Source organism: Acidovorax sp. GBBC 1281 (assembly GCF_028473645.1).
Taxonomy (GTDB): Bacteria; Pseudomonadota; Gammaproteobacteria; order Burkholderiales; family Burkholderiaceae_C; genus Paracidovorax.
This window is the reverse complement of record NZ_CP097269.1, coordinates 380001-492450: the sequence shown is the minus strand read 5'-3', so window position 1 is coordinate 492450 and position 112450 is coordinate 380001. Positions and strand designations below refer to the sequence as shown.

The window sequence follows — 112450 nt, the reverse complement described above, 5'->3', positions numbered from 1 at the left end:
GACGGCGTGCTGCACGCCAAAAGCTCGCGGCGCTCGTTCCACTCCAGCCGCCAAGTCTCGCCGAGCGGGTTGGTATAGCTGGTGAGGTTGTGCCATCGGTCCCATTGCCATTGATCGACGCGGCCGAGGTGATCGGTGGCGCTCGTCCAGCCGTCTTCATCGGTTCCCTCCGTGCCCGCCGAGCCATAGGCAATGTCATAGGCCTCGCCGTCCTCCGTCCAGTGCCGCACCACGCGGCGGTCTCGCAAGATTCGGCCGTCCGCTGCGCGCGCGCCGTCCTGCCGCTCGGGACCGCTGGCTTCGGCAGCGCCCTCCCAGGCATAGTGGCACGTGAAACCGGCTGCGTCCTTTTGCAGGACCATGAGGCGTTCGGCATAGGCGAAATGCCGTGTGGGTGCCCGTGTGCGGTCCAGCACGCTGGCGAGTTGGCCGCTCTCGGCGCCATCGCCACCGTGATCGTAGTGATAGGCCGCCAGCAGGCCCAGTTGCTCGCCCGCAGCGGCCTGCACGAGATGGATGGCGCGCAGGCGGCGCGTCTGGCCGTTCTCGCCGTGGTAATCGAGCCGCAGCACCCGGCCCAGGTGGTCGGCGATGCCGCACAGACGGCGCCTTCTGTCATAGCGCAGGCTGACCCAGTGGCCGAAGCGGTCGCGGATGCGCAGCAGCTTGAGCACATGGGTACCAGCCTGCATCGAAGCGCCGCCGAACTGATGGGTCACATGGTCGAGTCCACCCACCTCGTAGTGCCCGCCCGGTGTGCAGCCCAAAATGAAGCCTTCGGCCGTGTTGAAGAGCGAGGTTCCCGGCTCGACCGGGGGCAAGTCGATGTGCCGGCCCTGGGGATTCACGTAGGTGATGCGCTCAGGCGCTGCGCCCTCCACGGCACGCACGATATGCAGTTCGATCTCGTACGGAACGCTCCAGCCTTCGCCGTGCAAGGTGTCCGAGCGGTGGTCATGGTTGCTGTAGAAGCGCCGCCATTCGATGGGCAGCGGGCCGGGCAGGACGAAATCGGTGTCGATCCCGCCGTCAAGAACCTTGCCGCCAGTAGCGGGATGCACGGGATAGCCGATGAGAGCCCGAAAGCCCCGGCCCAGTGCTTCGCCTGCCATACCGACCACGGCACCCATTGCCAGGCAGCCGATCTTGCCCAGGAAGCTGCCCCGTCCCATGGCCAGCCCGACAGCGATCTCCAGCGCGGTTTCCCACCATTCGCGGTCCTCGGCGATATGGAGATAGGCTGTTTTGTTGCCCCCCATGAAGACGTTGTCCGACCCCGTGGCGATGGCCGCAGAACACATGAGCTTGTCGCCCTTGCGCGCAGCGGGATAGGTTTCGATGAACACCGAATCCGTGCCTTCGGCGATGAAGTTCGGATTGGGTTGACCGTGTTTGCTGCAGGTGGTGAAGTCTGCCACGGCGCGCATGGCGGCCTTCTTGTTGATTAAGACTGTCGCGGCGCCCCGGGTGCCCAGCGTACCCGTGATGTCCAGGTCGCCGATGTTCTCGGTCATCTCCTGGATCTTTTTCTCCTTGTAGTCGCTCCAGCCGGTGGCGCCTCCGATGAAGCCCGCCAGCAGGCCGCAAGCGATGATCGCGCCGCATCCCATCGTGGCCACCGACACCCCTGTGACCAAGGCCACGGCGCCGGCCACGAGCAGCGTCTCCACCATGCCCGATGCAAGCCGCAGCCCCACGCGGGCCAGCCGTGCCCAGACCGATACATGGCCAATCTCGTCTCCGAACCTCGCTGCGCCCAAGCCTCCCATATCGCCCGCCTCTATCTGTAGTTTGCCGATTCCATGGTTGGCTTGCCGAATCCGACGGAAGCCGAACGCTTCGTCGAGCGGCTAACGCCGAAGCACGAAGCTCGCCAGCACCGCATCGACCGCCCTGTGGTGTTCTTCGGTGAATGGCACGGGCAGCGAGAACGTGAAATTCAGCACAGTGCGCGAATCCGGCAGCAGAAATAACGTTTGCACGTGATGCACGGTACGCCCCTGCTGTTTGTAGCTGACGGTAAAGCGCGAGCCATTGATCTTCTGCTCCGGCGCGCCGAGCGTGGCCATCTGCACCTCCCCGCGCGTGAACTTGGCGACCTGCCGCGACAGTTCGGCGAGTTGACGCTGCAGGAATTGCGGCGGCGTCTCGTCAACTTCGAGTTCGTCCCTCGATACGGCAATGGTCATAGCGCCGGTGCCTGGCATCGGCGCTAGCACGTGCATGGTGCGGTCGGTGACGTTATCAGGAGCCTCGATGTGGCCGTCGTTGAAGTGGTATTGCATGAATGTCTGGAAGAAAGGGAAAGACGCCGAAAGTCAGCAGTTCAGATTGATCTTTTTCCCGAACTGGTCCAAGTCGTCTTGAAAGTTAAAAACGCCCTTGACCCCGTTGAGCACGATCGTGCCGTCAGCCTTCAGTGTGATCGATGCGGCCCCGCACATCAGCGTGACGCTCTCCCCCGCCACCTGCGTGATGTTCTTGCCCGCGTTCACGAACACCGTGTCGCTCTGCGCGTTCACCACCACGTTTTCCTTGGCCAGCACATTGGCGTTCAGGCTGGTGGAGGACAGCGATATGTTCTGCTCCGCCACCAGGTTCATGTTGCCGGTTTGGGCCACGGAGGCCACGTCACCGCCCGAGACCATGTTGCTTTGCCCGCCCGAAGTCACGTGCGTGAGCATGCCGGCCTTGGCCAACTGCGTGAGTTGCGCGCCACTGGAGATGGTCACGTGCTGCTGCGCATGCACAGACGTGCTCTGGCCCGAACTGACGACGATGGGCTTGGGACTGATCATGCTTTGCCCTTCCGGGCTCACGATGGACACGATCGGCTTGGTGATGTCCTTGGACAAATCCATCAGGCCACGCGCATCCGGCATGGCCGGGTCGGTGTTGGTGGGCATGGCCGTTTCCGCGCCCCCTCCTCCATCGCCACCCGAGCGGGAACTTGCCATCTTGGCCAGCGAGGCCAAGCCGCCCGCCGCGCCCCCGGTCATGGCCGCAATGCCTGCCCCCATGCTGGCGATCTGCGAGGCCTTGGCATCGGCCAATGCGCCGATGGTGGCGTTCACCGACGACACGGCCTGCCCGGCCTCCTGCATGAGTGAAGAGGTGTTGGCAAGGGTCGCACCCAACTGATCGAACCCGTCCGGGTTGTTGCTCGCCACCTTGGAGGTGAAATCCTGCGGGTACGTGGTGATCAGCAGCCCCTTGTCCGCCCGGATCGACCCCCACAGGTCCGTGCGCAGCTCGAACCCGTACCCGCGCTGCGAGCCGCTGCCCTGGTGCATCAGGTACCCCATGTTCAGGTACGTGTTGCCGTAGGTGTTGGACAGCTCCAGGTGCTCGATGCCCTTCTTGTCCTCAAAGCGCAGCATGCTCGCCCCGCCCCCGCCCTTGCTCCAGTTGGTGAGCGTGCCCGACTGCGTCTTGTTGTCCGGCAGCTTCCACGGCGGCATCTGGATGCCGTTGTAGACCCGCCCGGTGATGATGGGATAGTCCGGATCGCCGTTCAGAAAGTCCACGATGACTTCCTGCCCGATGCGCGGGATGTGGATGCTGCCGTAGTTCAGCCCCGCCCAAGGGTGCGACACCCGCACCCAGCAGCTGGAGTTCTCGTCCATGGCCCCGATGCGGTCCCAGTGGAACTGCACCTTCACCCGGCCGTACTGGTCGGTCCAGATCTCCTCGCCCGGCGGGCCCACCACCACCGCGGTCTGCGGGCCGGTGGTCTTGGGCTTCGGGGTGGTGCGCGCGGGTGTGTAGGGCAGGCTGGTGGGCTGGGCCTGCAGGGTGAACTTCTGGAACGAGCCCTCCTCCTGCGGCGTGCCCTTGGTGCCCGGCGCCACGGCGCTGACCTGGGGGTTTTCCTTGAAGTGGTACTCCAGCCCGGTCAGCAGGTATTGCTGGTTCTGGTCCTCGCGCGGGTGGTTCTCCAGGGTGAAGGTGTAGCCGGGCGCCAGCGCCCGGTGGCGCGACTCGCCCCGCACGGTGCTGTGCCCGGTCAGGCTGGACTGCAGGCGCGAGCGCGCGTAGGCCTCGCCGTCGCCGAACTCGGTGTACCCGCCCGGCCATTCGTAGATCTCGTGGCTGTCGTGCGCATGCCCCGGCGGGGTTTGGCGCATGTTGGACAGGTCGGCCTTGGGCTTCTTGAAGTCGTAGTCGTCGTTGTAGTGCCGCCCGGGCTTGATCTCCTGCGCCAGCTGCCAGGCGTGGATGTTCTCCTTGTCGGCCACGGCGGCCTTCTCGGGCGGGTAGAACGGGATGACGGCGGCGCCCGCGAGCGGGCTGTGCGAGGCGACGATGTCGTCGGCCAGGGTGAGCACGTGCTGGCCGGCGCTGTGCTCGTGGAAGTAGTAGATGCCCTCGTGCTCCATGAGGCGCGAGACGAAGGCGCAGTCGGTCTCGTTGTACTGCACGCAGTAGTCCCAGGTGCGGTAGCTCTGGGTGAGCTTGCGCTGCAGCGGGTAGCCGTATTTGCCGAGCACCTCTTCGATGATGTCGGGCACGGTCTTGTTCTGAAAGATCTTGAAGTCGCTTTGCCGCGTGGCCAGCCACAGCCAGGGGCTCAGGCGGGCCTTGTAGGTGTAGAAGCGGTGGTCCTGGCCCTGCAGCCCGAAGCGGGTGACGATGCCGTCCAGGTAGCGCGTGCCGCCCCCTTCGGTCTCCACCACGATGGTGGCGCTCTTGCCCAGCAGGGCCTTGGGGTCGATGGATTTGCTCTCGCTCAGCAGGTCCACGTCCAAGGAGAACAGCTCGCTCAGCGCTTCTTTGCCCTGCAGCTGGCGAAACTGCAACTGCTCGCCCAGGGGCGTCTGGATGGTGACTCGGCGTGTCATGGGTGCAGCGGCCGCGAAGGGCCGGTGGGTCGGATTGGAATGGGCCGAATGATAGTGCGCGGCTGAGCGCATCCCACCCCCCGGAAATCCCCCCGCCAGCGGGAAAATGCCTCTAGATGTAACCAATTGCGGCTGTTTCGGCCGCAACGCACACGAAATCACACAGACCGCCGCCCCATCTCCAGGCCCATGGGGCACCGCCCGGCGGCCACCGGGCCTCCCCCGCAGTCACCCCCGCACGCCCCCGGCCAGGGCCGCCGCCTGCTGCTGGAACACGCGCCAGAACGCCGCGTCCTGCGTGGTGGTGAAGTTGATGCGCATGAGCGTGCACGGCTGGCGGCTGGCGTGGAACAGCGCGCCCGGCGCGAGCAGGTATCCCTCGTCCAGCATGCGCTGGGCCAGCACGTCGGTGTCCACGCCCGTCTCGACCCAGCCGAACATGCCGGCCGGCTCGGCCGCGAAGGTGCAGCCGGCCTCCAGCGCCAACTGCACGCTGCGCGCACGGGCCTGGGCCAGCCGCTGGCGCATGCGGTCGCTGTGGCGGCGCAGCATGCCCTGCTCGATGCACAGGGCCATGGCTTTTTCCAGCAGCGAGGGCGTGGTCAGCGTGGACAGCAGCTTGGTGTCCAGCAGCGGCTCCACCAGATCGGGCGGCGCGGCCAGGTAGCCGATGCGCCAGTTGGGCGCGAGGATCTTGGCGAAGCCGCTCACATAGATGGTGCGCGCCAGGCCGTCCAGCACCGTGAGGCGCGTGGCGTGTTCCGGCGCGATGTGGCTGTAGGTGTCGTCTTCGACGATGTGAAAGCCGTGCCGCCCGGCCAGCTGCAGCACCTGGTGTGCGCTGCCCGGCGTGAGGCAGTAGCCGGTGGGGTTGTGGAACACGCTCACGCTCACGAAAAGCTTGGGGGCGTGCACCTCGCAGTAGCGCTCCATCACGGCGAGGTCGGGGCCCTGGGCACCGCGCGGCACCGGCAGGATGCGCATGCCCAGCGCGTCGAGCCGCGCGAACTCCACCGACCAGCCGGGTTCTTCCACCATCACGGTGTCGCCCGCCTTCAGCAAAGTGCGGCTCACGATGTCCAGCGCATGCGTGGCGCCCATGGTGGTGATGACCTGGCTGGCCTGCGCGGGCACGCCGAAACCCTGCAGGCGCCGGGCCAGCACCTCGCGCAGGGTGGGCTCGCCCATGGGGTCGCCGTACTGCAGCGAGCTGTCCTGCAGCGCCCGGCCGCTGGCAACCTTGCGCACCGCCGCGCCCATGAAGGTGTTTTCCAGCCAGTCGCGGGGGAACACGCCGGCCCCCGGCTGCGGGTGGCTGGAGGCCTGGTGGAACATGCCGCGGATCAGCGCCGTGGCATTGACGCACGAGCCCGAGGGCAGCGGGGACAGCACGGGGGATGACTTGCGGTCGTTTGCTATTTTTTCTATAGCACCATGCCCTAGTGGAATATGCCCTTCAGGCATTTTTTGTGCGATATCGCGCACATAGAAGCCCCGCTGGCTGCGGGCCTCCACCAGGCCCTGCGCGAGGAGCTGGTCGTAGGCGGCCACCACCGTGTACGCGCTCACGCCCTGCAGCCGAGCGCATTCGCGCACCGAAGGCAGCCGCGCGCCGGCGGGCAGCAGCCGGGCCCGGATGCGCTCGGCGAAGCGCTCGGCCAGTTGCTCGGTCAGGGATCGGCGGGCGGTGCGGGTCAGCATGGCGGGGGGCTCCTTCACTGTGCTGATGCAAACACCAATACAGATCATGAAATTGTCGAAATAACTGTATTGCAACTGTAATGGAATCTGCTCCTACATTGGAAGCCACAACCCCTACAACACCCCATGCCCTTCGTCGAATTCACCGCCCTGCTGGCCCTGGCCACCGCCATGAGCTTCAGCCCCGGCCCCAACACCACGCTGGCCACGGCGATCGCCGCCAACCGCGGCCTGCGCCACGCGATGCGCTTCGTCTGGGCGGTGCCCCTGGGCTGGAGCGCCCTGCTGCTGGTGTGCGCGGGCGGTGTCGGCGCGCTGGTGATGGCGGTGCCGGCGGTGCGCATGGGCATCAAGGTGCTGGGCATCGGCTACCTGCTGTGGCTGGCCTTCAAGCTGAGCCGCAGCGCCCAACTGGGCCAGGCGCAGGCCGGGCGCATGGACGTGGGCTTCTGGCAGGGCGCGGCGATGCAGTTCGTCAACATCAAGGCGTGGCTGCTGGCGCTGACCATCGTGGCCGGCTGGATCGCCGGGCGCGACGATGCCCTGGCGCGGCTGGGCGTGGTGCTGCCGGTGATGGTGGTGTTCGCCTTCTCCAGCAACCTGGTGTATGCCGCCACGGGCGCGCTGCTGCGCCACTGGCTCGCCCAGGGCTCGCGGCTGCTGTGGTTCAACCGCGCCATGGCGCTGGTGCTCGCACTCACCGCCGCCTGGATGGTGAACGCATGACCGTCCACCGCCGCCGCTTGCGCCCCCTTTGTTTCACCGGACCCCGCCCATGACGCACCCCGCCACCTTGCCGAGCGCCCCCGGCGCCCCCACCACCGGCTGGCAGTCGCCCGAAACGCGCGGCCTGCTGTGGGGCCTGCTGGGCGTCGCCATCTTCGCCTTCACGCTGCCCATGACGCGGCTGGCCGTGGGCACGCCCGAGGCGCCGCAGATGTCCGGCGTCTTCATGGCCATGGGCCGGGCGGCGATCGCGGGGGTGCTGTCGACACTGCTGCTGTGGGCGCGCCGCGCGCCCTGGCCGCGGCCCGAGGACTGGCGACCACTGGTTTTTACCGCGCTGGGCGTGGTGTTCGGGTTTCCGCTGCTCACCTCGCTGGCCATGCGCCACGTGGGCGCGGTGCATGCCAGCGTGATCATCGGCATGCTGCCGCTGGCCACGGCCGGCGTGGGCGCGCTGCTGCACCGCCAGCGCCCGTCGCCGCGCTTTTGGCTGTGCGCGCTGCTGGGCACGGCGATGGTGGTGGCGTTCGCGGTGCTGCGCTCGGGCAGCGCAGGCCTGTCGCTGCACCCGGCCGACCTGCTGCTGTTCGCGGCCGTGCTGTGCGCCGCCGTGGGCTACGGCTACGGCGCGCGGCTGTCGCAGCGCATGCCTTCGGGCTCGGTGATCTGCTGGGCGCTGGTCATCTCGCTGCCCGCCACGCTGCCGCTGGGGGCCTGGTCGTGGCCCACGGCGCCCATGCCGGCATCGGCCTGGGGCGCACTGGCCTATGTGTCGGTGTTCTCGATGTGGCTGGGGTTTTTCGCGTGGTACCGGGGCCTGGCGCTCGGCGGCACGGTGCGCGTGAGCCAGGTGCAGCTGGTGCAGCCGTTCCTGGGCATGCTGTTTTCGGTGCCGTTGCTGGGCGAATCGCTCGATGCGGTCAGCCTGGGCTTCGGCATCGCGGTGATGGCCACGGTGGTGGTCGGCCGACGCGCCCCGGTGCGACAAGGCCCCGCCAGGAACCCCCAACCCGCCGCGATGCGCGGTTAAGCTCTTTCCCCGGCGAGCCCACCCGCATGCCCGCCACCCGCCGCACAACGGCTTCCTCAACGACGACCCCGGCGCCCCGGAGAACAAGCGCCCCCTGGAGATGCACTCAATGACGAACTGGACCCTGGCCGCACGCGCCGCGAAGATGAACCCCTCGGTGATCCGCGAGATCCTGAAAGTGACCGAGAAGCCCGGCATCATCAGCCTGGCGGGCGGACTGCCCTCCCCCAAGACCTTCCCCATCGACGACTTCGCCAAGGCCTGCAGCGCCGTGCTGTCGCAGGACGGCCAGTCGGCCCTGCAATACGCCGCGAGCGAGGGCTACCAGCCGCTGCGCCAGGCGGTCGCCGACTTCCTGCCGTGGGACGTGAGCGTCGAGCAGGTGCTGATCACCACCGGATCGCAGCAGGGCCTGGACCTCGTGGCCAAAGTGCTGATCGACGCCGGCAGCCGCATCCTGGTGGAAACGCCCACCTACCTCGGCGCGATCCAGGCCTTCGCGCCCATGGAGCCCGAAGTGGTGAGCGTGGCCAGCGACGACGAAGGCGTGCAGATCGATGATCTGGCCCTGAAGGCCGGCAGCGGTACCGACAAGGCGCGCTTTTTGTACGTGCTGCCCAATTTCCAGAACCCCACCGGCCGCACCATGAGCGAGGCGCGCCGCGCCGCGCTGGTGGCGCGCGCGGCCGAGCTGAACCTTCCGCTGATCGAGGACAACCCCTACGGCGACCTGTGGTTCGACCAGCCCCCGCCCGCGCCCCTGACCGCGCGCAACCCGGAAGGCTGCATCTACCTGGGCTCGTTCTCCAAGGTGCTCGCCCCCGGCCTGCGCCTGGGCTTCATCGTGGCGCCCAAGGCCGTGTTCCCCAAGCTGCTGCAGGCCAAGCAGGCGGCCGACCTGCACAGCCCGGGGTTCAACCAGCGCATGGTGCACGAGGTCATGAAGGACGGCTTCCTGGGCCGCCACGTGCCCACCATCCGCGCGCTGTACAAGCAGCAGCGCGACGCCATGCTGGAGGCGCTCACGCGCGAGATGGCCGGCCTGGACGTGCACTGGAACAAGCCCGACGGCGGCATGTTCCTGTGGGTGCGCCTGCCCGAAGGCATGAGCGCCATCGACCTGCTGCCCGAGGCCGTGGACCGCAACGTGGCCTTCGTGCCGGGCGCGGCCTTCTATGCCGACAACGCCGACCAGCGCACGCTGCGCCTGTCGTTCGTGACGGCCAGCGCCGCGCAGATCAACACCGGCGTGGGCGCGCTGGCCGCGGCCATCCGGGCGCGCGTCGCCCAGAAGGCCTGACGCATGCTGCGGCTCTGGGGACGGCTGTCGTCCATCAACGTGCGCAAGGTCGTGTGGACCGTGCAGGAGCTGGGCCTGGAGCTGCAGCGCACCGACGCGGGCGGGCAGTTCGGCATCGTGTGCGAGCCGCCGTTCCTGCGGCTCAACCCGAACGGCATGGTGCCGCTGATCGAGGACGACGGCTTCACGCTGTGGGAGTCGAACGCCATCGTGCGCTACCTGTGCGCCAAGCACGCCAGCGGCACCCTCTATCCCGAGGACCTGCGCACGCGCTTCGTGGCCGAGCAGTGGATGGACTGGCAGCAGACCACGCTCAACCCCGCGGGGCGCGACGCGTTCCTGCAGTGGGTGCGCACGCCCGAGGCGCAGCGCGACCCGGCCGCCATCGCGCGGTCGGTGGCGGCCACCGAGCCGCTCCTGGACCGGCTGGAGGCGCACCTGGCGCAGCAGCCGTGCCTGGCCGGCGAGCGCTTCACCATGGCCGACATCGTGGTGGGCTGCGAGATCCACCGCTGGTGGGGCCTGCCGCAGGAGCGCGTTGCGCGCACCCACCTCGACGCCTGGTACCAGGGCCTGCTGTCGCGCCCCGGCGCACGCGGCGTGATCGACCAGCCGCTCGCCTGACCCCATCGCCCGCCATGCGCCAGCGCCCCTTCAAGCAGATCGACGTGTTCAGCCACCGCCCTGGCGACGGCAACCCGCTGGCCGTGGTGCTGGACGCGCAGGGCCTGGACGACGCCGACATGCGCCGCTTCGCCGCGTGGACCAACCTGTCGGAAACCAGCTTCCTGCTGCCGCCCACCGAGGCGGGCCGCGCGGCGGGGGCCGACTACCGCGTGCGCATCTTCACGCCGCGCGGGGCCGAGCTGCCGTTCGCCGGGCACCCCACGCTCGGCACCTGCCACGCCTGGCTGGAGGCCGGCCACGTACCGCGCGATGCCGGCCTGGTGGTGCAGGAGTCGGCCGGCGGGCTGGTGCGCATCCAGCGCAGCGGCGACCGGCTGGCGTTCGCGGCGCCGCCGCTGCGCCGCAGCGATGCCAGCCCCGCGCTGGTGCCGCTGATCGCCGGGGCCCTGGGCATCCGGCCGCAGCAGATCGAGGCCGCCCAGCTGCTGGACAACGGCCCGCGCTGGCTGGGCCTGGTGCTCGACAGCGCCGAGACGGTGCACCGCCTGCGGCCCGACCACGCCCGGCTCAAGGACCTGGGCCAGGATGTCGGCGTGATCCACGTCGGCGCCGACGCCCACGATGCCACGCAGCCCGGCGTGGTGGTGCGCGCCTTCGCCGCGCCCATGGGCAACCCCGAAGACCCGGTCACGGGCAGCCTGAACGCGAGCTTCGCGCAGTGGCTCATCGCCGAAGGCCGCGCGCCGCACAGCTACCTCGTGGCCCAGGGCGAGAGCCTGGGCCGGGCCGGCCGCGTGCACATCCGCCAGGACGCGCAGGGCCAAGTTTGGGTCGGCGGCCGCAGCCTCACCTGCATCGAGGGAACCGCCCGCCTATGAGCTGCGCCCCGCCCGCCACCGCACCGCCGCGCCAGATCCCCACCGGCTGACGCGCCGCCCCCTTTTTTTGAATGGTCGATGGGTCCCGGCGCCGGCCGCGCCGCGCTGCCGCATGGGCGCGCGGCCCGAAACGCCGGCCTGCCGACCCGCTTCCACCCCGTTTTCAATCACCCCGGCCCACCGGCCGGCCTTTCCTTCCCCGCAAAGAGGCTCACACCATGCGCCAACGCCCTTTCAAGCAAGTCGATGTGTTCACCCAGCAGCCCTACCTGGGCAACCCGCTGGCCGTGGTGCTCGACGGCTCGGACCTGTCCACCGAGCAGATGCAGCACTTCACCAACTGGACCAACCTGTCCGAGGCCACCTTCCTGCTGCCGCCCACCGAGGCCGGCCGGGCCGCCGGCGCCGACTACCGCGTGCGCATCTTCTGCCCGGGCCGCGAGCTGCCGTTCGCAGGGCACCCCACGCTGGGCAGCTGCCACGCCTGGCTGGAGGCCGGCGGCCAGCCGCGCACCGAGGGCGAGGTGGTGCAGGAATGCGCGCTGGGCCTGATCACGCTGCGCCGCGACGGCGACCGGCTGGCCTTCGCCGCGCCGCCGCTGCTCAAGAGCGGGCCGCTGGCCGAAGAGGACGTGGCCCTGATCGCGCGCGGCCTGCGCATCGAGCGCAGCGACATCGTGGCGCATGCCTGGTGCGACAACGGCCCGAACTGGCGCGGCGTGATGCTCGCCAGCGCCGAACAGGTGCTGGCCCTGCAGCCCGACAGCGCCGTCCTTGGCCAGCTGAACATCGGCGTGGTGGGTCCGCGCGGCAAGGTGGGCGTGGTCGGCGCGCATGCCGACGAGGGCATCGCCTTCGAGGTGCGGGCGTTCTTTCCGGGCAACAACGGCCTGGCCGAAGACCCGGTGACGGGCAGCCTCAACGCCGCCCTGGCGCAGTGGCTCATCGGCGCGCACCTGGCACCGCCCAGCTACGTCGCCAGCCAGGGCACGGCAATGGGCCGCGCCGGGCGCGTGCACGTGCACCAGGACGGCGAGCGCATCTGGGTCGGCGGCGGATCGGTCACCTGCGTGAACGGCGAGGTGCGGCTGTGAACCTGCCCGACGCCTGCATCGACCATCTCGTGGTGATGGCCGACCGCTTGGAGAGCGGCGTGGACTGGTGCCGCCGCACGCTGGGCGTGGTGCCGGCCATGGGGGGCGAGCACCCGCTCATGGGCACGCACAACCGCCTGCTCAACCTCAGCGGCCCGGCGCACCCGCGCACCTACCTGGAAATCATCGCCATGAACCCCGCCGCCCCCGGGCCGGCGGCGGGCACGCGGCGCTGGTTCGACATGGACGACCCCGCGCTGCAGGCGCGTGTGGCGCGCGACGGTCCGCAGCTCATCCACTGGGTGGCCTCGGTGCGCGACGTGGCCGCCGCCCATGCGGCGCTGGCCGCGCGCGGGCTGGACCGGGGCGAGGTCGCCACCGCCAGCCGCCCCACGCCGCTGGGGCTGCTGCAATGGCAGATCACCCTGCGGCCGGACGGCCAGCGCCTGCTGGGCGGCTGCCTGCCCACGCTGATCCAGTGGGGCGAGCGCCATCCCTGCTACAGCCTGCCCGCCGCCAGCGGCGTGCAGCTGCAGTCGCTGCGGCTGGAGCACCCCGAGGCGCCCGCGCTGGCCAGCGCCTGCGCCGCCCTTGGCCTGGGCACGCAGGTGACTGTGTCGCCCGGGGCCGCGCCGCGCCTGCAGGCCGTGCTGGCCACGCCCCGCGGCCCCGTCACCCTCGCATCGAAGGAGCCCGCCTGATGCTCCTCCTCACCTTTCAGGAAATCCTGCTGTTCGCGTTCGCCGCGCTGGTGCTCGTGCTCACGCCCGGGCCCAACAGGGTCTATTGCGTGTCCCGCAGCCTCACGCAGGGGCCGCGCGCAGGCCTGCTCGCGCTTCGCATCCTGTCCGAAAAGAAAGCCACCGCATGAACGCCCCCACCACCGCCATCGACGCCTTCGCTCCCGCACCGGCACCCGCCACGGACAGCGCCAGCCTGCATGCCATGGCCGCACTCCCCACGCTCGCCGACATCGAGGCCGCCGCCCAGGTGGTGTACGCGGACTTCGCCCCCACGCCCCAGTACCGCTGGGCGCTGCTGAGCGAGCGGCTGGGCACTGAATGCTGGCTCAAGCACGAGAACCACACGCCCGTGGGCGCGTTCAAAATCCGCGGCGGGCTCACGTACTTCGACCAGCTCGCCCGGCGCGGCGCGCTGCCGCGCGAGGTGGTCAGCGCCACACGCGGCAACCACGGCCAGAGCATGGGCTGGGCCGCGCGCCGCCACGGCGTGGCCTGCACCATCGTCGTGCCGCGCGGCAACTCGGTAGAGAAGAACGCCGCCATGCGCGCCCTGGGCGTCACCCTGATCGAGCATGGCGACGACTTCCAGGAAGCGCGCGAACACGCCATCCAACTGGCGGCCGACCGCGGCGCGCACATGGTCCCCAGCTTCCATGCCGACCTGCTGCGCGGCGTGGCCACGTACTGGTGGGAATTTCTGCGCGCGGTGCCGCAACTGGCGGTGGCCTATGTGCCCATCGGCCAGGGGTCGGGGGCGTGCTCGGCCATCGCGGCCAAGCGCGCGCTGGGCCACGGCGTGCGCATCGTCGGCGTGGTCAGCGCCCATGCCACCACGTATGCCGACTCCATCGCCGCCGGCCACGTGGTCGAGGCGCCCGTCACCACGCAGCTGGCGGACGGCATGGCCTGCCGCGTGGCCGACCCGGCCGCGCTCGCCATCCTGGCGCCGCACCTGGACCACGTGGTGAAAGTGACCGACGCCGAAGTGGCCGCCGCCATGCGCGCCCTGTTCACCGACACGCACAACGTCGCCGAAGGCGCTGGCGCCGCCGCATTCGCCGCCGCGATGCAGGAACGCGGATCGCTCGCTGGTCTGCCCGTGGGGCTGGCGCTTACGGGCGGCAACGTGGATGCGGCGATGTTCGCTGGCGTGCTGTGACGCGGCCGATCCTTCAGTCACCGGACGGCACGAAAGGAGTGGGTATGAATCAGGGGGATGTCGATAGGAAAGAACCTCCAGCACAATAAAGATGCCGGCGTATCGTTATTAAAAATTTAGCGTTTGGTTTTGAATTGCCCTGCGCCATACGGCTCGAAGCGAATGAAAAATCTGCCGTCACCAAACGCTCAAGACGGTGTCGCAATTTTTCTTTTTCAACGGCAGTGAAGGGGTTTGCAGAAATTGCCGCATGTTCGATTGCCGGCCTGTTGACGGGGCGCCTGCATCTGGTCGCAAAGAAAAGCCTGGAGAAAATCTGCGCGTGCGGCTACAACGTTGCAAAAAAGCTGCATGAATCACTTCCAGTCGTGGTAACTTTCGGGACTTTTTCGAAAGTTAACATTGAGCAAAATAATCCATCGACGCGCGCTATCTTTGGTGCTGGTGGCAATGGCAGCTCCCACGGTGCAGGCGCAGATCACCGTGCAAGGATGGACGGTTGGGAGTTGGGGATCGGATGGCAGAAGTTGCTACCCCTCCATTCAGGAAGCCTGCACCATTGGCGGGAATGGCCAATTAAGTCCGTCACCGACTGCTGGTACGGGATATACCTGCCGGGAAATGGGCACGGAAGGCCCCTACTGGGCGGCCATCAACAAGTGCTACTACCAGCAATTTCCCACCTTGGTCGCTTTGTCGGGACCATCGGAAACGCGCCCCGCCGCCACGGGCGGTTCTTCCGAAATCACCTTGATTGCCAAGGTCACCAACAGCACCGCCGCCAAGTCCGGTGTGGCGCTCGGCTTTTCGGTCGATGTCACCCCCAATTCTGGCGGGCATGAACACCACGACGTGGCCCGGCCCAAAGGCTTGTTGAGCGCAACGCAGGGCGTCACGGATGCCAATGGCGAAGTCAAAATCGTCTTCAAAGCCCCCGAAGTGGCGGGAGTTCATACGATCCAAGTCGCTTGCGCCGTTTGCTCCAACAGCCCGGTTTCCAAAGAGATACAGGTCAGGGTGCCAGACCTGCTGCCCATTTCTCCGAATCCACCCCAGAATGCAGATGGGACTTTCGTTTATGCGCTGACCAGTGTGGATAAAACCCACCAAGGCAATGGGCGGTATCACCACAATCAGTACTATTTGACGGAGCAATCACGCCAAAATTTGCGCGCTATGATTTCCAACTTCGCTACTGAGGGATGGGGCACGGTGGCGTTGAATGATGCCAGCTTATTTTGGGGTGGGCGCTACGACATCACATCCAATTGGCGTGGGCCACACGCTGGACACAGGGACGGGCGCGAGATAGATATTTCTTTTGCGCGTGCCAATAACCCAATTTCCGCATCCAAACAAAACGACTTTTACGATAAATTTTGCAAAACCAAAAAGGTGAATTTTCCATTTTCACTTCTTCATCACTACGTGAATGCCCCACACTTTCATGTCTATTTGGAAAAACAAACAGCTTGCTGGAAATCGGAGCATTAACATCAAAACAAATCGGACAAATAAAATGCAAATCTCCAAAATCATTCGAAATATCCTGCTAATGCTATTTCTTGGCGCAAGCCAAGTCCATGCTCAAGACAATGCGATTTATGACGCACAGAGAAATGTCTGGCGCTTCTACGTCCAAGACCCAGAAACTTCGCAGTGGATCGAAAAAATTTATGAAGCACGCACTGCCATTCGACCTACCATTCAGTCAAGCATTACCGGAAATGGAACGCCATTTTCTTATAGATACACAGTACGCAATCAAAAGGATGCCAAACAGAATATTAGCGTGATCCGTATCTGGGGCATTCCGCTGGTCTATGCGATCCCGAACTTACCTCCGATAACCGCCAATGCCAAAATCGATTCGGAGACGGAAGACAAGCAGCAATGGGCCCAGCTAAACGTCAGAAGAAAATTCGAACAGACCGTGGTCAAAGCGCCAAAGGGCTGGAGTGCCGGACTGCGGGTTGACGAAGAAGCAGGGCAGACCAGCTTTGTCTGGACTTTGGGGTTGAAAGACACGGACTCCTATGGAGTAGAGCCAGGACACTCGCAGAGTGGATTTACGGTATCCAGGGCCGAGTTACCCGGCGTGGCACGCACCTATCTGCAGGGACGCATTGCCGAGCCTTGGGGACTAGATGGACTGCCAGACACTCCGTTCTGGAAAGCGAAGATCGATGAAATCGAAGAACTGGATTACCTGCTCGTACCCGTTCTGGCCCCCATCATTCCTGTTCCTGACCCCTACAACGCAGCCGAACTGGCACGGCGCCTCAAAGCGCATGTACAAACTTGGCCAAAATACGGTCATGCGAGTGCCGACACGCTGGCACGACTCAACCGCCAGTTCGATGTCTTGATTCCCGCGCTAGAAATGAACAACAAGCCAACAGCGCGTGCAGCTGTGGCAGCGATGCGCAAGGAATGCACAGATCTCCATCGCGATCTCGTGGATGCCAAGGCCAGCGAAGACGATGACACGCAAGCCTCGGTCGCGTTGCCACGCACACCTGCACAGCGCAGCGCCACGCCCGCTCCGGCGCTCGATCGCCTAGCGGCTAGGGCACTGATTTTTGATTTGCGCTATTTGATGGATCGGATGGACTCAGGGCGTTGACTGACTGAATGGTCTTTGGAATAGAGCAATGGAGATTATTCAATTCGTTCGGGCAATGTCGTTGGCACCACTGATTTTTTTCGGTTTGGCCCATGCCCAAGACAGCGCCGTCTTCGACGCACAGAAAAACGCATGGAAGCTCTACTACCAAGACCCAGAAACTTCGCAGTGGGTGAATAAGACCTACATTCAACAGAATGCGATCAAACCAGGCATCAAGTCTGCCGTACAAGCTAGTGGATCAGAGTATATATACCGTTATCGACTAAGCAACAGCCGCGAAGCAAAACAGGCAATCGATCTCTTCCGGATTTGGGGGATCCCACTGGTATATGCAATACCAAATTTACCAGCGGTGACGGCAAACGCAAAAATAGAAAATGACAGATGGACACAGCAATACTGGAATCAATTAATTTCCAAAAGAAATTTTGAAACCAAAATAATCAAGGCGCCCACAGGCTGGAGCGGAAACTTGCGCGTTGACGAGAATGTGGGGCAGACCAGTTTCGTCTGGACTCCGGGCTTGAAAGATACTGATCCGGATGGCATTTCTCCAGGAAGAACACAAGACGGCTTTGTCGTGACCCGTGTAGAGCTGCCCGGCATGGCACGTGCCAAGCTGACGGGGGCCACCGCAGAGCCTTGGGGCTTGGATAACCTGCCTGATACACCCTACTGGAGTCAGAAGATCGACGAAATTCAAGATTTGGATTACGTCCTGGTCCCCGTTCTGGCGCCAGTGATTCCAGTGCCGACGCCATATAGTGGGGCGGAACTGGCTCGCAGGCTAAAAACACACGTTCAGTCCTGGGTGAAATACGAGCATATCCATGCCGATGTGCTCACACGACTCAACCGCCAGTTCGACGTTTTGATTCCCGCATTGGAAATGAACAACAAGCCAACAGCGCGTGCAGCTGTGGCGGCGATGCGCAAGGAATGCACCGATCACCATCGCGATTTGGCGGATGCCAAGGTTGGCGAAGACGATGACGCACAAGCCTCGGTCGCGCTACCACGTACACCTGCACAACGCAGCGCCACGCCCACTCCCACATTTGATCGCCTAGCGGCCAGAGCGCTGATGTTCGATCTGCGCTACCTCCTGGATCGGATGGATACGGTCCGTTGATGCCCCGCTGCGGATTCTGCGCAACACCCGCATCGGAACGGCCGCCAGCACAATGAAAACGCCGGCATGTAGCTATCAAAACAATAGCATTCGTCACCCGGGAGACAAAGGCGCGCCCAGGCCCCGCCCAGAATCGCCGGCATGGGAACCCTCTACCTCGTGCGCCACGGCCAGGCCTCGTTTGGCGCGGATGACTACGACCAGCTGAGCCCGCGCGGGCGCGAGCAGGCGGTGCGCCTGGGCGAGTACTGGCGGGCCCGCAACGTGCGCTTCGATGCGGTGATCACCGGCACGCTGCGCCGCCATGTGCAGACGCTGGAGGGCATCGCCGAGGGCCTGCAGATCACGCCGCAGCCACTGGCCCTGCCCGCCCTGAACGAGTACGACAGCGCGGCGCTCATCGCCGCCATCCATCCCCACCCGCTGCCCCGGCCCGACACGCCCGAGCTGTACCGGCACCACTTCCGGCTGCTGTGCGATGCGCTGGCGCAGTGGATGGGCGGCACCATCAGCCCGGCGGGCATGCCCAGCTGGGTGGCGTTTTCCAGCGGCATCCGTGCGACGCTGGAGCACGTGCGCCGCCATCACGTGGGCCACCACGTGCTGCTGGTGTCCAGCGGCGGGCCGATCTCCACCGCCGTGGGCGAGGTGCTGAGCACGCCGCCCGAAGTGACGATCGCCCTCAACATGCGCATCCGCAACAGCGCGGTGACCGAGTTCAGCATCGCCCCCAAGCGGCTCATGATGCAGACGTTCAACACGCTGCCGCACCTGGACACCGAAGAACACGCGAGCTGGGTGACGCACGCCTGACCCGGTGCGGGCAGTGCCCGCGCGCAGCGTGCGCTCGGGGCGCGTTCAGGGCGCGCCCTGAATGAAGTCCACGAAGGCCCGCAGCGGCGCCGGCACCAGCCGGCGGCCGGGGTAGTACAGGAAGGGGCCGGAAAAGCGCAGCCACCAAGGTTCGAGCACCGGCTCCAGCGCGCCGCTGTCCAGGTGGGGCCGCAGCCATTCCTCGAAGAGGTACACCACGCCGGCGCCGGCGATCGCAGCGTCCACCGCGAGGTCGGCCGCCCCGCCGAGCCGCACGATCAGCCGCCCGGTCACATCGACGCGCACCACGGCTTCCTCGCCGCGCTGGAACTCCCACAGCGGCATGGCCCCGCTGGCAAAGCGCCCCCGCAGGCAGTGGTGCGCCAGCAGGTCGCGGGGATGCTCGGGCCGACCATGGCGATCGAGGTAAGCCGGCGCCGCCGCCGCGGCGAAGCGCTGCACGCGGGGCCCGATGGGCACGGCGATCATGTCCTGCTCCAGCCGCTCGTCGTAGCGGATGCCCGCATCGCAGCCGGACGCCAGCAGGTCGACGAAGCCGTCCTCCGAGAGGATCTCCAGGGAAATGTCCGGATAGGCGGCGAGAAAGCGCGGCACGATGGACGGCAGCACGAGGCGCGAGGCGCTGACGGGCACGTTCAGCTTGAGCGTGCCGACGGGCCGGTCGCGAAAGCCGTTCACCACGTCGAGCGCCGACTGCACCTCGGCCAGCGCCGGGCTCAGCCGCTCCAGCAGGCGCTGGCCGGCTTCGGTCGGCACCACGCTGCGCGTCGTGCGGTGCAGCAGCCGCACGCCCATCTGCGCCTCCAGCCGGCGCACCGCCTCGCTCAAGGCCGAGGCGCTCGCGCCGCTCAGGCGCGCGCCCTCGCGAAAGCCCTTGGCCCGCGCCACCGCCACGACAGCATTGAGATCGCCCAGGTCCACGTTCATTGTTCTTTATCCCGCACAGCCTGTGCCGATTATGGCGGCTTATCAAACAGTGGAGGCCTGCCTAGACTGGGCCTGCAGCCAGCGAAACCCACCGGAACCTCCACGAAAGCCCCTCATGCCCCATCCCGCCCCCGCATCCCACACCCTCCTCGGCGACCGCGCCGTCCACCGGCTCGGCTACGGGGCCATGCAACTGGCGGGCCCTGGTGTCTTCGGTCCCCCCAAAGACCGCGCGGCGGCCGTGGCCGTGTTGCGCGCGGCGGTGGAAAGCGGTGTGAACCACATCGACACCAGCGACTTCTACGGCCCGCACATCACCAACCAGATCATTCGCGAGGCGCTCGCGCCGTACCCGGACGATTTGGTCATCGTCACCAAGATCGGCGCCGTGCGCGACGGGCAGGGGGCGTGGCTGCCCGCGCTCTCGCCCGATGCGCTGCGGCAGGCGGTGCACGACAACCTGCGCCACATCGGCCTGGATGTGCTGGAGGTGGTCAACCTGCGCGCCATGTTCAGCACGCACGGCCCGGCCGAAGGATCGATCGAGGCCCCGCTGAGCGCGCTGGCCGAGCTGCAGCGTCAGGGCCTGGTGCGCCACATCGGCCTGAGCAACGTGACACCGGCCCAGGTCGCCGAGGGACGGCGCCTCTGCGCGATCGCCTGTGTGCAGAACCACTACAACCTTGTGCACCGGGACGACGACGCGCTGATCGACGACCTGGCGCGTGACGGCATTCCCTACGTGCCGTTCTTCCCGCTGGGCGGTTTCTCGCCGCTACAATCGGCCGCGCTGTCAGAAGTAGCGCAGCGCCTGGGCGCCACCACCATGCAGGTCGCGCTCGCGTGGCTGCTGCGCCGCTCACCCCACCTTCTGCTGATTCCCGGCACGTCGTCGGTCGCGCACCTGCGCGAGAACCTGGCCGCAGCCACGCTGGTGTTGCCCGACGATGCCATGCTGACCCTGGACCGCATGGCCGATCGCGCTGCGGGCTGAGCGCCCGGGCCGCCGCCGCCCGACCACCTCAGGCGCCCTGCGGCAGCGCGCCATCGGCCAAGAGTGCGTCCAGTTCGGTCCACAGCGCATCGCAAAGCCCCGCGCGAAATGCGGCGGCCTTGAACACGGCGTGCTCGCCCTGGTAGACCGTCCAGAGCGCGCGGTGGCCGTCCGCCACGCACGCCCGCACGTTGCAGAGCCGGTCCGCTACCTTCACCAACAACGCCAGTTCCAAGGGCCCGGTCACTTCGGCGAGCTTGGCGTAGGTCTTTGATTTGCGCTCTTTTCGGGTCGCCCCCGGCGCGTCCGTGAGCAGCGCGACGCACGCCGCCACCCGTTCGCCGAAGCGGGCCTGTACGTCGAGTACGGTGGCCTGGGTGTCCTCCACCACGTCGTGCAGGTAGCCGATCACCTGGGCTTCCTCGCCGTAGGGCGCAAGGACAGCGGCCACGGCGTCGAGGTGGTGCGAATAGGGGTGCGGCCCGTACATCTGTGCGCCATGCAGGGCGACCGCGTAGGCGCGGGCTTCGGATACGGTGGAAGTGGGCATGCGGGCATTCTGACCCAGGCAGGCCGCCCCCCGAGAAACCAGCAGCCAGGTGACGATGGACGTGATCAACGGCGCTTGGCCGCCGCGTCCGGTCCACCGCGCTGCGTTTTGGCGGCAGCCGGGGGCGGCGGGGCAAGCTGGTGCGGCGCAGGGCCCACGCCCGCCGCCGCGATCAGCACATCGCGCAGCGGCTGCCGGCCCTCCCGCGTCGCCAGCCCGATGCCGACCGCCAGCGCCTCGCCCTCGGCCAGCGCCCGGTACACCACACCGGGCCGCCGCAGCGCGGTGAACGACCGGGGCAGCAGCGCCATGCCGCGCCCGCTGGCCACCTCCGCGAGCAGCACGTGGTGGTCCGCCGGCTCCCGCAGCTTCGGTGCGGCGAACCCATGGCGCGAAAACACCTGCTGGCAGTGGTCGTAGAACGCGGGCTGGCGCGCGCGCTCGAACCAAAAGAGCGCCTCGCTCGCCAGGTCGGCGAGGCGAACCGACCTGCGTCGGGCCAGCGGGTGGGACGACGGCATCGCCACGACCATGGCCAGGCGATCCAGTTCCTGCACGTCGAGCCCGGGGGCCTGCGTCGGCAGCGCGACGAAGGCGGCATCCAGTTTGCCAGCGCCCAGTTGCCGCACCAGCTTCGGCGAGGCATCGGACACCACCGACACCGTGGTGCCCGGCTGCGCCGCCTGCACCCGCTGCGCCAGCCCGCGGAACCAGGCCGCGCTGGTCAGGCCCAGGCGCAGCGTGGCCGGCATGCCCTGGGCCGCTACCGCCGCTTGCGCATCGCGCAGCAACTGGCCGACGCGGCGCGCGTAGGGCAGCAGCCGGCGCCCGGCATCGGTGAGCGCCACGCCCTGGGTGGTGCGGTCGAAGAGCCGCGTTCCCAGCCGCTCCTCCAACTCGCGGATGGCCCGGCTCAGCGGCGGCTGGGACAGGTGCAGGGTTTCGGCCGCCTGCCGGAAGCTGAGGGCATCCGCCACCGCCAGAAAGAGCGCGAGAGAGCGGGAATCGAGAAGGTTCGGCATATCAAAAAGGTATCACGAATCGGGTAATTCCCAGGTTGATCAACCCTCCCTAAATTGGCGGCTTCCATCCACTTTTCGAGAACCGCCATGACCCGTTATCTCCCTGATTTTTTCGCCCGCCAGAACTGCGCGCAGCAGCGCCAGGGCGGCACCCGATGAGCGCCGGGCGCTACGAACGGGGCCGCCGCATGCTGGCCGCCGTGGACGGCCCTGCCGGCCTGGCGGTGGTCGAAGCGCTGGCCCAGTCGTTTCCGGACTTCGCGCGCTACCTGCTGGAGTTTCCTTTCGGCGACATCTATGCCCGCGAAGGGCTGGGCCTGCGCGAGCGCGAGCTGGCCACCGTGGCGGCGCTGTGCGCCCTCGGCCATGCGCTGCCGCAGTTGAAGGTGCATGTGCACGCCGCGCTGCACGTGGGCTGCCAGCCCCAGGAAATCGTGGAGGTGGTGATGCAGATGGCGGTATACGCGGGCTTTCCAGCCGCGCTCAACGGGCTGTCCGTCGTGCGCGAGGTGTTCGCGGAATCGGGCATCGCACTGCCGCTGGCGTGATCGCCAGTGCTTCGTCAGTCTCCGCCCCCGGGCCGGTCCACCACGGTATCGAGCGGCAACGCGTGCAGCTCGCCCAGCAACTGCACCAGCGCCGCTGCCGCGGCCTGCACCACCGCCCGGCCTTTTTCTGCCGTGGCGCCCGCGGCGTTGCCCACCGCGCCGGCCGGGTGGTAATCCTGCATGGCCCAGCCCATCTTGGCGCTCTTGCCGTTGCCCAGGAGGGCATAGCGCTCCGCGCGGTCCTGCGAGGTGGAGCGCCAGTGCTGCGCCTGCGCCATGTGCACGGTGCCGGGGGCGAGGTGCAACATCATCGATGTCTCGATCTCGCCGCCGTGGATGCCGAAGCGGTGCTCCTCGGCGCTGAACTGCACGCTCACCGCCTCGGGCAGCGGCAGGCTGAACCAGCTGGCGCTGTACACCAGCAGGCCGCAGTGCTGGCGCAGCTCGCGCGCCACGATGTCCATCACGCTCACCTGGCCGCCGTGGCCGTTGAGCAGCAGCAGCTTCTTCACGCCCGCGCGGGCCACGCATTCGCCCAGTTCGGTCCACAGCGCGATGAGCGTGGCGGGCTTGAGCGTGAGGGTGCCGGCATAGGCCGTGTGCTCGGTGCTCAGGCCCACGTTCTGCGGCGGCAGGAACAGCGCCGGCACCTCGGCCGGCAGTTGCGGCAGCGCGGCATCGATCACGCCCTGCAGCAGGGCGGCATCCACGCTCAGCGGCAGGTGGGGGCCATGCTGCTCGATGGCCGCCACCGGCAACACGGCGACGGTTTGCGCCGCCCGGCCCGAGGCTTGCGCCTGCGCGAAATCGCGGGCGGACCATTCGGCCCAGAAGCGGGAAGGCGGGGCCGGGGGAGCGGTGCGGGGTGAGGTCATGGGCGGTTCAGAAGGTGGCCTGCGGCAATTCGTTGCGGGTGAACACGAGCGAGACCTTGGCCTCCGGCGGGATTGCGGGCAACTCCGCATCCCACGCCTGCCACGCGGCGCGCAACTCGGCCAGGCGCGCGGGCTCGCGATCGCGCAGGTTGGCGCGCTCGCGCGGATCGGCCACCACGTCGAACAGGTATTCCACGCCGTCCACCTGCAGGTACTTGTGGCGGCCGCGCACCAGCGCGCGCTGCTCGCGGTGCTTCATGCGCCAGCACAGGTCGCGCTCCGGATTCCACGCGGGGTCGTCGAACAGCGGCAGCAGGCTGGTGCCGTCCAGCGGGTAGTCGGGATGGGCCGCCACGCCGGCCGCGTCGAGGAAGGTGGCGGTCCAGTCCATGGTGAGGCTGGGCGTGTCGCTCACGCGGCCCGGGGCGATGCGGGCGGGCCAGCGCGCCAGTAGCGGCACGCGGATGCCGCCTTCCAGCAGGTCCATCTTCTGGCCCACGAACGGCCAGTTGTTGGAATAGCGCTCGCCGCCGTTGTCGCTGGTGAAGACGATCAGGGTGTTTTCGGCCAGGCCCTTTTCCTGCAGCGCATCCAGCACCCAGCCGATGCCTTCGTCCATGTGGTGGACCATGCGCTGGTAGGTTTCCAGGCTGCCGCCGTCGATGTGCTTGCCGAAACCGGCGAGCCGTTGCGATTCGGCGCGGTCGTCCCGCGTGAGCCAGGGCCAGTGGGGCGCGCTGTAGTGCAGGCTCAGCAGAAAGGGGCGGTCCGCCGTCTGGTCGCGCACGAAGTCCACCGCCCGGCGGCTGAGCAGGTCGGTGAGGTAGCCGTCTTCGGTGTGCTCGGTTTCGTTGACCCAGAAGTCCGGGCGGCCGCGCGGGTCGCAATGCGCGAAGTAGTCCGAGCCGCCGGCATGGAAGCCGTAGAACGTGTCGTAGCCGGACATGCGCGGGCCGAAGTGCGGCGGGTAGCCCAGGTGCCACTTGCCCACCAGGGCGGTGGCGTAGCCCGCATCGCGCAGCAGCGAAGGCAGCGTGGGGTGGCCGGGTGGCAGGCCCAGCACCTTGTCGCCGTGCACGCTGGCCAGCGGCTCCTCGGCCGCGCCGCGCAGGCGGTACTGCCAGCGCCCCGTGGCCAGTGCGAACCGCGTGGGCGAGCACACGGCCGAATTCGAGTAGCCCCGCGTGCATCGCAGGCCTTCGGCCGCCAGCGCGTCCAGGCGCGGTGAGACATCCACGGGCACGCTGTAGGCGTCGCGGGCGCCGGTGCAGCCCAGGTCGGCATAGCCCAGGTCGTCGGCAAGGATGAAGATCAGATTGGGGCGGGAGGACGTCATGGACCGGTCGCAGTAAGGGGATTGGCGCGAAATTGGGACGGCGCAAACCAGCAAGGGACTCTCGATTGTCGCCGCCTGCCCGACACCTGAACCCTCGTCCGCTCGCCATCCGCGCACCGGCAGGCTGGTTTGTGTCCTACAGATCGATTACATCAGAGGATTAAAAATTACACATTGACACACACCCATCCTGCCGGCCAAATCGGCATTCGACTCTAGCGAAAAGGCTGCATCCATGAACTTCTTCCAACGCATGAAACTGGGTACCTTGCTGGGCTCGGGCTTTGCTCTCGTGATCGCCATCGGCTTCCTGGTGGCCGCCTTCGGACGGGTACAGCTCGATCACATCGGTGGCAACATCAAGCTGCTGTCGCATGAACGCATCGCCAACCTGCTGGTGCTTCAGGAGATGAAGGACGGCATCAACACGGTGGCCCGGGCCGCACGCAACATCGCGCTGCTGGAAGACATTCCGCAGATGGCCGATGAAAAACGCCGCATCGACAAGGCCCAGGCACGCAATGCCGAACTGCTCAGCCAACTGAACCAGCGCATGACCAGCCCCGAGGCGAAAGCCCTGGTTGCCCAGATCGGGCAGGCGCGGCCGGCCTATGTGGAGGCCCTGAACAAGGCCGTCGACCTGGGCCTGGCCAACCAGAACGATCAGGCACGCGAGCAGTTGCTCGGCCCGGTGCGCCCTGTGCAAGCCGCTTATTTCAAGGCGCTGGACGACCTAGTCGACTACCAGAAGGCCGCCACCGTGCGCACGGCCGACGAGTCCGAAAAGGCCGCGGTCGCCGCAGGCACGCTGATGCTCGCGCTGGCCGCCCTCGCGGCCGCCGCCGGCGCCATAGTGGCCTGGGCCATCACCCGGCAGATCAAAGGACAGCTGGGCGGCGAGCCGGCCTATGCCTCCGAAGTCGCGCAGCAAGTGGCCAACGGCAACCTGGCGGTCGGCGTGCAGTTGCGCCAGGGCGACACCCACAGCGTGCTGGCGGCCATGAATGCCATGCGCACCAGCCTGAGCGGCATCGTGAGCCAGGTGCGCGAAAGCAGCGAATCCATCGCGACCGGCGCCGGGCAGATCGCCACCGGCAACGCCGACCTGAGCCAGCGCACCGAAGAGCAGGCCTCCAACCTGCAGCAGACGGCGGCGTCGATGGAAGAGATGAACTCCACCGTCAAACAGAACGCCGACACCGTGCGCACGGCCTCGCAACTGGCGAGCTCGGCCAGCGCCACGGCCTCCAAGGGCGGCGAGGTGGTGGGCAACGTGGTTCGCACCATGGAAGACATCACCGCCAGCTCGCGCCGCATCAGCGACATCATCGGCGTGATCGACTCCATCGCCTTCCAGACCAACATCCTCGCGCTGAACGCCGCGGTGGAAGCCGCCCGCGCGGGCGAACAGGGCCGCGGCTTCGCCGTGGTGGCCAGCGAGGTGCGCAGCCTGGCGGGCCGCTCCGCCGATGCCGCCAAGGAGATCAAGGCGCTGATCGGCCAGAGCGTGCAGACGGTGGAGCAGGGCTCGGCGCTGGTGAGCGAAGCCGGCGCCACCATGAACGAGATCGTCGACCAAGCCCGCCGGGTGGCCGACCTGATCGGCGAGATCGGCGCCGCCACGCGCGAGCAGGAGCAAGGCATTTCGCAGGTGAGCGATGCGGTGAACCAGCTCGACCAGGTGACGCAGCAGAACGCCGCGCTGGTGGAGGAATCCGCCGCAGCCGCCGACAGCCTGAACCACCAGGCGACCCGCCTGGTGGAGATCGTGAGCGTCTTCCAGCTCGAAGAGTCTGCCTCCAGCGCCGTCATCCGCCGCGCGCAGGCGCAAAGCCGGGCGGCGCCGGTGCCCTCGCTGGCCTCGGCGCCTGCCCCGGCCACCAAGGCCCCGCGCGCCATGCCCGCCCCTGCGCGGAAACTGCAGGCATCGCCCGCCAAGGCCCCGTTGGCAGCCGCGCCCGCCAAAGCCGCCAAGCAGCCAGCGATGGCGGGCACGGGCGCGGACGACTGGGAAACCTTCTGACGCTGCCACCCCCTGCGCCACCGGATGCCGCCCCACGCCCCACCGGCCGTGGGGCGTTTTTCTGGGGCGGCCCGCGCGGCGTCTAGAACCGCCAGCCGAGCGAGGCCGACACGCTGCGGCCATCCCCCGGCGAATAGCCCGAAGAACCGCTGTCGTACCACGCATAGACGTAGCGGCGGTGGGTGGCGTTCTTCACCTGCACCGACACGTCCATCGCGGGCGTGAGTCGCCAGGTGGCGCCGAGGTTCAGCAGCGCGTAGCGGCCAGCGCGGCCCTGCGTGTTGGTGCGGTCCAGAAAGTAGTCGCCCTGCGCGCTGGCCGAGGCGCTCAGCTCCCATTGCTCGCCGGCGCGGTAGGTGATGCCGGCGGTCGCCAGGTGGTGCGGCACGTTCTCGACCTCGCGGCCCGCCGTGGCGGGCGCGCTCGGGTCGGGCGTGGTGATGCGCGCCACCTGGCGCGAATAGGCGAACCAGCCGGTCCAGCGGGCGTGCAGTTGCGCGTTGAGCTGCAGGTCGTAGCCCTTGCGCAGCGTGCGGCCCACGTTGCCGAGGCCCCCGGGATCGGGAACGCCATCCACCCCCAGCACGCGCGCCACCTCGCCCGAGGCGCGCTGGCGCCACAGTGCCGCGCGAGCCTCCAGCCAGGGCAGCGGGCGGAACCTGGCGCCCACCTCCCAGCCGTCGTTGATCGAGGGATCGAGGTTGCGCGACTGCGTGCGGTAGGCATCGATGCCCGTGCCGATCTGGAAGGTGCGGCCCCAGTTGCCGTACACGCTGGTGTCGGGCGTGAGCGCGTAGGCCACGCTGAGCTTGGGCTGGCGGATGGTGCCGTAGTCGTGCACGGGCGCGCTGATGCCCGCGAGCCCGTCGGAAAAATGCCCGCTGATGCGGTCGACCCGCAGCGCGGGCACGATCTTGAGCGCTGCCACGGGCCGCACCACCGCCTGCAGGTAGGCGCCGCGCGTGTCCAGGTCGAAGTTCCAGTCTCGAAACGTCGAGGTCCGCAGGCGCTCGATGGTGCGGTAGCGCTGCGCGGCGTTGCTCTGCCACTGGGCATCGACACCGCCTTCGAGCGTGAACTCGTGCGCCCAGTCCACCCGTGGGCGCCAGGTGAGCGACGTCATCGCGCCCCGGTGCGTCTCGTCGTTGTCGCGCTCCTGCTGCACGGCGGCCTGCGAAAAGCGCACCCAGCGCTGGTTCTCGTAATGATTGCCATAGGCCTTGGCGGACCAGGAGAGGCGGTCGGCCAGTTCGCCGTCGATGTGCAGGGCGAGCTGGCCCGTCTCGCGCTCGCTGCGGTCGGCGCTGGCGTAGGCGGGGGACGAGCGCGGCGCGGCCTCGGCCTGCTCGCGCGTGAGGTAGCCCGATTCGAGCGCGCGGTTGCGGTAGTGGCGGGCGGTCAGGCCCGTGCGCCAGCGCCCGTCGTCGCTGGTGTAGAACCATTTGCCCGACAGCGCGCGCTGCGTGCCGTCGGCGTGCGCCCGGTAGCCGTCCGACTCGCGCCAGGCCAGCGTGTAGTTCTGGCTCCAGTTGCCGCTCTCGATGCCCTTGGTCACCTGCACCTCGCGCGTGCCGAAGCTGCCGACCGTGGCGATGGCGCGGCCCTCGTTGCCGCCTGTGCGCGTGACCACGTTGGCATTGCCCGCGATGTTGTTCAGCCCGTAGCGCGGGTCGTTGGTGCCACGCACCACCTCGATGGCCTCGATGTCGATGGGGAAGACCGCATCGAGGTAGGGCATGCCGCCCGCGTTGTCGTTGGAAGGAATGCCGTCGATCAGCAGCTTGACGGCATTCACGCGGCCCTCGCCGTTGAAGCCGCGCATCGAAAAGCGCCCGGCATCGGTGCCCTGGCGGAACGGCGTGACCTGCACGCCCGGCGCGCGCGCGAACAACTCCCAGGCGTGGTCCACATGCTGGTCCTGCAGCACGCTGGCTCCCAGGATGTCGACCGAGCTGAACACGTTACGCACGGGCAGCGGGCCCGCGCTGGCGGCCTGCACCTGCACGGTGCCGAGCGTGAGGGCGGCATCGGCCGTGGGTTCGGTCGCAGTGCCGGGTGCGGGTTGCGCATGGGCCGCGAGGGCCGTGGCGGTGGCCAGCGCAAGGGTGTGGCGCGCAGCGCCCGAGGAAAAGGAAAGTCGTTTCATGGCCATCGTCCGTGGGCCCCCTCCCCAATCGGCCGGTGCGCGGCGATGCAGGGCGAGGGCGAAGAAAACCGAAGGGCTGCGCCCAGGCGCTCGCCCACGCGCCGCCCCGGGCCCGGCCCGGGGTGCGGCGCACGATTCAAGGCATCACGAAACGAACGGTGGCCCGCGTGCGGGCAGCGGCGCGCCCACCAGGGCGGCGATGCGCGCAGCCGCCAAGGGCTGCACGGCATGGGCCAGCGGCTGCGGCGGTGCGGCGTGCCCCCGGAGCGCCGGCGGCGGGGCACCGCCCGGCAGGCACAAAGCGCAGTCGAGCGTGTGCAGGCCCCCGCCATCGGGCGCGGTGCCATCGTCCTGCGCCACGAGCTGGAACACGCCCGCGGCACTGCACACCACCATCAGCGACTGCGGATGCACCAGCGGCGACACCGCGGCCACGCCCAGCGCCAAAGCGAACCACGCCAGCACCCAGCGGGCGGTGAGGAAGGGCGTGCGCAGCGCATTCATGGGCGGGGGGATTATCGGCGCCGGGGCCGGGCGCGCATGGCGGCCCGACCATCAAAGAAAGCCGCGCGGCGTCACGGCAGGGCCACCCAGTCGGGATGGCCGGGCACCGCGGCCTCTTCGGCCACCAGGGCCGCGCAGCACTGCGCCACGTGATCGACCAGCGCACGCACGCGCGCCGGCACGAACCGGTTGCTGGGCAGCACGGCGTGCAGGGCATAGCGCTGCCCCCGCCAGTCGGGCAGCAGCGCGACCAGGGCGCCCGAGCGCAGGCTGGCGCGCACGTCGATCGCCGACTTGTAGACGATGCCGCCGCCCGCCAACGCCCATTCATGCGCAATGGAGCCGTCGTCCACGCTGCGCTCGCCCTCCACGGCCACCGAGACCGCCTCGCCATCGGACGCCCGCTCGAAGTGCCAGCGCACCTCCCGCCGGCCGGCGATGTGCAAGGTGAGGCAGTCGTGCCCCGCCAGTTCGGCGGGGTGCCGGGGCACGCCCCGCCGCGCCAGGTAGGCCGGCGCGGCGCAGGCCAAGCGCCGGGTAATGCACAACGGCCGGGCGATCAGTTGCGAGTCGGCCAGCGCGCCGTAGCGCAGGGCCACGTCCACCGCATCGCGGCGCACGTCCTGCACCCGGTCGCTGACCGACAAGGCCGGGTGCACGCCCGGGTGCTGCTGCAGGAAGCCGTCGAACCACTGCAGCAGCAGGCTGCGCGACAGGTCCGACGGTGCGGCCACGCGCACGGTGCCGCGCAAAGCGCCGGCCTCCGAGGCCGCCTGGCTGGCGCCCTCCTCCAGCAACTCCAGCGCCCGCGCCGCGTAGTCCAGCAGGGTCTGCCCCTGGTCGGTGAGCCGCATGGCGCGGGTGGAACGCTCGAACAGGCGCGCGCCCACCTGCGCCTCCAGCCGCTTGAGCATGGCGCTGGCCGCCGCGGGCGTGATTTCCAGCACCCGCGCCGCGGCGGTGAGGCTGCCGCCCCGGGCGGTTTCCACCAGCACGCGCAGGTCGGAGATATTTTCAAATTTCATTTGAAAGAAATAGGCATCCAAGCCGACTTATCAAATCCATTTTGCCAACCTACAGTGCATCCATCGCTGTTTTTCCCATTTCTTTTCAGAGAAAGTCACCCATGAAAGCCATCGGCTACCACGCCCCCCATGCCATCGACCACCCCGAAGCCCTGGTGGACCTGGACCTTCCCGAGCCGATCCCCGGCGAGCACGATCTGCTGGTGCGCGTTCACGCGGTGTCGGTGAACCCGGTGGACACCAAGGTGCGCGCCAGCGCGGCGCCCGAAGGCGGCGCGGCCAAGGTGCTGGGCTGGGATGCCGTGGGCACCGTGCAGGCGCTGGGCAGCGCGGTGCAGGGCTTCGCCGTGGGCGACCGGGTGTACTACGCCGGCGCCATCGACCGCCCCGGTTCCAACGCCGAACTGCACACGGTGGATGCGCGCATCGCCGCCCATGCGCCTGCCACGCTGTCCGATGCGCAGGCGGCCGCCATGCCGCTGACCGCCATCACGGCCTGGGAAATCCTGTTCGACCGACTGCGCGTGCCCTCGGGCGACGGCGCTGCGGCGGGGCAGTCCCTGCTGGTGGTGGGCGGCGCGGGCGGGGTGGGATCGATCCTGATCCAGCTCGCGCGCCAGTTGACCGGCCTGCGCGTGATCGCCACCGCCTCGCGCCCCGAGACGCGCCAGTGGTGCCTGGACATGGGCGCGCACGACGTGATCGACCACCACCAGCCGCTGGGCCCGCAACTGGCCGCGCTGGGCGTGCCGCAGGTGAACCATGTGGCCGCCCTCACCCACACGCCGGCCTACATGGCGCAATACGTGGACTGCGTGCGGCCCCAGGGGCAGATCGCCGTGATCGATGACATGCCCTCGCTGGACGTGATGCCGCTCAAGCGCAAGAGCATTTCGCTGCACTGGGAAATGATGTTCACCCGCTCGCTGTTCGGCACGTCCGACCTGCACCGCCAGGGCGAGCTGCTGGTCGAAGTGGCGCGCCTGCTGGACGCCGGTCGCCTGCGCAGCACCTTCACCACCGACGGCGGGCGCATTGACGCGGCCCACCTGCGCCAGGCGCATGCGCTGGTGGAAAGCGGCCGCGCCATCGGCAAAGTCGTGCTGCAGGGGTTCTGATGGCGGGTGCCGGCATCGGCCGACAGCCGGGCCACCCGGGCGGCTGGCACCATGCCGCATGCCAAAGTCCCCCACGCGCGACCTGACCCAAGGCCCCATCGGCCACACGCTGCTGGTGTTCGCACTGCCCATCCTCGCGGGCAACGTGCTGCAGTCCCTCAACGGCTCCGTCAACGCCATCTGGGTGGGGCGCTATTTGGGGGAGGCGGCGCTCACGGCCACGGCGAATGCCAACAACATCCTCTTCCTGCTGATCGGTGCCGTGTTCGGCGTGGGCATGGCGGCCACCATCCTCGTGGCGCAGGCCATGGGCGCCAGGAACCTGGCGCAGGCCCAGCGCGTGATGGGCACCAGCGCCACGTTCTTCGGGGGCACCTCAGTGCTCATCGCACTGGTGGGGCTGCCGCTGTCGCGCGAGATCCTCGGCTGGATGGGCACGCCGGCCGACGCGTTGCCGCTGGCCGAGGCGTATCTGCGCACGCTGTTCCTGGCGATTCCGCTGCTGTACCTATTCGCGTTCGTGTCGGCGGTGCTCCGCGGGGCGGGCGACACGCGCACGCCGTTCCTGTTCCTGCTGCTGGTGGTGGTGCTGGACACGGCGCTGAACCCGCTGCTCATCTTCGGCCTGGGGCCGCTGCCGCGCATGGGCATCGCCGGCTCGGCCATGGCCACGCTGGTGGCCAATGCCCTGAGCTTCGCGGCACTGCTGGCCTGGCTGCGCTACCGGCGCCATCCGCTGTGGATCGGCCGCTCGCAGTGGCGCCTGTTCGTGCCCGACCCCGCCATCCTGCGGGCGCTGGTGGTCAAGGGCATTCCGATGGGCGTGCAGATGGTGATGATCTCGCTGGCCATGCTCATGGTGATGGGCATGGTCAACGCCCAGGGCGTGGTGACGGCCTCGGCGTATGGCGCGGCGCTGCAGTTGTGGACCTACGTGCAGATGCCGGCCATGGCCATCGGCGCCGCGTGCTCGTCGATGGCGGCGCAGAACGTGGGGCCGGCCGCTGGGACCGGGTGGACGGCGTGGCGCGCAGCGGCACGCTGTTCAACTTTTTGCTCACGGGCGCGCTGATCGCGCCGCTCATCCTGCTGGACCGCATGGCGCTGTCGCTCTTTTTACCCGAGGGCAGCGCCTCTCTGGAAGCCGCCCGGCATCTGAATCACATCGCCGTGGGGTCGTTCCTGTTCTTCGGCGTGACCTTCGTGCTGTCGGGCGTGGTGCGGGCCACGGGCGCGGTGGTGCCGCCGCTCGTCATCCTCGGGCTGGCGCTCTGGGGCATCCGCCTGCCCATCGCGTACGGACTGCAGCCGGTGCTGGGCGCGGACGCGATCTGGTGGAGCTTTCCGGCCAGCGCGCTGTGCGCCATGCTGATGTCCATCGCCTACTACCGGTTCGGCCGCTGGCGCCAGGCGCGCATGCTGCCGCCCGGCGAATCGGTGGCTACGCCCGCCGAGGTGGGCGGCCTTCCGCCCGCACCGGTGTGTACGCCGGCGCACGCCACGCCCACGGCGCGCCGCACGGAGGGCGCTGCCGCAGGCGCCGCCGTTACCATCGGGCCATGACGACCGACGACCGCTCCGCCCCTGCGACCTCCCCCACCCCCACGCTGGCCACGCAAGACCTCTTCCGCGAAGACGCCTACCTGCGCGAATGCCAGGCCACCGTGGTGGCGGTGCAGCCGGACGGCGGCATCGTGCTGGACCGCACCGTGTTCTACCCGCTCGGGGGCGGCCAGGCCGGCGACAGCGGCGTGCTGCTGCGGACGGACGGCAGCACCGTCGCCATTGCCGACACGCGCAAGGGCAAGGGCAAGGATGATGAAGGCCGGCCCACGGCCGCCATCGTGCACGTGCCGGCACCGGGCGAGCCCACGCCCTGGACGGTGGGCGAGGCCGTGACTGCACGCATCGACTGGGAGCGCCGCCACCGGCTGATGCGCTTTCACACCACCACCCACCTGCTGTGCCACCTGGTGGCGCAGCCCGTGAACGGCTGCTCGATCACCCCCGACTACGCGCGGCTCGATTTCCACATGGACGGCGCGCTGGACAAGGACGCACTGACCGCCGGCATCGCGCGCCTGGTGGCCGAAGGCCATGCCGTCACCCTGGGCACCGTCACCGATGCGGAGCTGGACGCCAACCCCGCCCTGGTCAAGAGCATGAGCGTGCAGCCGCCGCGCGGCACGGGCCAGGTGCGCACCGTGCGCGTGGGCGGCACCGGCGAGACGGGCGCGCCGCAGATCGACCTGCAGCCCTGCGGCGGCACGCACGTGGCGCACACCGGCGAGATCGGCGCCGTGGTCGTGACCAAGATCGAGAAGAAAGGCGTCCTGTCGCGCCGCGTGGTGCTCGGCTTCGCTGCCTGACACCGGCCCAGGAACCAAACCCCGGGCTGCGGCTCCCACCCTGCGACATGTCACACCGCCTGCTCCAGCGCTTGCTGCCCGCTCTTTTTTTGATAGCTGCCAGCGCCTTTCACATCGGCGCCGGTGCCCAATTGGGCACCAAGACCACCGGTTCCGGCAGCGGCAGCAGCACCGTCACCACCCCCCATGTGCAGGCCGAGCTGGTGGCACACGCCCCCGAGGGCGTAGCGCCGGGCAAGCCGCTCTGGCTGGGCCTGTCGATCACGCACCAGCCCGAGTGGCACACCTACTGGATGAATTCGGGCGATTCGGGCCTGCCCACGCAGCTGGAGTGGCAGGTGCCCGCCGGCATCGAGGCCGGCGACATCGCCTGGCCCGTGCCGCGCAAGATCCCCATCGGCAACCTGGCCAACTACGGCTACGAGGGCACGGTGCTGCTGCCGGTGCCCATGGCCGTCTCCGATGCGTTCGCGCCCGGCCCGCTGGCGCGCACCGCCACCTTCCACCTGCGCGCCTCGTGGCTGGTGTGCCGCAAGGAATGCATCCCCGAAGAAGGCGACTTCACGCTGCAACTGCCGATCCGCAGCACCACGGCGCTGAGCGCCGGGGCCTTCGACGCCGCGCAGCAGGCGCACCCCCAGCCGCTGCCGGCGCCCGCGGCCGGCGCCCCGGCCAGCAGCGCCCGCGTGGACGGCAACGCCATCGCCCTCACCGTGGCCGGGCTGCCCGCCGCGCTGCGCGGCAAGGCGCTCGAGTTCTTTCCCGAAACCACCGGCGTGATCGAAACCGCGGCGGACTGGAAGCAGGCCTGGCAGGGCGACGTGTGGACGGCGCGCGTGCCGCTGTCGCCGCAGCGCAGCGCCAGCCCCACGCCCATGCCCGTGGTGCTGGCCCATGCCGGCCAGGGCTGGCGGGCCGAGCTGCCCCTCACGGGCGGCTGGCCCCCGCTCGCGGCGATGGCCGGCGTCTCGCCCGCGCTGGAGGCGGCCTTGCGCGCCAACGCGGCCCAGGGCGGGGGTGCGCCGGCCGCGCCCGCCGTCACCGCCGCGCCGCTCGGCACCTTGCTGGCGGCGCTGGCGGGCGCGCTGCTGGGCGGGCTGATCCTCAACCTCATGCCCTGCGTGTTCCCGGTGCTGGCGATCAAGGTGGTGGGCTTTGCCCAGCATGCGAACCACCGCCGCGCCCACCGCATCGGCGGGCTGGCGTACACGGCGGGCGTGGTGCTGTCGTTCATGGCGCTGGGCGCGCTCATGCTCGCGCTGCGCGCCGCGGGCGAGGCCGTGGGCTGGGGCTTTCAGCTGCAGTCGCCCGGCGTAGTGGCCCTGCTGGCGGCGCTGTTCACCGTGATCGGGCTGAATCTGGCGGGCATGTTCGAGTTCGGGCGCTTCCTGCCCAGTTCGGTGGCCAGCCTGCAGGCCCGCCACCCGGCGGTGGATGCCTTCCTGACCGGCGTGCTGGCCGTGGCCGTGGCCTCGCCCTGCACCGCGCCGTTCATGGGCGCCTCGCTCGGCCTCACGGCCACCTTGCCGGCCGCGCAGGCGCTGGCGGTGTTCGGCGCACTCGGCCTGGGGCTGGCGCTGCCGTACCTGGCCGCCAGCTGGGTGCCCGCAGTGGCGCGCGCCCTGCCCCGCCCTGGCGCCTGGATGGACACGCTGCGCCGGTTCATGGCGTTCCCGATGTTCGCCACCGTGGTGTGGCTGGTGTGGGTGCTGGGCCAGCAAAGCGGCATCGACGGCGCGGCGGCCCTGCTGGCGCTGCTGGTCACGCTCAGCATGGCGGTCTGGGCGCTCACGCTCGCCGGGCGCACCCGCTGGGCGATTGCTCCTATTTCAATAGCACTCCTGGCATATTTGACTACGGCATGGGCACCAAAAGTGCTTGAAATCGCGCCGGCTTTGGCCGCAGCGGTGCCCTCTGCCAGCGGCTGGCGCCCCTGGCAGCCCGGCCTGCCCGAGGAACTGGTGGCCAAAGGCCAGCCCGTGTTCGTGGACTACACCGCCGCCTGGTGCGTGACCTGCCAGTACAACAAGAAGACCACCCTGGCGCACGAGGACGTGCTGAAGGACTTCGCCGCCAAGAACGTGGCCCTGCTGCGCGCCGACTGGACGCGCCGCGATCCCGCCATCACCACCGCGCTGGCACGACTGGGGCGCAGCGGCGTGCCGGTGTACGTGCTGCAGGCGCCGGGCCGCCCGCCCGTGGTGCTGTCGGAAATCCTGGGCGTGCAGGAAGTGCGCGCGGCCATCGCCGGTCTGTAAGCGCTTCGTTCAGCAGGCGACCCATCGCCCTGCCGGCACGGGGGTTTTGGGTGGCGACGCGCTGGAGGCTCGGTGACACTGGGCCGCCTCGTGGGCCCCGGCCCCGTTCGTTCTTTCGACAGGAGAAACGCCATGCTTCGACGGACCCTCTTCGCCGGCCTTTTCCTTGCCGCAGGCGCTGCCCAGGCGGCGGCCACCGTGGGCCAGCCCGCGCCCGACTTCGCACTGAAGGACGCCACCGGCAAGACCGTGCGGCTGTCGGACTTCAAGGGCAAGCACGTGGTGCTGGAGTGGACCAACCCGGGCTGCCCCTTCGTGCGCAAGCACTATGACAGCGGCAACATGCCGGCCACGCAAAAGGGCGCGGTGGACCAGGGGGTGGTGTGGCTGTCGGTGAACTCCACCGAAAAAGCCAGCAGCGACTACCTGGCCCCCGCGCAATTGGCCGCCTGGTTCACCGAACGCAAGGCCGTGCCCACCGCCCTGCTGCTGGACGAGGAAGGCACCGCCGGCCATGCCTATGGCGCGCGCACCACGCCGCACCTGTACATCGTCGATCCCAAGGGCACGCTGGTGTATGCGGGCGGCATCGACAGCATTCCTTCGGCCCGCCCGGCCGACATCCCGAAGGCCACGAACTACGTGAAGGCCGGCCTGGCCGACGCCCTGGCGGGCAAGCCGATCGCGGTGTCCACCACGCAGCCCTACGGTTGTTCGATCAAATACAAATCGCCGGCATAAGCCGGCGACGGGGCCGGCGACGGTTTTATGCCATCCGCCGGCGATGGGCATGGCAGCACGGCCCCGGGCGGGCCGCGTGCCGTGGTGCGCTCAGACCACCAGCGCGGTCGCGGCGCCCACGCCGCACAGCGCGGTCAGGCCCGCGAGCAGCCCCACATCGCGGCGCTCGTTGCCCGCGTGCCAGCCGAGGAACGTGGTGATGACCAGGGTTGCCAGCAGGCACAGCAAAATCAATTCGATCATGGACATGGCAGGGCTCTCCTCGGGGGCTCAACGGGGGTCGTGGGGCAAGGCGGGCGTTTCGCGGGGCTGGCCGCGCGAGGTCCACAGCGAGGCGGCGACCGAGCCGGCGATCAGGCCCGCGGTGACCAGCAGCGCGTAGCCGATCGGGATCTTGTACAGGTCGATCAGCAGCATCTTCGCGCCGATGAACACCAGCACCAGGGCCAGGCCATAGGCCAGCAGGTGGAAGCGGCTCGCCAGGTCGGCCAGCAGGAAGTACAGCGCCCGCAGCCCCAGGATGGCGAAGATGTTGGCGGTCAGCACGATGAACGGATCGTTCGTGATGGCGAAGATCGCTGGAATGCTGTCCACCGCGAAGATGATGTCGGTCGTGCCGATCAGCACCAGCACCACGAAGAGCGGCGTGTAGTGCTTGACGCCGCCGATCATCGTCGTGAGCTTCTCGCCGTCGAAGGTGTCGGCGATGCGCATGCGGCCCCGCAGGAACTTCAGCACCGGGTTGGTGGCGATGTCGGGCTCCTTGCCCGCGGCCAGCCACATCTTCACGCCGGTGATGACGAGGAAGGCGCCGAACACGTACAGCAGCCAGTGGAACGTGGCCAGAAGCCAGGCACCGGCCAGGATCAGCACGGTGCGCAACACGATGGCACCGATGATGCCGACGATCAGCGCACGCTTTTGGTATTCCGCCGGGACGGCGAAGTAGCTGAACAGCATCAGGAACACGAAGATGTTGTCCACCGACAGGCTTTTTTCCACCAGGTAGCCGGTGATGAACTGCATCGACACCGTATTGGCCACCTCCCGGCCCTGCGAGCCGTTGAGGTACCACCACAGAATGCCGACGAACACGAAGGCCAGCGAGAACCAGAGCAGGCTCCAGCCCACGGCCTCCTTGGTGGTCACCTTGTGCGCTCCCTGGCGCTCCATGACCAGCAGGTCGATCCCGATCGCGACGACCACGAAGACGGCAAAACCCGCCCACATCCACCAGGTTCCAATGGTTTCCATGGCTTTAGCCTCCGATCGGTTGAAAGCCGTGCGGTGACGGCGGTTGGGGGAACGCCGAAGGCGGCGCAAGGGAAACGGTCTGCTGGTGGTTCATGGCTTGTTGGAAAAGTAATTGGAGGGAGAACGAACCGGACTGTGGGGCCGCCGCAGCCAGAAAAGAAGATGCCTTCCCGGTACCATTGCTTCGGTTTTTCCGAACCATTCCATTTTCCCCACCGCCCGCCCCGCCATGAGCCAGAGCTTCAACTACCGCCACCTGTACTACTTCTGGGTGGTCGCCAAGGAAGGCGGCGTGGCCCGCGCGGCCGAACGGCTGGACATGGCGGTACAGACCATCAGCGCCCAGGTCCGGTCGCTGGAAAAGGACCTGGGCGTGGCCCTGCTGCGCAGCGAAGGGCGCAACCTCGTGCTGACCGATGCCGGCGTGGCGGCCCTGCACGAGGCCGACCACATCTTCGCGCTGGGCGAGCAGTTGCCCCTGCGCGTGCGCGAGGCCACCAGCGGGCAGGCGGTGCGGCTGAACCTGGGCATCTCCGACGGCATCGCCAAGCTGGCCGTGCACCGGCTGCTCACCCCCGTGCTGGACGAGCCCCACCTGCGCCTGCTGTGCCACGACGGCGAATTCCAGCCCCTGCTGGCCGAACTGGCGCTGCACAAGCTCGATGCGGTGCTGGCCGACCGCTCCGCCCCGCCCAACCCCGCTTTGCGCACCACCAGCCAGTTGCTGGGCACCAGCGCCATCGGCTGGTATGCGCCGCCGCTGTGGGCCCGCGCCGCCTCGCAGAACTTTCCGCACAGCCTGGCCGTGGTGCCGGTGATCCTGCCCACCGCCCACGCCGCGCTGCGCGCGCGCATCGACCACTGGCTGGAGCGCGAGCGCATCCGCCCCCGGCTGGCCGGGGAGTTTGAGGACAGCGCCCTGCTCAGCACCTTCGCCGCCGCCGGCATGGGCGTGATGCCGGCGCCCCTGCTGCTGGGCGAGCACCTGCAGCGCACCTACGGGCTGGAGCCGGTGGGCACCACGGCGGACGTGCACGAGCACTTTCATCTGATCTACAGTGCGCGCAAGGTGATCCACCCCCTGGTCACCCGGCTGGCAGAGGCCGGCGCGGCCGGGCTGCTGGGGGATGCGGCCACGGATTGAAAGGGATGGACCGGCCGCCGGGGCCGGGCATGGACCTGGCGCAAAAACCCGGTCTTGCGGCTACGCCACAATCAGGGGCATGAGCTTCGCCCCCCTCCAGAACGACACGTTCCTGCGCGCCTGCCGGCGCCAGGCCACCGACTACACCCCCCTGTGGCTGATGCGCCAGGCCGGCCGCTACCTGCCGGAGTACAAGGCCACGCGGGCCCGGGCGGGCAGCTTCATGGGGCTGGCCACCAACGTGGACTACGCCACCGAGGTCACGCTGCAGCCCCTGGAGCGTTTTCCGCTCGATGCGGCCATTCTGTTCAGCGACATCCTCACCGTGCCCGATGCGATGGGCCTGGGCCTGTCGTTCGCCGAGGGGGAAGGCCCGCGCTTCGCCCACGTGGTGCGCGACGAAGCGGCCGTGGCGGCCCTGGCCGTACCCGACATGGATAAGCTGCGCTACGTGTTCGATGCGGTCACCAGCATCCGGCGCGCGCTCGACGGCCGCGTGCCGCTGATCGGCTTTTCCGGCAGCCCCTGGACGCTGGCCTGTTACATGGTGGAAGGCAAGGGCAGCGACGACTACCGCCTCGTGAAGACGCTGATGTACAGCCGCCCCGACCTGATGCACCGCATCCTGGCCATCAACGCCGACGCCGTGGCCGCCTACCTGAACGCGCAGATCGACGCGGGCGCCCAGGCCGTGATGGTGTTCGACAGCTGGGGCGGCGTGCTGGCCGACGGCGCCTTCCAGGCCTTCAGCCTGGCCTACACCAAGCGCGTGCTGGCCCAGCTCCAGCGCACCGGCGTGGAGGGCACCGAAGTGCCGCGCATCGTGTTCACCAAGGGCGGTGCGCTCTGGCTGGACGCCATGAAGGACCTGGACTGCGAGGTGCTCGGACTGGACTGGACGGCCAATCTGGCCCGTGCACGCGCCCTGGTCGGCGGCGCGGTGGGTGGCCCCGGCAAGGCGCTGCAGGGCAACATCGACCCCAACGTGCTGTTCGCCCCGCCCGAGCAGATCGCGCTGCATGCGCGCGCCGTGCTCGACAGCTTCGGCCCCCCCCACACCGACCGGACCACCACCGGCCCCACGCACATCTTCAACCTGGGCCACGGCATCAGCCAGTTCACGCCCCCGGAGCATGTGGCGGCGCTGGTCGAAACAGTGCACCGCCATTCCCGCGCGTTGCGCCAGGCTTGACAGGCCTTGACAGCAGGGAATGCAGGCGGGCGAGTTATGCACACTGCGCGCACCACGTTGGCGCACGGCCTGCATTCCCGGGAATCTTTTCGATGGGCGTCAAAATAATTGGGCAGCGCCTGTAAGTCATTGATTCATAAGGACTGGAAGAATTTGCCGAATTTCCGGGCAATGTAACAAAACCACGTGTTTTCAAGGCCTAGCGGCCGGTCGGACGTGGATATCAACAAAGTTATCCACAGAAAATCGGTACTTTTCCAAAATCCTCGTCAAATCAAGCACTTGCGTCGCCCATTGAAGAAATTGCCCGACCTTCGCACTTTGCCCTAGCACAGAATGGCCCCTTGACAAGACCAGCACGGGTCCACTTATGCACAAGGTGCTTGATGCGGTGCAGCATCTGGCCCAGCATGACAGGCTGCGGGCGGCATTCACCATATTTTTGATAGATCATTGATTCATATGGATTTTTTTGAATTTCCTCAGGCCATGCGGATTGCCAGAGCGACGCCCCGCCGCCTCTGAGCCAGCAGCCAGGCCTGGGATGTCAACAAAGTTATCCACAGAAAAAGCCTGCAGCCCCTCAAATGCCCGATAAATCAATCACTTAACGCCTGCATCGCCATCCCGTCTGAACAAGTGCCCGTAAACGACGATCCTCCCTCCCCGGCACCCGCCATCCTGCAGATTGCCGTCCAGACCCCTGGGCACAGCAATGTGGGCGACCTGCTGAGCTACGCCAGCGACCGGCCCCTGCCCCCCGGAACGCTGGTGCGCGTGCCGCTGGGCACCCGCGAAGTGCTGGGCGTGGTCTGGGATGCGCCCGAGGGTGGGTTGCCGCCGCTGCCCGCCGGCACGTCCGCCCGCGCCGTTGCCGCGGTGCTGGAGGGCGTGGCGCCGCTGGCGGCGCCCTGGCGCCGGCTGGTGGCCTTCACCGCGCGCTACTACCAGCGCGGGCTGGGCGAGGTGGCCCTGGCCGCCCTGCCCCCCCAGTTGCGCGACCTGGGCCCCGCGCAGCTCGCGCGGCGCCTGCGCCGCCCGGCGACGTCGTTGCAGGGAGGCGATGCGCTGCCGGAGATCGCCCTGAGCGTCGAGCAGGAAAGCGCCCGCGCCGCCATCGCCGCCGAACCCGGGCCCTTCCTGCTCTACGGCAGCACCGGCAGCGGCAAGACCGAGGTCTACCTGCGCTGCGTGCAGGAGGCGCTGGAGGCCGATCCGGCCGCGCAGGCGTTGGTGATGGTGCCCGAGATCAACCTCACCCCCCAGCTGGAGGAGCGCTTCACCGCCCGCTTCGCGCCCCGCTACGGCGCGGGCAGCGTGGTCTCGCTGCACAGCGGCATGACCAACCCGCAGCGCCTCAAGAGCTGGCTGGCGGCGCATGCGGGCACGGCGCGCATCGTGCTGGGCACGCGCATGTCGGTGTTCGCCAGCATGCCGGGCCTGGCGCTCATCGTGGTGGACGAGGAACACGACGCCAGCTACAAGCAGCAGGAAGGCGCCCGCTACTCGGCGCGGGACCTGGCCATCTGGCGCGGCCGCGACCAGGGCGCCAAGGTGGTGCTGGGCTCGGCCACGCCGTCGCTGGAAAGCTGGCATGCCAGCCGGCCCGCCGAAGCCGGTAGCCCGGCCGGCCGCTACCGGCGGCTGCACATGCCCAGCCGCATCGGCGCCGGAGAACTGCCGCACGTGCGCCTGGTGGACATGGGCCAGCAGCCGCGGGGCGCCGTGTTCTCCGCCCCGCTGCTGGCGGCCATCACCCAGCGCGTGGAGCGCGGCGAGCAGTGCCTGGTGCTGCTCAATCGCCGCGGCTTCGCGCCCGTGCTGCACTGCAGCGACTGCGGCTGGAAAAGCGACTGCCCGCACTGCAGCGCGCACCAGGTCTTCCACAAGATCGACCGCACCCTGCGCTGCCACCACTGCGGCTACACCCAGCGGGTGCCGCATGCCTGCCCGGGCTGCGGCAACCCCGACATCGCCCCCATCGGCCGGGGCACCGAGCAGCTGGAAGAGCAACTGGCCGCCCTGCTGCGCAACGTGATCACGCCCGAGCGGCGGGCGGCGCGCGTCGCCCGCATCGATGCCGACACCACCAAGGCCAAGGGCGCGCTCGAATCCCAACTGGCCCAGGTGCATGCGGGCGAGGTGGATGTGCTGGTGGGCACGCAGATGGTGGCCAAGGGCCACGACTTTCGGCGCATCACGCTCGTGGCGGCGGTGCAGCCCGACGGCGCGCTGTTTTCCAGCGACTTCCGGGCGCCCGAGCGCCTCTTCGCCCTGCTGCTGCAGGCGGCCGGCCGCGCGGGGCGCGATGCACGCTACGTGGCCGAGCAAGGCAGCCGGTGCGAGATGTGGGTGCAGACCTACCACCCCGACCATGCCGTGTACGCCGCGCTGCGCCGGCACGACTACCCCGCGTTCGCCGACAGCCAGTTGGCAGAGCGGGCCGAAGCCGCCATGCCGCCCTTCGCCTACCAAGCGCTGGTGCGCGCCGACGCGCGCACGCAGGAGGTCGCCCAGGCGTTCCTGGCTGCGGCCAGCGCCGCCGCGCAAGCCGATGGGTTGCCGGGACTGGAGCATGTCACGCTGTTTCCCCCCGTGCCCCTGGCGATCCAGCGGGTGGCCAACGTGGAGCGCGCGCAGATGCTGCTGGAAAGCGGCAGCCGCGCGGCGCTGCAGCGCTTTCTGTCGGCCTGGCAGCCAGTGCTGCACGCCACGCGCGCGGCGCCGGAGCACAAGGGGCTGATCCGCTGGCTGGTGGACGTGGACCCGCTGACGATCTGATCCCCGGCTGGGGCGTGCCTGGCGGGTTGGCGCCATGCGGCATCGCTTGCTACCCAATAAATAGCAGAACGCCTAAGTCAATATTGCGGTGGCGGCCGAAAAGCTCAGAAAGGCCAGCGCGGTGGAGACCAGGATGATCCGCGCGATGCGCCCGTTGTGGGCGCCGAAGCGCTCGGCCAGCAGCGACACGTTGCTGGCGCTCGGCAGCGCCGCCACCAGCACCAGCACCGTGTGTGCGAACGGCGTGAGCGGCACGCCCGCCGCGATCGCACCGTGCCCCGCGCCCCAGACGAGCAGCGGATGCACGAACAGCTTGGCCAGCGCGACCGGCACGTAGTCGCGCGGGGGCACGCGGTCGTGCTGGTTCATCTGCGAGCGCGCCAGAACGGCGCCGATCGTGAACAGCGCCACGGGCGACGCCGCGCCGGCCAGCATCGCCACCGTCTGGTCGAGCGGGCCGGGTAACTTCCACTGGAATGCAGACGCCACGGCCCCCAGTGCGATGGCCCAGGGCATGGGGTTGCTTGCCATGCCGCGCAAGGCCCGTCGCACTGCCACCGCCACGCCGTGCGTGCCCACGCCGTCCAGCCGCGACAGGGCGATGCACAGCGAGGTCGTGAGCACCATGTCCACCAGCATCGTCAGGATGGCCGGCCCCGCCGCCGAGGCCCCGAGCAGCGCCACCAGCAGCGGCACGCCCATGAAGCCGGTGTTGGGAAAGGCTGCCACCAGCGCGCCGAAGGCGGCATCGTTCCAGCCCAGGCGCGCCCGGGTGAGCGCCACCGTGGCGCCGACCAGGGCCAGGCCGCACAGGATGTACAGGCACGCCACCGCCGGGTCCAGCAACTGGCCGATGGGCGTGTTCGCGCCCAGTCGGAACAGCATGCACGGCAGCGCGAAAAACAGCACGAACGCATTCAGCCCGGGAATGGCCGCCTGCGGCAGCGCGCCCGCACGCGCGGCCAGGTAGCCGCAGAGCACGAGCGCGAAGAAGGGAAAGGTGATGGACAGAACGGACAGCACGGCCCATTGTCGGCGCAAGGCAGCGTGCAGAGTGCCGCGCGTCACCGCGAAAAAAAGCCCGCACGGGGCGGGCAGCGGGACCGGGGCCGATTCCAGGCCCCGATGGCGTGGCGCAGCGCGCCGCAGCCTGTCCGGTCAGATCTGCACGCCCTGCTCCACTTCCTGCACCTTGCGGCGTGCCAGGGCGAGGTTGGAGCGCTCCTTGTCCAGCACCAGGTAGATGAACAGGCCTTCGTGCGCGGCCAGCGGGCGGATCACGTGGTACTGCTTGCCCAGCGTGATGAGGATGTCGTCGATCTTGTCGGCCAAGCCCAGCGAGCGCATGGTCTTGTTCTTGGCACGGACCACTTCGGTGTTGCCGGCAGCCGCCAGTTCCATGTCCACGCCGCTGCCGACGCTGCCCAGCAGCATGCCGCTACCGCTGTCCACCACGGCCGCGCACAGGGCGCCGTCGATGGAATGGAGTTGGTTCAGAGATTCTTGAAGGGAGGCCATGGGTTCGATTCCTTAAACAGAAAGGGACGAAAGGGGAAGCAAGCACACATGCGCGCCGCCGGCCGACCCGGCAACGCGCGGGGGATCATTCGGGGCGGCCCAGTTGCTGCGCGACCTCGCCGGCGGTCCACAGGGCCCGCCCGAGCACGGCCTGCTTTTCCAGCACCAGGCACAGGATGCAGGGGAAGGCCCCGCCGATGGCCTGGAAGATCGCCAGGCCCGCCTCGGTCTCGAAGGTGAGGCGGCGGCAACCGGGGTAGTCGATCTCGCGGCCCACGGCACGGGCCATGGCCATGAGTGAGCCGGCCATGGCCGCCAGCCGGCGCACCTCCAGGCCACCGCCCACCGACAGCGAGGCCACCTCGAAGCCGTCGAGGGTGGTCACCAGCGCCATGCGCACGTCGCCCGCGGGGGCCACCACGCGGTCCAGCACCTCCCGGGCCGCCTGCGCGCGCTCGGGGGGGACGATGTTCGCCTTGTTCATCATGGGATTTCAGTCCATTTCGTTCTGCAGGGACAGCATGGAAGCCAGCACGCCCACGGCCTCCAGCAGTTGGCCGCGGTCGCGCGGATCGGCTTCCAGGATGGGCACCACGCCGTGCGGCGAGGCCGAGAGCGCGAGGCTGAACGCCTCGATCTGCGCAGGCGTGGCGGGACGGGCGCTGAGCACCAGGGCCAGCGGCGGATCGGGCTGCACGGCCATTTCGGCGAGCAGGTCGAGCGTCTCGGCCACGGCCGAGGGCCGGGCCACGTCGGCCATGATGAAGACGCCCATCGACACCGAGAGAATCCATTGCCGCACGAAGTCGAAGCGGTCCTGCCCCGGGCAACCGCACACCTGCACGTGCTCGCCATCGCCCAGGTCGATCTCGCCGAACTCCGCGCCCACGGTGGTGAACGCCTTGGAATGCGCCGCCCGGTCGAGGTTGGGCACGTCGGAGGACGCCATCACGTCGCCGCACAGCGAGCGCAACGCGGTGGTCTTGCCGATGCCCATGGGCCCCACGAGCGCGATGCGCGGCAGTGCCCCGTTCATGCCTGGCCTCCACCGCGCACCCAGCGCGTGAGCCGCTGAACCAGCCCGCCGTGCCCGGAGGGCTTCGGGCGGTCGGAGCGCAAGGCGGGTACCGGCGCCGCCGTTTCGGTGCGCAGCACGTTGCGGCGGGACAACTCGGCCAGCAGCGCCTGCGCAGTGGCGGGCTCCAGGCCGCTGTGCTCGCACAACTGCGCCAAGCTGACCGGCGCGCGGGTGAGCAATGCGAGCGCCCGCACGTGGCCGCCCGAACGGAACGGCGCCCCCAGCGACACCCAGGTGCTCAGCCGGAACCGTTGCTGGGGGTCGCCGAACGCGGCGCGCGCCGCGGCGGGAGACTCCCACGCCGTGTCGGCGGAGGCGGCCGTCATCGTCTGGCGCGCCCGCCAGTCCATCAGGAACACGGCGGCACGGTCCAGCACGTCGATCAGGTCCGCCAGCGTATAGCCGGTCTGCAGGCGCGCGGTCCACTGCGCCTGGGGCGCCTTGTCGGGAAACGAGCCCCCCACGCAGACCAGGCACGGCGCGCGGGAGCCGGGCTGCGCCGCGCTGGCGTCGTCCAGCAGCAGCACCTGGGCCTCGGCGGCCGGCACTTCATGCCAGCGGAGCAGCGATTTGCGCGACGCCACGCTGAACAGCTTGTGGAACCGCTCGTAAAAGTGGGGAGTGAGCATCTCTGCGGCCACCCCCGCTGAAGCATCGCGCATGGCGGTGACCCCGGTGGAAATAATCGAATTGGAAGGGCCAGTATAAAGATGCACATTGATACATTGTCAAGAAATTTGCTAAAAATGAGAAAAATGATTTCTTCTTGACGAATTCCAGCTCCCGGCACGCCGCTCCCGGTAAAACCTTGTAGAAAGGGCCGGCTCGATTCCGGCCCATCCCGGTATCATTGCGCGCTCTGGCCCCCTTCTCCCTGGGAAGCGGTGCTCCACCCGTGCCTCGCCGGCGCCTGTCCACCCCCTTTTTTCTGCGCATGTCCGCCGGTCTCAATCTCGCCCAGCTCCAGGCGGTCCACTACACCGAGGGGCCATGCCTCGTGCTGGCGGGCGCAGGTTCGGGCAAGACGCGGGTGATCACCCACAAGATCGCCCGGCTGATCGAAACGGGGCTGGAGGCGCGCCGCATCGCCGCCATCACCTTCACCAACAAGGCCGCCGCCGAGATGCGCGAGCGCGCGCAGGGCCTCATCGGCCGGGCGGCCAAGGACGTGCTGGTGTGCACCTTCCACGCGCTGGGCGTGCGCATGGTGCGCGAAGACGGGCATGTGCTCGGGCTCAAGCCCCAGTTCAGCATCCTCGATGCGGACGACGTGACCGGCATCCTCAAGGACGCGGCCGGCGGCACGACCGACATGGCCACCGCCCGCCAGTGGCAGTGGACCATCAGCAAGTGGAAGAACATGGGCCTGAACGCCCAGGAATCGCTGGCGCAGGCCGCGGACGACAACGAGCGAAGCATCGCCGTCCTGATGGCGCGCTACGAAGAACGCCTGACCGCCTACCAGAGCGTCGATTTCGACGACCTCATCGGCATGCCGCTGCGCCTGCTGCGCGACCACCCCGAGGTACGCAGCAAATGGCAGCGGGTGCTGGGCCACGTGCTCGTGGACGAGTACCAGGACACCAACGCCACGCAGTACGAGTTGCTCAAGCTGCTCGTGGGCGAGCGCGCGCGCTTCACCGCCGTGGGCGACGACGACCAGTCCATCTACGGCTGGCGCGGCGCCACGCTGGACAACCTGAAAAAGCTGCCGGTCGACTTTCCGCAGCTCAAGGTGATCAAGCTGGAACAGAACTACCGCTCCACCAGCGCCATCCTGCGCGCGGCCAACAACGTGATCCAGCCCAACCCCAAGCTGTTTCCCAAAACGCTCTTCTCCGAACTAGGCGAAGGCGAGCCGGTGCGCGTGGTGGACGCCGACAGCGAAGAGCACGAGGCCGAACGCGCCGTGGCCCGCATCCAGAGCCTGCGTGCCGCGGCCAACCCGCCGCCGGCCTGGAAGAGCTTTGCCCTCCTCTACCGTGCCAACCACCAGGCCAAGCCGTTCGAAAAGGCGCTGCGCAAGGCCAACATCCCCTACAAGGTCTCGGGCGGCACGAGTTTCTTCGATCGTGCGGAAATCAAGGACCTGTGCGCCTGGTTCCGCCTGTGGATCAACAACGACGACGACCCAGCCTTCCTGCGATCCATCACCAGCCCCAAGCGCGGCATCGGGCACACCACGCTGGGCGCACTGGGCGAATTCGCCACCAGGCACAAGCTGAGCATGTTCGGCGCGCTGTTCAACGGCATGCTGCCGGCGGCCATCCCCAAGCGCGCGCTCGACGGGCTGATGGAGTTCGGGCGCTACGTCAACGACCTCGAATACCGGGCCCGGCACACGCATGGCGCCGAGGATTCGCGCGCCTTCCTGGCCGACTGGCTCAAGGAAATCGACTACGAAAAGCACCTGTACGACGGCGAAGACAGCGAGAAGGTCGCCGCGGCGCGCTGGAGCAACGTGCTGGAGTTCTGCGACTGGATGTCGCAGCGTGCCGGCGGCCAGATCGACGACACCTCGGGCAGCGTCGTCACCAAGGAGACCAAGAGCCTGCTGGAGGTCTCGCAGACCATCGCGCTGCTGTCCACCATCAGCGAGCGAGAGAAGGACCAGGACATGGTCACGCTGTCCACGCTGCACGCCTCCAAGGGCCTGGAGTGGCCGCATGTGGTGCTGGTGGGCGTGACCGAAGGCATGCTGCCCTTCAAGCTCGACGACGACGAGGGCCGCCAGCTCAAGGTGAGCGACGACACGCTGCAGCGCCTGCAGGAAGAGCGCCGCCTGATGTACGTGGGCATCACCCGCGCCCAGCGCAGCCTGGCCGTCAGCTGGACCAAAAAGCGCAAGAAGGGCCGCGAGATGGTGAACGCGCAGCCCAGCCGCTTCATCGCCGAGATGGCGCTGGACAAGAACACCGCCCGCGAAGACCCGCGCGAAAAGCTCAAGGCGCTGCGCGCCGAATTCGCCGCGCGCAAGGCCCAGAGCGCCACGCCATGACCGGCCGTGCCATGATCCGCCGCCACGTTGCCGCCGGGCGGGCCGCAGCGTGCGCCGGAATGCGCCGGCCGCTGGCACAGAGCGTGCGTGTCGCCGGGCCGCGCAACCGCACCTGGGCGCGGGCATCGCGCGGGGCGGACGGCAGGAAGAACATCAGCGCCACCTGGATCGGCCAGGTGGAACAAGGCAGTTGCGGCTAGGAGATACGAGGAACATGGAACAACGCACCACATCACACCACCGCCCCGTCCGTGCTGCGCAAGCAGTCCGGACGGCCATGACACCGCGGCGCCTGGGCACCCTGGCCCTGGCCCTGTGTGCCCCCGCTGGCGCTGCGCTGGCGCAGACGCCCGCCCAGACGGAGGCCGCCGGCGACGCCTGGCGCCGTTGCACCGCCATGGCCGGCGACAGCACCGCGCGCCTGGCCTGCTTCGACCAGTGGGCGGGCCAGCAGGCCTGGAAAGCGCCTGCGGCATCGGCCAGCGCGTCCACCGGCAACACCACGGCCAGCACCGCACCGCCCACCCCCGTGGACACGACGCTGCCGGCCACCCGCCTCATCGACGTGGCCCAGGTGGAAGGCTGCCGCGACGAGCAGTACAGCACGCTGTCGCGCTTTTGGGAATTGGAGTCGGGCAGCGATTGCGGCACCTTCCGCTTCCGGGGCTATCGGCCGATCAGCATCTCGGTGGTCAAGGGCAGCAACGTCAATCGCCAGCCCACCTCGCCCGTGCCGGACCACAACGCCACCTCGGCCGTGGACTACCGGACCACCGAGAACCGCATCCAGCTGTCGGTGCGCACCAAGATCGCCCAGGGCCTGCTCACGCAGGGCCATCCCACGCTGAAGGACTCGGTGTGGGTGGGCTACACGCAGCAGTCGTACTGGCAGCTGTTCAGCCCCGACATCTCGCGCCCCTTCCGCGCCACCGACCACGAGCCGGAAGTGATGTACGTGTACCCCACCGACGCCAAGCTGCCCTTTGGCTGGCGCTGGCGCTACAGCGGCATCGGGCTGGTGCACCAGTCCAACGGCCAGAGCCTGCCGCTGTCGCGCAGCTGGAACCGCGTGTACCTGATGACCGGCATGGAACTGGACAACCGCTGGAGCGTGAACGCGCGCCTGTGGAAGCGCCTGAGCGAAAGCGCCGACAGCGACGACAACCCGGGCATCAGCGACTACATCGGCCGGGGCGAGCTGCAGGTGAACTGGAACTACGACCGCGACAACACCGTGGGCGTGACCGTCCGCCATTCGCTGGCCTCCACGCCGCGCGGCTCGGCACGCATCGAATGGCTGCAGAACCTGGGCAAGGGCCTGGGCGGCAGCAAGAGCAACCTGCGCCTGCACACTGCCCTGTTCAGCGGCTATGGCGACAGCATGATCGACTACAACCGCAAGCGCACGGTGTTCAGCGTCGGCCTGAGCCTGGTCGATTTCTGAGCGCCTGAACGCACGGCCGGCCCCCGCCTGCGCGGCAAGGGGCCGGCCGCATCACATCCCGTTACCCTTTGACAGGGCTGCTGCCTTGAATCGGCGCACACGCGCCGACACAATGGCACGCACATCGCAGTCCGGCAGGCCCCACGCACCACTCCCTGGAAAAAGAGGCGTTTTCATGCCGCTTTCTCCACCATTGCTGGTCCAAGCCCCCGGGACAATGCCCCTCGGAGGACGAAACCATGGACATGCAATATCAGCTCAAGGCTGGAAGTTACTACCTGTACGACATGCGCGAGGCGCCCAGTGCCGTCACGGGCGAGCGCCGTTTCAAGCTGAAGACCGATACCGTCGCCATTGCCTTCGATGCGCACACGGGCGAAGTCCACCAGCACGGCACGCCGTCGCGCATCCAGTCCTGGGCCAGCAACACGCGCCGCCGCCTGCGCGCGGCCGGTGCGCTGGATGTGGCCAACGACATCGTCGTCGTCTCCGGCCCGCTGCCGGTGGACGAGCTCAACAAGTGCCTGTGGATCAACGGCTACTGCAGGCGCATGTTCAAGCGCCTGGCGAGCCTGCCGCACGGCAAGCTGCAGCGCCCGAGCGAGCCTTTCCGCAAGGCCGCCTGAGAGTTTCTGAAAAGGATCAGGCCAGGGTTTCCTGCCCGCCCTCGGCATTCACATCCACGGTTTCCAGCACGTCCGCGTGCTTGACGATGGTCACGGGCACATGGCTCGCATGCACGAGCGCCTGCGACACCGACCCCAGCAACGCGCTGCTGATCGCGCCCTGCCCGCGGGCGCCGATCACCAGCATGCCGCAGCCGTGGCGCTCGGCGATGTCCACCAGCGTGTTCGCAACGTCGCCCACGCCCACATCGGTTTCGTGCTCCACGCCTGCGGCCTCGAAGATCGCACGGGCCGGGGCCATCAGGTGCAGACCGGCTTCCAGGCTGGCCGCCGCGATGAGGTCCGGGTCGCGCGACACCACCATTTCGTAGAGCGTGGCGGGCTCCTGCACATGGGCCAGCACGACGCTGGCGCGCAGCCCCTGGCGCAGCAGGGCCAGGGTGTGGTGCACCGCATCCAGGGAGAGGTCCGAGCCATCGACGGCGATGAGGATCTTGAGCATGTCCGTGTCCTTTCCGGGAGTCTGAGGGGCCTGCCGGCGATGCGCTCCGCGCGCCCGGCAGGCAGTGCGGTCCAGTGTACCGGCGCCCCGCCGCGCCCCCGACCCTGTAGGCGTCTGGGACAATGCGCGCCATGCTGCAGTTCGACCTCCTGACCACCGACCCCGAAAGCCACGCGCGACGCGGCACCCTCACCCTGAACCACGGCGTGGTGCAGACCCCCATCTTCATGCCCGTGGGCACCTACGGCACCGTCAAGGGCGTGATGCCGCAGAGCCTGCACGACATGGGCGCGCAGATCATCCTGGGCAACACGTTCCACCTGTGGATGCGCCCGGGGCTGGACGTGATGCAGGGCTTCGGCGGCCTGCACGCGTTCGAGAAGTGGGACAAGCCCATCCTCACCGACTCCGGCGGCTTCCAGGTGTGGAGCCTGGGCGCCATGCGCAAGATCACCGAGGAAGGCGTGCACTTCGCCTCGCCCGTGAACGGCGACAAGCTCTTCATGTCGCCCGAGGTGAGCATGCAGATCCAGACCACGCTCAATTCCGACATCGTGATGCAGCTGGACGAGTGCACCCCGTACGAAACCAAGGGCCACCTGACCACCGAGCGCGAGGCGCGCACCTCGATGGAAATGAGCCTGCGCTGGGCGCAGCGGAGCCAAGACGAATTCCACCGCCTGAACAACCCCAACGCGCTGTTCGGCATCGTGCAGGGCGGCATGTTCGAGAACCTGCGGGCCGAATCGCTCGACCGGCTGGTGGAGATGGATTTTCCCGGCTACGCGGTGGGCGGCGTTTCGGTGGGCGAACCCAAGGACGAGATGCTGCGCATCATGGCGCACACGCCGCACCGCCTGCCGGCGCACAAGCCGCGCTACCTCATGGGCGTGGGCACGCCCGAAGACCTGGTGGAAGGCGTGGCGCAGGGCGTGGACATGTTCGACTGCGTGATGCCCACGCGCAATGCGCGCAACGGCACGATCTTCACGCGGTATGGCGACCTGAAACTGCGCAATGCGCGCCACAAGGCCGACCACCAGCCGCTCGACACCACCTGCACCTGCCATGCCTGTGCGGGCGCCGAGGGCGTGGCCTGGGACCAGGGCGGCCGCGGCGGCTTCAGCCGCGCGTACCTGCACCACCTGGACCGCTGCGGCGAGATGCTGGGCCCGATGCTCACCACCATCCACAACCTGCACTACTACCTGAACCTGATGCGCGAGGTGCGCGAATCGCTGGATGCGGGCCGCTTCGGCGAATTCCGCCGCCAGTTCGCGGTCGATCGCGCGCGGGGCGTGTAACCCCGAAGCCCCGGCGCCCCAGGCCCCGGGCGATGTCCGCTGCGGGACGGCGGTGGTATCCGGCCCGGCGCGCGCCCGCTACGATGGCGCCATGCTGACCGTCCACCACCTCGAAACCTCGCGCTCGCAGCGCGTCCTGTGGCTCCTGGAAGAACTGGGCGTGCCCTACGAACTCCGGACCTACCAGCGCGACCCGCGCACCCGCCTGGCGCCGCCGGAGTTGCGCAAGATCCATCCGCTCGGCAAGTCGCCGGTCATCACCGAAGGCGACGAGGTCATCGCCGAGTCGGGCGCCATCATCGAAACCCTGGTGGACCGCTACGGCGCGCAGGCGCAGGGCGAGCTCGCGCACCTGGAACCCGCGCGCGGCACGCCCGAACGCCGCCAGTGCCGCTTCTGGATGCACTACGCCGAAGGCTCGCTGATGAACTGGCTGGTGATGAAGCTGGTCTTTCAGACGCTGCCCAAGCAGCCCATGCCGTTCTTCGTGCGGCCCATCGCGCGGGCCGTGTGCGGCAAGGCGGAGCAAAAGCTGGTGGACCCCAACCTGGCCACGGCCCTGGCCTTCATCGACGACCACCTGTCGCGCAACGCCTGGTTTGCCGGAGCCGACCTCACCATGGCCGATTTCCAGATGAGCTTTCCGGTCGAGGCGGCCATGAGCCGCGTTCAGAACGCCGACCGGCACACGCACCTGAAGGCCTACCAGGCCCGCATGCGGGCCCGCCCGGCCTACCAGCGGGCGCTGGCCAAGGGCGGCCCGGTGGTGATGGGCGGCTGAGGCGCCACGCCACCCGCGTACCAGCGCCCTTTCAAGCCGATCCCCTAGAGCGGTCCCGCCGGGGCCGGGCCGCCGGCCAATGGCCCGGCGGCGTGCGGCACCGCCGCCGCACTGGCGTCCGAGTCGTTGCCGGGCAGCAGCCCCCGGCCCGCGCCTGCGCCGCAGGCATGGCAGAACCGGGCGAATGCGCTCTTGCGGGTGTTGCAAGCGCCGCAGTGGTCGAACAGCCCGATGCCGCAGTGGGGGCAGAAGTCGATGGTGGGGTCCTTCAGGTCCACCGGCCGCTCGCACCCCGGGCACACGCCCTTGGCCAGGCGCGCCAGGGCGACGTCGTAGCTCAGCTCCTTGCGGCGCTCCTGGTCGGGCAGTGCCTCGGCCCGCTTCTGGCGCTCCAGGTAGCGGTTGAGCGCCACGATGGCGTACCGCCCGACCAGCGCGGTCACGACGATGCCGACCACGTAGCGCACATAGCCGCCGTAGCTGGGCAGGTAGGGCACCAGCTCCACGAAGAACGCGAACAGCGCGAAGAAGATGAAGCCCCACACGAACGGCCAGTAGGTGCCCTTGCGCTTCTTCACGAAGAGCCAGCCGGCCACCACCAGCAGCGGCAGCGTGAGCGCCAGCCGGTACAGGAACACGCGCAGCTGCACCTTGCGCTGCTGCACGGCCATGCGCTCGTAGCCCTCCTTTTCCAGCGCGGCCAGGCGTTGCTGCGCGGCCGTGGCCGCCTGGCGCGCATCGAGCGCGGCCTGCTGCTGCGCTTCGACCGCCTGCTGGGTCTGGCGCTCGCGCAGCTGGAGCCGGTCCAGCGCCTGGGTGCGCTGCACCACCTCGGGGTTGTGTTCGGACTGCTGCGTGGCGCTGCGCGTGGCCAGCCAGTTGTTGAAGGTCTCGCGCTCCGCCGCGGTCTCGCTGCGCGACTTGGCGCGCTGCAGGCGGGCCTGGTCGAGCGCCGTCTCCGCGCTCTCCTCGGCCTGCTGCGCGTTGCGCACCTGGGCGCGCAGCGTCTCCGCGGCAGGGCGGTCCAGGAAATCGTCGAGCTGCAGCGTGGCCTCGACCTTGGGCAGGTCGTCCACGACGGTGCCGCCCAGCCCGATCAGGAAGCTGGCGAACACCAGCGACACCAGCCACAGGCCCCGGCGGAACCATTTTTCCGACAGGCGAAGGGATTTGCTCATGACCAGCTCCTCGGCATTGAAATACTATTCATTTGATAGCAACACAGACAATCAATATCCCGGCATCAGCGGCTTTTGACTATAAACCCGCGTTGGCGTCACGGCGGCGGCAGCGCCACCGGGGCCGATGCCAGTTGTGCGCGCTGCAGCCACGCCAGGGCGGAGTCCACGGTCACCGTGGCGATGCGGTTGGCGAAACGCTCGCTGTCCGGGTGGTCGTCGAACGCCACGTTCGCCGCCGTCACCCGCCCGCCCAGCCGCGTGAGCGCGCCGACCTTGAGCACGGTCGGCTCATACCCCTTGTAGCGCAGCCAGGCCTGCGCCTGATCGCGCCGGAGCACGGTGCCGGGCTCCATGGCCGCGGCCAGCGTCTCCATCGCCCACTGGTTCGACTGCTGGTACTTCGTGCCCCAGGCGTAGCTCACCATGCTGTAGGGCCGCTGGTGCATGGCCGTGGCGCGCGTGCGGTCGGCGAGCACGGCCATCATCCGCTGCTGCACCTCGGGCGTGGGCACGGCCCACACGGCCTCGTAGCGCCACAGGTCGTCGAGAAAGAACTCGCCCAGCCCCTGCCGGTACACCACGCCCACCGCGGTGCCGCACTCGTTGAGCTTGTGCACCACGCGCCAGGGCCCCTGCGGCGTGCGGTAGGCCCAGCCCAGGTGAGAGTAGCGCAGCCCGTAACGGGACAGGTCCTGCCCCGCACGCGCCAGGACCACCACCTGGGTGCCCGAGCGGGCGTGCTCCGCGTCCAGGGCGCGGGCCGTGCGGGCGGCCAGGTCCATGCCGCGCTCGATGAGCTGCGGGGTCGGCTTGCGCGCCTCGCACGAGCGGCCCGCGTGCGCGGTGCCGGTTCCGGCGAGAGCAACCGCCGCCAGGGCGGCCAGGGTCCGTCTGCGCATGGTCCGCCCCCTCACAGCCGCTCGTTGTAGAGCAGCGCACGGCCCAGGGCATTGGGCACGAAGGCCAGCGCCTCGCCCGCCACCGACAGGACGACGCCGGTGCCGATCACGCTGCAGGCCACCGCCGACCCCACGGCATGGACCGTGCCGGAGGCCGCGCGGCCGGCCACCTCCACGCTCACCTGGGCGCCATCGGACGCCCGCTCCAGCATATACACGGTGCCGTTGGCCGACGCCTCCACGGCCTTCACGGTGAGGATCGCGCCACCCACCGACAACGCGACGGGAACGGCCGCCACCGCCCCGGCGGCCGTGGACGCCACCGAAGCGGTGCCCACCACCGAGGCCACGGGCAGCAGCGACAGGCCGACGGACACCTCGCTCTGCGCATGCACGGCGCCTGCCGCCAGCGCAAAGGCCAGGCCGAAGCCCACGGCCCGGCGGGCCCAGGAAAAACGGAGGATCAGAGTCTCGATGCGCATGGTCTTTCTCCAGAAAAAGGGCGCGACAGCGGGGCCGCCGTGCGCGCAAGGGACGGCCGGGAAAGCGGGCACCGCGCCCGCTCCGGCCCCCGGGTTCACTCCGCCGTCGCCTTGCCCGCCTTGTCCGGGGCGGCGGCCGGTGCGGAAGGGGTGCCACCGGCTGGCATGGAGGCCTCGCGGCGGCCTTGCCAGCGGGCGTCCGCCAGGTCCGCCTCGTGGCGGTCACGCAGCATCTTGGCCAGCGTGAAGGCGGTGGTGATCAGGTAGAGCCAGCTCACGCCCAGGAAGGCCTGGTAGGTGGGGTTGATGTCCATGCTCCACAGGCCCCAGCCCGTGAGGCCCACGGCCACCGCGAACGCGCCCCAGACGACCAGCTTGAACATCGGCGTGTCCGCACCGTGGCGCATCTGGTTGTCCCGCACGAACTTCGCCAGCATGAACACGGCCGAGAGGCAAAAGACGTAACCCATCACCATGAAGGCCCGCTCCATGGCCACCCCTGGCAGCCACGCCAGCCCCACCGCACAGCAGAACACGGCGATGCCGAACGAGACCCAGACCTGCAGGCGCCAGGCGGGCGTATCGCGCTGGATCAGGGGCGAAGGAGCAAAGGGGTGTGACATGGAGAGAAGGGCTTGCGGCCCGTGGTGGAACATGGGGCGGATCATGCGCAGGCCGCCCACCCCGGCGCGCCCTGGAATGCACGGGTGGCGGGCTTTCGGCTGCCAGGTATCGCGTGGCGATACTTTCCCTGCTTCCCCAGTCCCTCGGCGAGTGCCACAACCGCGCGGATTGCGGTAATCTGCCGCCATCATTGGCTCTCCCTCCGAAGGATTCCGCATGCCTATCCAGAAGATCGCGGCCGCGTGCGCCCTGCTGTGCAGCGCCGGCTTCGCCTCCAGCGCCCTGGCCGGCGTCATCGCCGGCACGGGGAGCACGCCCTCCAGCAGCGTGATGGGCACCACCGATGCCACCACCTATTCCATCGCCGAAAGCGGCCCCGGCCACAGCCTCGTGGTGCCTTACTTCACGGCGCAGAACGGGCAGATGACGGTGCTGCACCTGGTCAACACCGACTTGAACAACGGCAAGGCCGTGAAGCTGCGCTTTCGCGGCGCCAACAACGGCGATGGCCTGCTGCACATGACCGTGCTGCTGGCCCCCGGCGACGTCTGGACCGGCGCGGTGACGGCCGGTGCCAACGGCATCGCGCAACTCACCACCGCCGATGCGACCTGCACCTCGCCCCGGCTCGCGCCCGGCGTGGCGCAAGCCTTCGTGACCGAACGGCTCAACCCCCTGTGGACTGCCAACGTGCAGGCCAACCACACCCGCGAAGGCGCCATCGAGGCGATCGTGGCGGCCGACATTCCCGCCGCCGCCGTGTACGGCACGGGCCAGCAGGAACGCTCCGCACTCTTCACGGCCATCCGCCCGGTGAACGGCACGGCCCCCTGCACCGATGCGGCGCTGAACACGGCGCTGCTGGAGGACACCAGCGCCGAGGCCACGGCCGCTTCCCGGGGCCTGGCCACGCCCACGGGCGGCGTGGCGGGCACCTGGTACATCATCGACGTGCCCAACTCCACCACCTTCTCGGGGGCCGCCACCGCGATCCGCGCCGTCAACAACGCAGGCCGCAATGCACGGGGCAACTACGTGCTGTTTCCGCCCACCGCGCAGACCGTCACCGCGCCTGAGCGCTACACCGCCGACCCGCTGCTGGTCTCGGCCGGCTTCGCCACCCGCGTGAAGAACATCGACGGCGAAACCAGCGAGCCCACCAATGCGGCCGTCATCCAGGCGCGCTACTACGACCTGCCCGACCTGTCCACGCCCTACTACCTGCCGGCCGGCGAACGCAACGCGCGCAGGACGGCGGGGGACCTGTCGGCGCAACTGGCAGCCACCGAAGTGATGAACCAGTACGCCACCGACCCCTCCATTTCCGCCCGAACGGATTGGGTGTTGTCCATGCCCACCAAGCGCTACAGCGTGGCCTACGACTACAGCCAGCCCCCAGCGGTCGCCCGCGTGTATTCGGTGGTGCCGCCCTCGGACCTCGGCAGCCAGTATTTCTCGGGTGACGACACACAGGTCAAGACCAGCCCCGAGAGCGTGTGCAGCCAGTGGAACCTGACCTATTTCGACCGCCAGACCAGCACCAAGCTCGCCCTCAGCCCCGTGGTGGCCTGCGGCACGGTGGCCACGCTGGGCTTCCAGGAGGCGGGCCGCTCCGGCGTCTCGGCCTCGATCACCGCGCAGCCCCGATCGGACGCCTTCGTGTCCGGCTGGGCCAGCATCGCCACCAATGCGTCGGATGGCCGCCCCATCATCGGCGCCGCACTGCTCAAGCTCACCAACCCCAATGCCACACCTGGCGTCGCGGGCAATTACGGCCTGACGATGCCGCACATGTATAAAGCGCCCTGAGCGCACGCAGGGCGGCGGCCGATTGAGGCCGCCATGGGCCCGGCGCTCGGAACGGGTTCACGATCCTTGCCGGAGCCGCCGGGCACCATCGCCCGGCATGGCTCCCATCCTCAGCGCGGTGGTTTCGATTTGCGGGTGGCCTGCTGCATGCAGCAGCCGCCCAGGGCGGGCCTTTGGCCCCGCCCCACCACCACCGTGCCTACCCCATCGCGTGACAGGCTGCCTTTGCGCGGCCCATGGGCGATGGCGGAGACGTTCCCACCTGCCATCCCAATCACAGGAGAAACCGTGAAAGTCAAAACCATTTCCGGGGCGGTCAGCGCCCTGCTCGGCACGCTGGCCATGGCCGGCGCAGCACACGCAGGCGTGATCGCCGGCACCGGCGCCACGCCTTCCAGCACGCAGTTGGGCGGGACCGATGCCATCAGCTTCAAGGTGGCCGAAGGCCAGGCAGGCCATGCGCTGCTGGTGCCCTACTTCACGGCGCAGAACGGCCAGATGAGCGTGCTGCACCTGGTGAACACCGACCTCGACAACGGCAAGGTGGTGAAGGTGCGCTTTCGCGGCGCCAACAACGGCGACAGCCTGCTGAGTGTGCACGTGCTTCTGTCGCCCGGCGATGTGTGGACCGGCGCGGTGACGGCCGGTGCCGACGGCCTGGCGCAGCTGACCACCACCGACCGCAGCTGCACGCTGCCGCACCTCGCGCAGGGTGTGGCGCAACCGTTCTCCACAGGCCGGCTGGACCCCGCATGGACCCCCGAGGTGATGGCGGCCAACACCCGCGAGGGCGCCATCGAGGCCATCGTGATGGCCGACGTGCCGCAGGCGGCCCTCTATGGCCCCAACGGCGCCAGCCAGTCGGCGCTGTCCGTTGCCATTCAACAGGTGAAGGAGGTCGCGCCCTGCTCCGAGTCCGTGCTCAATGCCGCGCTGATGCAGGACACGAGCAGCGAAGCCGTCGCCGCCAGCCGCGGCCTCGCGGCCCCCAGCGGCCAGCTCAGCGCCACCTGGTACGTCATCGACGTGCCCGGCTCCACCACGTTCTCCGGCGCAGCCACGGCCATCCAGGCCATCAACAACACGGGCCTGCCGGCGCGCGGCAACTACATGCTGTTCCCTCCCACGGACACGGCGGTCTCGCAGCCGGAGCGCTACACCGCCGACCCCCTGCTGGTGTCCGCAGGCCTTGCCACGCGCAACAAGGATGCGCAGGGCAACACCGCATTCCCGACGACGGCGGCAGTCGTGCTGGCCCGCTACAACGACCTGCCCGACCTCTCCACGCCGGTCTACCTGCCCGCCACAGCAGACAGCGCACGGGCCACCGCCGGCGATCTCTCCCGGCTGCTGGCCGTTCGCGAGTTCAAGAACCAGTACGTTCTCGACGACTCCATCTCCGCCCGCACCGACTGGGTCGTGGCGACCCCCACCAAGCGGTACAGCGTGGCCAAGGACTACAGCCAGTCGGACCCATCGAACCAGCGCGTCTATTCCCTCGTGCCACCCAGCGGCGGCGGCGAGCAGTACTTCCATTCGCTCAACACCCAGGTCCGCGACGGCGTGTGCAGCCGGGGCGGCAGTTGGAGCTTCCGCATGGGCTCGCGCGATGGCAGCCTCACCCCGGAAAGCGTGATTTCAGACGCGGCATCGCAACCCGAAAGCTGCGGCGCACTGTCCGTGCTTTCGTTCTCGGACACCCGGTCGGCCGTTTCTTCTTCCGTGGCCCGCAAGACGCTGCAAGGAACGTTTTCCAACGGCTGGGCCATCTTCCGGATGCCCGACGCGAGAGGCATTCCCCTCATCGGCACTGCGTTCACCAAGCTGAACAACCCCAGCGCTACGCCCGGCGTGGCGGCCAACTATGGGCTGACCTTTCCGCATGTCGTGAAGGCGCCCTGACCCCCTGAGGCAGCCTCCCGTGACCTCCGCCCCGGCGGTGGTCACGCCCCAGGCATTCCAATGGCCGCTGCGTGGTGGATGAGCCGCGCCGCTCGCAGCGAAACCGCCCGGGCGGATCTTCCCGCCTTGCCGCGCGCCGCCGGCCTTCCGGCCCCGCTTCAGATCGCCATGGGCAGTTCGGTCGTCGAGAGCACGTTGCGGATCACCATGAACGAGCGCACCTGCCGCACGCCTGGCAGGTAGAGCAGCTGCTCCGCATGCAGGCGGTTGAAGCTCTCGCTGTCCCTGGTGCGCACCAGCATGAAATAGTCAAACTCGCCCGTCACCACGTGGCATTCCATGCAGCCCGAGATCTTGGCGGCGGCCTTCTCGAACTCGGCGAACGACTCGGGCGTGGAGCGGTCCAGCACCACGCCGATCATCACCAGCATGCCCGCGCCCACGGCGCGCGGATTGAGCAGCGCCACCACCCCGTCGATCAGCCCCAGGCGCTTGAGGCGCTCCACGCGCCGCAGGCAGGCAGGCGCGCTCAGGTGGACCTTGGCCGCCAGCGCCACGTTGGAGACCGAAGCATCGCGCTGCAGGGCCCGCAGGATGGCCTTGTCGGTGCGGTCCAGTTCGCCGGTGAGATCGGCGGCGGGTAACGGCATCGCAGGCTTTCTTAATTTTGTTGCGCACATGAATGATTTCCCGCAATGAATTCGAAATAAACAGGCTTCACAGCCTTTTTCAGGCCGATTTTCAATCCATTTTTGCAACCCTGTTGCGCCCGCATTTTCCTACCATTCCAGGCAACGGACTGCCCTTGTCGGTTGCCCCTGCCACTGCGCGGCAGCGGCAATCCACCGCGGCGCCGGAGCCCCGCCCCCATGCCCTTCCCTTTGCCAGGATGCTTCCCATGAACTTGCAGAAATTCCCCCGCCATTCGCTGACCTTCGGCCCCACGCCCATCCAGCCGCTGCCGCGCCTGTCCGCCCACCTGGGCGGCAAGGTCGATCTGTACGCCAAGCGCGAGGACTGCAACTCGGGCCTGGCCTTCGGCGGCAACAAGACGCGCAAGCTCGAATACCTCATTCCCGAGGCGATCGAAGGCGGCTACGACACGCTGGTCTCCATCGGCGGCATCCAGTCCAACCAGACGCGCCAAGTGGCCGCCGTGGCCGCACACCTGGGTATGAAGTGCGTGCTGGTGCAGGAGAACTGGGTGAACTACTCCGACGCGGTGTACGACCGCGTGGGCAACATCGAGATGAGCCGCATCATGGGCGCCGACGTGCGGCTGGACGCCGCGGGCTTCGACATCGGCATCCGCCCGAGCTGGGAGCAGGCCATGGAAGACGTGCGCCAGGCCGGCGGCAAGCCGTTTCCCATTCCCGCGGGCTGCTCCGAGCACCCCAAGGGCGGACTGGGCTTCGTCGGCTTCGCCGAAGAAGTGCGCCAGCAGGAAAAGGAACTGGGTTTTCAGTTCGACTACATCGTCGTGTGCTCGGTCACGGGCAGCACGCAGGCCGGCATGGTGGTGGGCTTCGCGGCCGATGGCCGGGCGGACAAGGTGATCGGCATCGATGCATCGGCCAAGCCGGAGCAGACCCGCGCGCAGATCCTGCGCATCGCGCAGAACACCGCCCAACTGGTGGAACTGGGCCGCGACATCACCGAAGCCGACATCGTGCTGGACACGCGCTACGGCGGCCCCGAATACGGCCTGCCCAGCGAGGGCACGCTGGAGGCGATCCGCCTGTGCGCGCGCCAGGAGGCCATGCTGACCGACCCGGTCTATGAAGGCAAGTCGATGCACGGCATGATCGAGATGGTGCGCAACGGCGAATTTCCAGCAGGCTCCAAGGTGCTGTATGCCCACCTGGGCGGCGTGCCCGCCCTGAACGCCTACAGTTTCCTTTTCCGCAACGGTTGATCACCCCCCAGGAGAACGCAGCACCATGACACGACTCGGCTGGCCCGGCGCCACCCCCTTGCCCGATACGCTCGACCCCGGGGAAGTACAGGAATGGTGCGATGCGCTCGACGGCCTGCTGGCCGCCTGGGAGCCCCGCCAGGGGCGCGAGCGTGCCGCGGCGCTGCTCGACGCGTTGTTGGCCCATGCGCGCCAGCGCGGGCTGCAATGGAGCCCGGCCGGCATCACCTCGTACCTCAACACCGTGCGGGTGGAGGAACAGCCGCCCTACCCGGGCGACCCGCAGATCGAGCAGCGGCTGTCGGCCATCGTGCGGTGGAACGCGCTGGCCATGGTGGTGCGGGCCAATGCCGCGCAGGGCGAGCTGGGCGGCCACATCGCCAGCTACGCCTCGGCGGCGGACCTGTTCGAGGTGGGCTTCCACCATTTCTTCCATGCGCGCACCGAGCAGCACGGCGGCGACCTGGTGTATTTTCAGCCGCACTCCGCGCCCGGCGTCTATGCGCGCGCCTACCTGGAAGGCCGGCTGAGCGAAGACTCCCTGCGCCACTACCGTCAGGAACTGGCTGCCGAGGCCGAGGGCATCCAGGGCCTGACCTCCTATCCCCACCCCTACCTGATGCCGGATTTCTGGCAGTTTCCCACCGGCTCGATGGGCATCGGCCCGATCAAGGCGATCTACCAGGCGCGCTTCATGCGCTACCTGGCCGATCGGGGCCTGTGCGACACGGCGGGCCGCAAGGTCTGGGGCTTCTTCGGCGACGGCGAGATGGACGAGCCCGAATCCATCGCCGCGCTCACCCTCGCCGCGCGCGAGGGGCTGGACAACTGCATCTTCGTCATCAACTGCAACCTGCAGCGCCTGGACGGCCCGGTGCGCGGCAACGGCCGCATCGTGGACGAGCTGGAATCGCTATTCACCGGCGCCGGCTGGAACGTCGTGAAATGCCTGTGGGGTTCCGAATGGGACGCGCTGCTGGCGCGCGACCACGGCCACGCGCTGGCCCGGGCCTTCGCGCAGACGGTGGACGGCGAGTTCCAGACCCTGAGCGCGAACGACGGCGCCTTCAACCGCCGCCACTTCTTCGGCAAGAGCCCCGAGCTGCAAGCCCTGGTGGCCCACCTGTCGGACGACGACATCGACCGCCTGCGCCGCGGCGGGCACGACCCGGCCAAGGTGCATGCCGCCTTCGCGCGCGCGGCAGGCCACACCGGCCAGCCCACCGTGGTGCTGGCCAAGACCATGAAGGGCTACGGCATGGGCAGCGTGGGCCAGGGCCGCATGACCTCGCACCAGCACAAGAAGCTGGGCGCCGACGAACTGCTGGCCTACCGCGACCGCTTCCACCTGCCACTGACCGACGAAGAGGCCCGCACCGCCGCCTTCTGCAAGCCCGCCGACGACAGCGCCGAGATGCGCTACCTGCACGACCGCCGCCAGGCGCTGGGCGGCTACCTGCCCGCACGCCGCGCCCGGGCGCCCGAAGTGGCCGTGCCGCCGCTGCCGGCCACCGGTGGCTTTGCGCTGGAGGCCGACGGCAAGGCCATGAGCACCACCATGGCCTTCGTGCGCCTGATGGGCAACCTGCTGAAGGACGAGGCGCTGGGGCCGCGCGTCGTGCCCATCGTGGCCGACGAGGCCCGCACCTTCGGCATGGCGGGGCTGTTCCGTCAGGTCGGCATCTATGCGCCGTTCGGCCAGCTCTACCAGCCCGAGGACAACGCCTCGATGCTGGTGTACCGGGAAGAAAAATCCGGCCAGATCCTGGAAGAAGGCATCACCGAGGCCGGCGCGCTGGCCTCGTGGACGGCGGCGGCCACCAGCTATTCGACGCACGGGCTGTCGATGCTGCCGTTCTACATTTTCTACAGCATGTTCGGCTTTCAGCGCGTGGGCGACCTGATCTGGGCCGCGGCCGATCAGCGGGCGCGCGGCTTTCTCATCGGCGCCACCTCGGGCCGCACCACGCTGGGCGGCGAGGGGCTGCAGCACCAGGACGGCAGCAGCCACCTGATGGCCTCCACCATTCCGAACTGCCGTGCCTACGACCCGGCCTTCGCGGGCGAGCTGGCCGTGATCGTGGACCACGGCATGCGCCGCATGGTCGAGGCGCAGATCGACGAATTCTTCTACATCACCGTCACCAACGAGAACGTGGCCAACCCCAGCCTGCCCGCCGACGCGCACGACGGCGTGGTGCGCGGCATGTACCGGCTGCGGCAGGGCGCGCCGGCACTGGCGCACCGCGTGCAGCTCTTCGGCAGCGGCGCCATCCTGGGCGAGGTGCTCAAGGCCGCCGACCGGCTGGAGCAGCAGCACGGCGTGGCGGCCGATGTGTGGAGCGTGACGAGCTACGTGGAACTGGCGCGCGAGGGGCAGGCCTGCGAGCGCGGCTGGCGCCAGGGCGAGCGCGATGCGGTGGGCAGCTGGTTCGAGCAGCAACTGGCACCCACGTCCGGGCCCATCGTCGCCGCGAGCGACTACGTGGTGGCATTGCCCGAGATGGTGCGCGCCTTCGTGCCGCCGGGCCGGCGCTATGTGACGCTGGGCACCGATGGCTTCGGCCGCAGCGACTCGCGCGCCGCCCTGCGGGCGCACTTCGCGGTGGATGCCGATGCCATCGTGCAGGCCAGCCTGCGCGCCCGCGAGGAGGACGACACCGACGAGGCGTCGGCCGAGCAGCGGCGGCTGCAGGGCCTGGCCTCGCTCGCCGTCACCTGAGGCGGCGCGCCCCGCCTTCGCAGCGGGGCCTCTGCAATGACAGCGCTCAGTCGGCCAGCAGGCCCGCCACCCGTTCGCGCAGCAGATCGGGCTGCACCAGCGTGGCCGGCACGGCCGGCCCGACGTTCAGGCCCACCCGGTTGAACAGGCCGCGCCGGAAGGGCCGCGCCATCGCGGTGCCCCGCTCGATGCGGCTGAAATACGAGCCCCACAGGTTGGTCAGCGCCATCGGGATCACCGGGGGCGCCACGCCTTCTTCGCGGGCGCGCTCGAGGATCTTCATGATGCCGCCTTTGAACGGCTGCAGTTGCCCGTCGCGCGTGATGCCACCCTCGGGAAAGATCGCAAGCAAATCCCCTTCCCGCAGCACCTGGGCGGCGCGCTCGAACGCCGCGGCATAGACCGCGGGATCTTCCTTTTGCGGGGCGATGGGAATGGCCTTGGCCAGGCGGAACAGCCAGCCGAGCACCGGCACGCGGAAGATGCGGTGGTCCATCACGAAGTAGATCGGGCGCGGGCTCGCCGCCATGAGCAGCACCGCGTCCACGAAGCTCACATGGTTGCACACCAGGATGGCCGCGCCCTGGGTGGGCAGGTGCTGGTCGCCCCGGATCCTGAAGCGGTAGACGAAGCGCGACGCCACCCACGCCACGAAGCGCAGCAGGTATTCGGGCACCAGCAGGAAGATGTAGAACGCCACGATGGCGTTGGCGATGCCCGTGAACAGGAAGATCTGCGGCACAGAAAAGCCCGCGCCCAGCAGCGCCCCGGCGATCAGCGAGCTGCCGATCATGAACAGCGCGTTCAGGATGTTGTTGGCCGCGATGATGCGCGCCCGGTGCGTGGGCTGGCTGCGCATCTGGATCAGGGCATACATAGGCACGCTATACAGGCCGGCGAACAGGCTCAGCAGCGCCAGGTCGGCCATCACGCGCCAGTGCGCGGCCTGCCCCACGAAGGCGCCCAGCCCCATCTCGGGCCCGGGCGGCAGGGAGCGGGAGGCGAAGTACAGGTCGATGGCGAACACGCTCATGCCGATGGCGCCCAGCGGCACCAGGCCGATTTCCACGTGCCGGCGGCTCAGCACCTCGCACAGCAGCGAACCCACGCCGATGCCCACCGAGAACACCACCAGCAGCAGCGAGGCCACGTGCGCATCGCCGTGCAGCACCTCCTTCGCAAAGCTCGGAAACTGCGAGAGGAACACCGCGCCGAAGAACCACATCCAGCTGATGCCCAGCAGCGAGCGGAACACCACGGGGCTCGCGTGCGCGAGCTTCAGGTTGCGCCAGGTCTCGGTCACCGGGTTCCAGTTGATCGACAGGCCCGGGTCGGTGGCCGGCACGCTCGGAATGAACTGCGCCACCGCGCGCCCGGCCAAGGCCAGCAGCACGCAGGCCGCCGCCACCCAGGCATGGCCGATGTCCGGCACCGCCACCAGCAACCCGCCCGCCACCTGGCCCAGCAGGATGGCGACGAAGGTGCCCATCTCCACCATGCCGTTGCCGCCCGTCAGCTCGCGCTCGTTCAGCACCTGGGGCATGTACGCGAACTTGACCGGCCCGAACAGCGTGGAATGCAGCCCCATGAGGAAGGTGCACGCCAGCAGCACGGCGGCGCTGGAGGCGAGGAACCCCCAGGCCGCCACCAGCATGATGGCGATCTCCAGGTTCTTCACGAATCGGATCATGCGGGTCTTGTCGAACTTGTCCGTCAGCTGCCCCGACGTGGCCGAAAACAGCAGGAAGGGCAGGATGAACAGCGCGCCGATCACCAAGCCGGCCATGGACGGCGGCATCCACGACACGCTGAGCTGGTAGGTCACCATCACCGTGAAGGCGAACTTGAACAGGTTGTCGTTCGCCGCGCCGGCGAACTGCGTCCAGAAGAAGGGTGCGAAGCGGCGCTGGCGCAGCAGGGCGAACTGGTTGGGGTGCGACGGCTCGGCCGCGCGGGGGTGGTCGGCCATGCGGGCCTGTTCTTGGCTCATGCCGTGCTCCTGTGTGGAATGGTTCTTCAGACGCGTTGCGCCGCGGCGCCAGGCTGGGCCCCCTCGTCCGCGCTGGCGGCGATTGTGCCCCGGCGCAGGCCCGTTGCGGCCGCCGCCGGGCGGCGCCAGGGCACCGCCCGCACGCACTGCGCCCAGTAGGCGCCCGGCAGCGGGGCGCGGCGCGGCGCCAGCGCTGCGATCACCGGCCATGCAGCCAGGGCCGCCGCCACGTGCTTGAGGCTGTGGCCCGACACCCAGCCGCCCGTCCAGCCGAACACCGCGTGGTCGCCCAGCTCCAGCAGCTTGGCCAGGGCATACCAGCCGATCACGGCCACCAGCGACAGGGGCGGCCGGCCGGACCGCGCTGGCACCATCGCCAGCGCCGCGACCAGCAGCATGCCCCCGCCCTGCAGCACGCCCCAGGGCAGCACCTGCCCCGCCGTTCCCCACGCCCGCAGCGACAACGCGCCCGCCAGCGGCACCACACAGGCCAGCACCCAGGCGGGCCGCGCACCCATGCGCCCATCGACCGCCAGGCCCAGCAGCCCGGTGAAGGCCACCAGCATGCCCATGCGGTCCCACAGCAGCGTGATGCCTTGCGGCACCGCGTGGTACAGCGCCGAGGCGCCGGCCGTGAGCAGCAGGCCAGAGAAAAAGATCGCCGCCATCACCGCCGTGGTGGTGCGGCCGGTGCCGGGCGCCTGCGCCGCCCCTTCGCCGCACCCGCCACCCTGGCCGCTGCGCACCCATTGCACCAGGCGCCGCACGCCCAGCAGACCCATGAGGGCGAACGGCAGGTTGGTAAGCACGTCCATGGCATGCGCGATGCCCCACAGCGCGCGCTGGTCGGCAAAGGCATGCTGGTGCGGGTCCGCCGCCACCTGCGGGCCCCAGGCGCCCACGGCGGCCAGCACCGTCAGGACGCCATACAAGGCCCACTCGGCCGGGGCCGGACGCGAGAGGAAGGCGCGGGAAAAAGAACGGGTGGACGACGGCATGGACGAAACTCCGGAAGGCAGCGGGGTGGAACGGGGGACGGACGAGGAAGGGACGGGGAATGGAACGCAGTCTCTCCACCCTTGCCACGCCAGGGCGCACGAAACGCGCCCAGACCCATCGCCGGCCACGCCGGGTATCCATAATCGATACCCATGAGCACCACTACCGACCTCGTTGCCGCCCTCAAGAAGGAACTCAAATCCGCGCAGATGACCTATGCGGACCTGGCCCAGGCCCTGGGGATGGCCGAGTCCAGCGTCAAGCGCATGCTGGCCAAGGGCGACATGCCGCTGTCGCGCATCGATGCGATCTGCCGGGCACTGGCGCTCGATTTCGCCGATCTGGCGCGGCGCGTGGCCGACAGCCAGCCGTTGCTCAAGGAACTGAGCCAGGCGCAGGAAACGGCGGTGGTGGCCGACAAGAAGCTGATGCTCATGGCGATCTGCGTGCTGAGCCAGTGGACACTGGAGCAGATAGTGACCACATACCGCCTGAGCGAGGCCGAGGGGGTGAAGTACCTCGCGCAGCTCGACCGCATCGGCATCATCGAATTGCGCCCCCTGAACCGCTACCGCCTCAAACTCGCCAAGACCTTCCGCTGGCGCCCCCACGGCCCGGTGATGCACTACTTTCGCGACCATGCGCTGCTCGACTACTTCGCCGGGAGCTTCGACGGCCCGGGCGAAGGCGTGCTGCTGGTGCACGGCGCGATCAGCCGCAGCCTGGCGCCGGCCTTCTGGGAGCGCATGCAGCGCGTGGCGCACGATTTCGCGCAGCAGCACCTGGCCGACCAGCGCATGCCCGAGCGCGAACGCGAGGGCTACACCGTCCTGCTGGCGCTGCGCAGCTGGGAGTTCGACGTGTTCACCAGCATGCGAAGGTAAATCGCATTCCGTGCCCTGCCACGTGGTCCGAGAGCGGCCATTTCGAGCTCTCTCGAAGCCTGGCGGCCAAGACAGGCAGTGATGCCGCGGGTCACTTCAAGGATGAAACAACAGGCTTGAGAGCGCTGCAAATGGACGTCGCGAGTTCCTCCTGCTGTTGAATCCCGAAGTGGACCGAGCAGTCGAAATGCCGAGCCCAGGTGATCCGTTTGAGAGAAGAATCCACCAGCCGTATGGACGCACGGATGCGCTCGGTGTCGATGCGCAGGCTGCTTTCGACGCAATGGTGCGACCTGCCGCGCTGGCTGGTCCCTCCAGGGTCACCGGCATTCGGCCCGGCCGATGACGCGGGCGCCACCAACACGTCTCCAAAAGCACGAAAGAGCTGGTTCACCAGTTCCTCATAGAGCCCGCGGGCGAAAGCATGCCCGTCAACACGCTCCGCAATGCATTGGACCGGCTGCACCATGAGACGGTTGGGATGCGCCGGGTCTTCGGGAGGGGATGCAGGGCGGTGGATCACCGGCATGTAGCTCCCCACCGGAATGCGGATCTCGATTCCTCCCTGCGGCCTGTGGGCCGCGTAGTAGGCGTCCAGCCTTTGGCGCAGTCGCCCGATCTGGACCCTGACGATCGGGAGCCTCTCACAACCCCATGTTTGACGAATCCGAATAGGGAGGAGTGGGCGCCAGTAGCCGTTTGAGCGTGATGAGGCCCAGCAACGGTCTGCGCCTGGGTGCATGAGGGGCCTTGCAGGCCCGGTGGCTCAGGCTTTCACCGTTTGCAGGCGCACTTGTGCCTTGCCAGTGGCGGGCTTGAAGAAAGCATCCACGCCCCGATGCAGGAACCAGGCCAGTCGCTTCATGTTGTAGCAGGCGGCCATCATCGTCATCCCCACCGTGGCGCGCGCCTGTCCGATGGTGCGCACGAACTTGCCCCCCAGGTGGCGGATACCGGCGAACACGTGCTCCACCTTGGCTCGTTTCTTTGCGATGCGCTGGTTGCGCCCCTTCTGGCATTCGCTCTGTGGTCGGCCCGCCTGCGCACGGCGCTGCATCGCATCCACGAATCCCAGCACTTTCAGCATCTGGCACCTTTGGCGGCTCGGGTAGGCTTTGTCCGCATGCACTGCCCGCCCGGTGTTGTGCATGTCCAGCACCTCATCGAAGTGGTGCCCGTCGTGCTCGCTGGCCGTGCCCGTGGCGAGGCGGCGGATGAAGCCGTGCTTGAGGTCCACGCTCACGCTGAGCTTGTAGCCGAAGTGGCTTTTGCCGTGCTTCTTCGTGTGCGTGGCCTCCACATCCTTTTGCCTGCGTCGCGCTTGGCTCCAGTCCGGCTGCCCGCCTTGTGCCAGCGTTCGCCGCTCCTGCTGGCCGATGTGCTGTCGGGGCGCGGGCACCAGCGTGGCATCAATGGCTTGCCCGCCCCGGGCGATGTAGCCGTGGCGCTGCAGTTGGGCATCCACCCCCTGGAACAAGGCCGTTGCCCCGCCCACGCCAAGGCGCTCGCCAAAGCGCCAGATCGTTTTGCGGTCCGGCACGTTCATCGCATCCTGCAACAGGCAAAACCGCTGGTAGCTCCCCCGGTCCAGCAACTGATACTCCATCTGCTCATCGGACAGGTTGTACAGCCGCTTCAACACCAGGATGCGCACCATCACCTCGGTGGGGTAGGCGGGCCGACCGCCCCGGCGGCCACCCCCGCGTTCGATCAAGGCATCCACCAGCCGGGCCAGTTCTGCGAAGTCGATGTGCCGCGCGATCACCTGCAGCGGATCGCCCACCTCATCTCTCTTGTGTTGGCGCGAGGCCTCAGCGAACAGGTCGAACTTCAGGGCGCTACGGGGAGTGATCATGGCAAAGGATGGAGCACGCATTCTCGATCAACAAGGGACCGGATGGGTTTTGAGAGGTTCCCGATCGGGTCTTCGCCCGGCATGTAGGCAGAAGCTTCGCGGTCGAAAACCTCGATCCCGATGGTGTGCTCGTTGGTATTGCGATTTTCTCCGGCGACCGCCTGCTCCACGAGAAAACGGAAAAGCCGCTTCATCCGATGCGCCTTTGCAAACGCATCGCTCTCCAATATCGCGTCGCACGCCTCCCTGATTTGATTTTCTTCGATCTCATTCATCTTACGCCTCACTGAGTACCTCATCGGTTAACGGTGCATCCACGCGTGGCCCTCCCAAAAGCCCCAAAAAACGCTGGCACTTCAATCAGGCGACCGGCGCGACTCCAATAACTTGAAAACCATTGGTTGCCGCCATCGCCGGCTTTTCAATACCCGTTTAATGCGCTGCCACGCGCGGCCGACATATTCACCCCGCAACGTGTTTTTCGGGCTGAGCCGTTCTGAATAGATCTGAAAAAAACTGCGCGCCCTCAAAGAGGAATACTGTTACGGTAACAGCCGCCAGGAGTTACCGTATCGATACTTCATTTTTTCTTTGCCGGAATTAATATAGCGCCACACCAACCAAATTTGGCAAACGGAACCCCGCCAGCTATGGAGAGATAAATGGCCGACTCACTCCCCGCCGATGTCATTCAGGCAATTGCCATATCCAATGCAAAGTCCATTGGCGAGCAGCCTGCCATTTTGGCGAATCTCGCGCTAGCACAGCAAATATTCAACCAGAATATGCAGCAGCAAATCGCCTTGAGCCAGCAGCAGGCCATGAATCAAGTGCAGATGGCAGCCGCCGCAAAATGCGTCACCATGATCGAGAAAAGCGATGGCAAACAAGGCGAGCCTTCCATGGAAAGAATACTCAAAGACATTCAGGAATTCATGAAAGTCATTCAAGAAAAAGCCGCCGGCAACGCATCGGGACAATAATTCATTCACGAATGCCATTCATTGCATTTCTTGCAAATGCAATGAACCATCCTCCCAATTCCGGGGTGCGGTAGGTAACCCGCTTTTTTATCAACCTGCAATCCATCTCAAGGAGAAACACCATGGCAACTCTGCCCGAAGAAGTAGTGAGCGCTGTCGCGATCGGCAACCTGAAAGCCATCTCGGAACAGCCCGCGATGCTGTCCAACCTGGCCTATTCCAATACCGTGGCCAATACCAATCTGTCCCAGCAGAACGCTGTGGCCAATCAGCAGGCCATGAACGAACTGGGCATCTCCATCGTTGCCAAGGCATCCAACACGGTGAGCAACATCGGTCCGCTGGAGGCCCGCTCGGCCGTCGATGTCCTGACCAACGACGAACTGGCGCAGACCATCGCCGACATGAAGGCCACGCTGCAGGCTTTCAGCGGTCGTTGATCCCGGCCTCTCAGCGCTGACACGGAGGACAAAACATGATTGATGCACAAGTCACGAGTGCGGTCGCCGTCGGCAATCTGAAAGCCATTTCAGAGCAGCCGGCGATGCTGTCCAACCTCGCGTACGCGAATGTGGTCACGACCAACAACCTGGGACAGCAGAACGCCGTGGCAAACCAGCAGGCGATCGGCGAACTGGGTATTCCGCTGGTGGCGAAGGCCACGAACACCATCAGCACCATCGGACCCATGGAGGCCCGGTCTGCGGTGGATGTTCTGACCAACAACGAGTTGGCGCAATCGATCGCCGATCTGAAGGCGGCGGTGAACGCCTTCGCGGCGCCTTCGGGCGGAAGCGGTGCGGCTGGCCGAGCAACGCTCCGGGCGCTGATGGACAGGGGCCTTCGCGTGGACCCGGCCGGGCAGTTGGTCGTTCCACCGGGTATCACCATCCTTGTCCCCGGAAAAGTGGCCAAGGAGGAGATCCTCATCGATCTCCAGCCCAACTACTTCACCGTGAAGGTCAAGGCGAACGGCTGAATGCGTCGACAAGCTAGATGACGAAGGTGGGGCTGCCTGCGGGCCGCTCCACCCCTTTCAAACGGAGGGAATATGGGAACCATCGAAATCAACAGCGTGGGCGACGACACGCCTCGGCACCCCGCCGTGTCGGCGGTCGCTCTGTCGGGATGGGTGACCGCGCAGCAGCCTTCGGCACTGTCGAACCTGGCGTATGCCAACCAGGTCGTCAGTGGCGACCTGAGCGCCAAAGCCCAGGTGGCGCGCCAGGATGCCATGAACCGCCTTCGCCACACGATCGTGGCCTCGGCCGTGGCACGCATCCAGGCGCCGGGGCCTTGCACCGCCCGGTCGTTGGTGACGGTACTCACCAACAACGAATTGGCGCAGACCCTTGCCGGCCTGAAGAGCGCCCTTGGCGCCCTCTCGATGCGGCAGACCACCGCCCCTGTGCGAACGGCCATCCCATGAACCAGGCCACGCGGGAGCCGACGCCGATGGAACTGCACAACACCATGCTCATGGAGCAAATCCAGAGCCGGCTGAAAAGCGGATTCGATGCGGCATTGCAGGGCGGCAACTACTACGTGGTCCGAAGCAGCCTGACAGGGGTGCTGTCCGTTCTGGCATCGACCACCATCACCGACGACCACGATGTGGCTTTCGGCCCTCAGCCGTTTTCGCAATGCATCGGCTATGTCAACTCCACCGTCGTCATGCGAACGGTTGAAAAAAACGATTGGGAATCGGACCCCGCTCTCACGCCGGTCCTTCCGAAGAAACACAAAGACAAAGACACTGAGCAATGAAACAACCCCAATCGCTGGCACAACTGGGCCAGGTCGTCGAAAGCATCGCCGACTCCATGACGAAGGTGGCCACCAACATCGCGATGCTGGGCGTCGAGGGCAACGCCGATGAACAGATGCGGGTCATCACCGAGGAGAACAACAAGGTGCTGGACTACATTCGCCAGCTGTACAAACTGCCGCCAGCGCCGGAGCAGTGACATGGCAGCCAGCGGCGCCATCGTGGACGCTCCCCTGTCGGCCGTGGCGGCGCTCAATGCCGTCGCGCTGCCCAGCGCCGAAGCCTCTTACACCCTGATGGTCGAGGTGCTGGAAAGCGATTCCTCCCCACTCATCTTCGGATCGTTGGCCCTGAGCGCCAGCGCCATCATCCGGGGACTGAACGCCTACGAAGCCACCACGGTGGCGGGCAGCCCTGAATAGGGTCACCTGCATGCCACGTCGCGAAACCCCATGGCGGCCTTTGCCGGCACAGGTGGTGGTGGTGGCATTTCCGCAGGCATATCGCCAATATCCCTCCGGCATGGGGCTGGACGGCTATGCAGGCGATTTCATTCTGGTTCAAGCCGACCCAGGCGACATCCAATTGCCTGACAGCGCAGGCGACTGGTTGAACCTTTCGCCGCCCGTGGCACTGTCCCCCGGACTGAGCCGTGTGAATTACGAGGCCACGGACAACACCTTGTCCATGCGCCGTCTGGCGGTTCCAGTCGGTGTCCGAGGAAAGACCTATGCGGTGGAGTTCATGCAGCAGCCCGGTGAACTGGTGCAGACGCAAATGGTGAGGGTGCTGAATTCACCGCTGGCCCTCGATTGCCTGATCGCCGTTTCGTTCATCGCCAGCCTGATCAAGAAGATCCCGATCCCTCCGATCAAGGCGATCGTGGCGGTGATCGCGGTGGTGGCATTGCTTGCGCTGGGAATGGCCGTGTCGTTGTTGCGGCGCAGTTTCATCCTGGTGCCAGAACCCTTGCCGCTGTCCACCGACACCAACGGCGTGCCCATCACCATCGTTCCCGGCGTGTCGGTATCGAATGTCCTGCCACTCGAGAACGTGTTGGCAGAAAACCAGACCATCGCACTGCAGACGATCAAGGCGGTTTATTGGTTGATAAAGGAAGTGCAATGACGTCTGCGACCGGGAGAACCACGGCATGCGTTGGGTCAGGAAAATCCATGGATGACTACACGGGTTTCAGCACCGCCAAGTTTCCGGGGATGGAGTCCCTCGCAAGACCCGAGCCGCCCGGCCCCATGGAACGCAAAGGCGCAAGCCGATATGGATGGCGCAACGCTCTGCCAGCCGCTGAGTTTTTGACCTTCAGGGCATAGCCCACCGACCCTCCCGGCCGGAAACACCCGGTCACAACACTTCGCGCCGCGGCGACACCGGCTTGACGTTGGAGGATCACGATGGAGGTGCTGAAAAAAACACACAGCGCTTTTCCAAAGGAGATCGTCATGACCCGCAAGACCATTGCCCTCACCGCCGCCACGCTGGCCCTCGCCGCGATGGGCTCCGTCACCACCGTGGCACGGGCAGCCACCAGTGCCACCGTGATCGTGCAGTCTGGCGGACCGGTGTACCAGCAGCCCGGGCCCGTGATGGTGCAGTACCAGGCACCGCCCCCGCCCCGCCGGGAAGCCGTGCCGCCCCCGCGCCGCGGCATGGTGTGGGAGACGGGCCATTGGGAATGGCGCGGCCATCGCCATGTCTGGGTGGCCGGCCACTGGGTCCGCGCCCGCCCCGGCTATGTCTACCGCCAGCCGGCCTGGGTGCAGCACGACGGCCGCTGGGAGATGCGCCGCGGCGGCTGGGACCGCGACGGCGACGGCGTGCCCAACCGCCAGGACCGCCGCCCGGACAACCCGAACCGGTACTGAGCCACGCGGGGCCCGCGCGGCCCCGTGCCCGCCGCGTTCCCCCCATGGCGGCGGCGCGCCCCCGGCCCATATGCATATGGCGCGCGGCGCATGAACGCTTGCCCACAATGGCGCATCGGTTCTCACCCCGCGTTCAGCGCCCCTCTGCCATGCCGCTCCGCTTTCCCATCACCCACCGCGCCATCCGCCGCATCGCCGCCGCCCTGGCCTGCGCCGCGGCCACCACCTTCAGCTTCGCCGCCCACGCCGAAGCGGCCGGCTGGCCCCGGCAACCCATCACCCTGATCCTGGGCTTTCCGGCGGGCTCGGGCATCGACGTCGTGGCCCGCGCGGTGCAGGAGCCCCTGAGCCAGAAGCTCGGGCAGCCCATCGTCATCGACTACAAATCGGGCGCGGCCGGCAACATCGCTAGCGAGTTCGTGGCCCGCGCCCGGCCCGACGGCTACACGCTGGCCTTCGGCACCGCCGCCACGCATGGCAGCAACGCCGCGCTCTACCCGAAGCTGCCCTTCGACGTGGAGAACGACTTCGTCCCGGTGGGCCCGCTGATCGACGTGTCGAACGTGCTCACCATCAACCCCGACGTCATCGACGCGAAGACGCTCCAGGAGTTCGTCGCGCTGGTGAAGGCCCACCCCGGCCAATACAACTACGCCTCCACCGGCAACGGCGCCGGCACGCACATGGCGTTCGCCGAATTCAATGCGCGCCTGGGCCTGGACATGGTCCACGTGCCCTACAAGGGCGGCCCCGAAGCCATCACGTCGGTGGTGCGCGGCGAGACCTGCTGCATCATGAACCAGGTGCAGACCGTGCTGCCGCACTACAAGGCCGGCAAGGTGCGCCTGCTGGGCGTGACCACCGCCAAGCCCGTGGCCGCCGTCAAGGAGGTGCCCACCATCGCCTCCAGCGGCCTGCCGGGCACGCAGGGCTTCGACAGCTCGATCTGGTTCGGCCTCTTCGCGCCCAAGGGAACGGACGCCGCCGTGGTGCAGAAACTCAACACCGCCCTGCGCCAGGTGCTGGAGCAGCCCGAGGTGCGCGAGCGCTTCGAATCGCAGGGCAACGCCGTGCGCATCGAGACGCCCGCGCAGTTTCGCCAGACCGTCCACACCGACCGCGCCAAGTGGGCCCAGGTGGTGAAGGACGCCCGGATCCGCATCGACTGACCGCACGGCCCGCCCCTTCGCCGCGCACCGGGTTTGCGCGGCGCGGCTTCGCTGCTACGATGCACCCCGCAGGAGAGCGAACGGCCCCCGGGCCGCTCCACCGAAGGCGCAAACTCCCATACACGCTCAGGTCCCGTACTGCACCACCATCAAAGCCGTCTGGAGAGCCGCCATGCATGCCATGGCGCACCGAAGGAGCAAGCCCCTCGCCGTGTTGGCGCAGGGTGAATCTCTCAGGTACCAAGGACAGGGGGAGCGGCAGCACAGCAGATCGCCGTCGGCTGCACGCTATCGATTCAATAGCACCACGCCGGCGATCTGCTTGCGCAAACCTTCCAAAAGGCTTGTGAATCATGCGCGTGATCGTTCTCGGTGCCGGCCTGCTCGGCACCACCTCCGCCTATTTCCTGCAACAACTCGGCCACGAAGTGACCGTCATCGACCGCCAGGGCGTGCCCGGTGCGGAAACCAGCTTCGCCAACGGCGGGCAGATCTCGGTAAGCCATGCCGAGCCCTGGGCCAACCCCGGCGCGCCGTTCAAGGTGCTGAAATGGCTGGGCCGCGAAGACGCCCCCCTGCTCTTTCGCCTGCGCGCCGACATGCGCCAGTGGCTGTGGGGCCTGCAGTTCCTGCGCGAATGCACGCCGGCCCGCACGCGGCACAACATCGAGCAGATCGTGCGCCTGGGCACCTACAGCCGCGACACGCTGCAGCAGCTGCGCCGCGATACGGGCCTCCAGTACGACCAGCGCACGCAGGGCATCCTGCACTTCTACACGAGCGCCCGGGAGTTCGATGCCGCGCTCGCTCCCGCCGAGCAGATGCGCGCCCTGGGCTGCGAGCGCCGCGTGGTCAGCGCCGACGAGGCCGTGCGGCTGGAGCCCGCGCTCGCCCACATCCGCCCGCAACTGGCCGGCGCCACCTACACGGCTGAGGACGAATCGGGCGACGCCAACACCTTCACGCGCGAGCTGGCCCGGCTGGCGCAGGCGGCGGGCGTGCAGTTCCGTACCGGCTGCCACATCACGGCGCTGCGCACGGCGGGCGGCGCCATCGACCATGCCGAGATCACCAACGCGGAAGGCCGCTTCGAACGCGTGCGGGGCGATGCCTACGTGCTGGCCATGGGCTCGTTCAGCCCGCTGCTGGCCGAGCCGCTGGGCCTGCGCCTGCCCATCTACCCGGCCAAGGGCTATTCGGTCACGATGCCCGTGCGCGATGCCTCGGCGGCCTACGAGGTGAGCCTGACGGACGATGAATTCAAGCTCGTCTTCTCGCGCTACACCAGCGAGCGCGGCGACCGCCTGCGCATCGCCGGCACGGCGGAACTCAACGGCTACCAGCGCGACTTGAACCCCGTGCGCTGCGAAGCCATCGTGCGCCGCGTGGAAGAACTCTTTCCCGGCGCGGGCGACACACGCCAGGCCCAGTTCTGGACCGGGCTGCGCCCTGCCACGCCCAGCAACGTGCCGCTGATCGGCAAGACGAAGATCGGCAACCTGTTCCTCAACACGGGCCACGGCACGCTGGGCTGGACGCACGCCTGCGGCTCGGGCCGCTCCATCGCCCGCATTGTGAGCGGGCTGGCGCCGGAAGTGGACTTCGCCTTCACCGGCATGCCGCGCACCGCCGCACCCGCGCTCCTGCCGGTGACCTGAGGTCCATTGCTATTATTTTCATAGCTGTCGCTGCATGATTTTCTAGGGCGTGAGGCCAAAAAGGCTTAAACCCCCGTTGGGCCACCCCGGGAAGGGGCGCACGGCCTGCGGGCATGCCGGCTCGGGGCCTCCCGCAGTCGCCGGGCTCAGGCCGGCGCGTGCTCGCTGGTGAAGACCGTGAGCACGCCGGTGTAGCCGTACAGCCGGTGGTGGGCGATCTCGCCGCCGGCGAAGAACCCCACCAGCGGCACGTCGCCCAGCGCATGGCGCACGATCTGCAGCTCCGCGCTCGGCCCGCCGAAATGCGGGCCGCCGCGGCCGGAGCAACTCACGTAGATCGCGCCCACGATGTGCCGCTGCACCGGCGCTCTCGTGGCCCCCTCGGCACTGCCGCCCAGGGCCTGCGCCAGTGCGCGGCGTTCGCTGTCGGCCGGCGGCGCGGGCAGGGTCTCGGTCTCCTCGGGCGTGAGTTCCTCGCGGATCTCCGCGCAGATACGCATCAGGTCGGCGCGCGCCGCCGCCACGTTGCGCTGGCAGAACGCCAGCCGCATGCCCTCCTCCACCTGATCGGCCAGGGCCACGCCGCGTCGCGTGGCGTCGAGCCCCACGATGTGGCGCACCCGGGTATCGGTACCGAAATGCCCCGCCCGGCCGAGCGGCTGCACGCCGGCATCCACCAGGCCCGCGAGCGTGGCCCGCACTTCGCGCAGCGCGGGCTGCGGGTCGCCGTCGAGCGAGATGTGCAGCGTGTCCAGCAGCGCATCCAGGGCCGGCTGGCCATCGAGCGCCAGCACCACGTTGTCCTGCGCCTCGGTGATGGTGCAAAGCGGCCCCACGGGCTGGCAACCCTGCGTGACGCGCGACAGCAGGCTCACGCCCTCGCTGAAGGCCACGCCCGACAGTCCGCCGTCGAACACGCCGCGCGCGCCGCCCTGCCCCGCGATGTTGCCGTTGCCGCCCACGGCGAACTGCACGCTCGCGTTGCGGCTGGCCGACAAGCCGCCGAACAGGTAGCCGGTGGCCGTGCGGTCGGCCATTTCATCAATCAACTCGGCCAGGTCGGGCGTGCGGCCGTCCGCGTGCACAAGCGCCGTGTGCGCGACGAACCCGCTGGCCGCATTGCGCGCCAGCGGCGCCACGCCGGAGAACACGCGGTACTGGTCGGACCGCAGGTCCAGCAGCATGACGGACAGTGCCGGCTCGTCGAAGTATTCGGCGTTGTTGGCCGCCACGCCCACGCCCACGGTGCCGCTCCAGTCGGTCACCTCGGGCAGTTCGGCCGACACGAAGTCGAGCAGGGCCTGCGCCTCGTCCGCATAGTGGTCGGTGATGTAGAGCACCCCCAGGGTGGGCGCGCTGGCGTACTGCGGCAGCGCCATCTGCGCGCGCAGTTGCGCCAGCACCAGCGCGGCCGCCATGCGCCACTGGGGATGGGTGGCGTGGCCGTTGGGAAAGAGTTTCATGGTCGGAGGCAAAGGTCGCGGCGGCCCGCTGCGCGGGCGGCCATGTCGGAAAGGAAAGTGCAGGGGGATGCGGTCACGGGCCCGTCCGCTTGCGCGGTGCGGCGGACTTGGCCGCGGCCGGCGCGGCAGCGCGCCGCGCCGTGGAAGGGGGAGCCCCCACGGGCTTCCTGGCAGCGGCCTTTTTCGGCGCAGCGGCCGGCCGGGTGCGCGGGGCTGCCGTGCGGGCTGCAGCAGGGGCCGCGGCCGGCTTGCGGCTGCGGGCGGTGGGCGCCTTGGCATCCTGCGGCGCCTGGGCCATGCGCGTGGCTTCCTGCACGCCCTGCAGCCCCTGGGCGGCCAGTTGCGTGGCCATGTCGGTGGCGGTCTTGAAGGCCTCGGCCGCCGCACCGCGCGTGGCCTCCACCGCGGCCTGGTGCGACGCATCGCCCATCGCCTGGGCCGCGATCTGCTGGAACTGGCTGGTCAGCGCGCCCCACCACTGCATCGGGTCCACGACGCCGGGCAGCGCGGAGGACGCGGCACCCGTGGCCGCGGGGTCGCTGGCGGCGTCTTCTTCGGCCGCGGGCTCGGAAGCGGGCGGCTCGGCCGGTGGCTCGCGCTGGGGCTCTCGGTAGGGGGCGGGGCTGGCACGCGCGGGCTCGGGGGCGGGCGCCGCAGGCGATGGTTTGGGCGCGAAGGCACCGGCCAGATCGCCCATCGCCACGTTCATGCCTTTGAGCGTGGCGAGGGTCATCTTCTGCACCTCCAGCGCCTGCACCGTGGCGCTCAAGGCGCGCGAATTTTGCTCCAGCCAGAACTGCACGGCCTTCAATTCATCGATGCGTTTTTCCAGCTCTTCCACGCTGATCGTCGGGGCCACCCAGCTCGACAGGCTGGGCATCTGCGGCACGCCGCCCGGCGCGCCTTTGGCCAGGTTCTGGAGGAAGTCGAAGCCCGGCACGAACCTGCCGAAACCGAAGGGGGATGTGTCGCTCATGGCCATTCCTTTGCGATGCGCTGCATGGCGCCGGTGGGGGATGGGACAGCTTAACGCGATTGCCCCGCGGGGCCAACGCCGCGGGCATCGCCCGGCATCGCCAGGGCACCTCGCCGGCACCGCTTTCTGCGCGCGCCTCGGGGCCTTCGAACCCAGCATCCATGCCGCTTGCAGCGTGCAATCCGCGTGCGGCCCGCGCCCGCCGATGCAAACCCCCTAGAATCCGGCGACCAGCATGCTGGAATGTTCACCACTTTTTTCCGAGAAATACCAACACCATGGCAACTGCAAAGAAAACCACCGCGCCTGCAAAGAAGGCCGCTCCCGCAGCCAAGAAGGCTGCAGCCCCCGTAGCCAAGAAGGTCGCAGCACCGGCCAAGAAGGCCGCTCCCGTGAAGAAGGTCGCAGCCCCCAAGGCCAAGGCCCCCGTCGCCGCCAAGGCCGCGCCCGCCGCGCTCAAGCCGCTGAAGGAAGTGTTCACGAAGACCTCGCTGATCGCCCACCTGGCGCAGCAGGCCGGCGTCGAGCCCAAGGCCGCCAAGGCCGTGCTCGCAGCACTGGAATCGGCCATCCTGGCTTCGGTGCACAAGAAGGGCTCCGGCGAATTCACGCTGCCCGGCCTGATGAAGATCGGCCTGCAGCAAGTGCCCGCCAAGAAGAAGCGCTTCGGCAAGGACCCGTTCACGGGTGCCGAGCGCTGGTTCCCCGCCAAGCCCGCCTTGGTCAAGATCAAGACCCGCGCGCTGAAGAAGCTCAAGGACGCCACGGTCTGATCGACCGGTGCGCTCCGCGGTGCCTTGGCGGCACCGCCAGCCCAACAAAAAAAGCCGGCACCTGTGCCGGCTTTTTTCATGTGCACCGCGCTCCCATCAGGGCTCCAGATACCACTGCGCCAGGCGCTTGCGCTCGCCGGGGCCCACGCCCAGCCGCTGCTCCAGGTAGCGCAGCACGCCGCCATGGTCCGTCTCCACGGCCTGCAGCGCCGCTTCGAGAAAGTCCTGCTGCACGCGCCACAGCACGTTCAGCACCGCCTCCGGCGCGGCCCCGTTCACCTGCGCGGGCCGTCGATAGAACCCGTTGGTGAGCAGGTAGTCCTGCATCACCACCTCGCGCGATACGCCCAGCGCCAGCAGGATGAGCGCCGCCGCGAAGCCCGTCCGGTCCTTGCCCGCGGTGCAGTGAAAGACCAGCGGCGTGTCGTTATCCAGCAGGTGCTCGAACAGCGTGGCGAACTCGCGCGTGTTGTGCGCGACGAACGCGCGGTAGGTGTCGCGCATCAGATCCATCGCGATCTCGGGCGTGAGCGTGTGGCCCGACAGCGCCATCTCCTTGGCACGCTGCACCACCGTCGGCTCGATGGACAGCGGGTAGTAGGCCACGTCGGGCAGCACGTAGGCCAGCGTGGCCCGCTCATGCTCCCCCCGGAAATCCACGGCGCGCGCCAGCCCCAGCGCCGACAGCGCCTGCGCGTCTTCGGGCGTCAGCGCGGCCAGGTGGTCGGAGCGGAACAGGCGGCGCCAGCGCACGGGCCGCCCCTGCTCGCCCGGGTAACCGCCCAGGTCGCGGAAATTGGTGGCGCCCAGCAGGTTCAGCGAACGGGTGTAGAAAGGTGAGTCGCTCATGCAGACACTTTATGCGAAAGGAGTGCTGTGCCGAGGGAAGGCCATCGCGTGGTCCATGGCGCCGATCCCTGGGCAACCCCTGCCCCAATCGCGGGGCGCCACCCTATACTGGCTACGGATCACCCGGCCCCGCTGAAAGCCATGGCGGCGGCACGGATGCAAGTGCGCAGAAAGAGGCACGGAGAAAGGACGCAAGGCGAATGCCTGCCCCTGCCGAACAGGACCCCGCTGCAGGGGGCCAGGCTCGGCGCGGAGAGGCGCACGACAAGAATCCAAGGCCAGCGACCGTCCACGGTCCGGCCTTCCATTCCATAATTTCAGGAGGGGGCTTGCATCCATGAAGAAGACGCTGGCGAACGCTTCCACCAGAAAGCTCCTGATGCTGCTGGTTCCGGCGCTGATCATCTTCCAGGTGGTGGCATTCGTCTTCCTGCACTTCGCCAACCGCAACATCGCGCTGGAAAGCGTGGACTCCGCGCTGGAAGGCGGAGCGCAGACCTTCCTGTACACGGCCGCCACGCGCAAGGACAACCGGCAGCAGACCTCGCTGCTGGTCACGAAAGACTACGGGCTGCAGCACACCATCGCCAACGGCAACCGCGCGACCATCGAGTCGGCACTGGCCAGCCAGTTGGCCCGCACGGGGGCCGAGCTGATCGTGCTCATGGACCTCAACCACAAGATCGTGGCCCGCGCCTCCGCGACCCAGTTGCTGAACGAGCGTGACGTGGATCTGGACGCCACGCTGGAGGCCCTGGCGACCGAGATCAGCGAAACCGGCCGCAGCATCGGCCCGCTGGCCGCAGGCGAGCACACGCCCGTGCTCTACAACTGGGTCAAGGCCACCATCAGCGCCCCCATGCCCATCATGAACATCTTCCTGGGCTACCGCGTCAACACCACGGCGGTGGAGCAGTTCACCAAGATGACGCAGTTGAAGATGGCGTTCCTGTCGCAGGAAAGCGAAGGCGATTTCGTCATCCATACCTCGACCCTGCCCGGCATCGTGCTCAACCGGAGCATCCACGAACACACGCAGTCGTCCGAGAACTTTTCGGCGGAAGGCACGGACGGTGCGCAGTACCGGGCCAAGGTCATCAACCTGGGGGGGCTGCAAGGCTCCAACGTCATCGCGGTGGTGGCCAAGCCGTTCGCACCAGTCTTCTCGCCTTTCCTGCGGCTGGAAGGGCTGTTCGCCGCCAGCATCCTGTTCAGTTCGTTCCTCTCCATCCTGGCCGCGAACCTCATCACCAACCGGGTGGTCGTGCCGCTCGAGAACGTGGCGCACCGCGATGCGCTGACCCATCTGGCCAACCGGCGGCTTTTCGAGATCAACCTGGAGAACGCCGAGCAGAACCAGCAGGCCCTGAACACCGGATACGCGATCTTGCTGATGGATCTCGACAAGTTCAAGGCCATCAACGACAACTACGGCCACGAAGCGGGGGACGCCGTCTTGAAGGAAGTGGCGCTGCGAACCAAGAAGCACGTGCGCTCGTCGGACACGCTGGCGCGCCTGGGCGGAGACGAATTCGCCATCCTGATGCGCTCGCAGGACCTGCAGCGCGTGCAGGAGGCCGCCGCCGCCATCGTCAACGCCATCCGGCAGCCCATCCAGGTGCGGCCGGACCAGTGGGTGAACGTCGGGGCCAGCATCGGCATCGCGCGCTCGCCCGAGAATTCGACCGTGGCCGCCCAGGTGCTGCATTGCGCCGACCTCGCCATGTACAGCGCCAAGCAGCAGGCCAGCGGGCTGCAGGTGTACGAGGGCACACCGCCAGCGTAATGCCGCGCCGCCACCGCAGGCACCGTGCTCGCGAAGGTGATTGCGTTGCAGCCCACCCTGCGAGCTGGACTGAATGCGCCAGCGGCTGAGTAGGACAGGTCTGATTGACGTGATTTGAAATTCTGGACCCAATGGAATTCCTTCACCCATCCCCCGTTCACATCCACCCACTGCCGAGGTCCGCACCCCCATGCCCAAGCTCCAAACCGAATCCAGCGCCCGCCATCCCGTCGAGATCCACTACGAAGATTACGGGCAGGGCGCCCCCGTCGTGCTCATCCATGGCTGGCCCCTGAGCGGACGCTCGTGGGAAGCCCAGATCCCAGCCCTGGTCGAAGCGGGCTACCGCGTGATCGCCTATGACCGCCGCGGCTTCGGCGCATCGTCGCAACCCTGGGAGGGCTACGACTACGACACCTTCGCGAAAGACCTCGATGCGCTGATGACCGGGCTCGATCTCACGGGCGCCACGCTGGTCGGCTTCTCGATGGGCGGCGGCGAACTCGCGCGGTACATCGCGAAATACGGCAGCCAGCGCGTGGCCAAGCTGGTCTTCGCGGGCGCCGTTCCGCCCTACCTCTACAAGAGCGCCGACAACCCGGAGGGCGGACTGGACGACGCGACGATTGCGCAATTCCAGGAAGGCGTCAAACAAGACCGGATGGCGTTCCTGGAAAACTTCACGCACAACTTCTTCAGCGTGGACGGCAAGCTCAAAGTCAGCGAGGAACAGCGCCAGTACGCCCGCGACATCGCCGCCATGGCATCGCCCAAGGGCACGCTCGACTGCATCGAAGCCTTCGGCAAAACCGACTTCCGCGAAGACCTGAAAAGCGTGAAGGTTCCAACGCTGGTCCTCCACGGCGATGCCGACGCCATCGTGCCGCTGGAAGTGAGCGGAGCCCGCACCCACAAGGCGATTCCTGGCAGCGTACTCAAGGTCATCGTCGGGGCGCCGCATGGATTCAACCTGTCGCATGCGCAGGAATTCAATGCCGCGTTGATCGAATTCCTGAAAAGCTGAGCCATGGCCGAGCCACATGCCCCCATTCCCGCGACCTTCGAAGACTTCGAGCGCGAGGCGCTGGCGAAAGGCTACGAGCAAGCACTCGTTCGCACCTGGGCCCCGCAGCAAATCGTGCAGGAGCATCGGCACGATTTTCATGCGAGTGCCTTGGTGGTGGCGGGCGAGATGTGGCTGACGCAGTCGGGCACCACGCGCCATCTGGTGCCTGGTGATACGTTCGAACTGGATCGGTTGGAACCGCACGAGGAGCGTTACGGCCCGGATGGGGCCACGTACTGGGTGGCGCGGCGGTCGAGTGCGGCTTGAATCGGCGGGATGCTTGGGATTGCGGGATTGCAGTGGTGGCGCAATAGCAAGCCGACCCAGAACGACAGCGTAAAGACCCGCCCAAAGCATAAAGCCCTTGGTTCGCAAGAACCAAGGGCTTTAATGACTGGTGGCCTGGGGCGGAATCGAACCACCGACACAAGGATTTTCAATCCTCTGCTCTACCGACTGAGCTACCGGGCCTAAGCCTCAAATTATAACCAGAAAAAAAGAGGCGTTCTGAAACTCTGACGACTTAATTGCGTTTGCCGCGGCCCAAGTCCACCCCGAGCTGGCGCAGCTTGCGGTACAGGTGGGTGCGCTCCAGGCCCGTTTTTTCGGCCACGCGCGTCATGGAGCCGCCTTCGCGCGCCAAGTGGAATTCGAAGTACGCCTTCTCGAACCCGTCGCGGGCTTCACGCAGCGGCCGGTCCAGATCGAAGCCCTGGTGCGCATGCGGGCCGGGGTCTTTGGTCACCACGGGCAAGGCCGCCACCGGAGCGCCCTGGGTATCGGGGGCGGCAGGGGTCGCGGCAGTAGCGGGTGGGGGCGTGGCGACTGCCGTGGTGGCGGCCGCCGATGCCGCCGGCTGGGCGGCGCTGCGCGCCAGTCCCTGTTCGACCGCCTTGAGCAGCTTCTGCATCGTGATGGGCTTTTCCAGGAAGGAGAAGGCGCCGATGCGGGTGGCTTCGACCGCGGTGTCGATGGTGGCGTGGCCGCTCATCATGATGACGGGCATGGTCAGCGTGCCGGCCATGGCCCATTCCTTGAGGAGCGAGACGCCATCGGTATCGGGCATCCAGATATCGAGGAGCACGAGGTCGTACGCATTGGCGGCACGGGCGGCACGGGCCTGCGTGGCGTTCTCTGCGAGGTCCACGCTGTGCCCTTCATCGTTCAGAATTTCCGACAACAGGTCACGGATGCCCAGTTCGTCGTCGACCACCAGAATGTTTGCCATGGGTTTTGATCAGCCTCGCGATACGTTTCCAAGTGTTGTTAATGTGCCACCACGTGGCCAGGGGCGAATGATAGCGACACTTGCGCGCCGAGCACCACCCCTTCTTCCACCCGATTGACAAGATCGACACGGGCCCCATGCTCGTCGGCGATCTTTTTCACTACAGCAAGTCCCAGGCCAGTGCCCCGCGGCTTGGTGGTTACATACGGTTCGAAGGCGCGCTGAAGGATGTGGTTGGGAAATCCCGTTCCGCTGTCGGTCACCGTCAGCCGCACGCGCCGCGACGACTGGCTCCAGCGCGTGGTGATGCGCACGGGTGCGCCGGCGGCCCCGCCCCGCTCACGGGTGGGCTCGCTGGCGTCCTGCGCGTTTTGCAGCAGGTTGTGGATGACCTGGCGCAGTTGCTGGGCATCGCCCGCGATCTCGGGGCAACGGGGATCGAGTTCGGCCTCCACGGGCACGGTCGCGTTCTCGGCGCCGTAGAGCTGCAGCACGTCGGTGACGAGGGCGTTCAGGTCGAGCGCATGCAGCTCCGCTGCGGGCAAGCGGGCATAGTCGCGAAACTCGTTGACCAGCCGCTTCATCGCATCCACCTGATCGACGATAGTGCGCACAGATTTGGTCAGCACGGCTTGCTCGGCATCCGGCAGCTTGCCGGAGAGCTTCATCTCCAGGCGCTCGGCGGACAGCTGGATCGGCGTGAGCGGGTTCTTAATTTCATGGGCCAGGCGCCGGGCGACTTCGCCCCAGGCCTGTGCACGCTGGGCCGAGACGATTTCGGAGATGTCGTCGAAAACCAGAAGGCGCAACGCGTTGGGCAGCTCCGCCCCCCGGGCCACCAGGCTGGTGCCGTTGGCGGCCACGCCCGAGGCGGGCGAGCCGTAAAGATCGAAGGAATGCTGCCAGTGGTCCAGCCCATGCTGCTCGCGGTCGCCCAGGAAGGCCTCGAAGTGGCCCTGCACGGCACTGGCGAATTCGGCCAGCCCGGGCACGTCGGCCAGCGGCCGGCCTTCGAAGGCGGCCATCGGGGCCCGCAGGATGCGGGTGGCGCCGGGGTTGGTGGAGCGGATGCGCCCCTCGGCGTCCAGCACGATCACGCCCGCGGTGAGGTTGTCCAGAATGGTCTGCAAGTGGGCCCGCGCCGCATCGACCTCGCCCATGCTGTGCTCGACGGCGGTGCGGGCGTCGGACAACTGCTGGGTCATGACGGCGAAGGACCGGGTCAGCCCGCCCAATTCGTCGTTGCCCTGCAGCACGGCCTTGGGGCTCAGGTTGCCCGATGCGACCTCGCGCACGCCTTCGGCCAGCACCAGCAGGGGGCGTGCCAGTTGACGGCCCAGCAGCACGGCGAGCAGCACGGCCCCGAAGACGGCCAGGAACAGGCTCAGGGTGAGCGTGCCGATGTACATGCGCCGCAGCCCCTCGCGGGCCAGGGCGCGCTCCTGGTACTCCCGGTTGGCCTCCTGCACGGCGATGGCGTTGGACACCAGCACCTGCGGTAGCCGCAGCGTGGCCTGCAGGTAGCGTGGCTCCACCAGGAGCCCCACGCTGGCGTTGCCGACGGCCACGAGGGTCTTGACCCGGGCGTTCTGCACGGCAGCAGGGTCGGCAATGTCGTCCAGCCCCTCGATCTGGAAGGTGGCGCGCTGCTGGCGCGCGTTGCGCAGCAACTGGGCGCTGGGCCGTTCGGGGCTGAGATCGAACCGGGATTGCCCGGCGCTGGCGACCGGCTGGCCCGCCGTGCTGAACAGCACCACGTCGCTGGCCCCCAACTGGTCGCGGATGCGTTCAAGCACCACGCCGGCCGCCGCGTCGGGCACCTGCGCCAGTTGGCTGCTGGCGGTGCGTGTTTGCATGGCCATGTCGCTGGCGATGGTATCCAGCGTCACCCGGGCCAAGCTGACGCCGGCGGACAGGGCGCCCTCCACCTTCACGTCGAACCAGCTTTCGATGGAGCGCGATACGAATTGGTAGGACACCACGTAGATCAGCAGGCCGGGCAGCAGTCCCACGACCGCAAAGATGCCCGCCAGCTTGACCAGCAGGCGGCTGCCGAAGCGCCCCCGCCGCAGCCGCACCGCCAGGCGCACGACGACCCACACCAGCACGGCGAGCAGCAGCACGGCCACCAGGACGTTCAGGCCGAACAGCCAGGCGTAGTTGCGCTCGTACAGCGCGCGGTTGTTGGTGGCGACGGTGAGCAGGAAAAGCAGCACCAGCCCGATCGCGCACATAATCGCCACGCCCACGCCCAGGGCCCAGCGGGAGGCACGGGCCTGCTGGGGCGTGCGGGGAACGCTGTGGTCGTCGGTCATGGCGCGCGCTCGGCCACGGCGCGCACGCTGCGCGACAGCATCAGGTCCCAGCCTGAGCGCCCCACCGCGCCGATCTGGAACGGGCGGGGCAACTGGGACATGTCGAGGCGGAACTGGAAATGCACGGTATAGGGCCCGCCGGAGACCTCGTCCGCGTCGGCGATCTTCCAGCGGCTGATGCGCTGCATGGCGGAAAGCGCATCGCCCAGTTCGTCGAAGTTCTGGCCCAGCGCGACCCCCAGCCCGGTGTTGGCGAACGGCGTGGCGGACTGATTGAGGCGCCACCGGCGCGTGAGCGGCTGGTAGCTCAGCCGCAGGTAGCGCACCGAGTGGGCCACCGCCTTGTCATACCAGTACCAGCGCTCGCGGACCACATCGGCCTCGGCCACGAAGTACATCGAGATGCCCTTGTAGAGGGCGTCTTCCGCCAGCTCAGGCAGGTCGAAGTGCAGCGTGGTGGACAGAAACAGGCCCTCGTCGTTGGCTTCGACGCGCAGGTCGCCCGCATCGGGCTGCGCCAGCACCGCCGGGGACCACAGCGCCAGCCACATGCACAGCAACGCAGCCACGGCCACCGAAAGCCACGCGGCAGGGCGCGAAGCGGGCTGTTCAGGCCGCATGTTTTTGCAACAGCGCGTAAAAGAATCCGTCATGGTCACCCGGACGATTCTCCGAGACGCCGCCGCTTTCGTCCGGTTTGCCGGGTATTAAATGACCGGGAGACGGCAGCAAACGGGCGTCGGTGTTGCGCGCAAGAAACGTTTGCACCTGCGCTTCGCCCTCGGCACGAAACACGGAGCAGGTGCAGTAGAGCAGCCGCCCGCCGGGCTGCAGCAGCGGCCAGAGCGTGGCGAGCAGGCGGGCCTGCTGCTGGGCCAGTTGCTCGATGTCGGACTCGCGCCGCAGCCAGCGCACGTCGGGGTGGCGGCGGACGATGCCCGAGGCCGTGCACGGCGCATCCAGCAAGATGGCGTCGAACCCTCCGCCCCCACTGGCGTCCAGCCACCCGTCCCGCGGCCGTGCCGCATCGGCCACGAGAACCTGGGCCCGAACCCCCACCCGGTCCAGCGTTTCGTGGATGCGGGTGGCGCGGTCGGCATCGATTTCCAGCGCCACGACCTGCATCGGCGAGGCGGCACCCGCATATTCGAGCAAGTGCGCGGTCTTGCCGCCGGGCGCGGCGCACGCGTCCAGCACGCGCAGCGGCTGCGACAGGTCCAGCCCCTCCAGCAGCAGCGGCGCCGCCATCTGGGCCGCGGTGTCCTGCACCGAGACGTGGCCGTCTGCAAAGGCCGGCAGTTGCTGCACGGCCACCGGGCGGTCCAGGACGATGCCGAACGGCCCCGCAGGAAATGCTTCCAAATTGATAGCAGATAGCCCTAGTAAATATTGTGCTGGAGTCGTTTTTTTCACATTGACCCGGAGCGCCATCGGTGCATGGGCATTGTTGGCCTGCAGGATCTGCTGCCAGTGCTGCGGGTGGTCCTTGCGCAGCCGAGCGATCCACCAGGCCGGGTGGTTCCACTGGGCGACCGGATCGCCGTCGGTGGCGGCCACCAGCGCATCGCGTTCGCGCAGGAAGCGGCGCAGGCAGGCGTTCAGGAACGGCGCCTGCGCTTGCGATGCCGGGTTGCGCTTGGCCGCTTCCACCGCCTGGTTGACGAGAGTGAACGCCTCGTAAGGCGCCTCGTCGGGCGACCAGGCCAGCGCCAGGGCCGTGCACAGCAGGGCGTCGGCCCGCGGCGGTGGGTTGCGGGGCGCCAGTTGCTTGCGCAGCGCCTGCGCCCGGCCCAGGTTGCGCAGCACCTGGAACAACAGCGCCTGCACCCCGGGCCGCAAGCCCGGCTCGACAGCGGCCAGGGCCGCCGTGCCCGACTGCCCGCCGCGCACGGCCTGCAGCGCGGTCACCACCGCATCCAGCTGGCGCCACAGCGCGGGCTCCATGCGGCGTTCGCCCTCCGCCGGGGGCGGAAAGAAACGGGAGGGCGTGCGCGGCTGCGGATCGGTCATGTTCTGTCTGAGCCTGTCTTGAATAGGAAAAAACCGGTTGCGGTTGCGGACGCCGTCGCGGCCACGCCTTGAATCAATGTCAAACCACCCACGCCCCTCCCGGGATGCGGGGATGGGCACGCAGCCTACAGCGTTCTGGCCGCCTTGAACCCGAACAGCCACGCCAGCAGGCGCGCCGGGAACTGGCCGATGGCCTGGTTGTACTGCAGCGCCGCATCGTTGAACTGCCGCGTGGCCAGTGCATTCTGGGCCACCAGTTCCTGCCACCGCTGGGCCCACAGGGGCAGCGCCGCGCCTTCGCCGGGCGCTGGCGGAACCTCCGCGACGCGCACCATGGCCAGCCAGGCGGCCTCCAACACCTCGCGCCCCGTCAGCAGCGCGGCCGCGGCGCCGGCGTCCAGCGGGCGGGCCCGTGCGACGGCCAGCGACGCACCGAACTGGGTGGTGGCGGCCCACAGCGCCGCCCGCGCATCGGCATGTGCCGCGGGCGCGGGACCCTGCGCAGCCTCGTATTCACCCAGCATGGCCATCATGCGCATGAGGTGTGCGTCCAGGCCCCCGAAGGCCTGGATGGCGGCCGAGCGCAATCGCACGATCCGGTTGTAGGCACCCACGGCCCAGAACAGCAGCAGGGCAAGAAAAATCCAGGAGGACAGCATTGCGTCTGCCGAGCCCGCAGGGGTCCGCGGGCTCGGCGCAAAAAAAGAGAAAACGGATAAGAAAACGCTCCCGGTCTGCCAAAGCGCAGAGCGGGAGCGTTTCAGGGAGCGTACCGTGGCTTATTGGGCCGTGGCGTCGCCCAGGCTGGTGGTGCTTTCGACGTCGGACGAGTCTTCGGTCGTGGCAGCCATTTCAGCGGCTTCGGCATCGGCGATGGCGCGGCGCTCGGCGTCGTCCATGGCTTCCTTGGCCTTGCGCGCCTGGTGGTAGGCCAGGCCGGTACCGGCAGGGATCAGGCGACCCACGATGACGTTTTCCTTCAAGCCACGCAGCTCGTCGCGCTTGCCCATGATGGCAGCCTCGGTGAGCACGCGGGTCGTTTCCTGGAAGGAAGCGGCCGAGATGAAGGAGTCGGTCGACAGCGAAGCCTTGGTGATCCCCAGCAGCACGTTGCTGTACGTCGAAGGGATCTTGCCTGCGGCCTGCAGCGCCTCGTTGGTGTTCAGGATCTCCGAACGCTCGACCTGCTCGCCGGCGATGTAGTTGGACTCGCCCGGGGCCTCGACCACGACGCGGCGCAGCATCTGGCGAACGATCACCTCGATGTGCTTGTCGTTGATCTTCACGCCCTGCAAGCGGTACACGTCCTGCACTTCATCGACGATGTAGCGCGACAGCTCTTCGATGCCCAGGAGGCGCAGGATGTCCTGCGGATCGGCCGGGCCGTCCACCACGGACTCGCCCTTGTTCACGACCTGGCCTTCGTGCACCAGGATGTTCTTTTCCTTGGGGATCAGTTCATCCCAGACCTTGCCGTCCGGATCGGTGATCTGCAGGCGCACCTTACCCTTGGTTTCCTTGCCGAAGGACACCGTGCCGGTGATCTCGGCCAGCATGCCCTTGTCCTTGGGCGAGCGCGCTTCGAACAGTTCGGCCACGCGGGGCAGACCGCCGGTAATGTCGCGGGTCTTCTGGCCTTCGACCGGAATCCGCGCCAGCACTTCGCCGGGGCCCACGTCCTGGCCATCGCGCACCTGGATCAGCGAGCCGATCTGGAAGCCGATGGTCACCGAGTGGTCGGTGCCGGGGATCTTCACTTCCTGGCCTTGCGCGTCGATCAGCTTGACCTGAGGGCGCACCACCTTGGCGGAGCCGCGGCGCTTCGGATCGATCACGACCAGCGTGGACAGACCCGTCACATCGTCCACCTGCTTGGCGACCGTGAGGCCTTCCTCGACGTTCTCGAACTTCACCTGGCCGGCGAACTCCGTGATGATCGGGCGGGTCAGCGGGTCCCAGTTGGCGAGGATGGTGCCGGCCTTGACCGTCTGGTCGGCCTTGACCGCCAGCGTCGCACCGTACGGCACCTTGTGGCGCTCGCGCTCGCGGCCGTGTTCGTCATGGATGACGATCTCGCCGGAACGGGCGATCACCACCAGCTCGCCCTTGGTGTTGCTCACGTAGCGCATCGTGGCGTTGAAGCCGATCACGCCGTTGGACTTGGCTTCCACGCTCGATGCGATGGCAGCGCGCGAAGCGGCGCCACCGATGTGGAACGTGCGCATGGTCAGCTGCGTGCCGGGTTCGCCGATGGACTGGGCGGCGATCACACCCACGGCTTCGCCGAGGTTGATCAGGCCGCCGCGGCCCAGATCGCGTCCGTAGCACTTGGCACACAGGCCGTAGCGGGTTTCGCAGGTCAGCGCCGTGCGCACCTTCACCTCGTCCACGCCGGCGACTTCGAGTTCCTCGATGAGGTCTTCGTCGAGCATCTGACCGGCAGGGGCCAGCACTGCGCGCGTTTCGGGGTGCAGCACTTCGTCGGCCGTGGTGCGGCCCAGGATACGGTCGCGCAGCGATTCGATGACTTCACCGCCCTCGACGATGGCGCGCATCAGCGAGCCATTGGAGGTGCCGCAGTCTTCTTCGGTCACCACGAGATCCTGCGTCACGTCCACCAGACGGCGCGTGAGGTAGCCCGAGTTGGCCGTCTTCAGCGCCGTATCCGCCAGGCCCTTACGGGCACCGTGGGTGGAGATGAAGTACTGCAACACGTTCAGGCCTTCACGGAAGTTGGCCGTGATGGGGGTCTCGATGATGGAGCCGTCCGGCTTGGCCATCAGGCCGCGCATGCCGGCCAGCTGACGGATCTGCGCTGCGGAGCCGCGGGCGCCGGAGTCGGCCATCATGTAGATGGAGTTGAACGACTCCTGGTCCACCTCGTTGCCGTGGCGGTCGGTGGTCTTTTGCTTGGCCAGCTGGGCCATCATGACCTTCGACACTTCGTCGCCGGCCTTGCCCCAGATGTCCACCACCTTGTTGTAGCGTTCGCCAGCCGTCACCAGACCGGACACGTACTGCTGCTCGATCTCCTTCACTTCCTTCTCGGAACGCTCGATGATCCCGGCCTTTTGCGGCGGCACCAGCATGTCGTCCACGCAGATGGAAATACCGGCGCGCGTGGCGAGGCGGAAACCGTTCTGCAGCAGCTTGTCGGCGAACACCACCGTCTCCTTCAGGCCGCACTTGCGGAAGCTCACGTTGATGAGCTTGGAGATTTCCTTCTTCTTCAGCGCCTTGTTGATGTTGCTGAAGGGCAGGCCCTTGGGCAGGATCTCGGACAGCAGCGCACGTCCGGCCGTCGTTTCCACCAGCGACGTGGAAGGCACGAATTCACGCGTTTCCTTGTCCTTGGTCCACTCGGTCAGGCGCACCGTGATGCGCGCGGCCAGCTCGACCTCGTTGGCATCAAGCGCGCGCTGCACTTCGCCGGTGTCGGCGAACACCAGGCCTTCGCCCTTGCCGTTGATGCGATCGCGGGTGGCGTAGTACAGGCCCAGCACCACGTCTTGCGACGGGACGATGGAGGGCTCGCCCGAGGCCGGGAACAGCACGTTGTTGGAGGCCAGCATCAGCGTGCGGGCTTCCATCTGCGCTTCCACGGACAGCGGCACGTGAACGGCCATCTGGTCACCGTCGAAGTCGGCGTTGAAGGCCGCGCAGACGAGCGGGTGCAGCTGGATGGCCTTGCCTTCGATCAGGATGGGCTCGAACGCCTGGATGCCCAAACGGTGCAGCGTGGGCGCACGGTTCAGCATGACCGGGTGTTCCTTGATGACCTCTTCCAGGATGTCCCACACCACCGGCGTGCCGGATTCGACTTCCTTCTTGGCGGCCTTGATCGTCGTCGCGATGCCCATGGCTTCGAGGCGCGAGAAGATGAAAGGCTTGAACAGCTCCAGCGCCATCAGCTTGGGCAGACCGCACTGGTGCAGCTTGAGCGTCGGGCCCACGGTGATCACGGAACGACCGGAGTAGTCCACGCGCTTGCCCAGCAAGTTCTGGCGGAAGCGGCCGCTCTTGCCCTTGATCATGTCGGCCAGCGACTTGAGGGCGCGCTTGTTCGCGCCCGTCATGGCCTTGCCACGGCGGCCGTTGTCCAGCAGCGAATCGACGGCTTCCTGCAGCATCCGCTTTTCGTTGCGCGCGATGATTTCCGGGGCCTTCAGCTCCAGCAGGCGGCGCAGACGCGAGTTGCGGTTGATGACGCGGCGATACAGGTCGTTCAGGTCGGAGGTCGCGAAGCGGCCGCCGTCCAGCGGCACCAACGGACGCAGGTCCGGCGGCAGCACGGGCAGCACGTCCAGCACCATCCACTCGGGCTTGATGCCGGACTTCTTGAAGGCTTCCAGCACCTTCAGGCGCTTGGCGTTCTTCTTGACCTTGACTTCGGAGCCGGTCAGGTCGCCGCGCAGCTTTTCGATTTCGAGGTCGATATCGATGGCTTCGAGCAGGTCCTTGATGCCTTCCGCGCCCATCTTGGCGATGAACTCGTCACCGTATTCCTTGCGCTTGGCGTCGTAGTCGTCCTCGGACATGATGCTGAACTTCTTCAGCGGGGTCATGCCGGGGTCGGTCACCACATACGCTTCGAAGTACAGCACGCGCTCAATGTCGCGCAGCGTCATGTCCAGCACCAGGCCCAGGCGCGATGGCAACGACTTCAGGAACCAGATGTGGGCGCAAGGCGCGGCCAGATCGATGTGGCCCATGCGCTCGCGGCGCACCTTGGTCTGCGTGACTTCAACGCCGCACTTCTCGCAGATCACACCGCGGTGCTTGAGGCGCTTGTACTTGCCGCACAGGCATTCGTAGTCCTTGATGGGACCAAAAATCTTGGCGCAGAACAGACCGTCGCGCTCGGGCTTGAACGTGCGGTAGTTGATGGTCTCGGGCTTCTTCACTTCGCCGAAAGACCACGAACGGATCTTCTCGGGCGACGCCATGCCGATGCGGATGGCATCGAAATGCTCGTCCGGGGTGAATTGCTTGAACAGGTCGAGTAGTGACTTCATAAACCTAGTCCCTTCGATTAAGAACGTTCGAGTTCGATGTCCAGGCCCAGGGAACGGATTTCCTTGACCAGCACATTGAACGATTCCGGCATGCCGGCCTCGATGGCGTGTTCGCCCTTGACGATGCTCTCGTACACCTTGGTACGGCCCTGCACGTCGTCGGACTTCACGGTCAGCATTTCCTGCAGCACGTAAGCGGCGCCATAGGCTTCCAGCGCCCACACTTCCATTTCCCCGAAACGCTGGCCACCGAACTGGGCCTTGCCGCCCAGAGGCTGCTGCGTGACGAGCGAGTATGGCCCCGTGGAGCGGGCATGCATCTTGTCGTCCACCAAATGGTGCAGCTTCAGGTAGTGCATGTAGCCGATGGTGGTCGGGCGCTCGAAGCGCTCGCCGGTGCGGCCGTCGAACAGGTACGCCTGCGTGCGTGCGGAGGTCAGGCCCTTGCGCTCGGCGATGTCGTCCGGATAGGCGATCTTGAGCATGTCCTTGATCTCTTCTTCCGAAGCGCCGTCGAACACCGGGGTGGCATACGGCACGCCGTTGGTGAGGTGGCCGGCCATGGCCATCAGCTCATCGTCGTTGAACTGCGACAGGTCTTCCTTGCGGCCGCGCGAGTTGTACACCTCTTCGAGGAACTTGCGCATGTCGGCCGCCTTGGCCTGCTCCTGCAGCATGTTGCCGATGCGCTGGCCGATGCCCTTGCCGGCCCAGCCCAAGTGCACTTCGAGCACCTGTCCGATGTTCATGCGCGATGGCACGCCCAGCGGATTCAGCACGATGTCGGCAGGCGTGCCGTCGGCCATGTAGGGCATGTCTTCGACCGGAACGATCTTGGAAACCACACCCTTGTTGCCGTGGCGGCCGGCCATCTTGTCGCCAGGCTGCAGGCGGCGCTTGACGGCCAGGTACACCTTGACCATCTTCAGCACGCCCGCGGGCAGCTCGTCGCCTTGCGTGAGCTTCTTGCGCTTTTCCTCGAAAGCCAGATCGAAGCTGTGGCGCGTCTGCTCCAGCGAGTTCTTGATCGACTCGAGCTGCGTGGCCACTTCGTCTTCCGCCGGGCGGATGTCGAACCAGTGGAACTTCTCGACGGAGGCCAGGTAGGCCTTGTCGATCTTCGTGCCCTTGGCCAGCTTTTGCGGGCCGCCGTTGGCCACGCGTCCGTTCAGCAGCTTCTCGATCCGGTCGAACGCGTCGGCCTCCACGATGCGCAGCTGGTCGTTCAGATCCAGGCGGAAGCGCTTGAGTTCGTCGTCGATGATCTGCTGGGCGCGCTTGTCGCGCTGGATGCCTTCACGGGTGAACACTTGCACGTCGATCACAGTGCCTTGCGAGCCCTGGTCCACGCGCAGCGAGGTGTCCTTCACGTCGGAGGCCTTCTCGCCGAAGATGGCGCGCAGCAGCTTTTCTTCTGGCGTCAGCGTGGTCTCGCCCTTCGGCGTGACCTTGCCCACCAGCGTATCGCCGGGCTGCACTTCGGCACCCACGTAGATGATGCCGGACTCGTCCAGGCGGTTCAGCTGCTGTTCCGACAGGTTCGGAATGTCGCGTGTGATTTCTTCGGCGCCCAGCTTCGTGTCGCGCGCCATGACCACCAGTTCCTCGATGTGGATCGAGGTGTAGCGGTCTTCTGCCACGACGCGTTCGGAGATCAGGATCGAATCTTCGAAGTTGTAGCCGTTCCAGGGCATGAACGCGATCAGCATGTTCTGGCCGATGGCGATTTCGCCGAAGTCCGTCGATGCGCCGTCGGCGATCACGTCCCCCTTGTCCAGCACATCGCCCTTCTGGACGATGGGGCGCTGGTGGATGTTGGTGTTCTGGTTGGAACGCTGGTACTTGATGAGGTTGTAGATGTCCACACCCACTTCACCGGCCACCGCTTCCGCGTCGTTCACGCGGACCACGATGCGGGTCGCATCCACATAGTCCACCACACCACCGCGGTTGGCGGTCACCACGGTGCCCGAGTCCACAGCGGCCACGCGCTCGATACCGGTGCCCACCATGGGCTTTTCCGGACGCAGCACAGGCACGGCCTGGCGGGACATGTTGGCGCCCATCAGTGCGCGATTCGCGTCGTCGTGTTCGAGGAACGGCACGAGCGAGGCGGCCACCGACACGATCTGTGCAGGCGACACGTCCATGTACTGCACGCGCTCGGCGCTCAGCAAGGTCGACTCGCCCTTTTCACGTGCCGACACCAGGTCGCCCGTGAGGCGGCCTTCCTTGTCGAGCGTGGCATTCGCCTGGGCGATCACGTACTTGCCTTCTTCGATGGCGGAGAGGTAATCGATCTGGTCGGTCACCTTGCCGTCCACCACACGGCGGTACGGCGTTTCGATGAAACCGTATTCGTTCAGGCGGGCGTACAGGGCCAGCGAGTTGATCAGCCCGATGTTCGGGCCTTCCGGCGTTTCGATCGGGCACACGCGGCCATAGTGGGTCACGTGCACGTCGCGCACTTCGAAACCGGCACGCTCGCGGGTCAGACCACCCGGGCCAAGGGCCGATACGCGGCGCTTGTGGGTGATTTCGGCCAGCGGGTTGGTCTGGTCCATGAACTGCGACAGCTGGGACGCACCGAAAAACTCCTTGAGCGCCGCGGAGATCGGCTTGGAGTTGATCAGGTCGTGCGGCATCAGCGGCTCTTGCTCGGCCTGGCCCAGACGCTCCTTCACGGCCTTCTCGATACGCGCCAGACCGGTGCGGTACTGGTTCTCGGCCAGCTCGCCCACGCAACGCACGCGGCGGTTGCCCAGGTGATCGATGTCATCGACTTCGCCGTTGCCGTTGCGCAGGTCCACGAGGATCTTGACCACGGCCAGGATGTCTTCGTTGGAGAGCACCATCGGACCGGTGGATTCGTCACGGCCGATCTTGGCGTTGAACTTCATGCGCCCCACGCGCGACAGGTCGTACGTGTCAGGGTTGTAGAAGAGGCGCTGGAACAAGGCCTGCACCGCGTCTTCCGTCGGCGGCTCGCCGGGGCGCATCATGCGGTAAATCGCCACGCGCGCAGCGAATTCGTCCACCGTTTCGTCGATGCGCAGCGTCTGCGAGATGTAGGCGCCCTGGTCGAGTTCATTCGTGTAGATGACCTGCAGGTCCTGCACGCCGGCGGAGCGCAGCTTCTTGAGCAGCGCTTCGGTCAACTCTTCGTTGGCCTTGGCAATGATTTCACCGGTGTCGCCGTCGACGATGTTGCGCGCCACCACGCGGCCGATCAGGAAGTCTTCGGGCACGCTGATGTGCGTGGTGCCGGACTGCTCCAGTTCGCGGGTGTGGCGGGCGGTGACGCGCTTGTCCTTGGCCACGACCACTTTGCCCGACTTGTCGGTGATGTCGAAACGCGCCACTTCGCCACGCAGGCGGTCGGAGACGAACTCCATCTGCGCGCCGCTGTCCATCAGGCGGAAGTTGTCGTTGACGAAGAAGTTCGCCAGGATCGATTCGGGGTTCAGGCCGATGGCCTTCAGCAGGATCGTGACCGGCATCTTGCGGCGGCGGTCCACGCGGAAATACAGGATGTCCTTCGGATCGAATTCGAAGTCCAGCCACGAACCGCGGTAGGGAATGATGCGCGCCGAGAACAGCAGCTTGCCCGAGCTGTGGGTCTTGCCCTTGTCGTGCTCGAAGAACACGCCGGGCGAGCGGTGCAGCTGCGAAACGATCACACGTTCCGTGCCGTTGATGATGAACGAGCCCTTGTCGGTCATCAAAGGCACCTCGCCCATGTAGACCTCTTGCTCCTTCACTTCCTTGACGACCTTGGACTGCGACGTGGAGGACTCGCGGTCATAGATGATCAACTGCACCTTGGCCCGCACGGCCGAGGCAAAAGTCAAACCACGGGTCTGGCATTCACGGACATCGAATGCCGGCTTGGCGAGGTTGTACTCGATGAACTTCATCTCGACAAACCCATTGTGCGAGACGATCGGGAAAGCAGCGTCGAACGCGGCCTGCAAGCCTTCTACGGTTCTTTTCTGGGGGGCTTTGTCAGCTTGCAGGAACGCGGTGTATGCGTCCTTCTGCATCTGCAGCAGGTAAGGGACTTCCAGCACGCTGTCGCGGCTGCCGAAACTTTTGCGAATCCGCTTGCGTTCGGTATAGGAATAGGCCATGAGATCTCCGGGCAAAGACATGAGTCCTGGGTCTTCGACGACTGACCTGCAAGGGCGCTTCCTTGCAGGCTTGGCGGTTGGCCACTACCAACCATGGCGGACGGCGATGCGTTGCACATCACCCGAACCAAGGTATCTTCTGCTGTCGGGATGGTCAGAAGACACTAGAAAGCAGTGGTGTGGGCACTGCTTTCTGGTGCGCTCTGGGCGTGAACCCCATAAGCACCAAAGGCTGGGAGCCCTTGCGGAGCCCCCAGCCCTGGAATCCAGGCGAATTACTTGAGTTCAGCCTTGGCGCCAGCTTCCACCAGCTTCTTGACGGCAGCTTCGGCGTCGGCCTTGGCAATGCCTTCCTTGACGTTCTTCGGAGCGCCGTCCACCAAGTCCTTGGCTTCCTTGAGGCCCAGGCCGGTGATTTCGCGCACGGCCTTGATCACGGACACCTTGTTGGCGCCGGCTTCGGTCAGCACAACGTTGAATTCCGTTTGCTCTTCTGCAGCTGCAGCAGCACCGCCGCCGCCGCCGCCAGCAGCAGGAGCGGCCATAGCGGCTGCGCTCACGCCAAACTTTTCTTCAATGGCCTTCACCAGCTCATTGAGTTCCAGAACCGTCATGCTGTCCAGCGCGGTCAAAAATGCGTCTTTATCGAATGCCATTTTTATTTCCTAACAATTGGTTGGTTGTCTGTCGGGCAATCAAGCCGCGACAGGTTCGGCGGCCGTTTCGGCAGCGCCTTCGCCTTTTTTGGCCGCCAACGCGCCCAGCACAACGGCCGTACGCGAAATGGGGGACATAAGCAAGCCGCAAATCTGAGCCAACAGAACTTCCTTGGGAGGAATGTTAGCCAGTTGCTTAACGCCGTTGATATCCAGGGCTTTACCACCGAAAGCGCCACCGCGAATCACCAACTTGTCGTTGGTCTTCGCGAAATCGGCCACCACCTTAGCGGCGGCCACAGCGTCTTCGGAGAAGCCATAGATCAGCGGACCGGTCATCTGGTCTGCCACCACGTCAAACGCGCTGCCAGCCACAGCACGGCGAGCCAGGGTGTTCTTCAGAACACTCAGGGTCACGCCCTTGCTGCGAGCATCAACACGCAGTTTGGTCATGTCGGCGACCGTGATGCCACGGTACTCCGCGATCACAAGCGTTTGAGCTTTAGCGGCGAGGCTGGTCACTTCACTGATGACCGCTTCTTTCTCACTGCGATTAAGACTCAAGGTCTACTCCTTAAAATGCGCACTCGGCACAGGCCTCGTACACGCTCTTGTTGCAGCGACCAACTGTTCAGGAAAATTTTCCATCTGCAGCGGGATCGCCATCTGCGTTGGCATCACTGTGGATTTAAGCGCGACCGATTCGCGCACCAACGGTCTTGGATGGCCTGCGGCGACCGAAGCAGCCGCAGCCCACCACATCGAACCCATCCAAAGACGGATTCGAAGATTTCTTGCAATTACGCTGCGATGGATTGCGTATCCACGCGGACACCCAGGCCCATCGTGGAAGACACCGCCACCTTGCGCAGGTACACGCCCTTGCTGGTTGCAGGCTTGGCCTTGGTCAGCGCTTCGATCAACGCAGCCAAGTTGCCTTGCAGCTTGTCGTTGTCGAACGAGCGGCGGCCAATCGTGCTGTGCACGATACCGGCCTTGTCGACGCGGAATTGCACTTGACCTGCCTTGGCGTTCTTCACGGCCGTAGCGACGTCAGGCGTCACGGTGCCCACCTTAGGGTTGGGCATCAGGCCGCGCGGGCCGAGGATTTGACCCAGCGTACCCACAACGCGCATGGCGTCAGGGGCGGCGATCACCACGTCGAAAGGCATGTCACCGGCCTTGACCATCGCGGCCAGGTCGTCCATGCCAACGATGTCAGCGCCAGCAGCCTTGGCTTCTTCAGCCTTGGCGCCTTGGGCAAACACCGCCACACGGGTCGTCTTGCCAGTACCGTTTGGCAGCACCACGGCGCCGCGAACCACTTGGTCAGACTTCTTGGCATCAATGCCAAGCTGGACGGCCACATCGATGGATTCGTCGAACTTGGCCGTAGCGGCCTCCTTCACGATCACGACGGCGTCAGCGAACGCGTACAGCTTGTTGCTATCAACTTTGCCTTGCAGGGCTTTTTGCTTCTTGGTCAGCTTGGCCATTTTATAAACCCTCCACCGTCACGCCCATCGAGCGAGCAGAACCAGCCAGCGTGCGCACAGCGGCGTCGACATTGGCAGCGTTCATGTCCTTCATCTTGGTCTTGGCGATCTCTTCGAGCTGCGCGCGCGTGATCTTGCCGACCTTGGTGCTCAATGCGTTGGCAGAGCCCTTTTCAAGCTTGATGGCCTTCTTGATCAAGGTCGTCGCAGGCGGCGTCTTGATGATGAAAGTAAAACTCTTGTCTGCAAATGCCGTGATGACCACTGGCAGGGGCAGACCTGGCTCGACACCTTGAGTCTGCGCGTTGAACGCCTTGCAGAACTCCATGATGTTAAGACCACGTTGACCCAGAGCAGGGCCGATTGGTGGGGATGGATTGGCCTTACCAGCTGGAACTTGCAGCTTGATAAAACCGACGATTTTTTTCGCCATGGTTTACTCCTTGCGGGTATTAGCGCTTAGGCCACCGCCTCAGCTCCCCGGGGTTTACGACTCATCAAACAATTCGCACCGAGTCGAAAAATGCGAATCCAAACAATCAGGTTTTTTCGACCTGACCAAATTCCAGCTCTACGGGGGTAGAACGGCCGAAGATCATCACGGACACGCGCACCCGGCTTTTTTCGTAATTGACTTCTTCGACAGAGCCATTGAAATCAGTGAACGGACCTTCTTTAACCCGAACCAGTTCACCCACCATGAATTCAATCTTGTGCCGAGGCTTGTCTGTGCCTTCCTGCATTTGGCTGACGATCTTCTGAACTTCTTCTTCAGAAATAGGAGCCGGGCGATTCTTGGCACCACCAACAAAACCCGTCACCTTGTTCGTGTGCTTGACCAAGTGCCAGGTGTCATCGTCCATGACCATTTCCACGAACACATAGCCGGGAAAGAGTCGACGTTCAGTGGTCTTGCGCTGACCATTCTTCATTTCAACGACCTCTTCGGTCGGAACGAGAATGCGGCCGAACTTCTGCTGCATGCCAGCGCGACCGATGCGCTCCACGATGTTGCGCTCAACCGCCTTTTCCATGCCGGAATAAGCGTGAACGATGTACCACCGCAAATCAGGATTCACAGGAGTGGCCGGGCTGGCAGCGTCAGTGCCGCTGACTTCGATAGCGTCCGTCATTACTTTCTCCACCCCAGAATCAAATCGTACAAAACCCATTCCAAGGTCTTGTCAGTGAACCAGAGAAAGAGCGCCATGATGACGACAAACGCAAAAACGTATGCCGTCATTTGAAGTGTCTCTTTCCGCGTGGGCCAGACAACCTTCTTGACTTCACGCCAAGCATCCTGCGCGAAGCCCACGAATTGGCGGCCAGACTCGGACACCAAGAACACAGCCACCGCAATTGCAAGCCCGACAAGCAGCGCAGCCCACTGAACGATCGGCCCCTGCTTTCCAAGCAAATAGAATCCAGCAATCGCTGCAAGAACAATTACCACCACCGCAGCGAGCTTGGCTTTATCAGCGCCCGTACTAACAGTTTCAACTTGAGACGTGGCCATACTTAACTGGTTTCTTACTTTAAGTTTCGGCATCCACAAGACACCGAAGCCCGCCAGGACCTGGCGGGCTTGTAATTGCCACGATCAAGTGGCAGGGGCAGTAGGAATCGAACCTACAACCTTCGGTTTTGGAGACCGACGCTCTGCCAATTGAGCTATACCCCTACATTCACGCTTTAAGCAATGATCTTGGCCACGACGCCGGCGCCGACGGTGCGACCGCCTTCACGGATGGCGAAGCGCAGGCCTTCTTCCATGGCGATGGGGTTGATCAGCTTGACGGTGATCGACACGTTGTCGCCGGGCATGACCATTTCCTTGTCGGCTGGCAGCTCGATGGCGCCAGTCACGTCGGTCGTGCGGAAGTAGAACTGAGGACGGTAGTTGTTGAAGAAAGGCGTGTGACGGCCACCTTCGTCCTTGGACAGCACGTACACCTCGGCGGTGAAGTGCGTGTGCGGCTTGATGGAGTTGGGCTTGCACAGCACTTGGCCGCGTTCCACGTCTTCGCGCTTGGTACCGCGCAGCAGCAGGCCGACGTTGTCGCCAGCCTGGCCTTGGTCCAGCAGCTTGCGGAACATTTCCACGCCCGTGCAGGTGGTCTTTTGCGTGTCGCGGATACCGACGATTTCGATTTCTTCGCCGACCTTGATGATGCCGCGCTCGATACGGCCCGTCACCACGGTGCCGCGACCGGAGATCGAGAACACATCTTCCACGGGCATCAGGAATGCGCCGTCCACAGCGCGCTCGGGCGTGGGGATGTACGAGTCCAGGGCTTCGGCCAGCTTCATGATGGCTTCTTCACCCAGGGCGCCCTTGTCGCCTTCCAGGGCGAGCTTGGCGGAACCGCGGATGATGGGGGTGTCGTCGCCTGGGAAGTTGTACTTGTCCAGGAGTTCGCGCACTTCCATTTCGACGAGTTCAAGCAGCTCTTCGTCGTCGACCATGTCGCACTTGTTCAGGAACACGATGATGTAAGGCACGCCCACTTGGCGGGCCAGCAGGATGTGCTCGCGGGTCTGGGGCATGGGGCCGTCAGCGGCCGAGCACACCAGGATGGCGCCGTCCATCTGGGCAGCGCCGGTGATCATGTTCTTCACATAGTCGGCGTGACCGGGGCAGTCCACGTGGGCGTAGTGGCGGTTGGCCGTTTCGTATTCCACGTGGGCGGTATTGATCGTGATGCCGCGGGCCTTTTCTTCGGGCGCTGCGTCGATCTGGTCGTATGCCTTGGCTTCGCCGCCGAACTTGGAGGACAGCACCGTGGCGATGGCCGCCGTCAGCGTCGTCTTGCCATGGTCCACGTGACCGATGGTGCCCACGTTCACGTGGGGCTTGGTACGTTCGAACTTACCTTTTGCCATTTTTTCGACTCCGAAAAAAATTACACCAATACAACATAGGCGCCCGCACATTTTTTATGTGCGCACACCTTGAATTTGGTGCCCATGGCGGGAATCGGACCCGCGACCTCTCCCTTACCAAGGGAGTGCTCTACCACTGAGCCACATGGGCATTTCGAGACGATCACACACTCTCGAGACCAACCACTAACCAACTGCAAACTGGAGCGGGAGACGGGAATCGAACCCGCGTCATTAGCTTGGAAGGCTAGGGTTCTACCATTGAACTACTCCCGCATCGCCTTACAGACTCCGCGTTGCGCCTAAGCGCCGCTTCATATTTGGTGGAGGGGACTGGATTCGAACCAGTGTAGGCGTAAGCCAACAGATTTACAGTCTGCCCCCTTTAGCCACTCGGGCACCCCTCCGAAGAATCCATGATTGTAGCAGCCTTTTTGCCGCAAAGGAGTTTTCCTTAACCTAAATTGCTTCGAGGAAGCAGATCAACCGAGTGCGATCGCGAGCGGTGTAGATGCGTGTACGGGCGCCGGGTCCGGTGCGTTGGGGTTGAAGGAGGCCCATGTCTTCGTAGAAGCGCATGGCGCGGGTGGTGAGGTCGAACTCTTTGGCGAGGTCGCTGATGGTGTAGGTGGTGGCGGCCATAGGAGGTGGGGGAGACTCGTGGAGTGGAGATCCATCCCTGTCAGCGGCTGCGGTGGTGGGGAGGGGGTTCGCTGACGTTGACGTAACGTCAATCGTAGCGTATTCGCTGGGCCTGGAGCGGATTGAACTGGGTAAGCGTCTTCTCAGTACCCTCTGTTTTTGCTGAGGGCTGATGTGCAGGATCGGTGGTCCATGTACGCTGCGATGGTGTGCATGAAGAACCGCTAATGCACATCAATGAACGATCAAGACACCCCGAGCAAGCGCCGTCGGCGCGAGCACAGCCCGATGTTCAAGCGCGAGCTGGTCGCACGAAGCCTGGTGCCCGGCGCGTCAGTGGCCGCCGTCGCGCTGCAGGCCGGCATCAACTCGAACCTGCTGTTCGCATGGCGCCGGATGCACCTGAGCACGCAAGAGCAGCCCCAGACGCCAGCGCCGCCGCAGCCCTCGCCGATGTTGCTGCCCGTCACCATCGAAGCTGCTCCGGTTGCGCCATGCCCTTCACCCACGGCGGCGGCGCCTCGTCAGCCTGGCGGGACCATCGAGATCGATGTCGGCGGGGCGAGGGTGCGATTGCGCGGTGCAGTCGACGAAGCCAGCGTGCGCCATGTCCTGCAGACGCTCAAGGCGCTGGCGTGATCGGCCTTCCCACGAGCACCCGCGTCTGGATCGTTGCCGGCCACACCGACATGAGGAAGGGCTTCAACGGCCTGTCTGCGATGGTGCAGACGGCGCTGGCGGCCAACCCCTTCTGCGGTCACGTCTTCGTCTTCCGCGGCCGGCGCGGCGACATGCTCAAGGTGCTGTGGTTCGATGGCCAGGGATTGCTTCTGCTGGCCAAGCGCCTGGAGCGCGGCCGATTCGTCTGGCCGCAGGCGCAAGGCGGCAAGGTCTCGCTCACGCCGGCACAGCTCTCGATGCTGCTCGAAGGCATCGACTGGCGCATGCCGATGCGCACAGATCAGCCTGCGCTCGCAGCTTGAACTGGGCTCAAGAATTCGTCTTCTGAACGCGCTGGTCGCGGTCGATTCCGGGTAGGTCCGATGGCATAGTAGATGGCGTGCCGAACACCGCCAACGCACCCCACACCGTCGACTCGCTGCTGCGTGTCGTGCAGGCCCGTGACGCGGAAGTCGCCCTGCTCAAACTGCTCGTCGACAAGCTCAAGGTGCAGTTGCTGCGCCAGGTCCGCGCCCGCTTCGGCGCCTCCAGCGAGCAGTTGGACGATCCGCAGATCGCATTGATCGAAGGTCTGCCGCTGCATGAACTCGCACCGGTCGGCAAGACACCGAAGGCGCAAGCGGCCAACAGCGAAGGCTTCGACCGCAGCCTGCCCACACACCTGCCGCGGGAGAACCATGTGTACCGGCCCGAGACATCGGATGCGCGGCGCGATGCCGCCGGCCAGGCCTGCGGCTGCAGCGCATGTGGTGGTCGGCTGCGGCAGATCGGCCAGGACGTCTCGGAACAACTGGAGTACGTGCCCTCGCGCTTCAAGGTGATCCGCCACGTGCGCCCCAAGCTCGCCTGCATGGCGTGCGAATCGATCTTCCAGGCGCCAGCGCCCAGCCGGCCCATCGCACGCGGCGTGGCCGGCCCCGGGCTGCTGGCCCACGTGCTGGTCGCCAAGTATTGCGACCACCAACCGCTGTACCGCCAGAGCCGGATCTACGCACGCGAGGGCGTCCTGATCGAGCGCTCCACGATGGCTGGCTGGGTCGGCCAGAGCGAGAAGCTCTTGCACCCACTGGTCGCAGCGCTCGGGCGCTACGTGCTGGCGGGCTCCAAGCTCCACGCCGACGACACGCCAGTGGCGGTGCTCTCGCCCGGGCGGGGCAAGACCAAGACCGGGCGGCTCTGGGTCTACGTGCGTGACGATCGGTCATCTGCGAGTGCAGACGCGCCCGCGGCGTGGTTGCGTTACTCGCCCGACCGCAAGGGTGAACATCCTCAGGCGCACCTGAAGAACTTCAAGGGCGTGTTGCAGGCCGATGCGTATGCCGGCTTCGCCAAGCTCTATGCAAACGGCAACGTCATCGAGGCTTCGTGCTGGGCGCATGCGCGCAGACCATTCTGGGATCTGCACGAGAGCCAGGGGCGGGCGCAGGGCTCGGTTGCAGAACAGGCCCTTCGGCGCATCGGTGCGCTGTATGCGATCGAATCCGACATCCGCGGCCGCCCACCGGATGAGCGCTGCCGGGAGCGGCAGGCGCGAGCCGGGCCGTTGCTCGAGGAACTGTTCGCCTGGTTGCGAGGGATGCTCGGGCAGGTGTGTGCCAAGTCGGAACTCGCACGCGCCATCGGCTACACGCTCACACGGCTCCGGTCGTTGACGCGCTACCGTGACGACGGTCGCATCGAGATCGACAACAACGCCGCCGAGCGCGCGCTGCGCGGCGTGAGCCTGGGCCGCAAGAACTTCATGTTCATGGGCTCGGACGCTGGGGGCGAGCGCGCCGCGGCCATCTACAGCCTGGTGGAGACGGCCAAGCTGAACGGGCTCGACCCCGAGGCTTACCTGCGCGATGTGCTCGGGCGCATTGCGGACCATCCGATCAATCGCATCGACGAGTTGCTGCCGTGGAACATCGGCCGACACGCCGAAGACCAACGACAAGCAGCTTGAGCATGGCGAGCAAGGTCCAACGGATCAAGGCACCAGCGGCGATCCTGCAACTGCACATTGAATTGCGCGGCACCAAGCCCAAGGTCTGGCGCCGCGTCCTGGTGCCAGAGACGATCACCCTGGCCAAGCTGCATCTTGTGGTCCAGGCTGCCTTCGGCTGGGGCCACTCGCATCTGCACGAGTTCATCGCTGGCGACGGCGAGCGCTATGGCACGCCAGACCCGATGCACGACGAGCCTGGCTCGATCACCAGCGAAAGCACGCGACTGACCACTGCCCTGAACCGGTCGACGCTGAGCTACGTCTACGACTTCGGGGACTACTGGGACCACCGCATCAAGGTCGAGAAGAAGATCGCACCGATGCCGCAGTTCGTGCTCCCGTTCTGTGCCGGCGGTGCCTGTGCAACGCCGCCGGAGGATTGCGGAGGCGCACCGGGCTATGCGGAGTTCGTGCGGGCCATGGCGAACCCTGACGATCCCGAGCACGACAACCTGGTCGAATGGATCGGTGCCGATACCTGGGACCCGTTGGCCTTCGACAGCATCGAGATCAACGACCGGCTCGCCGCGATCAAGGTCTGAGCGACGATGTCTCGGACGAACTACATCAAGGCCCTGATCGAGGACGGCGGCGACATCACGATCGGTGCGCTGCCACCGCACGAGTGCGTCGCCACGGCCGCCGATGGCAGCAACTGCCTGGCCATGCTCGTGCGTCGCGACGGTGAGAGCCTCAACGTCCTGCTCAAACGCTTGAACAAGGCCATCGGCCTGGCTTGGTCAAACGACACGTTCGTTGACGAGGTCAACGACGGCGAGAGCGACCTGCTGTAGTTCTTCCGTCGATCCCGCGTCAAGAGGGGGGCTGAGACGGCGCTTACTGAACTGGCTTGGATCGGGGCCTAGCTGATCGGAATGGCAGCGTGGTCGCGTGGTCCGTTGAATGCTTGGGGCCGACGAATAGCGCCGCATTGAAGCCTGCAATGCGTTGTCAGGCTTGGGCCGGAGGCCAAGGGGCGTATCTGACTGGAGACTGGTTCACCCAAGCAGGCTACGTTTAGCGAAGATTTGGAGGAGAGATTTTCATTCTCCAAAGCAAAGCGCCCCGACATCGTTGGATGTCGGGGCGATTTGGGCTGTAAGAGCCTGACGATGACCTACTTTCACACGGGAACCCGCACTATCATCGGCGCAAAGTCGTTTCACTGTCCTGTTCGGGATGGGAAGGAGTGGGACCAACTTGCTATGGTCATCAGGCATAACTTGGAGCCACCTTGATGTGATCAAGGCGGCGAATTCATAGAGTTTGGAATCAGCTTGTATTTTGACTGCGTCACTTGGCATAACAACTTGATCGAATGATGATCAAAGTTATAGGGTCAAGCCGCACGAGCAATTAGTATCAGTTAGCTTAACGCATTACTGCGCTTCCACACCTGACCTATCAACGTCCTGGTCTTGAACGACTCTTTAGGGGGCTCAAGGCCCCGGCAGATCTCATCTTGAAACGAGTTTCCCGCTTAGATGCTTTCAGCGGTTATCTCTTCCACACTTAGCTACTCGGCAATGCCACTGGCGTGACAACCGATACACCAGAGGTGTGTCCACTCCGGTCCTCTCGTACTAGGAGCAGGCTTCCTCAAATCTGCAGCGCCCACGGAAGATAGGGACCAAACTGTCTCACGACGTTTTAAACCCAGCTCACGTACCTCTTTAAATGGCGAACAGCCATACCCTTGGGACCGGCTACAGCCCCAGGATGAGATGAGCCGACATCGAGGTGCCAAACACCGCCGTCGATATGAACTCTTGGGCGGTATCAGCCTGTTATCCCCAGAGTACCTTTTATCCGTTGAGCGATGGCCCTTCCATACAGAACCACCGGATCACTATGTCCTGCTTTCGCATCTGCTCGACTTGTCAGTCTCGCAGTTAAGCACGCTTATGCCATTGCACTATTAGCACGATGTCCGACCGTACCTAGCGTACCTTCGAACTCCTCCGTTACGCTTTGGGAGGAGACCGCCCCAGTCAAACTGCCTACCATGCACTGTCCCCGATCCCGATAAGGGACCTAGGTTAGAACCTCAAACACACCAGGGTGGTATTTCAACGTTGGCTCCATGAGAACTAGCGTCCTCACTTCAAAGCCTCCCACCTATCCTACACAGATCTGTTCAAAGTCCAATACAAAGCTACAGTAAAGGTTCATGGGGTCTTTCCGTCTTTCCGCGGGGAGATTGCATCATCACAAACATTTCAACTTCGCTGAGTCTCAGGAGGAGACAGTGTGGCCATCGTTACGCCATTCGTGCAGGTCGGAACTTACCCGACAAGGAATTTCGCTACCTTAGGACCGTTATAGTTACGGCCGCCGTTTACTGGGACTTCAATCAAGAGCTTGCACCCCATCATTTAATCTTCCAGCACCGGGCAGGCGTCACACCCTATACGTCCACTTTCGTGTTTGCAGAGTGCTGTGTTTTTATTAAACAGTCGCAGCCACCGATTTTTTGCAACCCCTTTGGGCTCGCCTTGTACAGGTTCACCTACTTGGGGCATACCTTCTCCCGAAGTTACGGTATCAATTTGCCGAGTTCCTTCTCCTGAGTTCTCTCAAGCGCCTTAGAATACTCATCTCGCGCACCAGTGTCGGTTTGCGGTACGGTCGTGTGTAGCTGAAGCTTAGTGGCTTTTCCTGGAAGCAGGGTATCACTCACTTCGTCTGCAAGCAGACTCGTTATCACCCCTCATCTAAGCCTGGCGGATTTGCCTACCAGGCACGACTACAGGCTTGAACCAACATATCCAACAGTTGGCTGAGCTAACCTTCTCCGTCCCCACATCGCACTACACATCGGTACAGGAATATTGACCTGTTTCCCATCAGCTACGCATCTCTGCCTCGCCTTAGGGGCCGACTCACTCTACGCCGATGAACGTTGCGTAGAAAACCTTGCGCTTACGGCGAGGGGGCTTTTCACCCCCTTTAACGCTACTCATGTCAGCATTCGCACTTCTGATACCTCCAGCATCCGTTACCAGACACCTTCACAGGCTTACAGAACGCTCTCCTACCACTCACAGTAAACTGTGAATCCGCAGCTTCGGTAACTGGCTTAGCCCCGTTACATCTTCCGCGCAGGACGACTCGATCAGTGAGCTATTACGCTTTCTTTAAATGATGGCTGCTTCTAAGCCAACATCCTGACTGTTTTAGCCTTCCCACTTCGTTTCCCACTTAGCCAATTTTAGGGACCTTAGCTGGCGGTCTGGGTTGTTTCCCTCTTGAGTCCGGACGTTAGCACCCGGTGCTCTGTCTCCCAAGCTGTACTCGTCGGTATTCGGAGTTTGCCTTGGTTTGGTAAGTCGCCATGACCCCCTAGCCAAAACAGTGCTCTACCCCCGACGGTAATACTTGAGGCACTACCTAAATAGTTTTCGGAGAGAACCAGCTATTTCCAAGTTTGTTTAGCCTTTCACCCCTATCCACAGCTCATCCGCTAGTTTTGCAACACTAGTCGGTTCGGACCTCCAGTACCTGTTACGGCACCTTCATCCTGGCCATGGATAGATCACTTGGTTTCGGGTCTACACCCAGCGACTGAACGCCCTATTCGGACTCGATTTCTCTACGGCTTCCCTATTCGGTTAACCTTGCCACTGAATGTAAGTCGCTGACCCATTATACAAAAGGTACGCAGTCACCCTTGCGGGCTCCTACTTTTTGTAAGCATGCGGTTTCAGGATCTATTTCACTCCCCTCCCGGGGTTCTTTTCGCCTTTCCCTCACGGTACTGGTTCACTATCGGTCGATTACGAGTATTTAGCCTTGGAGGATGGTCCCCCCATATTCAGACAAGGTTTCTCGTGCCCCGCCCTACTTTTCTCTAGCTTAGTACCACACGTCTGTTTTCGCATACAGGGCTATCACCTGCTATGGCTGGGCTTTCCATCCCATTTTGCTAACAGTCGTGCTATCACTAGAAGGCTCTTCCGATTTCGCTCGCCACTACTTTCGGAATCTCGGTTGATGTCTTTTCCTCGAGCTACTGAGAT

100 protein-coding genes, 5 tRNA genes, 2 rRNA genes, 3 pseudogenes and 1 riboswitch (2 of these 111 only partly in view) are annotated in these 112450 nt (G+C 66.7%); of the genes and pseudogenes, 55 read left to right on the top strand and 55 right to left on the bottom strand.

Translation table 11 applies throughout. The features are described from left to right. The 4 genes from M5C96_RS02285 to M5C96_RS02270 form a co-directional block, all read right to left on the bottom strand. Window positions 1-1769, bottom strand: the start of a protein-coding gene (locus tag M5C96_RS02285; protein WP_284428084.1) for an RHS repeat-associated core domain-containing protein. The gene continues 3088 nt to the left of window position 1, outside the view; only the first 1769 of its 4857 coding nucleotides appear in the window; it begins with the start codon at window positions 1767-1769; its stop codon lies beyond the left edge, outside the window. Between the two features lie 81 nt (window positions 1770-1850). Next, window positions 1851-2285 carry a DUF1795 domain-containing protein gene (locus M5C96_RS02280; RefSeq protein ID WP_272566888.1) on the bottom strand — a complete coding sequence of 145 codons (435 nt, stop codon included), beginning with the start codon at window positions 2283-2285 and terminating at the stop codon, window positions 1851-1853. Between the two features lie 33 nt (window positions 2286-2318). Beyond that, window positions 2319-4841: a type VI secretion system Vgr family protein gene (locus tag M5C96_RS02275; RefSeq protein ID WP_272566887.1), complete on the bottom strand. Its 2523-nt coding sequence runs from the start codon at window positions 4839-4841 to the stop codon at window positions 2319-2321. 228 nt (window positions 4842-5069) lie between these two features. Then, on the bottom strand, window positions 5070-6542 hold the full coding sequence (locus tag M5C96_RS02270; RefSeq protein ID WP_272566885.1) for an aminotransferase-like domain-containing protein: 1473 nt from the start codon (window positions 6540-6542) through the stop codon (window positions 5070-5072). Window positions 6543-6668: 126 nt separating this feature from the next. On the opposite strand from M5C96_RS02270, the gene M5C96_RS02265 reads away from it, so the two are divergent. From M5C96_RS02265 to M5C96_RS02205, 13 genes and pseudogenes are all read left to right on the top strand, one after another. Then, window positions 6669-7268, top strand: coding sequence for a LysE family translocator (locus M5C96_RS02265; RefSeq protein ID WP_272566884.1), 600 nt, complete (start codon window positions 6669-6671; stop codon window positions 7266-7268). Between the two features lie 49 nt (window positions 7269-7317). Continuing rightward, entirely contained in the window at window positions 7318-8298 is a 981-nt protein-coding gene (locus tag M5C96_RS02260) for a DMT family transporter (protein ID WP_272566883.1), read from the top strand. Between the two features lie 109 nt (window positions 8299-8407). Further along, on the top strand, window positions 8408-9598 hold the full coding sequence (locus M5C96_RS02255) for an aminotransferase-like domain-containing protein (protein WP_272566882.1): 1191 nt from the start codon (window positions 8408-8410) through the stop codon (window positions 9596-9598). Between the two features lie 3 nt (window positions 9599-9601). Then, window positions 9602-10222 (top strand): glutathione S-transferase family protein, encoded by a 621-nt coding sequence (locus tag M5C96_RS02250; RefSeq protein ID WP_272566881.1) that lies wholly within the window; start codon window positions 9602-9604, stop codon window positions 10220-10222. Window positions 10223-10236: 14 nt separating this feature from the next. Further along, the gene (locus M5C96_RS02245; protein ID WP_272566879.1) at window positions 10237-11103 is read left to right on the top strand and encodes a PhzF family phenazine biosynthesis protein; all 867 of its coding nucleotides are present in this window, start codon (window positions 10237-10239) and stop codon (window positions 11101-11103) included. A 218-nt stretch (window positions 11104-11321) separates the two neighbouring features. Beyond that, window positions 11322-12197, top strand: coding sequence for a PhzF family phenazine biosynthesis protein (locus M5C96_RS02240; protein ID WP_272566877.1), 876 nt, complete (start codon window positions 11322-11324; stop codon window positions 12195-12197). Between the two features lie 35 nt (window positions 12198-12232). After that, window positions 12233-12898, top strand: a complete 666-nt coding sequence (locus tag M5C96_RS02235; protein ID WP_272569562.1) for a VOC family protein — start codon at window positions 12233-12235, stop codon at window positions 12896-12898. After that, window positions 12898-13035, top strand: a pseudogene (locus M5C96_RS02230) (LysE family translocator); the annotation flags it as partial. The gene M5C96_RS02235 and the pseudogene M5C96_RS02230, both read left to right, overlap by 1 nt. A gap of 107 nt (window positions 13036-13142) precedes the next feature. Further along, the gene (locus M5C96_RS02225; protein ID WP_272569560.1) at window positions 13143-14099 is read left to right on the top strand and encodes a threonine dehydratase; all 957 of its coding nucleotides are present in this window, start codon (window positions 13143-13145) and stop codon (window positions 14097-14099) included. A gap of 450 nt (window positions 14100-14549) precedes the next feature. Continuing rightward, window positions 14550-15593 carry a hypothetical protein gene (locus M5C96_RS02220; RefSeq protein WP_272566876.1) on the top strand — a complete coding sequence of 348 codons (1044 nt, stop codon included), beginning with the start codon at window positions 14550-14552 and terminating at the stop codon, window positions 15591-15593. Window positions 15594-15618: 25 nt separating this feature from the next. Further along, window positions 15619-16725 carry a hypothetical protein gene (locus tag M5C96_RS02215; protein ID WP_272566875.1) on the top strand — a complete coding sequence of 369 codons (1107 nt, stop codon included), beginning with the start codon at window positions 15619-15621 and terminating at the stop codon, window positions 16723-16725. A 28-nt stretch (window positions 16726-16753) separates the two neighbouring features. Beyond that, window positions 16754-17860 (top strand): hypothetical protein, encoded by a 1107-nt coding sequence (locus M5C96_RS02210; RefSeq protein WP_272566874.1) that lies wholly within the window; start codon window positions 16754-16756, stop codon window positions 17858-17860. A 141-nt stretch (window positions 17861-18001) separates the two neighbouring features. Continuing rightward, window positions 18002-18673: a histidine phosphatase family protein gene (locus M5C96_RS02205; RefSeq protein ID WP_272566873.1), complete on the top strand. Its 672-nt coding sequence runs from the start codon at window positions 18002-18004 to the stop codon at window positions 18671-18673. Between the two features lie 45 nt (window positions 18674-18718). Here the strand turns inward: M5C96_RS02205 and M5C96_RS02200 are convergent, their stop codons facing one another. Continuing rightward, on the bottom strand, window positions 18719-19621 hold the full coding sequence (locus M5C96_RS02200) for a LysR family transcriptional regulator (protein ID WP_272566872.1): 903 nt from the start codon (window positions 19619-19621) through the stop codon (window positions 18719-18721). Between the two features lie 115 nt (window positions 19622-19736). Here M5C96_RS02200 and M5C96_RS02195 point away from each other — a divergent pair, with 115 nt between their 5' ends. Then, window positions 19737-20615 (top strand): oxidoreductase, encoded by an 879-nt coding sequence (locus M5C96_RS02195; protein WP_272566871.1) that lies wholly within the window; start codon window positions 19737-19739, stop codon window positions 20613-20615. A 28-nt stretch (window positions 20616-20643) separates the two neighbouring features. Here the strand turns inward: M5C96_RS02195 and M5C96_RS02190 are convergent, their stop codons facing one another. Then, a complete protein-coding gene (locus M5C96_RS02190; protein WP_272566869.1) occupies window positions 20644-21165 on the bottom strand; it encodes an HD domain-containing protein in 522 nt (173 codons plus the stop codon). Between the two features lie 65 nt (window positions 21166-21230). Further along, window positions 21231-22187, bottom strand: coding sequence for a LysR family transcriptional regulator (locus M5C96_RS02185; protein WP_272566868.1), 957 nt, complete (start codon window positions 22185-22187; stop codon window positions 21231-21233). Window positions 22188-22342: 155 nt separating this feature from the next. Between M5C96_RS02185 and M5C96_RS02180 the strand changes: the two genes are divergently transcribed. Further along, window positions 22343-22735 (top strand): carboxymuconolactone decarboxylase family protein, encoded by a 393-nt coding sequence (locus tag M5C96_RS02180; protein ID WP_272566867.1) that lies wholly within the window; start codon window positions 22343-22345, stop codon window positions 22733-22735. Window positions 22736-22749: 14 nt separating this feature from the next. Here the strand turns inward: M5C96_RS02180 and M5C96_RS02175 are convergent, their stop codons facing one another. Beyond that, the gene (locus M5C96_RS02175) at window positions 22750-23610 is read right to left on the bottom strand and encodes a creatininase family protein (RefSeq protein WP_272566866.1); all 861 of its coding nucleotides are present in this window, start codon (window positions 23608-23610) and stop codon (window positions 22750-22752) included. Window positions 23611-23617: 7 nt separating this feature from the next. Beyond that, window positions 23618-24946 (bottom strand): sulfatase family protein, encoded by a 1329-nt coding sequence (locus tag M5C96_RS02170; protein ID WP_272566865.1) that lies wholly within the window; start codon window positions 24944-24946, stop codon window positions 23618-23620. A gap of 235 nt (window positions 24947-25181) precedes the next feature. On the opposite strand from M5C96_RS02170, the gene M5C96_RS02165 reads away from it, so the two are divergent. Next, window positions 25182-26969, top strand: coding sequence for a methyl-accepting chemotaxis protein (locus M5C96_RS02165; protein ID WP_272566864.1), 1788 nt, complete (start codon window positions 25182-25184; stop codon window positions 26967-26969). 82 nt (window positions 26970-27051) lie between these two features. On the opposite strand, the gene M5C96_RS02160 is transcribed toward M5C96_RS02165, so the two are convergent. From M5C96_RS02160 to M5C96_RS02150, 3 genes are all read right to left on the bottom strand, one after another. Next, complete coding sequence (locus tag M5C96_RS02160) at window positions 27052-29121, bottom strand: TonB-dependent receptor (protein ID WP_442867351.1); 2070 nt, start codon at window positions 29119-29121, stop codon at window positions 27052-27054. A gap of 138 nt (window positions 29122-29259) precedes the next feature. Beyond that, window positions 29260-29619 carry a DUF2946 domain-containing protein gene (locus M5C96_RS02155; protein ID WP_272566862.1) on the bottom strand — a complete coding sequence of 120 codons (360 nt, stop codon included), beginning with the start codon at window positions 29617-29619 and terminating at the stop codon, window positions 29260-29262. 71 nt (window positions 29620-29690) lie between these two features. After that, complete coding sequence (locus M5C96_RS02150; RefSeq protein ID WP_272566861.1) at window positions 29691-30644, bottom strand: LysR family transcriptional regulator; 954 nt, start codon at window positions 30642-30644, stop codon at window positions 29691-29693. A gap of 101 nt (window positions 30645-30745) precedes the next feature. Here M5C96_RS02150 and M5C96_RS02145 point away from each other — a divergent pair, with 101 nt between their 5' ends. The 5 genes and pseudogenes from M5C96_RS02145 to M5C96_RS02125 all read left to right on the top strand — a co-directional run bounded on the left by M5C96_RS02145 (window position 30746) and on the right by M5C96_RS02125 (window position 37130). Next, window positions 30746-31762 (top strand): zinc-binding alcohol dehydrogenase family protein, encoded by a 1017-nt coding sequence (locus tag M5C96_RS02145; protein ID WP_272566860.1) that lies wholly within the window; start codon window positions 30746-30748, stop codon window positions 31760-31762. 58 nt (window positions 31763-31820) lie between these two features. After that, a pseudogene (locus tag M5C96_RS02140) lies at window positions 31821-33279 on the top strand (MATE family efflux transporter); the annotation flags it as partial. A 42-nt stretch (window positions 33280-33321) separates the two neighbouring features. Further along, entirely contained in the window at window positions 33322-34131 is an 810-nt protein-coding gene (locus tag M5C96_RS02135) for an alanyl-tRNA editing protein (RefSeq protein WP_272566859.1), read from the top strand. A 47-nt stretch (window positions 34132-34178) separates the two neighbouring features. Then, window positions 34179-36389 carry a protein-disulfide reductase DsbD family protein gene (locus M5C96_RS02130; RefSeq protein ID WP_272566858.1) on the top strand — a complete coding sequence of 737 codons (2211 nt, stop codon included), beginning with the start codon at window positions 34179-34181 and terminating at the stop codon, window positions 36387-36389. A gap of 132 nt (window positions 36390-36521) precedes the next feature. Then, window positions 36522-37130: a thioredoxin family protein gene (locus tag M5C96_RS02125; protein WP_272566857.1), complete on the top strand. Its 609-nt coding sequence runs from the start codon at window positions 36522-36524 to the stop codon at window positions 37128-37130. Between the two features lie 90 nt (window positions 37131-37220). Here M5C96_RS02125 and M5C96_RS02120 read toward each other — a convergent pair whose 3' ends face one another. Further along, window positions 37221-37379, bottom strand: coding sequence for a hypothetical protein (locus M5C96_RS02120; protein ID WP_272566856.1), 159 nt, complete (start codon window positions 37377-37379; stop codon window positions 37221-37223). A 21-nt stretch (window positions 37380-37400) separates the two neighbouring features. Further along, window positions 37401-38384, bottom strand: coding sequence for a TerC family protein (locus M5C96_RS02115; protein WP_272550714.1), 984 nt, complete (start codon window positions 38382-38384; stop codon window positions 37401-37403). Window positions 38385-38613: 229 nt separating this feature from the next. On the opposite strand from M5C96_RS02115, the gene M5C96_RS02110 reads away from it, so the two are divergent. The 3 genes from M5C96_RS02110 (at window position 38614) to priA (ending at window position 43501) form a co-directional block, all read left to right on the top strand. Continuing rightward, on the top strand, window positions 38614-39528 hold the full coding sequence (locus M5C96_RS02110) for a LysR family transcriptional regulator (RefSeq protein WP_272566855.1): 915 nt from the start codon (window positions 38614-38616) through the stop codon (window positions 39526-39528). 79 nt (window positions 39529-39607) lie between these two features. Then, on the top strand, window positions 39608-40720 hold the full coding sequence (gene hemE, locus M5C96_RS02105) for a uroporphyrinogen decarboxylase (protein WP_272566854.1): 1113 nt from the start codon (window positions 39608-39610) through the stop codon (window positions 40718-40720). A gap of 639 nt (window positions 40721-41359) precedes the next feature. After that, a complete protein-coding gene (gene priA / locus M5C96_RS02100) occupies window positions 41360-43501 on the top strand; it encodes a replication restart helicase PriA (protein WP_272566853.1) in 2142 nt (713 codons plus the stop codon). Between the two features lie 72 nt (window positions 43502-43573). Here the strand turns inward: priA and M5C96_RS02095 are convergent, their stop codons facing one another. The 5 genes from M5C96_RS02095 to M5C96_RS02075 all read right to left on the bottom strand — a co-directional run bounded on the left by M5C96_RS02095 (window position 43574) and on the right by M5C96_RS02075 (window position 46759). Continuing rightward, the gene (locus M5C96_RS02095) at window positions 43574-44524 is read right to left on the bottom strand and encodes an AEC family transporter (RefSeq protein ID WP_272569559.1); all 951 of its coding nucleotides are present in this window, start codon (window positions 44522-44524) and stop codon (window positions 43574-43576) included. Between the two features lie 135 nt (window positions 44525-44659). Continuing rightward, complete coding sequence (locus M5C96_RS02090) at window positions 44660-45019, bottom strand: hypothetical protein (RefSeq protein ID WP_272566851.1); 360 nt, start codon at window positions 45017-45019, stop codon at window positions 44660-44662. An 85-nt stretch (window positions 45020-45104) separates the two neighbouring features. Further along, a complete protein-coding gene (locus M5C96_RS02085; protein ID WP_272566850.1) occupies window positions 45105-45506 on the bottom strand; it encodes a roadblock/LC7 domain-containing protein in 402 nt (133 codons plus the stop codon). 6 nt (window positions 45507-45512) lie between these two features. Further along, window positions 45513-46055 (bottom strand): GTP-binding protein, encoded by a 543-nt coding sequence (locus M5C96_RS02080; protein ID WP_272566848.1) that lies wholly within the window; start codon window positions 46053-46055, stop codon window positions 45513-45515. Further along, window positions 46052-46759: a hypothetical protein gene (locus tag M5C96_RS02075; protein WP_272566846.1), complete on the bottom strand. Its 708-nt coding sequence runs from the start codon at window positions 46757-46759 to the stop codon at window positions 46052-46054. Before M5C96_RS02075 ends, M5C96_RS02080 begins: the two co-directional genes overlap by 4 nt. 272 nt (window positions 46760-47031) lie before the next feature. On the opposite strand from M5C96_RS02075, the gene M5C96_RS02070 reads away from it, so the two are divergent. From M5C96_RS02070 to M5C96_RS02055, 4 genes are all read left to right on the top strand, one after another. Then, window positions 47032-49095 (top strand): ATP-dependent helicase, encoded by a 2064-nt coding sequence (locus M5C96_RS02070; protein ID WP_272566844.1) that lies wholly within the window; start codon window positions 47032-47034, stop codon window positions 49093-49095. After that, complete coding sequence (locus tag M5C96_RS02065) at window positions 49092-49295, top strand: hypothetical protein (RefSeq protein ID WP_272566843.1); 204 nt, start codon at window positions 49092-49094, stop codon at window positions 49293-49295. The genes M5C96_RS02070 and M5C96_RS02065 overlap by 4 nt, the downstream gene beginning before the upstream one ends. A 14-nt stretch (window positions 49296-49309) precedes the next feature. Next, window positions 49310-50539: a phospholipase A gene (locus tag M5C96_RS02060; RefSeq protein ID WP_442867350.1), complete on the top strand. Its 1230-nt coding sequence runs from the start codon at window positions 49310-49312 to the stop codon at window positions 50537-50539. A gap of 239 nt (window positions 50540-50778) precedes the next feature. Further along, the gene (locus M5C96_RS02055) at window positions 50779-51165 is read left to right on the top strand and encodes a hypothetical protein (protein ID WP_272566840.1); all 387 of its coding nucleotides are present in this window, start codon (window positions 50779-50781) and stop codon (window positions 51163-51165) included. A gap of 16 nt (window positions 51166-51181) precedes the next feature. Here the strand turns inward: M5C96_RS02055 and M5C96_RS02050 are convergent, their stop codons facing one another. Further along, the gene (locus M5C96_RS02050) at window positions 51182-51667 is read right to left on the bottom strand and encodes a universal stress protein (protein WP_272566839.1); all 486 of its coding nucleotides are present in this window, start codon (window positions 51665-51667) and stop codon (window positions 51182-51184) included. A gap of 131 nt (window positions 51668-51798) precedes the next feature. Between M5C96_RS02050 and tgt the strand changes: the two genes are divergently transcribed. Together tgt and M5C96_RS02040 are read left to right on the top strand one after the other, a co-directional pair. After that, window positions 51799-52971 carry a tRNA guanosine(34) transglycosylase Tgt gene (gene tgt / locus M5C96_RS02045; protein ID WP_272566838.1) on the top strand — a complete coding sequence of 391 codons (1173 nt, stop codon included), beginning with the start codon at window positions 51799-51801 and terminating at the stop codon, window positions 52969-52971. Window positions 52972-53062: 91 nt separating this feature from the next. Then, a complete protein-coding gene (locus tag M5C96_RS02040; RefSeq protein WP_272566836.1) occupies window positions 53063-53752 on the top strand; it encodes a glutathione S-transferase family protein in 690 nt (229 codons plus the stop codon). Between the two features lie 44 nt (window positions 53753-53796). On the opposite strand, the gene M5C96_RS02035 is transcribed toward M5C96_RS02040, so the two are convergent. The 4 genes from M5C96_RS02035 to M5C96_RS02020 form a co-directional block, all read right to left on the bottom strand. Continuing rightward, the gene (locus M5C96_RS02035; protein WP_272566835.1) at window positions 53797-54930 is read right to left on the bottom strand and encodes a zinc ribbon domain-containing protein; all 1134 of its coding nucleotides are present in this window, start codon (window positions 54928-54930) and stop codon (window positions 53797-53799) included. A gap of 98 nt (window positions 54931-55028) precedes the next feature. After that, window positions 55029-55832: a DUF2145 domain-containing protein gene (locus M5C96_RS02030; RefSeq protein ID WP_272566834.1), complete on the bottom strand. Its 804-nt coding sequence runs from the start codon at window positions 55830-55832 to the stop codon at window positions 55029-55031. A gap of 11 nt (window positions 55833-55843) precedes the next feature. Further along, on the bottom strand, window positions 55844-56314 hold the full coding sequence (locus tag M5C96_RS02025) for a hypothetical protein (RefSeq protein WP_272566833.1): 471 nt from the start codon (window positions 56312-56314) through the stop codon (window positions 55844-55846). A gap of 95 nt (window positions 56315-56409) precedes the next feature. Next, window positions 56410-56937 (bottom strand): YiaA/YiaB family inner membrane protein, encoded by a 528-nt coding sequence (locus M5C96_RS02020; protein ID WP_272566832.1) that lies wholly within the window; start codon window positions 56935-56937, stop codon window positions 56410-56412. Window positions 56938-57154: 217 nt separating this feature from the next. Here M5C96_RS02020 and M5C96_RS02015 point away from each other — a divergent pair, with 217 nt between their 5' ends. Further along, window positions 57155-58747 (top strand): surface layer protein NpdA, encoded by a 1593-nt coding sequence (locus M5C96_RS02015; protein WP_272566831.1) that lies wholly within the window; start codon window positions 57155-57157, stop codon window positions 58745-58747. Between the two features lie 288 nt (window positions 58748-59035). Continuing rightward, window positions 59036-60649, top strand: coding sequence for a surface layer protein NpdA (locus M5C96_RS02010; RefSeq protein ID WP_272566830.1), 1614 nt, complete (start codon window positions 59036-59038; stop codon window positions 60647-60649). A 158-nt stretch (window positions 60650-60807) separates the two neighbouring features. On the opposite strand, the gene M5C96_RS02005 is transcribed toward M5C96_RS02010, so the two are convergent. After that, window positions 60808-61329: an Lrp/AsnC family transcriptional regulator gene (locus M5C96_RS02005; protein ID WP_272566828.1), complete on the bottom strand. Its 522-nt coding sequence runs from the start codon at window positions 61327-61329 to the stop codon at window positions 60808-60810. A 218-nt stretch (window positions 61330-61547) separates the two neighbouring features. Here M5C96_RS02005 and M5C96_RS02000 point away from each other — a divergent pair, with 218 nt between their 5' ends. After that, the gene (locus M5C96_RS02000) at window positions 61548-62564 is read left to right on the top strand and encodes a 1-aminocyclopropane-1-carboxylate deaminase (RefSeq protein WP_272566827.1); all 1017 of its coding nucleotides are present in this window, start codon (window positions 61548-61550) and stop codon (window positions 62562-62564) included. A gap of 25 nt (window positions 62565-62589) precedes the next feature. Next, a complete protein-coding gene (gene mdeB / locus M5C96_RS01995; RefSeq protein ID WP_272566825.1) occupies window positions 62590-65286 on the top strand; it encodes an alpha-ketoglutarate dehydrogenase in 2697 nt (898 codons plus the stop codon). A 46-nt stretch (window positions 65287-65332) separates the two neighbouring features. Here the strand turns inward: mdeB and M5C96_RS01990 are convergent, their stop codons facing one another. Both M5C96_RS01990 and M5C96_RS01985 read right to left on the bottom strand, forming a co-directional pair. Then, complete coding sequence (locus M5C96_RS01990) at window positions 65333-67276, bottom strand: MFS transporter (protein WP_272566824.1); 1944 nt, start codon at window positions 67274-67276, stop codon at window positions 65333-65335. A 26-nt stretch (window positions 67277-67302) separates the two neighbouring features. Then, complete coding sequence (locus M5C96_RS01985) at window positions 67303-68274, bottom strand: hypothetical protein (RefSeq protein WP_272566823.1); 972 nt, start codon at window positions 68272-68274, stop codon at window positions 67303-67305. 153 nt (window positions 68275-68427) lie between these two features. Here M5C96_RS01985 and M5C96_RS01980 point away from each other — a divergent pair, with 153 nt between their 5' ends. Continuing rightward, window positions 68428-69159: a helix-turn-helix domain-containing protein gene (locus tag M5C96_RS01980; RefSeq protein ID WP_272566821.1), complete on the top strand. Its 732-nt coding sequence runs from the start codon at window positions 68428-68430 to the stop codon at window positions 69157-69159. A gap of 91 nt (window positions 69160-69250) precedes the next feature. Here the strand turns inward: M5C96_RS01980 and M5C96_RS01975 are convergent, their stop codons facing one another. From M5C96_RS01975 to M5C96_RS01965, 3 genes are all read right to left on the bottom strand, one after another. Then, a complete protein-coding gene (locus tag M5C96_RS01975) occupies window positions 69251-69688 on the bottom strand; it encodes a hypothetical protein (RefSeq protein ID WP_272566819.1) in 438 nt (145 codons plus the stop codon). Window positions 69689-69925: 237 nt separating this feature from the next. Then, on the bottom strand, window positions 69926-71011 hold the full coding sequence (locus M5C96_RS01970) for an IS5 family transposase (RefSeq protein WP_272569558.1): 1086 nt from the start codon (window positions 71009-71011) through the stop codon (window positions 69926-69928). Then, window positions 71011-71289, bottom strand: coding sequence for a hypothetical protein (locus M5C96_RS01965; protein ID WP_272566817.1), 279 nt, complete (start codon window positions 71287-71289; stop codon window positions 71011-71013). Before M5C96_RS01965 ends, M5C96_RS01970 begins: the two co-directional genes overlap by 1 nt. A gap of 387 nt (window positions 71290-71676) precedes the next feature. Between M5C96_RS01965 and M5C96_RS01960 the strand changes: the two genes are divergently transcribed. From M5C96_RS01960 to M5C96_RS01910, 11 genes are all read left to right on the top strand, one after another. Then, entirely contained in the window at window positions 71677-71997 is a 321-nt protein-coding gene (locus M5C96_RS01960; RefSeq protein WP_272566816.1) for an FAD-binding monooxygenase, read from the top strand. Between the two features lie 122 nt (window positions 71998-72119). Beyond that, window positions 72120-72437, top strand: a complete 318-nt coding sequence (locus tag M5C96_RS01955) for a R body protein (protein ID WP_272566815.1) — start codon at window positions 72120-72122, stop codon at window positions 72435-72437. A 35-nt stretch (window positions 72438-72472) separates the two neighbouring features. Further along, window positions 72473-72976 (top strand): hypothetical protein, encoded by a 504-nt coding sequence (locus tag M5C96_RS01950; RefSeq protein WP_272566814.1) that lies wholly within the window; start codon window positions 72473-72475, stop codon window positions 72974-72976. Window positions 72977-73048: 72 nt separating this feature from the next. After that, entirely contained in the window at window positions 73049-73426 is a 378-nt protein-coding gene (locus M5C96_RS01945) for a hypothetical protein (protein ID WP_272566813.1), read from the top strand. Then, window positions 73423-73764: a hypothetical protein gene (locus M5C96_RS01940; RefSeq protein ID WP_272566811.1), complete on the top strand. Its 342-nt coding sequence runs from the start codon at window positions 73423-73425 to the stop codon at window positions 73762-73764. The genes M5C96_RS01945 and M5C96_RS01940 overlap by 4 nt, the downstream gene beginning before the upstream one ends. Next, window positions 73761-73964 (top strand): Ras family protein, encoded by a 204-nt coding sequence (locus M5C96_RS01935; RefSeq protein ID WP_272566810.1) that lies wholly within the window; start codon window positions 73761-73763, stop codon window positions 73962-73964. Before M5C96_RS01940 ends, M5C96_RS01935 begins: the two co-directional genes overlap by 4 nt. A 1-nt stretch (window position 73965) precedes the next feature. Next, window positions 73966-74187 (top strand): hypothetical protein, encoded by a 222-nt coding sequence (locus M5C96_RS01930; protein WP_272566808.1) that lies wholly within the window; start codon window positions 73966-73968, stop codon window positions 74185-74187. A 10-nt stretch (window positions 74188-74197) separates the two neighbouring features. Then, window positions 74198-74893: a hypothetical protein gene (locus tag M5C96_RS01925; protein WP_272566807.1), complete on the top strand. Its 696-nt coding sequence runs from the start codon at window positions 74198-74200 to the stop codon at window positions 74891-74893. 332 nt (window positions 74894-75225) lie between these two features. Further along, the gene (locus M5C96_RS01920) at window positions 75226-75648 is read left to right on the top strand and encodes a YXWGXW repeat-containing protein (RefSeq protein ID WP_272566806.1); all 423 of its coding nucleotides are present in this window, start codon (window positions 75226-75228) and stop codon (window positions 75646-75648) included. Window positions 75649-75797: 149 nt separating this feature from the next. Then, the gene (locus M5C96_RS01915) at window positions 75798-76817 is read left to right on the top strand and encodes a Bug family tripartite tricarboxylate transporter substrate binding protein (RefSeq protein ID WP_272566805.1); all 1020 of its coding nucleotides are present in this window, start codon (window positions 75798-75800) and stop codon (window positions 76815-76817) included. A 149-nt stretch (window positions 76818-76966) separates the two neighbouring features. Then, a riboswitch (glycine riboswitch) is annotated at window positions 76967-77077 on the top strand. A 93-nt stretch (window positions 77078-77170) separates the two neighbouring features. Next, window positions 77171-78475, top strand: a complete 1305-nt coding sequence (locus tag M5C96_RS01910) for a D-amino acid dehydrogenase (RefSeq protein ID WP_272566804.1) — start codon at window positions 77171-77173, stop codon at window positions 78473-78475. A 146-nt stretch (window positions 78476-78621) separates the two neighbouring features. Here the strand turns inward: M5C96_RS01910 and M5C96_RS01905 are convergent, their stop codons facing one another. Both M5C96_RS01905 and M5C96_RS01900 read right to left on the bottom strand, forming a co-directional pair. Beyond that, window positions 78622-79938, bottom strand: coding sequence for an FIST signal transduction protein (locus tag M5C96_RS01905; RefSeq protein WP_272566803.1), 1317 nt, complete (start codon window positions 79936-79938; stop codon window positions 78622-78624). Window positions 79939-80011: 73 nt separating this feature from the next. Then, window positions 80012-80914 (bottom strand): PhaM family polyhydroxyalkanoate granule multifunctional regulatory protein, encoded by a 903-nt coding sequence (locus M5C96_RS01900; protein ID WP_272566802.1) that lies wholly within the window; start codon window positions 80912-80914, stop codon window positions 80012-80014. Window positions 80915-81192: 278 nt separating this feature from the next. Here M5C96_RS01900 and M5C96_RS01895 point away from each other — a divergent pair, with 278 nt between their 5' ends. Beyond that, window positions 81193-81687: an HU family DNA-binding protein gene (locus M5C96_RS01895; protein WP_272566801.1), complete on the top strand. Its 495-nt coding sequence runs from the start codon at window positions 81193-81195 to the stop codon at window positions 81685-81687. Window positions 81688-81783: 96 nt separating this feature from the next. Here M5C96_RS01895 and M5C96_RS01890 read toward each other — a convergent pair whose 3' ends face one another. After that, window positions 81784-82536, bottom strand: a complete 753-nt coding sequence (locus tag M5C96_RS01890; protein WP_272566800.1) for a tyrosine-protein phosphatase — start codon at window positions 82534-82536, stop codon at window positions 81784-81786. A 337-nt stretch (window positions 82537-82873) separates the two neighbouring features. Between M5C96_RS01890 and M5C96_RS01885 the strand changes: the two genes are divergently transcribed. The 3 genes from M5C96_RS01885 (at window position 82874) to M5C96_RS01875 (ending at window position 85655) form a co-directional block, all read left to right on the top strand. Further along, window positions 82874-84322 carry a diguanylate cyclase domain-containing protein gene (locus tag M5C96_RS01885; RefSeq protein WP_272566799.1) on the top strand — a complete coding sequence of 483 codons (1449 nt, stop codon included), beginning with the start codon at window positions 82874-82876 and terminating at the stop codon, window positions 84320-84322. A 190-nt stretch (window positions 84323-84512) separates the two neighbouring features. Then, a complete protein-coding gene (locus tag M5C96_RS01880; RefSeq protein WP_272566798.1) occupies window positions 84513-85346 on the top strand; it encodes an alpha/beta fold hydrolase in 834 nt (277 codons plus the stop codon). Window positions 85347-85349: 3 nt separating this feature from the next. Further along, window positions 85350-85655 carry a cupin domain-containing protein gene (locus M5C96_RS01875; RefSeq protein WP_272566797.1) on the top strand — a complete coding sequence of 102 codons (306 nt, stop codon included), beginning with the start codon at window positions 85350-85352 and terminating at the stop codon, window positions 85653-85655. Window positions 85656-85783: 128 nt separating this feature from the next. On the opposite strand, the gene M5C96_RS01870 is transcribed toward M5C96_RS01875, so the two are convergent. From M5C96_RS01870 to M5C96_RS01775, 20 genes and pseudogenes are all read right to left on the bottom strand, one after another. Beyond that, window positions 85784-85859 (bottom strand) — tRNA-Phe (locus M5C96_RS01870). Window positions 85860-85911: 52 nt separating this feature from the next. Continuing rightward, a complete protein-coding gene (locus M5C96_RS01865; RefSeq protein ID WP_272566796.1) occupies window positions 85912-86616 on the bottom strand; it encodes a response regulator in 705 nt (234 codons plus the stop codon). A 38-nt stretch (window positions 86617-86654) separates the two neighbouring features. After that, window positions 86655-88931: a sensor histidine kinase gene (locus M5C96_RS01860; protein WP_272566794.1), complete on the bottom strand. Its 2277-nt coding sequence runs from the start codon at window positions 88929-88931 to the stop codon at window positions 86655-86657. Then, a complete protein-coding gene (locus tag M5C96_RS01855; protein WP_272566792.1) occupies window positions 88928-89551 on the bottom strand; it encodes a DUF4390 domain-containing protein in 624 nt (207 codons plus the stop codon). Before M5C96_RS01855 ends, M5C96_RS01860 begins: the two co-directional genes overlap by 4 nt. Beyond that, window positions 89541-90875 carry a 16S rRNA (cytosine(967)-C(5))-methyltransferase RsmB gene (rsmB, locus tag M5C96_RS01850; RefSeq protein ID WP_272569556.1) on the bottom strand — a complete coding sequence of 445 codons (1335 nt, stop codon included), beginning with the start codon at window positions 90873-90875 and terminating at the stop codon, window positions 89541-89543. The genes M5C96_RS01855 and rsmB overlap by 11 nt, the downstream gene beginning before the upstream one ends. 191 nt (window positions 90876-91066) lie before the next feature. Then, window positions 91067-91600, bottom strand: a complete 534-nt coding sequence (locus tag M5C96_RS01845) for a LemA family protein (RefSeq protein ID WP_272566791.1) — start codon at window positions 91598-91600, stop codon at window positions 91067-91069. A gap of 120 nt (window positions 91601-91720) precedes the next feature. After that, window positions 91721-95956 carry a DNA-directed RNA polymerase subunit beta' gene (gene rpoC, locus M5C96_RS01840; RefSeq protein WP_272566789.1) on the bottom strand — a complete coding sequence of 1412 codons (4236 nt, stop codon included), beginning with the start codon at window positions 95954-95956 and terminating at the stop codon, window positions 91721-91723. A 17-nt stretch (window positions 95957-95973) separates the two neighbouring features. Next, a complete protein-coding gene (gene rpoB / locus M5C96_RS01835; RefSeq protein WP_272566788.1) occupies window positions 95974-100086 on the bottom strand; it encodes a DNA-directed RNA polymerase subunit beta in 4113 nt (1370 codons plus the stop codon). 275 nt (window positions 100087-100361) lie between these two features. Continuing rightward, window positions 100362-100742: a 50S ribosomal protein L7/L12 gene (gene rplL, locus M5C96_RS01830; protein ID WP_272566786.1), complete on the bottom strand. Its 381-nt coding sequence runs from the start codon at window positions 100740-100742 to the stop codon at window positions 100362-100364. Window positions 100743-100781: 39 nt separating this feature from the next. After that, window positions 100782-101306 (bottom strand): 50S ribosomal protein L10, encoded by a 525-nt coding sequence (rplJ, locus tag M5C96_RS01825; RefSeq protein ID WP_272566785.1) that lies wholly within the window; start codon window positions 101304-101306, stop codon window positions 100782-100784. A 236-nt stretch (window positions 101307-101542) separates the two neighbouring features. After that, on the bottom strand, window positions 101543-102238 hold the full coding sequence (gene rplA / locus M5C96_RS01820; protein WP_272566783.1) for a 50S ribosomal protein L1: 696 nt from the start codon (window positions 102236-102238) through the stop codon (window positions 101543-101545). A 1-nt stretch (window position 102239) separates the two neighbouring features. Continuing rightward, on the bottom strand, window positions 102240-102671 hold the full coding sequence (rplK, locus tag M5C96_RS01815) for a 50S ribosomal protein L11 (protein ID WP_092941599.1): 432 nt from the start codon (window positions 102669-102671) through the stop codon (window positions 102240-102242). 106 nt (window positions 102672-102777) lie between these two features. Then, window positions 102778-103371, bottom strand: a complete 594-nt coding sequence (nusG, locus tag M5C96_RS01810; protein ID WP_272566782.1) for a transcription termination/antitermination protein NusG — start codon at window positions 103369-103371, stop codon at window positions 102778-102780. Then, window positions 103371-103754 carry a preprotein translocase subunit SecE gene (secE, locus tag M5C96_RS01805; protein ID WP_272566781.1) on the bottom strand — a complete coding sequence of 128 codons (384 nt, stop codon included), beginning with the start codon at window positions 103752-103754 and terminating at the stop codon, window positions 103371-103373. Before secE ends, nusG begins: the two co-directional genes overlap by 1 nt. 89 nt (window positions 103755-103843) lie before the next feature. Further along, window positions 103844-103919 (bottom strand) — tRNA-Trp (locus M5C96_RS01800). 11 nt (window positions 103920-103930) lie between these two features. Then, on the bottom strand, window positions 103931-105121 hold the full coding sequence (gene tuf, locus M5C96_RS01795; RefSeq protein ID WP_272549654.1) for an elongation factor Tu: 1191 nt from the start codon (window positions 105119-105121) through the stop codon (window positions 103931-103933). 76 nt (window positions 105122-105197) lie between these two features. After that, window positions 105198-105272, bottom strand: a tRNA-Thr gene (locus M5C96_RS01790). Between the two features lie 51 nt (window positions 105273-105323). After that, window positions 105324-105397: transfer RNA gene (locus tag M5C96_RS01785), tRNA-Gly, on the bottom strand. 45 nt (window positions 105398-105442) lie between these two features. Further along, window positions 105443-105528 (bottom strand) — tRNA-Tyr (locus M5C96_RS01780). 58 nt (window positions 105529-105586) lie between these two features. Continuing rightward, window positions 105587-105763, bottom strand: a pseudogene (locus M5C96_RS01775) (MerR family transcriptional regulator); the annotation flags it as partial. A gap of 237 nt (window positions 105764-106000) precedes the next feature. On the opposite strand from M5C96_RS01775, the gene tnpA reads away from it, so the two are divergent. The 5 genes from tnpA (at window position 106001) to M5C96_RS01750 (ending at window position 109225) form a co-directional block, all read left to right on the top strand. After that, window positions 106001-106402 (top strand): IS66-like element accessory protein TnpA, encoded by a 402-nt coding sequence (gene tnpA / locus M5C96_RS01770; RefSeq protein WP_272563682.1) that lies wholly within the window; start codon window positions 106001-106003, stop codon window positions 106400-106402. Next, a complete protein-coding gene (gene tnpB, locus M5C96_RS01765) occupies window positions 106399-106746 on the top strand; it encodes an IS66 family insertion sequence element accessory protein TnpB (protein WP_272563683.1) in 348 nt (115 codons plus the stop codon). Before tnpA ends, tnpB begins: the two co-directional genes overlap by 4 nt. Before the next feature lie 77 nt (window positions 106747-106823). Beyond that, window positions 106824-108389 (top strand): IS66 family transposase, encoded by a 1566-nt coding sequence (gene tnpC / locus M5C96_RS01760; protein WP_272564826.1) that lies wholly within the window; start codon window positions 106824-106826, stop codon window positions 108387-108389. Between the two features lie 2 nt (window positions 108390-108391). Then, window positions 108392-108973, top strand: a complete 582-nt coding sequence (locus M5C96_RS01755; RefSeq protein WP_272563684.1) for a plasmid pRiA4b ORF-3 family protein — start codon at window positions 108392-108394, stop codon at window positions 108971-108973. 6 nt (window positions 108974-108979) lie between these two features. Beyond that, window positions 108980-109225, top strand: coding sequence for a hypothetical protein (locus M5C96_RS01750; RefSeq protein ID WP_272563685.1), 246 nt, complete (start codon window positions 108980-108982; stop codon window positions 109223-109225). A 310-nt stretch (window positions 109226-109535) separates the two neighbouring features. Here M5C96_RS01750 and rrf read toward each other — a convergent pair. Next, window positions 109536-109648: ribosomal RNA gene (gene rrf / locus M5C96_RS01745) — 5S ribosomal RNA — on the bottom strand. Window positions 109649-109766: 118 nt separating this feature from the next. Beyond that, window positions 109767-112450, bottom strand: a 23S ribosomal RNA gene (locus tag M5C96_RS01740) (it continues 194 nt past the right edge of the window).

What these genes read in the sequence shown, in the direction of transcription:
- M5C96_RS01750 (WP_272563685.1), top strand. Translation starts at nt 108,980, where the DNA reads ATGTCTCGGACGAACTACATCAAGGCCCTGATCGAGGACGGCGGCGAC.
- M5C96_RS02055 (WP_272566840.1), top strand. Translation starts at nt 50,779, where the DNA reads ATGGACATGCAATATCAGCTCAAGGCTGGAAGTTACTACCTGTACGAC.
- M5C96_RS02040 (WP_272566836.1), top strand. Translation starts at nt 53,063, where the DNA reads ATGCTGACCGTCCACCACCTCGAAACCTCGCGCTCGCAGCGCGTCCTG.
- M5C96_RS02270 (WP_272566885.1), bottom strand. Translation starts at nt 6,542, where the DNA reads ATGCTGACCCGCACCGCCCGCCGATCCCTGACCGAGCAACTGGCCGAG.
- M5C96_RS02065 (WP_272566843.1), top strand. Translation starts at nt 49,092, where the DNA reads ATGACCGGCCGTGCCATGATCCGCCGCCACGTTGCCGCCGGGCGGGCC.
- rplA (WP_272566783.1), bottom strand. Translation starts at nt 102,238, where the DNA reads ATGGCCAAGCTGACCAAGAAGCAAAAAGCCCTGCAAGGCAAAGTTGAT.
- rplK (WP_092941599.1), bottom strand. Translation starts at nt 102,671, where the DNA reads ATGGCGAAAAAAATCGTCGGTTTTATCAAGCTGCAAGTTCCAGCTGGT.
- M5C96_RS01895 (WP_272566801.1), top strand. Translation starts at nt 81,193, where the DNA reads ATGGCAACTGCAAAGAAAACCACCGCGCCTGCAAAGAAGGCCGCTCCC.
- M5C96_RS02180 (WP_272566867.1), top strand. Translation starts at nt 22,343, where the DNA reads ATGAGCGCCGGGCGCTACGAACGGGGCCGCCGCATGCTGGCCGCCGTG.
- M5C96_RS01935 (WP_272566810.1), top strand. Translation starts at nt 73,761, where the DNA reads ATGAAACAACCCCAATCGCTGGCACAACTGGGCCAGGTCGTCGAAAGC.
- M5C96_RS02035 (WP_272566835.1), bottom strand. Translation starts at nt 54,930, where the DNA reads ATGAGCAAATCCCTTCGCCTGTCGGAAAAATGGTTCCGCCGGGGCCTG.
- M5C96_RS02255 (WP_272566882.1), top strand. Translation starts at nt 8,408, where the DNA reads ATGACGAACTGGACCCTGGCCGCACGCGCCGCGAAGATGAACCCCTCG.
- M5C96_RS02135 (WP_272566859.1), top strand. Translation starts at nt 33,322, where the DNA reads ATGACGACCGACGACCGCTCCGCCCCTGCGACCTCCCCCACCCCCACG.
- M5C96_RS02250 (WP_272566881.1), top strand. Translation starts at nt 9,602, where the DNA reads ATGCTGCGGCTCTGGGGACGGCTGTCGTCCATCAACGTGCGCAAGGTC.
- M5C96_RS01890 (WP_272566800.1), bottom strand. Translation starts at nt 82,536, where the DNA reads ATGAGCGACTCACCTTTCTACACCCGTTCGCTGAACCTGCTGGGCGCC.
- M5C96_RS01945 (WP_272566813.1), top strand. Translation starts at nt 73,049, where the DNA reads ATGGGAACCATCGAAATCAACAGCGTGGGCGACGACACGCCTCGGCAC.
- M5C96_RS02110 (WP_272566855.1), top strand. Translation starts at nt 38,614, where the DNA reads ATGAGCCAGAGCTTCAACTACCGCCACCTGTACTACTTCTGGGTGGTC.
- M5C96_RS02050 (WP_272566839.1), bottom strand. Translation starts at nt 51,667, where the DNA reads ATGCTCAAGATCCTCATCGCCGTCGATGGCTCGGACCTCTCCCTGGAT.
- M5C96_RS01860 (WP_272566794.1), bottom strand. Translation starts at nt 88,931, where the DNA reads ATGACCGACGACCACAGCGTTCCCCGCACGCCCCAGCAGGCCCGTGCC.
- M5C96_RS02245 (WP_272566879.1), top strand. Translation starts at nt 10,237, where the DNA reads ATGCGCCAGCGCCCCTTCAAGCAGATCGACGTGTTCAGCCACCGCCCT.
- mdeB (WP_272566825.1), top strand. Translation starts at nt 62,590, where the DNA reads ATGACACGACTCGGCTGGCCCGGCGCCACCCCCTTGCCCGATACGCTC.
- M5C96_RS02235 (WP_272569562.1), top strand. Translation starts at nt 12,233, where the DNA reads ATGGCCGACCGCTTGGAGAGCGGCGTGGACTGGTGCCGCCGCACGCTG.
- M5C96_RS01865 (WP_272566796.1), bottom strand. Translation starts at nt 86,616, where the DNA reads ATGGCAAACATTCTGGTGGTCGACGACGAACTGGGCATCCGTGACCTG.
- M5C96_RS02175 (WP_272566866.1), bottom strand. Translation starts at nt 23,610, where the DNA reads ATGACCTCACCCCGCACCGCTCCCCCGGCCCCGCCTTCCCGCTTCTGG.
- M5C96_RS01915 (WP_272566805.1), top strand. Translation starts at nt 75,798, where the DNA reads ATGCCGCTCCGCTTTCCCATCACCCACCGCGCCATCCGCCGCATCGCC.
- M5C96_RS02215 (WP_272566875.1), top strand. Translation starts at nt 15,619, where the DNA reads ATGCAAATCTCCAAAATCATTCGAAATATCCTGCTAATGCTATTTCTT.
- tgt (WP_272566838.1), top strand. Translation starts at nt 51,799, where the DNA reads ATGCTGCAGTTCGACCTCCTGACCACCGACCCCGAAAGCCACGCGCGA.
- M5C96_RS01975 (WP_272566819.1), bottom strand. Translation starts at nt 69,688, where the DNA reads ATGCCGGTGATCCACCGCCCTGCATCCCCTCCCGAAGACCCGGCGCAT.
- M5C96_RS01965 (WP_272566817.1), bottom strand. Translation starts at nt 71,289, where the DNA reads ATGAATGAGATCGAAGAAAATCAAATCAGGGAGGCGTGCGACGCGATA.
- M5C96_RS02155 (WP_272566862.1), bottom strand. Translation starts at nt 29,619, where the DNA reads ATGAATGCGCTGCGCACGCCCTTCCTCACCGCCCGCTGGGTGCTGGCG.
- M5C96_RS02130 (WP_272566858.1), top strand. Translation starts at nt 34,179, where the DNA reads ATGTCACACCGCCTGCTCCAGCGCTTGCTGCCCGCTCTTTTTTTGATA.
- M5C96_RS01885 (WP_272566799.1), top strand. Translation starts at nt 82,874, where the DNA reads ATGAAGAAGACGCTGGCGAACGCTTCCACCAGAAAGCTCCTGATGCTG.
- M5C96_RS01755 (WP_272563684.1), top strand. Translation starts at nt 108,392, where the DNA reads ATGGCGAGCAAGGTCCAACGGATCAAGGCACCAGCGGCGATCCTGCAA.
- M5C96_RS02225 (WP_272569560.1), top strand. Translation starts at nt 13,143, where the DNA reads ATGGCCGCACTCCCCACGCTCGCCGACATCGAGGCCGCCGCCCAGGTG.
- M5C96_RS02120 (WP_272566856.1), bottom strand. Translation starts at nt 37,379, where the DNA reads ATGTCCATGATCGAATTGATTTTGCTGTGCCTGCTGGCAACCCTGGTC.
- M5C96_RS02115 (WP_272550714.1), bottom strand. Translation starts at nt 38,384, where the DNA reads ATGGAAACCATTGGAACCTGGTGGATGTGGGCGGGTTTTGCCGTCTTC.
- M5C96_RS02070 (WP_272566844.1), top strand. Translation starts at nt 47,032, where the DNA reads ATGTCCGCCGGTCTCAATCTCGCCCAGCTCCAGGCGGTCCACTACACC.
- M5C96_RS01875 (WP_272566797.1), top strand. Translation starts at nt 85,350, where the DNA reads ATGGCCGAGCCACATGCCCCCATTCCCGCGACCTTCGAAGACTTCGAG.
- M5C96_RS02025 (WP_272566833.1), bottom strand. Translation starts at nt 56,314, where the DNA reads ATGCGCATCGAGACTCTGATCCTCCGTTTTTCCTGGGCCCGCCGGGCC.
- M5C96_RS02145 (WP_272566860.1), top strand. Translation starts at nt 30,746, where the DNA reads ATGAAAGCCATCGGCTACCACGCCCCCCATGCCATCGACCACCCCGAA.
- M5C96_RS02265 (WP_272566884.1), top strand. Translation starts at nt 6,669, where the DNA reads ATGCCCTTCGTCGAATTCACCGCCCTGCTGGCCCTGGCCACCGCCATG.
- M5C96_RS01940 (WP_272566811.1), top strand. Translation starts at nt 73,423, where the DNA reads ATGAACCAGGCCACGCGGGAGCCGACGCCGATGGAACTGCACAACACC.
- hemE (WP_272566854.1), top strand. Translation starts at nt 39,608, where the DNA reads ATGAGCTTCGCCCCCCTCCAGAACGACACGTTCCTGCGCGCCTGCCGG.
- M5C96_RS02170 (WP_272566865.1), bottom strand. Translation starts at nt 24,946, where the DNA reads ATGACGTCCTCCCGCCCCAATCTGATCTTCATCCTTGCCGACGACCTG.
- M5C96_RS02080 (WP_272566848.1), bottom strand. Translation starts at nt 46,055, where the DNA reads ATGAACGGGGCACTGCCGCGCATCGCGCTCGTGGGGCCCATGGGCATC.
- tnpA (WP_272563682.1), top strand. Translation starts at nt 106,001, where the DNA reads ATGAACGATCAAGACACCCCGAGCAAGCGCCGTCGGCGCGAGCACAGC.
- M5C96_RS01930 (WP_272566808.1), top strand. Translation starts at nt 73,966, where the DNA reads ATGGCAGCCAGCGGCGCCATCGTGGACGCTCCCCTGTCGGCCGTGGCG.
- M5C96_RS02195 (WP_272566871.1), top strand. Translation starts at nt 19,737, where the DNA reads ATGCCCCATCCCGCCCCCGCATCCCACACCCTCCTCGGCGACCGCGCC.
- M5C96_RS02275 (WP_272566887.1), bottom strand. Translation starts at nt 4,841, where the DNA reads ATGACACGCCGAGTCACCATCCAGACGCCCCTGGGCGAGCAGTTGCAG.
- M5C96_RS01950 (WP_272566814.1), top strand. Translation starts at nt 72,473, where the DNA reads ATGATTGATGCACAAGTCACGAGTGCGGTCGCCGTCGGCAATCTGAAA.
- M5C96_RS02190 (WP_272566869.1), bottom strand. Translation starts at nt 21,165, where the DNA reads ATGCCCACTTCCACCGTATCCGAAGCCCGCGCCTACGCGGTCGCCCTG.
- M5C96_RS01855 (WP_272566792.1), bottom strand. Translation starts at nt 89,551, where the DNA reads ATGCGGCCTGAACAGCCCGCTTCGCGCCCTGCCGCGTGGCTTTCGGTG.
- M5C96_RS02160 (WP_442867351.1), bottom strand. Translation starts at nt 29,121, where the DNA reads ATGGCCATGAAACGACTTTCCTTTTCCTCGGGCGCTGCGCGCCACACC.
- M5C96_RS02150 (WP_272566861.1), bottom strand. Translation starts at nt 30,644, where the DNA reads ATGAAATTTGAAAATATCTCCGACCTGCGCGTGCTGGTGGAAACCGCC.
- M5C96_RS02240 (WP_272566877.1), top strand. Translation starts at nt 11,322, where the DNA reads ATGCGCCAACGCCCTTTCAAGCAAGTCGATGTGTTCACCCAGCAGCCC.
- rplL (WP_272566786.1), bottom strand. Translation starts at nt 100,742, where the DNA reads ATGGCATTCGATAAAGACGCATTTTTGACCGCGCTGGACAGCATGACG.
- M5C96_RS01985 (WP_272566823.1), bottom strand. Translation starts at nt 68,274, where the DNA reads ATGCCGTCGTCCACCCGTTCTTTTTCCCGCGCCTTCCTCTCGCGTCCG.
- M5C96_RS01905 (WP_272566803.1), bottom strand. Translation starts at nt 79,938, where the DNA reads ATGAAACTCTTTCCCAACGGCCACGCCACCCATCCCCAGTGGCGCATG.
- M5C96_RS02260 (WP_272566883.1), top strand. Translation starts at nt 7,318, where the DNA reads ATGACGCACCCCGCCACCTTGCCGAGCGCCCCCGGCGCCCCCACCACC.
- tuf (WP_272549654.1), bottom strand. Translation starts at nt 105,121, where the DNA reads ATGGCAAAAGGTAAGTTCGAACGTACCAAGCCCCACGTGAACGTGGGC.
- M5C96_RS02280 (WP_272566888.1), bottom strand. Translation starts at nt 2,285, where the DNA reads ATGCAATACCACTTCAACGACGGCCACATCGAGGCTCCTGATAACGTC.
- M5C96_RS01980 (WP_272566821.1), top strand. Translation starts at nt 68,428, where the DNA reads ATGAGCACCACTACCGACCTCGTTGCCGCCCTCAAGAAGGAACTCAAA.
- rpoB (WP_272566788.1), bottom strand. Translation starts at nt 100,086, where the DNA reads ATGGCCTATTCCTATACCGAACGCAAGCGGATTCGCAAAAGTTTCGGC.
- M5C96_RS01920 (WP_272566806.1), top strand. Translation starts at nt 75,226, where the DNA reads ATGACCCGCAAGACCATTGCCCTCACCGCCGCCACGCTGGCCCTCGCC.
- M5C96_RS01925 (WP_272566807.1), top strand. Translation starts at nt 74,198, where the DNA reads ATGCCACGTCGCGAAACCCCATGGCGGCCTTTGCCGGCACAGGTGGTG.
- M5C96_RS01990 (WP_272566824.1), bottom strand. Translation starts at nt 67,276, where the DNA reads ATGAGCCAAGAACAGGCCCGCATGGCCGACCACCCCCGCGCGGCCGAG.
- M5C96_RS02210 (WP_272566874.1), top strand. Translation starts at nt 16,754, where the DNA reads ATGGAGATTATTCAATTCGTTCGGGCAATGTCGTTGGCACCACTGATT.
- M5C96_RS02165 (WP_272566864.1), top strand. Translation starts at nt 25,182, where the DNA reads ATGAACTTCTTCCAACGCATGAAACTGGGTACCTTGCTGGGCTCGGGC.
- M5C96_RS02060 (WP_442867350.1), top strand. Translation starts at nt 49,310, where the DNA reads ATGGAACAACGCACCACATCACACCACCGCCCCGTCCGTGCTGCGCAA.
- M5C96_RS01900 (WP_272566802.1), bottom strand. Translation starts at nt 80,914, where the DNA reads ATGAGCGACACATCCCCCTTCGGTTTCGGCAGGTTCGTGCCGGGCTTC.
- M5C96_RS02185 (WP_272566868.1), bottom strand. Translation starts at nt 22,187, where the DNA reads ATGCCGAACCTTCTCGATTCCCGCTCTCTCGCGCTCTTTCTGGCGGTG.
- rsmB (WP_272569556.1), bottom strand. Translation starts at nt 90,875, where the DNA reads ATGGAGCCCGCGCTGTGGCGCCAGCTGGATGCGGTGGTGACCGCGCTG.
- M5C96_RS02015 (WP_272566831.1), top strand. Translation starts at nt 57,155, where the DNA reads ATGCCTATCCAGAAGATCGCGGCCGCGTGCGCCCTGCTGTGCAGCGCC.
- rpoC (WP_272566789.1), bottom strand. Translation starts at nt 95,956, where the DNA reads ATGAAGTCACTACTCGACCTGTTCAAGCAATTCACCCCGGACGAGCAT.
- M5C96_RS01880 (WP_272566798.1), top strand. Translation starts at nt 84,513, where the DNA reads ATGCCCAAGCTCCAAACCGAATCCAGCGCCCGCCATCCCGTCGAGATC.
- M5C96_RS01845 (WP_272566791.1), bottom strand. Translation starts at nt 91,600, where the DNA reads ATGCTGTCCTCCTGGATTTTTCTTGCCCTGCTGCTGTTCTGGGCCGTG.
- M5C96_RS02000 (WP_272566827.1), top strand. Translation starts at nt 61,548, where the DNA reads ATGAACTTGCAGAAATTCCCCCGCCATTCGCTGACCTTCGGCCCCACG.
- M5C96_RS02075 (WP_272566846.1), bottom strand. Translation starts at nt 46,759, where the DNA reads ATGCGCGATGCTTCAGCGGGGGTGGCCGCAGAGATGCTCACTCCCCAC.
- nusG (WP_272566782.1), bottom strand. Translation starts at nt 103,371, where the DNA reads ATGACGGACGCTATCGAAGTCAGCGGCACTGACGCTGCCAGCCCGGCC.
- M5C96_RS02220 (WP_272566876.1), top strand. Translation starts at nt 14,550, where the DNA reads ATGGCAGCTCCCACGGTGCAGGCGCAGATCACCGTGCAAGGATGGACG.
- M5C96_RS01910 (WP_272566804.1), top strand. Translation starts at nt 77,171, where the DNA reads ATGCGCGTGATCGTTCTCGGTGCCGGCCTGCTCGGCACCACCTCCGCC.
- M5C96_RS02125 (WP_272566857.1), top strand. Translation starts at nt 36,522, where the DNA reads ATGCTTCGACGGACCCTCTTCGCCGGCCTTTTCCTTGCCGCAGGCGCT.
- M5C96_RS02005 (WP_272566828.1), bottom strand. Translation starts at nt 61,329, where the DNA reads ATGTGCGCAACAAAATTAAGAAAGCCTGCGATGCCGTTACCCGCCGCC.
- M5C96_RS02020 (WP_272566832.1), bottom strand. Translation starts at nt 56,937, where the DNA reads ATGTCACACCCCTTTGCTCCTTCGCCCCTGATCCAGCGCGATACGCCC.
- M5C96_RS02085 (WP_272566850.1), bottom strand. Translation starts at nt 45,506, where the DNA reads ATGATGAACAAGGCGAACATCGTCCCCCCCGAGCGCGCGCAGGCGGCC.
- M5C96_RS02200 (WP_272566872.1), bottom strand. Translation starts at nt 19,621, where the DNA reads ATGAACGTGGACCTGGGCGATCTCAATGCTGTCGTGGCGGTGGCGCGG.
- M5C96_RS02090 (WP_272566851.1), bottom strand. Translation starts at nt 45,019, where the DNA reads ATGGCCTCCCTTCAAGAATCTCTGAACCAACTCCATTCCATCGACGGC.
- M5C96_RS02030 (WP_272566834.1), bottom strand. Translation starts at nt 55,832, where the DNA reads ATGCGCAGACGGACCCTGGCCGCCCTGGCGGCGGTTGCTCTCGCCGGA.
- M5C96_RS02205 (WP_272566873.1), top strand. Translation starts at nt 18,002, where the DNA reads ATGGGAACCCTCTACCTCGTGCGCCACGGCCAGGCCTCGTTTGGCGCG.
- M5C96_RS01960 (WP_272566816.1), top strand. Translation starts at nt 71,677, where the DNA reads ATGGCCGACTCACTCCCCGCCGATGTCATTCAGGCAATTGCCATATCC.
- M5C96_RS01955 (WP_272566815.1), top strand. Translation starts at nt 72,120, where the DNA reads ATGGCAACTCTGCCCGAAGAAGTAGTGAGCGCTGTCGCGATCGGCAAC.
- secE (WP_272566781.1), bottom strand. Translation starts at nt 103,754, where the DNA reads ATGGCCACGTCTCAAGTTGAAACTGTTAGTACGGGCGCTGATAAAGCC.